Below are 113,706 nucleotides of genomic sequence, written 5' to 3'. Positions count from 1 at the left end.
CAAGATGAGCGCCACGGGCCACCGCCCGATCTGCCAGGACACCGGCATCGTCAACGTGTTCCTGAAGGTGGGCATGGACGTGCGCTGGGAAGGCTTTCCCGCCGGCCTGGGCCTGGAAGACGCCATCAACGAAGGCGTGCGCCGCGGCTACAACCACCCGGACAACACGCTGCGCGCCTCGGTGGTCGCCGACCCGCAGTTCGCCCGCAAGAACACCAAGGACAACACCCCCGCCGTCATCAGCGTGCAGATCGTGCCCGGCAGCGCGGTGGACGTGACCGTGGCCGCCAAGGGCGGCGGCAGCGAGAACAAGTCCAAGATGGTCATGATGAACCCCAGCGACAACCTGGTGGACTGGGTGCTCAAGACCGTGCCCACCATGGGCGCGGGCTGGTGCCCGCCCGGCATGCTGGGCATCGGCATCGGCGGCACGGCGGAAAAGGCCGTGCTGCTGGCCAAGGAAAGCCTGATGGAAGACCTGGACATGTACGCGCTGCAGGCCAAGGCCGCGCGCGGCGAGAAGCTGGACCAGGTGGAAGAGCTGCGCCTGGAGCTGTACGAGAAGGTCAACGCCTTAGGGATAGGCGCGCAGGGCCTGGGCGGCCTGGCGACCGTGCTGGACATCAAGATCAAGATGTACCCCACGCACGCCGCCAGCAAGCCCGTGGCCATGATCCCCAACTGCGCCGCCACGCGCCACGCGCATTTCGTGCTGGACGGCAGCGGCCCCGTGTACCTCGAAGCGCCCAGCCTCGACCTGTGGCCCAAGATCGACTGGGAGCCCGACTACAACAAGTCCAAGCGCGTCGACCTCAACACCCTCACCAAGGAAGAAGTCGCGAGCTGGAAGCCCGGCGACACCCTGCTCCTGAACGGCAAGATGCTCACCGGCCGCGACGCCGCGCACAAGCGCATCCAGGACATGCTGGCCAAGGGCGAGAAGCTGCCCGTGGACTTCACCAACCGCGTCATCTACTACGTGGGCCCCGTGGACCCCGTGGGCGACGAGGCCGTGGGCCCCGCCGGCCCCACCACCGCCACGCGCATGGACAAGTTCACCGACATGATGCTCGAGCAGACCGGCCTCATCGCCATGATCGGCAAGGCCGAGCGCGGCCCCGTGGCCATCGAGAGCATCAAGAACCACAAGAGCGCCTACCTCATGGCCGTGGGCGGCGCCGCCTACCTGGTCAGCAAGGCCATCAAGCAGGCGAAAGTGGTCGGCTTCGAGGACCTGGGCATGGAAGCCATCTACGAATTCGACGTGGTGGACATGCCCGTCACCGTGGCCGTTGACGCGGGCGGCACCAGCGCCCACATCACCGGCCCGGCGGAATGGAGCAAGCGCATCGCCAGCGGGGAGTTCAAGGGCATCGAGCTGGCGACGGCGTAAGCCCTCGCCGCCCCTGATGGAAAACCGCCTTCGGGCGGTTTTCTCTTTCATGGAGGGTGTTAATACGCAGATGACCAAAACCCTTAAAATTCATGGACTTACGTGATTTTTGGAGGTCGTAGAAAGAAAATTAGAGACGCTCTAGAACGGACAGCGCCGGTGCTAGCAGGGCTACCGAACCGCACGGCTAAGGCCCTGTGCCAAGAACGAGTCCAGCGGGGTAACCGGTAAAACTTGCTCAGGCGCAACAGGGGTGCGCCACATTGCTTCAGAGTCGAAGAAGTAAGCATCTTGGCGAACGGTTAGCGGGTACCCGCCGGAAATCCGCAAGGCCATCTACACCACCAAAACCATTGAGTCGGGGAACATGAGCCTGTACAAGCTGACGAAAAACCGGGGCTCGTTCCCCAGCGACGAAGCGCTGACCAAGCTGTTCCACCTGGGCCCTGCGCAACATCAGCCAGAAAGTGGGCCTTGCCCATCCGAGATTGGAAGACCGCGCTGACCCTATTTACCATTCGGTTCAAAGACCGCATCTCCGTCAACTGAGGTCCGACACGTTTACACAAAAATTGGGACACGCCCCGATACCTTCGTGAAGCAAGAGCTGCTGCTCAAAAATTAAGCAAAAAGGCCCTCAAGGAGCCTTTCGTGCGGGCGTTTGGTCATCTGCTTATTAACACCCTTCATGGAACTGCGGCGCCGGCGGTGGGCCTATATTCCATGCTCTTCGCACCACGAGAGGCTCAGGATGTCAGCAGGAGACTGGAAGGACTTGTACCAGGCCGCGGTAGATGGCGACCTCGCGCTCGTGCAGCACCACATCAGCGAAGGCGTCGACCCGAACTACCAGCATCCCGAGATTCTCCGCACCCCACTCGTTGCCAGCCTGGTCGAGGGCCATCTGGAAGTGGCGCGCTACCTGCTCGCCCACGGTGCGGATCCCAGCCTCGTGTCGGAGCTGGACAACCTCGCCCCCCTGCAGGCGGCCAGGCAGCATGGCCGCCATGAGTTCGTCGCGCTATTGCGCGGCCTTGGCGCGCAAGAGCGTCGCCAGCCATTCTGGTGGCGCTGGCTTCCCGTTTGACCTGACGGCAAGGCCACGGATTTTGATTTTTCACCCCAGCAAACCATGCCTTCTTCCCCCGCAACCCGGCCCGTTGGCGTTTTCGACAGCGGCGTCGGTGGCCTGAGCGTGCTGCAGGCCCTGCGCCACGAGCTGCCGCACGAGCATTTCGTCTACCTGGCCGACAGCGGTAACGCGCCCTACGGCGAGCGGGGTGATGCCTTCGTGCAGCGCCGCACGCTGGCGATTGCCGGTTTCCTGCACCGCCAGCACGGCATCAAGGCGCTGGTGGTGGCATGCAACACGGCGACGGCAGCGGCGGTGGAGCCGCTGCGCGCGGCCATGCCGCAGTTGCCCACCATCGGCGTGGAACCTGCCCTCAAGCCCGCCGCGCGCAGCAGCCAGACGCACCACGTGGGCGTGCTGGGCACGCGCGGCACCGTAACCAGCGCACGGTTCGAGCGGCTGCGGCGCGAACACGAGGAAGGCACGCGCTTTTCCGTGCAGGCCTGCGACGGGCTGGCCCATGCCATCGAGCAGAGCACCGAGGAGCCGCTGCCGGCCGTCGCCTCCACTACAAAAATAGGAGCGCTTTGCGCTCGCTACACGGGCGCCCTGGGCACTTTTGGCTTGAAAACGGGCGAGATCGACACGCTGGTGCTGGGCTGCACGCACTACGTGTTCGCCAAGGAGGCGCTGCGCGCGCTGGTGGGGCCGGACGTGCAGATCGTCGACACCGGAGCGGCCGTGGCGCGGCAGACGCGGCGCATCCTGGCGCAGGCGGGCGCACTGGCACCCGAAGCGGATGCGGGCGGCGCGCCCGCCGCGCCGGGCCGCGTGGCGCTCTATACCACCGGGCAGCTGGCCGCGCTGCAGGCGGCAGCGCAGCGCTGGCTGGGTTTGCCCGCGCAGTGCTGCGCGGCCCTGCCGCCCGGGGGCACACCCATATAACCTATCGTTATCAAGTTTGCCGGAGAATATGCATCCGACCTTTTCTCCGACCGAACAGCCAACGCCATGGGCATCAGCCAGTACATCAAGGAAATCGGCCGCGGCGCGCGCGGCGCCAAGGCGCTGGACCGCGCGCAGGCGGCGGACCTGTTCGGCCAGGTGCTCGACGGACGGGTGACGGACCTGGAGGTCGGCGCCTTCTGCGTGGCCATGCGCATCAAGGGCGAGACGCCTGACGAGATGTGCGGCTTCCTCGACGCGACCCACGCGCGCGTGGCCGCCGTGCCTGCAGGCCCCGCCGGCAGCCCGCCCCTGGTGGTGCTGCCCAGCTACAACGGGGCGCGCAAGCTGCCCGTGCTCACGCCGCTGCTGGCACTGCTGCTGGCGCGGGAGGGCCTGCCCGTGCTGTTGCACGGCATGCGCACCGAGGCGCGCCGCGTTCTGGCATCGGATGTGCTCGAAGCGCTGGGTACACCAGCGCTGGCAGCTCCCCAAACGATAGCACCCGGCACCGTGGCGCACCTGCGCACCGAAACGCTGCACCCCGGCCTGGCACGCCTGCTTTCGGTGCGCGAGGTGGTGGGCCTGCGCAACCCGGCCCACAGCGTGGTGAAGCTGCTGGCCCCATGCGCCAGCCCGGCGCTGGTGGTGACGAGCTACACGCACCCCGAGTATTTCGACCTGCTGTGCGCCACCTTCGCCGCCCGGGGCATGCACGCGCTGCTCTCGCGCGGGCTGGAGGGCGAGGCCGCGGCCGACCCGCGCCGCGCGCCGCGCTACGACGCATTCGTCCGCGGCGCGCACCAGGTGCTGGAGGAGCAGCGCCCCGGCACCGCCGACGAGGTGCCGGGCCTGCCCACGGACATCGGCGTGGACGCCACCGCCGCCTACACGCGCCGCGTGCTGGCAGGCGAGGCTCCCGTGCCGGAAGCCCTGCAGCGGCAGGTGGAACATATCTTGCGTTTGAGCCGTCAGATCACTGAGGAGCCCAATCCATGAGCCACCCTGCTGCCCCCCGCCACATTGGCACCTGCACCCTGGTCGGCGCCGGCCCGGGCGACCCTGAACTGCTCACCGTGAAGGCGGTCAAGGCCATCCAGGCCGCCACGGTGCTGCTGGTGGACGACCTGGTGAGCGACGCCATCGTGGCGCTGGCGCCTGCCACGGCGCGCGTGGTGCACGTGGGCAAGCGCGGCGGCTGCAAGAGCACGCCGCAGGCCTTCATCGAGAAGCTCATGGTCATGGCCGTACGCGAGGGCGAGCATGTGGTGCGCCTCAAGGGGGGCGATCCGTTCATCTTCGGGCGCGGCGGCGAGGAGGTGGAGCACCTGCGCGCGGCCGGCATCGAGGCGCGGGTGGTCAACGGCATCACCGCCGGCCTGGCGGGCATGACGCTGCTGGGTGCGCCGCTCACGCACCGTGCGCATGCCCAGGGCGTGGTGTTCGTCACCGGCCACCAGCAGCCCGGCGGCGGCGCCACCGACTGGCCCCTGCTGGCGGCCACGGCGCGCGATGCGCACCTCACCCTGGTGATCTACATGGGCATGTCCCACTGCGCGCACATCCAGCACGGCCTGCTGGCCTCCCTGCCCGCGCACACCCCGGCCGTGGTGATCCAGTACGTCAGCCTGCCCACGCAGCGCCACGCGCTGACCACGCTGGGCCAGCTCCACGCCACCGTGGAGCGCGAAGGCCTGGGCAGCCCGTCGGTGATCGTCGTAGGCGACGTAGTACGTGGCGTGGCGGCGCTGGAACAGGCCGATGCGCCGGCCCGCGCGGCCGGAGCCTGAGCCGCAGCCTCGCTTTTTCCCCATCCAGCACCTTCCCGCTTGCGGGGCATCAAGGAATGAACTAGAGTTCATCGCAGTGAACTTCTATTCATTCCTTCATGGCCTACCGTAGAACCGAGGGCGTCGAGGCCCGGCTGGCGGACAACCGCAACCGCATCCTGCACGCCGCGCGCACGCTCATCGGCGAGGGCGGCTGGCCCGAGGCGCAGGTGAGCCACGTGGCCGCCGCCGCGGGCGTGGCCACGGGCACCGTGTACCGCTACTTCCCTTCCAAGGCGCACCTGTGCGTGGAGGTGCTGTCCGCCGTGTCGCAGCGCGAGGTGGATGTGCTCGAAGCCATCGCCAGCGGCACCGAGCCGCCCGCGCAGCGCCTGCAATCGGCCGTCACCGCCTTCGTGGAGCGCGCCATGCGCCACCGGCGCCTGGCCTACGCGCTCATCGCCGAACCCTGCGAACCCGAGATCGACCAGGCCCGCCTTACCTACCGCCACGCCATCAGCGCGCAGATCGTGCGCATCGTGCGCGCGGGCCAGGAGACGGGCGACTTCCACCGCGCCGTGGACCCGGCCATCGCGGCCACGGTGGTCGTCGGCGGCTTCATGGAAGCGCTGATCGGCCCGCTGTCGCCGCTGAACGCCGACTTCGGTCCCGCGGGCCAGCAGGACGCCGCCGCCGTGCGCGGCCTGGCCGGCCAGATCGCCGCGCTGTGCTGCGCGGCCCTTCTTTACCACCCACCCGAGGAGACACACCCATGAACGCCCCCGCCACCGCCCAGCAGCTGCAACCCTCCGCCAGCCGCTACGCCACCCACGAGGTGCGCAACCAGGCCGCACCCGCCACTGGCTTCAACGCCTTCGACGGCGACGCCGTGCTCACCGCCGCCGTCGCGCGCCATGCGCCCTGGGCCGCCGAAGGCGCCTCCCGCCTGGGCCGGCTGGCGGGCGACGAAGGCGTGCAGGAACTGGCGCGCCTGGCCAACAAGCACACGCCCGAGCTGAAGACGCACGACCGCTACGGCAACCGTATCGACTGGGTGGACTTCCACCCCGCATGGCACACGCTGATGGGCCTGGCCTGGGAGCACGAGGTGCCTTCGCTCGCCTGGAACGCCACGGGCGCGCACCCGCACTTCGCGCGCGCCGTGCAGTCCTACCTGTGGAACCAGGTGGAGCACGGCGTGGGCTGCCCCACGGGCATGGCCTATGCCGCCCACGCCGGCTTCCAAGCCGAGCCGGCCCTGAAGATCTGGGCGGACAAGGTGCGCGGCACGCGCTACGAATTCAGCCGCGCCGAGGTGGCGCACAAGCCTTCGGTGGTGATCGGCTACGCCATGACCGAGAAGCAGGGCGGCTCCGACCTGCGCGAGACGCAGACCACCGCCACCTATTCGCACGCGGCCGACTACCACGGCGCGGTAGCGCACTGGTACGAGCTCACGGGCCACAAGTGGTTCTGCTCGGTGCCGCAGTCCGACGGCTTCTTCACCCTGGCCAAGGTGGCGGGCGGCGTGACCTGCTTCTTCCTGCCGCGCACGCTGCCCGACGGCAGCCACAACCGCTTCTTCATCCAGCGGCTCAAGGACAAGAGCGGCAACCGCTCCAACGCATCGAGCGAAGTGGAATACAGCGGAACGCTGGCCATCCGCGTGGGCGCCGAGGGCCAGGGCATCCGTGAGATCCTGTCGCACGCGCACCTCACGCGGCTGGACTTCGCCGTGGGCTCGGCAGGTCTGATGCGCCAGTCGCTCACGCTGGCGCTCAACCACTGCGCCACGCGCGCGGCCTTCGGCGGCGCGCTGGCCCACCAGCCCATGATGGCCAACGTGCTGGCCGACATGGCGGTGGAGGTGGAGGCCGCCACGCTGCTGGCGCTGCGCGTGGCCCGAGCCACCGACGGCATCGGCCGGGACGAGCGCGAAACCGCCTTCGCCCGCGTGGCCACGCCCGTGGCCAAGCTCTTCAACTGCTCGCGCGCGCCCGCCATCGCCTACGAGGCGCTGCAGTGCCACGGCGGCAACGGTTTCATCGAGGAGAACCCCATGGCCCGCGTGTACCGCGAGGCGCCGCTCAACAGCGTGTGGGAAGGCGCGGCCAACATGATGTGCATGGACGTGCGCCGCGCCCTGCGCAAGGACGCGCACTGCCTGGAGGCCCTGATGGCCGACGCGCGCGACGTGCGCGGCCAGCACGCGGGCTTCGACCGCTTCGCCGGCGAGGTCGCCACGCTCGTGCAGGCCATGGTGGACGACGAATACCTCGCCCGCCCCGCCAGCGAGGCCATCGCGCGCCTCGTCCAGGGCGCCGAACTGCTGCGCCACTCCACGCCCGAGGTGGTGGACGCCTTCATGCACACCCGCCTGGGCGGCAACGGCACCCACTGGGGCACGCTGCTGGGCACGCTGGGGCCTACCACCCGCGCCGCGCAGGCGCGCGCCATCGTGGACCGGGCGCAGGTGGTGCGCTGAGGAGCACAGGCGCTGGCGCACGGGTGCGCGACAATCGGCGGCTTTGCCCCGCCGCAACTTCTGCCCGTGTCCACTCCCTGCTTTGATGCCGTCATCGTCGGCGCCGGCGCCGCCGGCCTGTTCTGCGCCGCCCAGGCGGGCCAGCGCGGGCTGAAGGTGCTGCTGCTCGACCATGCAGAGAAGGTGGCCGAGAAGATCCGCATCTCCGGCGGCGGACGCTGCAACTTCACCAGCCGCGCGCTCGACCCACGCGCGCCGCAGCGCCACTTCGTGGGCAGCAACCCGCAGTTCTGCCGCTCGGCGCTGGCGCGCTACACGCCCGCCGCGTTCATCGCCCTGGTGCAGCGGCACGGCATCGCCTTCCACGAAAAGCACAAGGGCCAGCTGTTTTGCGACCGCTCCTCCGAGGACCTCATCGCCATGCTGCTCGCCGAATGCGCCGAGGGGCGCGTGGAGCGCTGGCAGCCCTGCGGCGTGAAAAACATAGCCTTTTCGGCCTCCAGCGCTTACCAGACAAGCGCAAGCAGCTATCAAATCGATACCGACCGGGGGCGGGTGGAGGCACGCAGCCTGGTCATCGCCACGGGCGGGCTGTCCATTCCCAAGATCGGCGCGACGGATTTCGGCTATCGGCTGGCCCAGCAGTTCGGCCTGCCGCTGTTGGAGAGGCGCCCGGGGCTGGTGCCGCTCACGTTCGACGGCGAGGCCTGGGCGCCCTATGCCCAGCTCGCGGGCCTGGCACTGCCGGTGGAAATCAGCACCGGCGCCAGGAAGGAGCGCATGGCCTTCCACGAAGACCTGCTGTTCACGCACCGCGGCCTGTCCGGCCCGGCCGTGCTGCAGATTTCCAGCTACTGGCAGCCGGGCACGCCCATCGCCATCGACCTCGCGCCCGGTGTTCAACTACCCGCCGCGCTGGCCCAGGCCAAGGCACGGTCGAAGAAGCGCATTGCCAACGAGCTCGCCACCCTCGTGCCCGGCCGCCTGGCCGATGCCTGGGCCGGCCAGAGTCCGGAATGGCAGCGCCCCATCAACGATGCTTCGGACAAGGCCCTCGCACGCCTGGCCGAGCGGCTGGCGCACTGGGAAATCACGCCGACGGGCACCGAGGGATACAAGAAGGCCGAGGTCACGCTGGGCGGCGTGGACACGCGTGCGCTCTCGCAGCAGACCATGGAATGCAAGGCCCAGCCGGGCCTGTATTTCATCGGCGAGGTGGTGGACGTGACGGGCTGGCTGGGCGGCTACAACTTCCAGTGGGCCTGGGCCAGCGCCCATGCCTGTGCACAGGCACTTCCGATGCAGGCCTGAATCCGCTCAGTTGACGCGTATCAAATAAAAAACGGGCCATTACGTCAGAAAGCGGACTTTTTGTTCAAGAATCGCCTATCCGCCATTAACGGTGTTTGACATTCCTTCAGCGAGATCCAATGCGCAGAAAAAAACTCCTGCCCCCGCTGGCCCTGGCCACCAGCCTGCTGGCCGCCAGCCTGCCTGCCTCGGCCTATGAAGTGCAGGCCGGCAAGATCCTCGACGGCGCGGGCCGCACCGTGCAGTTGCGCGGGGTGAACTGGTTCGGCTTCGGCACCGACATCAAGGTGGTGCACGGGCTGTGGACGCGCAACTGGAAGGACATGATCGACCAGATGCAGGGGCTGGGCTTCAATGCCGTGCGCCTGCCCTTCTGCCCCGCCACGCTGGACGGCGTCACCCCGGGCGGCATCGACTACTACCGCAACCCCGACCTGCGCGGCCTCAATTCCCTCGAACTGATGGACCGCGTGGTCGATGAGCTCAGCGGCCGGGGCATGTACGTGCTGCTGGACCACCACACGCCCGACTGCCAGAACATCAGCGAGCTCTGGTACACGCCCAACTACAGCGAGCAGGAGTGGATCAGCGACCTGGTCTTCGTGGCCCAGCGCTATGCCCAGGTGCCTGGCGTGATCGGCCTCGACATCAAGAACGAGCCCCACGGCGCCGCCACCTGGGGCGCTGGCAACCCCGCCACCGACTGGAACCGCGCGGCCGAGCGCGCGGCGGCTGCCGTGCTGCAGGCCGCGCCGCACTGGCTGATCGCGGTGGAAGGCATCGGCGCCAGCAACACCTGCTCCAGCCAGGGTGGCCATTTCTGGGGTGGCAACATCGAGCCGCTCGAATGCACGCCCCTGGACATTCCCGCCAACCGGCTGCTGCTGTCGCCGCACGTCTACGGCCCGGACGTCTACGAGCAGAGCTACTTCAACGCGCCCGGCTTCCCCGCCAACATGCCCGCCATCTGGGAACAGCAGTTCGGCCGCTTCGTGCAAAAGGGCTATACCCTGGCCTTGGGCGAATTCGGCGGCAAGTACGGACAGGGCCTGGCGCACGACGTAGCCTGGCAGGACGCGCTGGTGGACTACCTCATCGCCAAGGACATGCGCAACGGCTTCTACTGGTCGTGGAACCCCAACAGCGGCGACACCGGCGGCATCCTGCAGGACGACTGGCAGAGCGTGCGCAGCGACAAGGTGCGCTTGCTGCAGCGCCTGTGGGGCGATGGCACGGAGCCCACGAACCCACCGCCACCGCCACCGCCACCGCCACCGCCACCGCCACCGCCACCGGCCGCCAATTTTGCGGTCATGGCGACGATCTATACCGACTGGACCAGCGGCTACTGCCAGCGCGTGAACGTCGTCAACATGGGCGGAGCGCCGGGCGAATGGACGGTCACCACCCAGGTCAGCGGCACCATCAACAACCTGTGGAACGCGCAGTGGACGCAGCAGGGCAGCCAGCTCACGGCCTCCGGCCTGCACTGGAACAAGACCCTGGCACCCGGCGCGACGGCGGAATTCGGCTTTTGCGCTCAGCGCTGAAGCCGCCATCCCCTCATGCAAAGCAGCCCATGGCTGCTTTTTGCGGATTTTAAATATTCATTTAAAATGAATCTTAAGCCGCTGACACCCTTTTAGACAGGCTTCCCCATGACCCCATCCCCACTCGTTTCCGCTTCTTCCACAGCCCAGCCGGCCGTGGCGCTCCAGGGCTGGCCGCTGCTGCGCCTGGGCTTTCGGCCCTTCTACCTGGGCACGGCCCTGCTGGCTTGCCTCTCGGTGCCGCTGTGGATCGCCGTGTTCCTAGGCCACGTGTCATGGCAGTTCCCGGTGCCTGCGCTGCTGTGGCACGCGCACGAGATGCTGTTCGGCTTTGCCGCCGGCGTGGTGGTGGGGTTCCTGCTCACTGCCGTGAAGGCCTGGACGGGGCTCGAGACCGCACGCGGCCCGCTGCTGGGGGCGCTGGCCCTGCTCTGGCTCGCGGCGCGGCTGGCGGCGCTGGTCGCGCCCTATCCCGTCTACGCGGCGCTGGACATGGCGCTGCTGCCGGCCGCGGCGGCCGTGTTGCTGCGCGTGCTGCTCAAGGCCGGCAACAAGCGCAACATTCCCCTGGTCTCGCTGCTGCTGCTGATGGCGGCGGCCAACCTGGCGTTCCACCTGTCGGTGCTTGGCGCCATCGCCCTGCCCGCCATGACGGCCTTGTACGCGGAACTGGCGCTCATCCTCATGGTGGTGTGCGTCATCACCGGCCGGGTGGTGCCCATGTTCACGCGCAACGTGACGCCGGGCCTGGTCATCCATGTGTCGCGCCGCTTCGAGCTGTCGCTGCTGGCCTGCACGGCCCTGGCCCTGGCGCTGTGGGTGCTGTCCGCGCCGGCGCCCGTGGTGCTGGCAGCCAGCCTGGCCGCCGCCGTGCTGCACGCCGTGCGGCTGTGGAGCTGGCACCCGCTGGTCGCCCGCAAGCGCCCCATCCTGTGGATCCTGCATGCCTCCTATACGTGGCTGCCGGTGGGCTTCGCGCTGCTGGCGCTGGCCCAGCTGGGCTGGGTGCCGACGACCCTGGCGGTACATGCCTTTGCCGTGGGCGTGATCGGCGGCCTCATCATCGGCATGGTCACGCGCACGGCGCGCGGCCACACCGGGAGGCTGCTGCAGGCCTCGCGCGGCGAGGTGGCGGCCTACGCGCTGGTGATGGCTGCCGCCGTGCTGCGCGTGCTGGTGCCCGCCGTACAGCCGGCCTGGTATGCCTGGGCGCTGGAAGGCGCCGCCTGCCTGTGGGCTATCGCCTTCGCGATCTACCTGGCGATCTACACCCCCTGGCTGATGCGCACCCGCCTGGACGGCAAGGACGGCTGACGGCCTGCCCCTTCTCCCCCTTTTCCACTCCGCTTATTGAAAGGTTGAACCATGAGCCAAGCCGTTTCCGTGATCGACGTGCGCACCATCGTGCCCTTCGAGCGCCATGCGCTGATCTTCGGCCGCCTGGACGCGCTGGATGCCGGCCAGTCGCTGCAGATCGTCAACGACCACGACCCCGTGCCGCTGCACATGCAGCTCGAAGGCCGCGCCCCGGGCCAGTTCCAATGGACCTACCTGCAGTCCGGCCCGCAGCTGTGGCAGATCGAGATCACCAAGAAGGCCACCCAGGCCCAGGCCGAAGACTCCTGCTGCTCCGGCGGCGCCTGCTGCGGCTGATCCGCACTCAAGCGCCCGCCACAGCGCTCCAGCGCTCCATGCCGAGCCAGTCACGCAACGCCACGGCGCCCTGCGGCGTGACCTCCAGCGCGCGCGAGCCCGGCACGCGCCGCAGCCAGCCGCTGTCCAGGCAATGCACGCAGAGCATGGCCCCCAACCGCCCGGCCACGTGCGGGCGGCGCTCGCTCCAGTCCAGGCAGGGGCGGCACGGCGGACGCCGCGCGGGTCCGGCCTGCGGCACGGCCAGCCCCAGCGGCCGCAGCACAGCCGCTGCGCGCGCGGTAACACGGCCACCGGCCTCGTCGTCGAACGCGATCGCGCCCTCTTCCAGCAAGTGCGCGGCGATGGCTACGCCCAGACGCCCCGCGATGTGGTCGTAGCAGGTGCGCGCCCTGCGCAGTGCGGCGTCGCGCGGCCCCAAGGCCATGGGACGAGGCGCGTCCGCCTGCCGCACGGCCAACTGCATCAGCCCTTCGAGCAGGCGCGCCACCTCGGCCGAGGCCAGGCGGTGATAGCGGTGGCGTCCCTGCCGGTCCTGCACCAGCAGCCCCGCCTCCACCAGCAGGCCCAGGTGGCGGCTGGCCGTGGCGGCCGACACGCGCCCCGCCTCGGCCAGTTCGCGCGCTGTGAGCGCCCGCCCGTCCATCAGCGCGAGCAGCATGGCCGTGCGGGCGGGCTCGCCCACGAGGGCGGCAATGCGCGCGATCTGGTTGGTATTCATGCCGGCAGTGTGCCGGAAGGTGCATGGCCCGTGCTTCGTTTCAGAGCGAAGCATCGGTCCCCGGCTGCGGTGCACGATGGCGGCATTCGCCACCACCGGAGCCCCACCCCATGCCCCTCACCTGCTTCATCCGCTACGAGATCGCCCCATTCCAGCGCGAAGCCTTCCGCGCCTATGCCGAGGCCTGGGGCCGCATCATCCCGCGCTGCGGCGGCCACCTTGTCGGCTATTTCCTGCCCAGCGAAGGCACCAGCTACGAGGCCTGGGGCCTGATCGCCTTCGACAGCCTGGCCGCCTACGAGGCCTATCGCGCCCGCCTGCGCGCCGACCCGGAGGGCCGCGCCAACTTCGAGCGGGCGCAGCGGCAGCGCTTCATCCTGCGCGAGCAGCGCAGCTTCACCGAGGTGGTGGACGGCACCCTCGGCCGCCTCGCACAGCCATGATCGCCGTGATCTTCGAGGTGCAGCCCGCCGCCGGCCAGCGCCAGGCCTACCTGGACATCGCCGCCGGCCTGTACGGGCAACTGCAGGCCATGGACGGTTTTCTCTCCGTGGAGCGCTTCGAGAGCCTGTCCACGCCCGGACGGCTGCTGTCGCTTAGCTTCTGGCGCGACGAGGCGGCCGTTGCCCGCTGGCGCGCGCTGCCGCAGCACCGCGCGGCGCAGACGGCAGGACGCGCAGGCGTGTTCTCCCACTACCGGCTGCGCGTGGCCACCGTGCTGCGCGACTACGGGCTGAACGAGCGCACCGAGGCGCCCGCCGACTCGCGCGCCAGCCATGCGCACCCCGCATTGCCTCCCGACATGAACTCGCTATAATGTCGGGCTATGCTGGCAATGCCCCGTCGGCCGGATACTAGTTACAGACGGGGAAAACCGCCGCGCACGGCTTTCGGGCCCGATCTTCCCGGGAACCCTCTGCGGGCACATTTGGAAAACATTAGCTAATGACCACCATCCGTGTAAAAGAAAACGAACCCTTTGACGTGGCCCTGCGCCGCTTCAAGCGCACCATCGAGAAGCTGGGCCTGCTGACCGACCTGCGCGCCCGCGAGTTCTACGAGAAGCCCACCGCCGAGCGCAAGCGCAAGAAGGCTGCCGCCGTCAAGCGCCACTACAAGCGCGTGCGCAGCATGCAGCTGCCCAAGAAGCTGTACTGATCGCAGCCCGGCGTTTCGCTGACGCCCGCAAAACCCGCGCTAGGGACGCCGAGCGCGGGTTTTTTGTTTTTCATCCGAAGGAAGAAGCCATGAGCCTGAAGGACCAGATCACCGAAGACATGAAGACCGCCATGCGCGCCAAGGACAGCGAGCGCCTGGGCACCATCCGCCTGCTGCAGGCCGCGATGAAGCAAAAGGAAGTGGACGAGCGCATCACGCTCGACGACGCGACCGTCGTCGCCATCGTGGACAAGCTCATCAAGCAGCGCAAGGACAGCATCACCGCCTTCGAGGGCGCGGGCCGCCAGGATCTGGCCGACAAGGAAAAGGCCGAGATGGCCGTGCTGCAGGCCTACCTGCCCGAGCGCATGTCGGAGGGCGAAGTGGCCGCCGCCGTGAAGGCCATCGTGGCCGAAGTCGGGGCCGCGGGCCCCGGCGACATGGGCAAGGTGATGGGCGTGGTCAAGACCCGCCTGGCGGGCAAGGCCGACATGGGCCAGGTGTCCGCCGCCGTGAAGGCCGCGCTGGCGGGTTGATCAAGAGGTGGGCTCAGCCCACTCCCGCCCGAAGTATTCCTGCAGGAACTCCACGCACACGCGCACCTTGGCCGAGAGCTGCAGCCGCGTGGGGTAGACGGCCCACACGTTGGCCTCCTGCCGCCATTCGGGCAGCACCTGCACGAGACGCCCCGCGCGCAGGTGCACACCTACGTCCCACAGCGAGCGCAGGGCGATGCCGCGGCCATCCACGGCCCACTGCACCACCATCTCGCCGTTGTTGGCCGACAGAGGCCCTGTCACCTTCACCGCCTGTTCCTGCGCGCCTGCGCGCAGGCGCCAGACGCCGAACGGGTGGTCGCGCTCCTTGATCACCAGGCAATCGTGCGCCGGCAGTTCGGCCAGGGTGCGCGGCAGGCCCCGGCGCGCCAGGTAGGAGGGCGCGGCGCACAGCACGCGGTGGTTGTCGGCCAAGCGCCGCGCGATGAGGTGCGGCGCGATCTCGTCACCCACGCGCACGTCCAGGTCGAATCCTTCTCCAGCCACGTCCACCAATCGGTCGAACACATCCAGCCGCACCTGCAGGCCCGGGTGCTGTTCCACCAGGCGCGAGAGCGCTGGCGCCACCACGTTGCGTCCGAAGCCGAAGCTGCTGGACACGCGCAGCAGCCCGCGCGGCTCGCGGCGCGTGACGGCGACCTCCTGGAGTAGCTGGTCCATGTCATCCAGGATGCGCTGCGCCCAATGGAAAACACGCTCTCCTTCCTCTGTCACAGCCACGCGCCGCGTAGTGCGATGCAAGAGCTTCACGGCAAGTTCTTGCTCCAGCAGGCGTATGCGCTTGCTCACGTACGCAGGAGAAGCTCCCAACTCCTCTGCAGCTGCGGAAAAGCCAGCCTTACGCACGACGGTCGCAAAGACGCGCAGATCATCCGGGCCGGGGAAATTATTCACGATTTGGAAAATATACCAACACAGGAGCGACATTTTATTCATTATGTTTTTAATGAAAACTCCCACTTCGTCCTATCGACCAACCCTGCAAGATCAATCCGCGCACCAGGAGACAGAGGTCATGCCCGCCATCCATACTTCCACCACATCCCCCACCCGCCGGCTGCTGCTGGCTGCCTGCCTAGCTACCGGTGCAATGCCGTCCCTGCTGCACGCGCAGTCTTCAAGCGAAGTCGCCTATCCAAACCGGCCAATCAAGCTTCTCGTAGGCATTGGAGCGGGCAGCACTACCGACCAACTTGCACGCATCGCGGCACGCCACCTTGCGGAAGCTCTCGGCCAACCCGTGGTAGTAGACAACCGCCCGGGCGCAGGCGGCACGCTGGGCGCGGCTACCGTGGCCAGCGCACCAGCCGACGGCTATACGCTGCTGTTCACCAGTTCATCATTGCCCACCTTCGGCTATTTTTATGACCAGCTCAAGTTCAATCCAGTCAAAGATTTGGTCGGCGCGGGTGGCTTGGCACAGGGAGGCATGGCGTTGCTTACGCGGGCCAACGCGCCCTGGAAAAACCTTGGTGAGCTGGTTGCAGACAGCAAGAAGCGCGGCGCCCGCTCAATCACCTACGCCTCAGCGGGGATTGGCAGCATTGCCTACCTGTACTCCGAACTGCTGGCACAGACAGCGGGCATCGAACTGCTGCATGTGCCTTACAAGAGTTCCGCCGCTGCGCTGACCGATCTGCTAGCCGGGCAGGTGGACATCGTCTTCGATGGAGCCACTACCGCCAAGGCCCAGCTGGAAACAGGCCGGGTGCGCGCATTCGCCTACTCCACCACGGAGCGCAGTAGCTTTCTTAAAGATGTGCCGACAATGCAGGAAGCTGGCGTGAAAGGCTTCGCCCAGCGCACCTGGTTCGGCATCATGGTGCCGGCCAAGACTCCCGCCTCAGTCGTAGCGCGACTATCTGCAGCCACACTGACCGCAAACGACAGCCCTGACTACCGCAAGGAACTGTCCGCAGCCGCCCACGAGCCCATGAAGATGACGGCCGCGCAGTTCGAGCAGCTTGTGCAAGACGACTACCACCAGTGGGGAGCAGTCATCCCAAAGATCCCCAAGCAGGCAAACTGACAGCGTGAGCCGTTCGGCCTGCATCGACACCGGAACCAGCGACTCTGCCATATCCATGCACTCCCACCTACTGAACATCGGCCCACTCACGCTGCACAGCGGGCTGGCGCTGCCCGACGTGCATCTGGCTTACACCACTTATGGGCGCCTGGCCCCAGATGGCGGCAACGCCATCTTGGTCACTCACGGCTACACAGCCAGCCATGCCCTGCTCGCGCACGGTAGCGGTGTCGCCGAGGGTTCCTGGGCACCGTTGATCGGCCCCGGCCGACCGCTGGATTCCGAACGGTTCTTCATCGTCTGCCCCAACATGCTGGGATCCTGCTACGGTAGCACTGGCCCCGCGAGCATCAACCCGGCCACCGGACGTGCCTATGGGGCGCAGTTCCCGGACATCACCTTCGCTGACATCGTCGCATCTCAATACGCACTGCTACAGCGGTTGGGGGTGCGCCATCTGCGCGCGGTCGTGGGACCATCGATGGGGGGGTTTCAAGCACTGCAGTGGGCCGTAGACCATCCGCAGTTTGTCGATGTGGCGGCCGCTATCGTCTCGTCCACCCACCTGCCGCCGCACGACAGCATGCAGCTGTCAGCACTGCACACGCTCCTAGAGCACGACGCACATTGGAACCGGGGTGCCTATGCTCCCGGTGCACTGCACGAGACGCTGCGGCGCCTGCGCATTGATACCCTCATCACATACGGCATGCGTGAAGTCCTCGCGGCCCAAGGCCTTTCGGTCGAAGAAATAGGGGCAAGCATCGAGCGCATGGCAGTGGAGTGGTCGCGAAAGTTCGACCCATGTTCGCTCATTGTGCTGTTGCGCGCGGCACAGGCGTTCGACGTGCGGTCGCAACTGAGCACCATCGCCGCAGACACGCTCATTGCCGTGGCGCGCAGCGACGTCCTATTTCCGCCCGATGAGGCCGTCCGTGCCAGCCTTTCGGCAACGCGCGGCACAAGCCGTTATCTCATCATGGAAACCCCCATGGGACACTCATCGTCCGGTCCTGCGCACCAGCTCTGGAGCGATGAGTTCACTCGCATACTCGGATAAACCGCCACCACTGTTTTACTTTTGCTTTTCTTTTCCATCCTATTCAAGACACCTGTCATGGACACCTCAGAAAATAGCAGCACACTCCGCACCTACCGCATCGCTGTCTTGCCCGGCGACGGCATCGGCAAGGAAGTCATGCCCGAGGGCCTGCGCGCCGTGCAAGCCGCCGCCCAGCGTTTCGGCCTGACGCTCGACGTTCACCACTTCGAATGGGCGAGCTGCGACTACTACGCCCAGCACGGCCAGATGATGCCGGACGACTGGAAGGCACAGCTTTCGGGCATGGACGCCATCTTCTTCGGCGCCGTGGGCTGGCCCGCCACCGTGCCGGACCACGTGTCGCTCTGGGGCTCGCTGCTCAAGTTCCGCCGCGAGTTCGACCAATACATCAACCTGCGCCCCGTGCGCCTGTTCGAGGGCGTGCCCTGCCCGCTCGCGGGCCGCAAGCCCGGCGACATCGACTACTACGTCGTGCGCGAGAACACCGAGGGCGAATACACCTCGCTCGGCGGCATCATGTACGAGGGCACCGACCGCGAGATCGTGATCCAGGAATCGGTCTACTCGCGCAAGGGCGCCGAGCGCCTGCTGAAGTTCGCGTTCGACCTGGCCGCCAGCCGCCCGCGCAAGCACGTGACCTTGGCCACCAAGAGCAACGGCATCGCCATCAGCATGCCCTGGTGGGACCAGCGCGCCGAAGAAGTGGCCAAGGGCTACCCCGGCGTGGCGCTGGACAAGCAGCACATCGACATCCTCACCGCGCGCTTCGTGCTGCAGCCGGGCCGCTTCGACGTGGTGGCGGCCACCAATCTGTTCGGCGACATCCTCTCCGACCTGGGCCCCGCGACGACCGGCACCATCGGCCTGGCCCCCTCGGCCAACCTGAACCCCGAGCGCACCTTCCCCAGCCTGTTCGAGCCCGTGCACGGCTCGGCGCCCGACATCTACGGCAAGAACATCGCCAATCCCATCGCGATGATCTGGTCCGGCGCGCTGATGCTGGACTTCCTCACCCAGGGCCAGGGCGCCGGCCGCGCCGCGCACGACGCCATCGTGTCCGCCATCGAGGAAGCCATCAAGAACGGCCCGCGCACGCCCGACCTGGGCGGCACGGCCAGCACCACGCAGATGGGCGAGGCCATCGCCGCGCTCATCGCCAAGGGCTGAGCGCCCGGCGGGATTCACTCTGCTTTTATTTTGATAGCTGCTCGCGCTTTCTGTATAAGCGCTAGCGGCTATTTTTATATCGAACTCAGGGTTCGCGCGCGTCCGGTGCCAGAGGAGCGCCCTCGTCCTGCGACGCCCGGCCCGCGCCCAGCCCCAGGGCGCCACCAGCCGCCATGCCGGCACCGCCGCCCTGGCCGCCGCCACCGCCCCGGCCTCCCGCATTCGCGGCGCCGCCCCGCCCGCCCGCCGCCGGGCTGCGCACCGGGCCCTGCTTGGGGATGGGCAGGTCGGCCGGCACGGCCTCCAGCTCCAGCACCTCGCGGATGAAGTCGCGCAGCGAGACCACCAGCGCGGCCGTCTCTACCTGGCGCCCGGCCACCATGTCGTTGGCGGCCTGCACGGCCAGCCGCACCTGCTCGGCCGTACCCAGCAAGACCACGTCGGACAGCGCGGCCTCGACCGCGTCGCGGATGCGGCGCCGGCGTTCGGAGTTGCCTTCCTCCGGCGCAGCCTCGCCGGGCGCTCCGTCCGCCGCGGAGGCATGCGTGCGCAGATCGCGCAGGTGGCGGGGGTCCACGGCGAGGTTGCCGGTGAAGGAACCGCCCAGCGTCTTGTAGGCGGCGATCAGCGTTTTCAGCCGCTCGTTGATCTGGCGGTTCTGCCGCTCGCGGCGCTGCTGGATGCGCTGCATCACCAGCAGCCGGATGCCCACGGCCACCAGCGTGACGAGCACCAGCCCCAGCAGCGTGGACAGCATGCCCTGCCAGGAGCTGAAATCGATCAGGTTGCGCATGGTGGCGGAAAGCGTAGCAGAACGGGGAGGCTCACTCCCCCTGCGTCAGCAGTTGCGCCAGCCGCGCCTGGATCCACAGGGCCGTGTCGTCCAGCACCGCCCCCTGCAGGCTCAGCATGCGCACGGCCAGCGGAGGCAGGCGCAGGTCCTGGCAGTCCAGCGCCAGGATGCGCCGCTCGATGTCCGGGGTCTGGGCGATGTTGCGCGGCAGGATGCCCCAGCCCAGGCCGTCCGCCAGCATCTCGGCCAGCACGTAGAAGCCGTCCGTGCGCCAGACGCTGGGGCTAAGCACCAGTTCCTCCACGCCCTCGATGTGCATGAGCAACTGCCGATGGCCGGCCAGGTCCTCGCGCGTGGTGCGCGCACGGCCCGCCAGCGGGTGGTCGCGCGCCACGCACACCATCTGCGGCACGGAGGCCACGTAGCTCTGTGCGAAGCAGGCGTCGGCGGTGCCCCGGTCGAACTGTAAGGCCAGCTGCGCGCGCCGGGTCTGCACGTCGCGCGCGACCTCCGCCGCCGTGCCGCCCAACAGGGTCAGCTCCAGCGCGGGAAACCGCCCCGCCAGCTCCCGCAGCAGGCGGGCGACGGGCTGGTAGGGCAGCGCCTCGTCCACCGACATGCACAGCCTCGCGGCCTGTCCCGCCGCCAGGGCCTGGGCGCGCAGGTCCAGCGCCCGGGCCTGGTGGAGCAGGGAGCGCGCCTCCAGCAGCATCACCTCGCCCGCCGGGGTGAGGTGCACGGAGCGCCCCACGCGGTGGAACAGCGCCAGGCCCAGGTCCGCCTCCAGCAGGCCCACCGCCGTGCTCACCGCCGACTGTGCGCGGCCCAGCCGGCGGGCGGCCTGCGTCATCGATCCGCAGTCGGCCACGGCGACGAATTGGGTCAGGCGGTCCAGCGTCCACTCCATTCATCCATTTTATTGATTAGCCTGAACTTTTATCAATCTGAAAATAGATCAATCATCGGCCTGTCTACAACCCAAGAAACGCTCCATGCACACCCCCGCCGCCCCCTGCCACACCCCGTCTCCGGCCGCACCGGCCAGCCGGTGGCTGGTGCTGGGCATCGTGTCCGTCGCGCTGCTGCTCATCGTCATCGACATGACGGTGCTCTACACCGCCCTGCCGCGCCTCACGCACGACCTGGCCGCAGGCGCCTCGGCCAAGCTCTGGATCATCAACATCTACTCGCTCGTCGTCTCGGGGCTGCTGCTGGGCATGGGCACGCTGGGCGACCGACTGGGCCACAAGCGCCTGTTCATGGCAGGGCTGGCCGTGTTCGGCGCCGCGTCGCTGGGGGCGGCTTTCGCTCCGGCCACCGGTGTGCTGATCACGGCGCGCGCCCTGCTGGGTGTGGGCGCGGCGATGATGATGCCGGCCACGCTATCACTGATCCGCCTGAGCTTCCACGACGAGCGCGAGCGCGCGCTGGCCATCGGCATCTGGGCCTCGGTGGCCTCCGGCGGTGCGGCGTTCGGCCCCGTGGTGGGCGGCGTGCTGCTGGAGCATTTCTGGTGGGGGTCGGTGTTCCTGATCAACGTGCCCATCGTGCTCGTCGCCCTGCTGCTGGCCTGGCGCTGCATTCCCGCCAGCGCCGGCCATGGCGCACGGCCCTGGGACCTGGCCGGCTCGCTCCAGGTGATGGTGGGGCTGGTGGCCTGCACCTTCGCCGTGAAAGAACTGGGCAAGCCCTCGCCCGACTGGCCGCTGGCCGCGCTGGCCCTGGCGGCGGGCGCGATCTTCCTGTGGGTCTTCGTGCGCCGCCAGCGCCGCAGCGCCCATCCGCTGCTGGATCTGGAGCTGTTCAGGCACCGGGGCTTCCGCATGGCCGTGGTGTCGGCCCTCGTGGCCTCCGCCGCACTGCTGGGCATGGAGCTGGTATTCACCCAGCGCCTGCAGCTCGTGCTGGGCCGCAGCCCTTTGGCCGCCGGCTGGGCGATGCTGCCGCTGCCGCTGGCGACCTTCGTCGCCGGGCCGGTGGCGGGGCGGCTGCTGCCGCGCTGGGGCAGCGCTCGGCTGCTGGCTGTCGCCCTGCTGGCTTCGGGCCTGGGCATGGGCGGCTACCTGGCGCTGCACCAGGCCCCGGTCCTGTGGCAGGCGTCGAGCCTAGCGCTGCTGGGCGCGGGCGTGGGCGCCGCGATGACGGCGGCCTCGGCCACGCTGCTGACGAGTGCGCCACCCGACCGCGCGGGCATGGCCGCCTCGGTGGAAGAAGTGTCCTACGAGCTGGGCGGCGCGCTGGGCGTGACGGTGATGGGCAGCCTGCTCTCGGCCGTCTACACCCGCACGCTGGCGCTGCCCGATGCGGCACTACTGCCCATGCAGGTGCGCGACGGCCTGGACGAGGCCCTGCGCGCCGCCGAAAGCCTGCCGCCGCCCGCGGCGAACGCGCTCACACAGGCGGCCGGCGCGGCCTTCGACCAGGGCTTTGCCGCCGTGCTGCTGCTGGCCACCGGCCTGCTGCTCGCCACGGCGTGGGCCGTGTGGCGGCGCATGCGCTGAGCGCCCGGGGCCGCGATACCTTTGATAATGTCGCCCCTCTCTCCCCGGCAGCCCCTGTGCGCGCCCAGTGAAGGCCAGAATGACAGTGGACGAATCCAGCACCCTCCCCCCCTCCAGCCCCGCCCCCCGCCCGCCCAGGGGCCAGGCGGCGGCGCCCGCCGACTTCTCGCATCACACGCCGATGATGCAGCAATACCTGGCCCTCAAGGCCCAGCATCCCGACACGCTGCTGCTCTACCGCATGGGCGACTTCTACGAGCTGTTCTACGCCGATGCCGAGAAGGCCGCGCGCCTGCTGGACATCACCCTCACGCAGCGCGGCCAGTCGGGCGGGCAGCCGGTGGTGATGGCGGGCGTGCCCTTCCATGCGCTGGAGAACTACCTGGGCCGGCTCATCAAGATGGGCGAGTCGGTCGCCATCGCCGAGCAGGTGGGCGAGGTCGGCGCGGCCAAGGGGCCGGTGGAGCGCAAGGTGGTGCGCGTGGTCACGCCCGGCACGCTGACCGACAGCGAGCTGCTTTCGGACAAGAGCGAATCCATGCTGCTCGCCCTGCACCAGGGCGCGCGGGCGCGCTGCGGGCTGGCGTGGCTGTCCGTCACGCAGGGCGTGGTGCACCTGGCCGAGTGCGCGCACGACGAGGTGGGCGGCTGGTTGGCGCGTATCGCGCCCAGCGAGGTGCTCTACAGCGCGGGCGTCACCCAGCGCTTCGAGGAGCAGCTGACCGCGCTGCGCCAGGGCGGCCTGCTGGCCTGCCCCCTGAGCCTGCGGCCTGACTGGCAGTTCGACGGCGCCCTGGGCCAGCGCAAGCTGCTCGAACACCTGGGTGCGGCCAGCCTGCAGGCCTGGAACGCCGAAGGCCTGCAGCACGCGCACGCCGCCGCCGCCGCGCTGCTGCAGTACGCCGAGCACACGCAGGGCCGCGCCCTCACCCACCTGCACGGCGTGCGCGTGCAGCAGAGCAACGAGCTCATCCACCTGCCCGCGGCCACGCGGCGCAACCTGGAGCTGGTCAAGACCCTGCGCGGCGAGGACGCGCCCACGCTGTTTTCGCTGCTGGACACCTGCATGACCGGCATGGGCAGCCGCCTGCTCAAGACCTGGCTGCTGGAGCCCCGCCGCGACCGCACGGAAGCACGCCAGCGCCTGGCCGCCACCACGGCCCTGCGCGGCACGGCCAGCGGCCAGGGCCCCTGGCAGGTGCTGCGCGGCGAGCTGCGCGGCGTGAGCGACGTGGAGCGCATCACCGCCCGCATCGCCCTGCGCCAGGTGCGCCCGCGCGAGCTGGTGGCGCTGTGCCAGACGCTACGAAAAGCGGAGCTGCTCGCGCTTTCCACACAAGCGCCAGAGCCGTTTTTGGCCCAAATCTTCGGCGACCTGCAGCCGCCAGTCGACTGCGCGGCCCTGCTGCGCGCCGCGCTGCTGGAGGAGCCCGCCGCGCTGGTGCGCGACGGCGGCGTGATCGCCCCCGGCTTCGACGCCGAGCTGGACGAGCTGCGCGCCATCCAGACCAACTGCGACGACTTCCTGCTCGACCTGGAAACGCGCGAGAAGGCCCGCACCGGCATTCCCAACCTGCGCGTGCAGTTCAACAAAGTGCACGGCTTCTACATCGAGGTCACCAGCAGCCACGTGGACAAGGTGCCCCATGACTACCGCCGACGCCAGACGCTGAAGAACGCCGAGCGCTTCATCACGCCCGAGCTGAAAAGCTTCGAGGACAAGGCGCTGTCGGCGCAGGAGCGCGGTCTGGCACGCGAGAAGTGGCTCTACGAACAGATGCTGGACCAGCTCCAGCAGCACGTGCCGCAGCTCACGCGCGTGGCCCAGGCGCTGGCCACGCTGGACGTGCTGTGCACGCTGGCCGAGCGCTCGCTCACCCTCGACTGGTGCGCGCCGCAGTTCGTGGCCGAGCCGTGCATCGACATCGAGGCCGGCCGCCACCCGGTGGTCGAGGCGCGGCTGCAGGAGACGTCCAGCGGCGCCTTCATCCCCAACCACACGCGCCTGAACGCCAACACGCGCATGCAGATCATCACCGGCCCCAACATGGGCGGCAAGTCGACCTACATGCGGCAGGTGGCGCTGATCGTGCTGCTGGCCAGCATGGGCAGCCACGTGCCCGCCGCCGCATGCCGGCTGGGGCCCATCGACGCCATCCACACGCGCATCGGCGCGGCGGACGACCTGGCCAACGCGCAGTCCACCTTCATGCTGGAGATGACCGAGGCCGCGCAGATCCTGCACGGGGCCACGCCGCACAGCCTGGTGCTCATGGACGAGATCGGCCGCGGCACCAGCACCTTCGACGGCCTGGCCCTGGCCAGCGGCATCGCCACCCACCTGCACGACCGCACCAAGGCCTTCACGCTGTTCGCCACGCACTACTTCGAGCTGACGGAGCTGTCGGCGCGCCACCAGCATGCGGTGAACGTGCACGTGGGCGCGGCCGAGGCGGGCGCAGACATCGTCTTCCTGCACGAGATCCAGCCCGGTCCGGCCAGCCGCAGCTACGGCATCCAGGTGGCCAAGCTGGCGGGCGTGCCCGCCACCGTGCTGAACCATGCGCGCCACACGCTGGCCGCGCTGGAGGAGCGCGCGGGCGAGGACGACCTGCAGGTGGACCTGTTCGCGCCGCCGCCCACGCCCGAGATGCAGGCCGCCAGCCCCGTGGAAACCGCCCTGGCGCAGATCAACCCCGACCAGCTGTCCCCGCGCGAGGCGCTGGACGCGCTCTACCAGCTCAAGCGGCTGTCCCCGGGCTGAGCGCCCGCGGCGCGGGCCCGGTCAGCGGTGGAAGTCGATCTGGAAAGCGCCTTCCGCCACGAAGGTCACGTGGTGGGGCACCTGGGGCTCCACCACCAGCTGCTCCCCCGCATCCAGCAGGAGGGTGCGCGGCGGCTGGACATCGAGGGTGAACACCAGCGCGCCGCTGTGCACGCGCAGCAGCCCCCACGTGCCCGCCTTGATGGAGTGCGTGGCCTTGAACGCGGCCGGCAGGTTCGCCGGCGTGAAGACCGGCGAGCGCTTGTAGCTCGACAGCCCCGCGGGCATGTCGCGCAGCCAGGCGCTGGCGGGGTTGTGCTTCTGGTAGTTCTGCCACAGCGTGGAGGCCATGCGCCGGGCCATGGCGTCCACGGTGTCCTTGAGCGCGGGCACCTGCAGCTCGCCGGTGGTGCGGTGGAACAGCTCCAGCCAGCGCTCGAAATGTGCCCAGCCCAGGCCCGGCAGCCGGGCATGCTTGGGCATGGGGCTGCCGTCGAAGCCTTCCTTCTTCAGCACCAGCCACAGCCAGAAGTCCACGAGCGTTTCCAGGTGGGCGTCCCAGTCGTCGACGTGCGACTCGAAGAGCGGCGCCAGCAGCGGGTCCTGGCGCACACGGGCGTAGAAGGTGTGCACCAGGACCCGCAGATCGGCCTCGGTGACGGCGGCGGCGGAAGTGGCGGCAGAGGCTGTGGGTGAAGCGGTGGGTGAATGCATGGCGGCGGTCCTGTCCGCGCATTCTCAGCAGCCGCCGCGCGGCGGCCCAATGACAAAGGTCAAGCCGTTTCAGAACGCACGCACGGCGCCGTGCGTCAACTGCTGCAGGTAGCAGCGGTCGTTGATCGCCCACTCCCGCCCACGCCCGGCCACGTAGCCGCGCGCCTGCCAGTCGGACAGCAGCCGGTTCAGCGTCTCCGCGCGCACGCCCAGCCGCGAGGCCAGCTGGCGCTGGCTCAGCGGCAGCTGCAGGGTGCGGCCCTGCTGGTCGCTCAACCGCAGCAGGTAGAGCGCCAGCCGCTGCGGCGCGGAGCTGGCGGTGAGCCACTCCACCTCGTTGACGCGCTGGTAGACCGCCGCGCCCATCATGCGCAGCATGCGCAGCGCCAGGCCGGGGTGGCTCAGGCAGGCGGCGCTCAAGGGATCGCGCTCCAGGCGCAGGCACAGGGCCGTGTCCTGGCCGCGCGCGTTCATGGGATAGCGGCCGTGCTCCATGAACATGGCCGCGATGGCGACGAGGTGCCCCCGCCCGAAGACGCTGAACACGCGGTCCTCCCCGTCGATGCCGTGGCGCAGGACTTCGACTTGGCCCTGCACGACCCAGTAGTAGTGGCCCGCCGGATCGCCTTCCCGGAAGAGGTATTCGCCGCACCCGAACTCGCGCAAGACACACCCATCCGCCAGGCGGGCCAGGGCCTCGTCGGGCAGGTCGGCGAACAGGGGCACGGCGCGCAGCCCATGCATGGCCTGGTGTACAGGCTCCAGCGCGTTGACTTTTGTCATTGGGGTGTGCAAGGGGTTCATGCAACCATTAAATGATAACAATTCTCAAATGAATCGCATGAACCATTTCTCCGTCGCCACGGCCCGCTGGGTGTTCGCGGGCGCCGCCTCGCTGGCCTCCTGTGCGCTGGCGGCTCCTGCCCTCGGCACGCTGACGCTGGGGGGCCCGGGCGCCGTGGTGAGCTACCCGCTGATGCACATGGTGGAGACGCAGGCGCTGCGCGCCCATGCGCAGAACGTGGAATTCCGCGTGTGGGAAAGCCACGACCAGCTCAGCGCCCTGCTGGTGCAGAAGAAGCTGGACTTCAGCGCCGCGCCCACCACGCTGCCGGCCCTGCTGGCCAGCAAGGGGCAGAACACGCGCCTGCTCAGCGTGTCCGTCTGGGGGCTGGTGTGGCTGGTGAGCACCGACCCCAAGGTCCAGCGCTTCGCGGACCTGGGCGGCGAGGAACTGCTCTCGCCCTTCCAGCATGACCTGGGCGACGTGCTGATCGACACCCTGCTCACCGCGCAAGCGCAGGACGGCCAGCCCGCCGTGAAAGTGCGCCGCACCCGCACCGGCCAGGACGCGATCGCGCTCATGCTCTCCGGCCAGGGCAGGCACGTGGTGCTGGCCGAGCCCATGGCCTCCATGCTGCTGTGGCGCAACCAGCAGCAGAGAGCGCCCCGCCCCCTGCACCGCGTGCAGAGCCTGGAAGGCGTGTGGGCCACCCAGTTCCCCGCCCAGCCCAGCCTGCCCCAGGCCGGCCTGATGGCCAACGCCACCGTGGCCGACAACCGCGCGCTTTCCGAAGCCGTGGAGCAGGCCTATGCCGCCTCGGCCCGCTGGTGCAAGGCCCAGGCGCTGGAATGCGCCCGGATCGCCCACAAGTACCTGCCCCACATGCCCGTGCCCGTACTGCAGCAGGCCATCGAGGTCACGCGGCTGGAAAGCCGCCCGGCCACGGCCGTGCGTGCGCAGCTGCAGGCGCTCTACACACTGCTGCAGGCCAAGCACCCCAAGGCCATCGGCAACCGGCTGCCGGCCGACGGGTTCTACGGGCCATGATGCGCACGCCCACGCTGCGCACCTCCCGCGCCTGGGCGGCAGCGGGGCTCGCGGCCATCCTGCTCGCCTGGCACGTCACGGCCGGCTACCTGGGGCCGCTGCTCATGGCCACGCCCCAGGAGGCGGTGCTGGCCATCGGCCCCCTGGTCGAGAGCGGCCGCTTCTACCCCGCTGCGGCCACCAGCCTGGGCCGCGCCTTCGTCGGCATCGGCACCGGGTGCCTGTGCGGCTTCGTGCTGGGCCTGGCGGCTGCCGCCCACCCGCGCCTGCGCGGCGCGCTGGAGCCGCTGCGCTGGCTGCTCATGGCCATCCCGTCCGTGGTGGTCGTGCTGCTGGCCATGCTGTGGTTCGGGCTGGGCTCGTCCATGGTGGTTTTCCTCGCGGCGCTGATGACCGCGCCGGGGCTGTACGTGAACACGGTCAAGGGCATGCTGCAGGTGGACCGGCAGCTGCTGGAGATGACGCACGTCTACCGCTTCGGCTTGTGGCTGCGGCTGCGCCACCTCTACATCCCCGCGCTGACCGCACCGCTGAGCGCCGCGCTGCTGATCGCCGTGAACGGCGGCATCCGCCTGGTGGTCATGGCCGAGGTGCTGGGCGCCGACAGCGGCGTGGGCCACGCGCTGGCCAATGCGCGCGCCACGTTCGACAGCGCCGAGCTGTATGCCTGGGTGCTGCTGATCCTGGCCTTCGTCGGGGTGCTGGAGCTGGCGCTCATCCAGCCGCTGCAGCGCACGCTGGGCCGCTGGCAGGAGCTGCGCGATGCTTGAGCTGCACGGACTCGGCCTGCGCTTCGGCGCGCACCAGGTGCTCGAAGGCGTGGACCTGCGCGTGCGGGCGGGCGAGCGCATCGGCCTGCTGGGGCCCAGCGGCGCCGGCAAGAGCGCGCTGCTGCGCCTGGCCTGCGGCCTGCAAAAACCCTCCTGCGGCACGGTGCGCAACGGCTTTTCCCGCACCGTCCTGCTGTTCCAGGAGCCGCGCCTGCTGCCCTGGCGCACCGTGGGCGACAACCTCGCGCTGCCACTGCGGGCAGGTGGCATGGCGCCCGGCGCGGCCCATGCCCAGGCCCTGCAGTGGCTGGAGCGGGTGGAGCTTCCCGCACGCACCGCCCTGGCCTGGCCGCGCGAGCTGTCCGGCGGCATGGCGCAGCGCGCCGCGCTGGCCCGCGCGCTGGCCATGGAGCCCGACCTGCTGCTGCTGGACGAGCCCTTCAGCGCGCTGGACCCCGCGCTGCGCCGGCGCATGGCAGACCTGTGCGTGGCCGCCCTCGCGGAGAGCGGCGCGGCGCTGCTGTGCGTGAGCCACCACCCGCAGGAGCTCGCCTGCATGGTGCAGCGCTGCCTGGAAGTGCGCGGCGCCCGGCTGCGGCCCTGGAACGCCGGCGCATACCCTTTCCCCACGACCGCCCAGGAGCCCACTCCATGACCTACCCCGTCCTGCTGACGATCCACCTGTTCTGCGCCCTGTTCTTCATCGGCACCGTGTTCTTCGAGGTGCTGATGCTCGAAGGCATCCGCAAGCACCTGCCGCGCGAGGTGATGCGCTCCGTCGAGATCGCCATCGGCAGCCGCGCGCGCAAGATCATGCCCTGGGTCCTGCTGGCGCTGTTCAGTGCGGGCATCGGCATGGCCTGGATCCGCTACCTGCCCGTGCTGGCCTCACCGCTGTCCAGCCACCTGGGCGCCATGCTGTGGCTCAAGATCGCGCTGGCCACCAGCGTCTTCGGCCACTTCATCACCGCCATGACGCTGCGCCGGCGCGGCAAGCTGCACAGCCTCCATTTCAAGCGCATCCACCAGAGCGTCTTCGCCCACATGGTGGGCATCGTCCTGCTCGCCAAGTGGATGTTCTACGCCGGGTGACATCCCCTCCCCCTTTCCATCCTCCCTCCATCCTTCGCAGTGCACCGCCATGTCCGCAACCTTCATGAAACGCCCCCCCTGGCCCTCGCCATGCTGGCCCTTCCGTCCCTGGTCCTCGCGCAAGGAGCAGGCGCCGGGCCCACGCTGCCCCCCGTGGTGGTCAGCGGTGATACGGACAGCGCCACGCCGCTGCTGTCTCCCAGCGCCACCCGCCTGCGCCAGCAGCTGGAGCGCACGCCGGGTGGCGTCAACCTCGTCGCGCCACAGGAAAAAGTGCGCCTGAACACCCTGCAGGACGCGATCGGCGGCGAGCCCGGCATCGTGGTGCAGGAGTTCTTCGGCGGCCAGGACCAGCCGCGCCTGAACATCCGCGGCTCGGGCATCCAGAGCAATCCCGTGAACCGCGGCGTACTGCTGCTGCAGGACGGCCTGCCGCTCAACGAGGCGGACGGCTCCTTCGTCATCAGCACGCTGGAGCCGCGCAACAGCGCGCTGGTCTCCGTGCGGCGCGGCGCCAATGCCCAGAGCGCGGCCGCCAGCACGCTGGGCGGCGAGCTGGACTTCCAGTCCGTCGTGGGCGGCCAGGCCAACCACGTACGCCTGGACGCGGGCAGCTTCGGCCGCAAGGGCCTGACCGCCGGCATCGGCGGCCAGGGCGAATACTGGGACGGGCGCATCTTCGTCAGCCACGACGAGGCGGATGGCTACCGCCACCACTCGGCCTCCGAGCGCAGCAGCCTGCACGCCAACGCGGGCTGGCGCTCCTCCGGCATCGAGAACCGCACCTACCTGTCCTACACCGACCTGGGCTTCGACATCCCCAACGTCATTCCCAAGGCGCGCCTGCAGAGCGACCCGCGCAGCGTCCTGGGCGACTACAACACCCCGGTGGACCAGGCCAACAACATCTACCTGCGCGACCCCAACCGCCAGACCCGGCAGCTGCGCCTGGCCAACCGCACGGCCTGGGGCGGCGAGGCGCTCAGCCACACGGTGGGCGTCTACTGGCAAAGCATCGACGACACCTTCACCTCGCCCGCCATGTCCTCCCCCACGGACGGGCACACCACCGGCCTGCAGTGGACGACGCGCGGCCAGTCCGGCGCGCTGGCCTACCGCGCGGGCCTGGACTGGGCGCGCACGAGCATGCAGCGCGACATGCACCCCATCAACGCCGCGGGCCAGCGCCTGCCGGCGGTGGCGCGCTACGACCTGGGCGCGGAGAACCGCAGCGCCAACATCGCCCTGGCCTGGCGCCTGGCGCCGCGGCTCGAAGCGACCGGCGACCTGCGCTACGTCCAATCCATACGCGATGCGCGCGAACTGGGCTCGGGCAGGCAGCTCGACCAGCAGTGGAACGCCGCGCTGCCCAAGGTCGGCGTGCTCTGGCAGGCCAGCGATGCCACCCGCGCGTTCGCCAACCTGAGCCGCAGCAGCGAGGCGCCCACGTACTGGGAAATCCTCTCGGGCGCCACGATGAACCGCCTGGACCTGCAGCGCGCCTGGACCGCCGAGGTCGGCGCCCGCGGCAGCTACGGCACGGGCCGCGACGCAGGCGAATGGTCCGCCAGCGTCTACCGCAGCCACGTGCGCGACGAGCTGATGGAAGTGTTCTCGGACGACGGCACCACCTCGGGCACCTTCAACTACCGCGACCGCACTGTCCACCAGGGCGTGGAGCTGGGCGCCAAGGGGCAGGTCGGCTGGGGCGGCACCACCCTGCAATACCAGGCGGCCTACACGTTCAACGACTTCCGCTTCCGCGCAGGGGAGTACGCGGGCAACCGCATCGCGGGCATTCCCCGCCACCTGCTGCATGCGGAGCTGATGGTCCGCCAGGGCCCCTGGAGCATGGGCCCCACGCTGCGCTGGAAGCCCGGCAAGACCCCCACCAACCACGCCAACACCGCCGGCACGGAGCAAGACAGCTACGCCCTGCTCGGCCTGCGCGTGGCCTACCAGCCCGGCAGCCAGTGGCAGGCCTACGTGAGCGTGGACAACCTGACCGACCGCACCTACGCCAGCGCCTTCGTCATCCGCGGCACGGGCACGGCCGCCATGCCCACTTTCCTGTCGGGCAACGGGCGCAGCATCAGCGCCGGCCTGACGTACAGATTCTGAGCACTCCCCTGAGTCGCTTCGCGCCTTCCCCCAGCGCTCGCATTGCTGCGCAATGCGGGCAGGGGGACGCCACCAGCGCGGCGGGGCGGCGCGGCCGGCTCAGGCCCTTGCGCGGTGGCCCACGCCTGGCGTGGTGCCGACTTTATGCGTCGTGGGCGACGAGCAGCGCGATGAAACGCGTCAGCAGACACGGGCCATCGCGTCAGGCCGGCCCCCAAGGCCCCGCCAGGTTCTTGAGCAACGCGTTCACCGCCGCCAGCCGGCGGCTGCGCACATCGAGCAGGCTGCGCCGCGCGGCCAGCACCGTGGTCTGCGCGCTCAGCACGTTGAGGTAGGCCACCGTGCCGGCCTGGTACTGGTTGGTGGCCACGTCCAGCGCCTTCTGCGCAGCGGCCACGGCCTCCTGCTGCAACTGCTGTTCCCGGGCCAGGCTGGCGGCGGCCACGAGGTTGTCCTCCACCTCCTGCAGGGCCGCGAGCACCGTCTGGCGGTAGGTGGCCGCGGCCAGGTCCAGCGCGGCGCGTGCCGACTCCACGGCCGCGTCGCGCGCGCCGCCGTCGAACAGCGCCACGGCGAGCTGCGGGCCCAGCGACCAGAACAGGTGCGGCGCGCTCACCAGGTCCGACAGCGATGCGCCGCGGTAGCCCGCCGCCGCCGACAGCGTGAGCGCGGGGAAGTACGCCGCCCGCGCCACGCCCACCTGGGCATTGGCCGCCGCCGCCCTCCGCTCTGCCGCGGCGATGTCGGGGCGGCGCTCCAGCAGTTGCGAGGGCAGTTCGCCCGGCACCGCGGGCGGCGCGGGCAGCACGCCCGTGGGCGGCAGGTCGAAGGCGGCAGGCGGCAGGCCCAGCAGGGCGGCCAGCGCGTGCTCGAGCTGCGCGCGGCCGGCCTGCGATTCCAGCAGCTGCGCCTGCGTGCTTTTGTACTGCGCCTCGGCCTGCGCCACGTCGGCGGACGAGGCCACGCCCGCGCGGTAGCGGTTGCGCGTGACCTGCCAGCTCTGCGCGTAGGCGGCGAGCGTTTCCTGCAGCAGCTGCATCTGCGCCTCGGCTGCGCGCAGCGAGAAGTAGGCCTGCGCCACGCTGGCCTGCAGGGACAGGCGCGCGGTGGCCAGGTCGGCGGCGCTGGCCTGGACGCCTGCCTGGGCCGCATCCACCGCACCGGACAGGCGGCCCCACAGGTCCAGCTCCCAGCTGGCGTTCAGCCCCAGGCTGTAGCTGCTGGCCGTGGCGCCCGAGCGCGCGGAACTGTCGCCGCCGGTGCCGCTGCGCGCACGCTGGGCGCTGGCCGATGCGCCCAGCGTGGGCCACAGCCCGGCCTGGCTGCCGGCCACCGCCGCCTGGGCCGCGCGCAGCCGCGCCACGGCCTGCGCCAGGCTCGGGCTGCCCTGCGCGGCCAGGGCCTGCAGGCGGTCGAGCTCGGGGTCGCCATACACCGTCCACCACGCGGCGGGCACGGCAAGGGGCGCCATGCCGTCCGCATGCCGGGCAGGCTGCCACAGGCCCGCCTGCTGCGCCTGCGCGGCCTGCTTGAAATGCTCCGGCACGTCGATGCGCGGCGGCACGTAGGGCGCCTGCGCCGCGCAGCCCGCCAGCAGCAGGGCGCAGGCGGGCAGTGCGCGGAAAACGGGGGGCAAGTGCTTCATTTTCAATAGCTGGTTGCGCTTGATGGACGGGCGCTGGAGCCGTTTTTTACCTTGAACCAAACGCGCATGCGCTGGCGCAGCCGGTCGAGCACCACGTAGACCACTGGCGTGGTGTAGAGCGTGAGCACCTGGCTCATGAGCAGCCCGCCGACGATGGCGATGCCCAGCGGCTGGCGCAGCTCGGCCCCGTCGCCGCGCCCCAGCGCCAGCGGCAGCGCGCCGAAGATGGCGGCCAGCGTGGTCATGAGGATGGGCCGCAGCCGCAGGTGGCAGGCGCGGTAGATGGCCTGCGCGGGCGTGATGCGGCCGGTGCGCTGCCGCTCCAGCGCGAAGTCGATCATCATGATCGCGTTCTTCTTCACGATGCCGATGAGCAGGATCACGCCGATCAGCGCGATCAGCGAGAACTCGGTCTTGAACAGCATCAGCGCCAGCAGCGCACCCACGCCGGCCGAGGGCAGCGTGGAGAGAATGGTGAACGGGTGTACGAGGTTTTCGTAGAGCACTCCGAGCACGAGGTAGATGGTGACGATGGCCGCGAGGATGAGCAGCGGCTGCCCCGCCAGCGCCTGCTGGAACGCGCCCGCCGTGCCGCTGAAGGAGCCGCGCACCGACACGGGCACGCCCAGGCCCGCCACGGCGTCGCGGATCGCGTCGTTGGCCTGCGAGAGCGACACGCCCGGCGCGAGGCCGTAGCTGATGGTGCTGGCGGGCGTGCCGCGCTCGTGGTTCACGGACAGCGGCGTGTTGGTCTGCGTGATGCGCGCGAAGGCGGTGAGCGGCACCTGCGCGCCGTCCCGGTTCACGAAGAAGAAGCCGCGCAGCGTCTCGGGGCTCTGCAGGTAGCGCGGCGCGGCCTCCATCACCACGCGGTACTGGTTGAGCGGGTTGAAGATCACGCCCACCTGGCGCTGGCCGAAGGCGTCGTTCAGCGTGGCGTCGATCTGCGCCACCGTCAGGCCCAGGCGCGTGGCGGCGTCGCGGTCGATGACCAGCGTGGTCTGCAGGCCGTAGTCCTGCACGTCGCTGTTCACGTCTTCCAGCTCGGGCAGCGCGGAGAGCACCTGGCGGATGCGCGGCTCCCAGGTGCGCAGGTCGGCGATGTCGTCGGCCTGCAGCGTGTAGTCGTAGGAGCCGCTGCTCTGCCGCCCGCCGATGCGCACGTCGGACTGCGCCATCATGAACAGGCGCGCGCCCGGCTCGTCCTTGAGCTTGCCGCGCAGGCGGTTGATGACCTCGTCACTCGACGCCTTGCGCTCCGCCAATGGCTTGAGCGACATGAACATCATGGCCGAGTTGGGCCGCCCGCCGCCCGTGAAGCCGGTCACATATTCCACGGCCGGGTCTTCCTGCACGATGGCGAGGAAGCGCTTGAGCCGCTGCTCCATCGCCTGGTACGAGGTGGCCTGGTCGGCACGGATGAAGCCCATCACGCGGCCCGTGTCCTGCTCGGGCATGAAGCCCTTGTCGATGGTCACGTAGAGGTGCACGTTGAGCGCCACCACGCCCCCCAGAACGACGAGCAGCAGCGGCTGGTGGCGCAGGCTCCAGGCGAGGCTCCTGCGGTAGAGGCGCTGGCTGGCCCGGCCCAGCCGCGCGAACCATGCGCCCATGCGCGTTGCGCGCTGCGGCCCCGGGCGCAGCAGCGCCGCGCACATCATGGGCGTGGTGGTGAGCGAGACGACCATCGACACCAGGATGGCCGCCGACATGACCACCGCAAACTCGCGGAAGAACCGCCCCACGATGCCGCCCATGAACAGGATGGGCACGAACACGGCGATCAGCGACAGGCTCATGGAGACGACGGTGAAGCCGATCTCGCGCGCGCCGTCGATGGCGGCGCGCAGCGCGGTCTTGCCGCGCTCCATGTGGCGCATCACGTTCTCCAGCACCACGATGGCGTCGTCCACCACGAAGCCCGTGGCGACGGTGAGCGCCATGAGCGAGAGGTTGTCCAGCGTGTAGCCCGCGAGGTACATCACCCCGAACGTGCCCGCCAGCGAAGCGGGCACGGCCACGGCCGGGATCAGCGTGGCGCGGCCGTTGCGCAGGAACAGGAACACCACCAGGATCACCAGCGCCACGGCGATCACCAGCGAATGCTCCACCTCCTCCACCGAGGCGCGCAGCGTGGGCGTGCGGTCGGAGACGACGGTGATGTCGATGGCCTCGGGGATCGAGGCCTTCAATTGCGGCAGCAGCGCGCGCACGCGCTCCACCGCCTCGATGATGTTGGCGCCCGGCTGCTTCTGGATCTGCAGCAGGATCGCGGGCCTGCCGTTGGAGACGCCGTAGTTGCGTACATCCTGCACGGAATCGGTCACCTCGGCCACGTCGGCCAGGCGCACCGCGTTGCCGTTGCGCCAGGTGAGCACCAGCGGCGCGTAGTCCGCCGCCGTGCGCGCCTGGTCGTTGGCCGCCACCTGCCAGTAGTGGTCTTCGCGCTCCACCGCGCCCAGCGGGCGGTTGGCGTTGGTGCTGGAGATGGCCGAGCGCACCTGCTCCAGCGAGATCCCGTTGGCCGCGAGCCGCACCGGGTCGAGCGACACCCGCACCGCGGGCAGCGCGCCGCCGCTGACCGAGGCCTGCCCCACCCCCTCGATCTGCGAGAGCTTCTGCGCGAGCACGGTGGAGGCCGCGTCGTACATCTGCCCGCGCGTGAGGCTGTCCGACGTGAGCGCCAGGATCATGATGGGCGCGTCCGCCGGGTTGATCTTGCGGTACGTGGGGTTGCTGGGCATGCCTGTGGGCAGCAGCGTGCGCGCCGCGTTGATGGCGGCCTGCACGTCGCGCGCGGCGCTGTCCACGTCGCGCGAGAGGTCGAACTGCAGGGTGATGCGGGTGCTGCCGAGGCTGGAGCTGGAGGTGATCTCGGTGACGCCCGCGATGGCGCCCAGGGACCGCTCCAGCGGGGTGGCCACGGTGGCGGCCATGGTGTCGGGACTGGCGCCGGGGAGGCTGGCGGAGACGGAGATGGTGGGAATGTCGACCTGGGGGAGTGGGGCGACGGGCAGCAGGAAGTACGACACGGCGCCGGCCAGGGCCAGGCCGATGGTCAGGAGCATCGTGGCGATGGGCCGGTGGATGAAGGGCGTGGAGAGGCTCACGGCTCGCCCTCGCTTCCGGTGCTATCAAAAAGCATAGCTGCTCGCGCTTGGCACATGGGCGTTTCAGCCATTTTTGGCCTCCGCCCCACGCACCCGCTGCGCCCACCCCTCGAACGTCAGGTAGATCACCGGCGTGGTGAACAGCGTGAGCAACTGGCTCAGCAGCAGACCGCCCACCAGCGTCACGCCCAGCGGATGCCGCAACTCGCTGCCCACGCCCGATCCCAGCATCAGCGGCAGCGCCCCCAGCAGCGCCGCCAGCGTGGTCATCAGGATGGGCCGAAAGCGCAGCAGGCAGGCCTGGAAGATGGCCTCGCGCGCCGGCAGGCCCTGGTCGCGCTGCGCCTCCAGCGCGAAGTCGATCATCATGATCGCGTTCTTCTTGACGATGCCGATCAGCAGCACGATGCCGATGACGGCGATGATGTCCAGCTCCAGCCCTGCCGCCAGCAGCGCCAGCAGCGCCCCCACCGCCGCCGAGGGCAGCGTGGACAGGATGGTGACCGGGTGGATCGTGCTCTCGTAGAGCACGCCGAGCACGATGTACATCGTGACCACGGCCGCCAAAACGAGCAGCAGCGTGTTCGACAAAGACGCCTGGAACGCCAGCGCCGCACCCTGGAACTCCGTGTCCACGGACAGCGGCAGCTCGCCCGCCACGCGCATGTCCCGCATCACGCCCTGCACGGCGGCCACCGCATCGCCCAGCGCCACGCCGGGCGCGGTGTTGAATGACACGGTGGCCGCGGGCAGCTGCCCCACGTGGTTCACAGCCAGGGCCATGCTGCGCTCGCTCACCGTGGCGATGGACGACAGCGGCACCGGCGGGCCGCTGCTGCTGGCCACGTGGATGGACTGCAGCGCCTGCGGCCCGAGCTTGAACTGGGGCGCCACCTCCAGCACCACGCGGTACTGGTTGGACTGCGTGAAGATGGTGGAGATGAGGCGCTGGCCGAAGGCGTTGTAGAGCGCCGTGTCCACCGCCGCCACGGTCACGCCCAGGCGGCTGGCCTGGGCGCGGTCGATCTGCACGTAGGCCTGGCGGCCCAGCGTCTGCTGGTCGCTGGCGACCTGGAGCAGCTCTGGCAGGCGCTGCATGCGCTCCACCAGGGCGGCGGTGCTGCGTCCCAGCTGCTCCATGTCGGGCGAGGACAGCAGCAGCTGGTACTGCGTGCGCGCCACGCGGTCCTCGATGGTCAGGTCCTGCACGGGCTGGACGTAGAGGCGGATGCCGGGCACGTCGTGCGTGCTCCGCTCCAGCCGGTGCAGCACCACAGAGGCGCTGTCGCGCTGGGCGTGGGGCTTCAGGTCGATGAGCAGGCGGCCGGTGTTGAGCGTGGTGTTGGTGCCGTCCACGCCGATGAAGGACGAGAGGCTCTGCACCGCCGGGTCCTGCAGCAAACGCTCGGCCAGGGCCTGCTGGCGTTCGGCCATGGCGGCGAAGGAGATGGACTGGTCGGCCTCCGTCGTGGCCTGCAGCGTGCCCGTGTCCTGCGTCGGAAAGAAGCCCTTGGGCACGGCGAAGTACAGCAGCGCGGTGATGGCCAGCGTGGCGAGAAACACGATCCACGTGAGCGGGCGATGGTCGAGCACCCAGCCGAGCACGCGCCCGTAGCGCTCGATGGTGCGGTCGAAGAAGCGGCCCGTAGCGTAGTAGAGGCGCCCGTGGCTCTCCTCGGGCGTGTGCTTGAGCAGCCGCGCGCACAGCATGGGCGTGAGCGTGAGCGAGACCACGGCCGAGATGAGGATGGCCACCGCCATGGTGATGGCGAACTCGTGGAACAGCCGGCCCACCACGTCGCCCATGAACAGGAGCGGGATCAGCACCGCGATCAGCGAGATGGTGAGCGAGATGATGGTGAAGCCGATCTGCTTGGCGCCCTTGAGCGCGGCCTGCAGCGGCGGCTCGCCCTGCTCCACGTAGCGGGCGATGTTCTCGATCATCACGATGGCGTCGTCCACCACGAAGCCGGTGGAGATGGTGAGCGCCATCAGCGTGAGGTTGTTGATCGAGAAGCCGGCGAGGTACATCACGCCGAAGGTGCCCACGAGCGAGAGCGGCACGGCGACGCTCGGGATCAGCGTGGCCGTGCTGCTGCGCAGGAAGACGAAGATCACCGCCACCACCAGGACGATGGCCAGCATCAGCTCCGCCTGCATGTCGTGCACCGACGCGCGGATGGTCACCGTGCGGTCGGTGAGCACCTGCACGTCGAGCGAGGCGGGCAACGTTTCCTTGAGCTGCGGCAGCAGGGCCTGGATGCGGTCCACCGTGTCGATCACGTTGGCGCCGGGCTGGCGCTTGATGTTGAGGATCACGCCCGCGCGCACGCCGCTGTCCGGCGTGCCGGCCCAGGCGGCCAGGCGGGTGTTCTCGGCGTCGTCCACGGTGTCGGCCACGTCGGACAGGCGCACGGGGCTGCCGTTCCGGAACGCGATGATGAGGCTGCGGTATTCCTGCGCGGACTGGAGCTGGTCGTTGGCGTCGATGGTCGATGCGCGCTCGGGGCCGTCGAAGCCGCCCTTGGCGGCCTTCACGTTGGCCGCCGCGATCGCGCTGCGCACGTCCTCCAGCGTCATCCCCAGCCCCGCCAGCGCCGTGGGGTTGGCCTGGATGCGCACCGCCGGCCGCCGCCCGCCGGCGATGGCCACGAGGCCCACGCCCTTGACCTGCGAGAGCTTGGGCGCCAGGCGGTTCTCCACCAGGTCGTTCACGCGGATCACCGGCAGCGAGGGCGAGCTGATGGCCAGCGTGAGCACGGGCGCGTCCGCCGGGTTGACCTTGCTGTAGAGCGGCGGCATGGGCAGGTCGCCGGGCAGCAGGGAGGTGGCGGCGTTGATGGCGGCCTGCACCTGCTGCTCAGCCACGTCCATGGACATGTCGAGCGCGAAGCGCAGCGTGACCACCGATGCGCCGCCCGAACTGGTGGACGACATCTGCGCCAGCCCCGGCATCTGGCCGAACTGGCGCTCCAGCGGCGCGGTGACGTTGGAGGTCATCACGTCGGGGCTGGCGCCCGGATAGAGCGTGGTGACCTGGATGGTGGGGTAGTCCACCTCGGGCAGCGCAGAGATCGGCAGCAGCCGGTAGGCCAGCACGCCCGCGATGAGCACGGCCACCATCAGCAGCGTGGTGGCGATCGGCCGCAGGATGAAGAGGCGCGACAGGTTCATGGCGCCGCCGGTTCAGCGCGTGGCGGATGCGGGCGCCGAAGCCGGGGCAGCGGGCGCGCCGCCGCCCTGCCCCGCGCGCTCGGCCCGCAGCTTCTCGAGGTAGGCGCGCCGCTCCTCGGGCGCCATCGTCGCGAGCTTGGCGCGCACCTCGGGCGGCAGGTTGCGCGCGCCGCGCGGCCGGCCGGCCGCATCGCTCACGGCCTGGTCCACCTTCTGCACCTTGTCGGCGGCGATCACCGTGACCTTCGCGCCCTCGCGCAGGCGGTCGATCCCGTCGGTGACCACCTGGTCGCCGGGCTGCAGCTCGCCGCGCACGCTCACGCGGTCGCCGTCCGCCACGCCCACGGCCAGGCGCCGCTGGGTCACGGTGCCGTCGCCCTGCACCAGGTACACGTAGTTGTTCTGCACGGCGGCGCCGGGCACGGTGAGGGCCTGCTCCAGCAGGTCGAGTTGCAGCCGAACGTTGACGAACTGGTTGGGGAACAGGCGCCCCTCGGCGTTGTCGAACGCGGCCTTGGCCTTCACGGTGCCGGTGGTGGCGTCGATGGCGTTGTCCAGCGCGTTCAGGCGGCCTTGGGCCAGCAGGTTCTTCTGCTCGCGGTCCCACAGCTCCACGGGCAGCGCGCGGCCCCCGGCCAGGCGGCGGGCGATGGCGTCCACGTGCGCCTCGGGCAGGGAGAACACCGCATCGATGGGCTTGATCTGGGTGATGGTGACGATGCCGTTCGCGTCCGACGGGTTCACCACGTTGCCCAGGTCGGCCTGGCGCAAGCCCAGCCGCCCGGAGATGGGCGCGGTGATGCGCGTGTAGCCCAGCTGCAGCTGCGCCATGTCCACCTGCGCCTGGTCGGCCGCCACCGTGCCCTGGTACTGGCGCACCAGCGCGGCCTGCGTGTCCACCTGCTGGCTGGCGATGGAGTCCTGCGCCTTCAGCGCCTCGTAGCGCTGCAGGTCGAGCTGGGCGTTGCGCAGTAGCGCCTGGTCGCGCTGCAAGGTGCCCTGGGCCTGGCTCAGCGTGGCCTGGTAGCTGCGCGGGTCGATCTGCGCCAGCAGCTGGCCGGCGCGCACCTCGTCGCCCTCCTTGAAATGGAGCTTCTGCAGCTCACCCGCCACCTTGGCCCGCACCACGGCGGTGGCGCGGGCGTTCAGGGTGCCGATGGCGTTGACCAGCACGCGCATGTCGCGCCGGTCCACCACGCCCACCGACACGGGCTGCGCCTGCGGCCCCGCCATCGTGCCCATGCGCGGGCCGCCGGGGCCGCGCGCCACGGCGGGCTCGCCGCCGCCCTGGCGCTGCGTCCACCACCAGGCGCCTCCCGCCACGGCCAGGGCCACCAGGACGGCGGCCACGGCGGGCCTGCGGTGTGAAAGAGGTCTGCGCGGCATGGAGGGTTCGTCTCTGGCGTTGGGGCCAATGGATCATAGCGAGCGGCAATCGACGGACGGCCTTGACATAAGTGAAGCGCAGGTAAAGCCCTACACTTGCGCGTTTTCGTCTTTCAGCCCCACCCATGACGTACTGCGTCGCCATCAAGCTCAACGCCGGACTGGTCTTCCTCTCCGACTCCCGCACCAACGCCGGCCTGGACCAGATCAGCTCCTTCCGCAAGATGATGGTCTACGAGAAGGCGGGCGACCGCTTCATGGTGCTGCTGTCGGCGGGCAACCTGAGCATCTCGCAGTCGGTGCGCGAGATCCTGCAGGTGCAGCAGCTCCACGACGCGGGCGACGGCAAGGGCGACGCGCCGCTGACCATCTGGAGCGCCACCAGCATGTTCGACGTGGCCCGCCTGGCCGGCGCCGCCGTGCGCCGCGTGTACGAGCGCGACGGCGCGGCGCTGCAGCGCGCGGGCGTGGATTTCAACGTCTCGCTGCTGCTGGGCGGCCAGATCAAGGGCGAGGGCATGCGCCTGTTCCAGGTCTACTCGGCCGGCAACTTCATCGAATCCACGGCCGAGACGCCCTACTTCCAGGTGGGCGAGTCCAAGTACGGCAAGCCCGTGCTGGACCGCGTGCTCACCCCCGACACGCCGCTGAACGAAGCCGCCAAGTGCGCGCTGGTGTCGATGGACAGCACGCTCAAGTCCAACCTGTCCGTGGGCCTGCCGCTGGACCTGGTGGTGTACGAGGAAGGGCGCCTGGCGACCGACCGCATCGTCTGCATCGACGAGAACAACCCCTACTTCCGCATGCTGCACAGCCGCTGGGGCGAGAAGCTGCGCCAGGTCTTCGACAGCATCGAGGACCCGGCCTGGAACGGCGGCACCACCGACGTGCCGATCCGCGTGGAGCCCGCGCGCAGCCGGCCACTCAAGAAAATCACCAACCCGCGCGACAAGCTCATCTGAAGGGGCCCGCGCCATGGCCGCCATCGTCTTCTCCCACGCCAACAGCTTTCCGGCGAGCACCTACCGCGTGCTGTTCAAGCACCTGCGCGAGCGGGGCTTCGAGGTCAGCGCCGTGGAGCGCTACGGGCACGACGAGAAGTACCCCGTCACCAACAACTGGCCGCACCTGGTGCAGCACCTGGCGGATTTCGCCGCGCGCGAACAGCAGCGCACCGGGCGGCAGGCCTTCCTGGTCGGCCATTCGCTCGGCGGCTTCCTCAGCGTGATGGCCGCAGCGCGCCACCCGGAGCTGGCGCGCGGCGTGGTGCTGATCGACTCGCCCCTCATCGGCGGCTGGCGCGCCAGCGCTTTAGGCGTGGCCAAGCAGACGCAGGTGGTCGGCTCCGTGTCGCCAGGCCGCGTGAGCCGCGCACGGCGCAACACCTGGGACAGCACGCAGGAGGCGCTGGAGCACTTCCGCCGCAAGAAAGCCTTCGCGCGCTGGGACCCGCGCGTGCTGCACGACTACGTGACCCACGGCCTTCGCGACCACGAGGGCAAGCGCGTGCTGGCCTTCGACCGCGCAGTGGAAACGCAGATCTACAACACCCTGCCGCACAACCTCGCCGCCCTGCTGCGCGCGCACCCGCTGCGCTGCCCGGCCGCCTTCATCGGCGGGCGCGATTCGGTGGAGATGCGCCAGGTGGGCATGGCCATGACGCAGCGCATCACCCAGGGGCGCGTGATGATGCTCGACGGCAGCCACCTCTTTCCCATGGAGCAGCCGCTGGCGACGGCCGCGGCCATCGAAGCCACGCTGCTGAACCTTCAGTCGCTGGAGCGAAAGACCTGAAGCCTTTTCGGCCCCCAGCGCTTATCCAGAAAGCGCCAGAAGCTCACTTTTCGGTAGCAATCAGAATCCGCGCATCTCGCCCCATTCCTCGAAGGGGGCGCGGCCCGCACGCAGGGCGTTGATGGGCGCGGCCGTGTCCTCGTAGCCCAGCGCCACGCCGAAGGCCACGCGGTAGGGCGCGGGCAGCCGCAGCGCCTCGCGCAGCGTGCCCTCGTAGCGGCGCCAGAAGCCCTGCGGGCAGGTGGCCAGGCCGTGCTCCACGGCCAGCAGCATCAGCGACTGCAGGTAGATGCCCAGATCGGCCCACTGCGGCAGGCCCATGCGCTCGTCCGCGCAGACGAACACGCCCACGGGCGCGCCGAAGAACTCGGCGTTCTTCGCCAGCTGGCGCAGGCGCGCGGCCTTGTCCTCGCGCGGGATGCCCAGGGTGCGGTACAGGTCCTCGCCATTGGCGAATCGCCGCGTGCGGTAGGGCTCCCACAGGTCGGGCGGGTAGGAGACGTTGTTCGCCCCGTCTTCAGGCACGGCGGCGGCCACCGCATCCAGCACGGCGCGCAGCGGCTCGCCCGTGAGCGCCACCACGCGCCAGGGCTGCAGGTTGCCGCCCGAGGCAGCCTGGGCCGCCTCCCGCAGCAGGGTCTGCACGAGCGGCGCGGGAGGCGCATCGGGCAGGAAGGCGCGCACGGAGCGGCGCTGGCGCAAGGCGTCTGAAACGTTCATGGGGGGCTTACTTTCCAATGATGTCGTTGAGCTTGTCGGCCTCGAAGCGTTCTTTCGTCGCCGCGTCGCATGGCACGCAGTCGGCGGCTTTCTGGACCGCAGAGAGCTTCTCGATGGCCTGCCACAGCAGCGCGATCTGGTGCTCTTGCGTGGCGGCGGTGCCGATCAGGCCGCGCATGGCCTGGGTGACGGGGTCGTCCTGCTGCTGCTGTTCCACGCCGTAGGCGCTGAACCGGGCGGATTCGGTCACGTCGGCGCTCTGCCCTTCCTTCGACGGGATGATGCGCGCCGGGATGCCCACGGCCGTGGCGCCCGCGGGCACGGGCTTGATGACCACGGCGTTGCTGCCGATCTTCGCGCCGTCGCCCACCTCGAAGCCGCCCAGCACCTTGGCGCCGGCGCTCACCACCACATCCTTGCCCAGCGTGGGGTGGCGCTTGGTGCCCTTGTAGAGCGAGGTGCCGCCCAGCGTCACGCCCTGGTAGATGGTGCAGCCGTCGCCGATCTCGGCCGTCTCGCCCACCACCACGCCCATGGCGTGGTCGAAGAACACGCGCTCGCCGATCTTCGCGCCGGGGTGGATCTCGATGCCCGTGAACCAGCGCGCGAAGTGCGAGATGAAGCGCCCCAGCCACTTGAAGCCGTGCGTCCAGCACCAGTGCGCCGGCCGGTGCAGCCAGATCGCGTGCAGGCCCGGATAACAGGTGACCACCTCCCACGTGCTGCGCGCGGCAGGGTCGCGGTCGAGGATGCACTGGATGTCGGAACGCAGGCGGGCAAGCATCGGGTGGTTATTCGTATAGAGGGGCGCCAGTCTATCGTTTGGGGCTTGCGGCCTGCGTCATGGCTTTTGCGACACCGCGCAGGATGTGGATTTCCTCCTGGGTCGGTTGCGCGCGGTTGAAAAGTTGGTTCAAGCGCGGCATGAGCTTCTTGGGCGCGGCGGGGTCGAGAAAGCCGATGTCCGTCAGCGCCTGCTCCCAGTGCGCGAGCATGCCTGCCACCTGCGCGGCGTCGGCGCGCTCGCCCTGCGGCGCGGAATCCGGCGCGGGAAAGCCGCCCAGCGCCTGGCGCCACTCGTACGCGATGACCTGGATGGCCGCGCCCAGGTTGAGCGAGCCGAAGCGCGGATTCGTGGGAATGGAGAGCGCCACGTTACAGCGGTACACGTCTTCGTTGGCCATGCCGAAGCGCTCGGAGCCGAACAGGAAGGCCACGCCGGTTTCCTGAGCCGAATCGGCCTCCAGCGCTTTTCCATCAAGCGCGGGCAGCTCTTTTTTCCGTAGCATCTCGAAATGCTGGCGCGGCGTGCGCGTGGGCGGGCCGAAGTCGCGCGGCGTCATCGCGGTGGCGCACAGATGGCTCATGCCATCGAGGGCCTCGTCCAGCGTTTCGACGATGCGCGCGTTCTCCAGCACGTCCAGCGCGCCGCTCGCGCGCTGGATGGTTTCCTCCTTGCGCAGCACGTTGGGCCAGCGCGGCGCGACCAGCACGAGGTCGTCGAAGCCCATGGTCTTCATGGCGCGCGCGGCGGCGCCCACGTTGCCGGCATGGCTGGTGTGGATCAGGATGAAGCGGGTTTTCATGGCGGGCGGCGCGAAGCGGGCGAATCCGCGATTGTCGCCGCAGGGTGGCGGACTTCTCGTGTAGCATTCGCCCCCCATTTTTCCGCCGCCATGCCCCAGATCTCCGTCCACCACCTGCGCAAGACCTACCGCATCCACGAGCGCGATCCCGGCGTGCTCGGCGCGCTGCGGGCGCTGGTGCGGCCGCGCTACCGCACGGTCGATGCGCTGGCCGGCGTGTCGTTCGAGCTGCAGCGCGGCGAGCTGCTGGGCTTCATCGGCCCGAACGGCGCGGGCAAATCGACCACCATCAAGATCCTCGCGGGCATCCTGCGGCCTGACGGCGGCCGCGTGGAGATCGACGGGCGCGACCCGTTCGCCGACCGCCAGCAGCACGTGGCGCGCATCGGCGTGGTGTTCGGCCAGCGCACGCAGCTCTGGTGGGACCTACCGGTGGGCGACGGTTTCGCGCTGCTGCGCGACATCTACCGCGTCGACCCCGCGCGCTTCGCCCGCACGCGGGACGAATTGGTGACGCTGCTGCACCTGGAGCGCCTGCTCGACCAGCCGGTGCGCCAGCTCTCGCTGGGCCAGCGCATGCGCGCCGAGATTGCGGCGGCGCTGCTGCACGAACCCGACATCCTGTTCCTCGACGAGCCGACCATCGGCCTGGACGCCCCCTCCAAGCTCGCGGTGCGCGACTTCGTCCTCCGCGCCAACCGCGAGCGCGGCACCACGGTGCTGCTGACCACGCACGACATGCACGACGTCGAGGCGCTGGCCGAGCGCGTGATCGTGATCGGCCACGGCCGGGTGCTGGCCGACTGCGCGGTCGAGGCGCTGCGGGCGCAGGTCGTGGCCGCGCGCCGGCTTCATGATGGCCTGCCCGAAGATGCGGAGGACGAGGGCATGACCATCGAGGCCGTCATCGCGCGTTTCTACGCGATGCACAACGCCTCGGAAGCCTGATCCGCCATGACGCCGCAGGAACTGCTACGCCCGTACCGCGCCGCCTTCGCGTCGCGCTTTCTGCAGATGCTGCAGTACCGCACGGCGGCGTATGCGGGCTTCGCCACGCAGTGCTGGTGGGGCGGCATCAAGGTGATGGTGCTGGCCGCGTTCTACGCCGGCGCGGCGGCGGCGGACGCGCCGATGTCGCTCGCCCAGGCCATCACCTACACCTGGCTCGCGCAGGGCCTGCTGGCGCTGCTGCCGTGGACCGGCGACCCCGAGGTGGCGCAGGCCGTGCGCACCGGATCGGTAGCGTACGACCGGCTGCGGCCGGTGGATGCCTATGCGCTGTGGTTCGTGCGCTCGGCCGGCTGGATCGCGGCGCGCGTGCTGCCACGCGTGGCGCTGATGGCGGCCTTCGCGGGGCTGGCGCTGCCGCTCATGGGGCTGCACGACTGGGCCTGGCAGCCGCCGGCTGGCATGGCGGCGGCCCTGGGCTTCGCCGCATCGGCGCTGCTCGCGCTGCTGCTGTCGGCGTCGCTGGTGATGCTGCTCAACATCGCGGCGGCGGCCGCGCTCAACGAGCGGGGCATCAACGCGCTGGCGGTGCCCGCCGTCATCGTGCTCTCGGGCAACCTGCTGCCGCTGGCGCTGCTGCCCGACGCCTGGCAGACGGCGCTGCTGCTGCAGCCGCTGGCGGGCGTGATGGACATTCCGGCGCGCATCTATTTCGGGCAGCTCGCCGGCGCGCAGGCGCTGGCGGGGCTCGGGCTGCAATGCGGGTGGACCGTGCTGCTGGTGGCGCTCGGGCGGGCGGCCATGCGGCGCACCCTGCGCCGGCTCGAGGTGCAGGGCGGATGAGCTCGCTCGCCCTCTTCGCCCGCCTCGCCATGGCCTCGCTCGGCGGCCAGGCGCGCTACCCGGCCTCGGCGCTGATGCTCACGCTGGGCCAGTTCCTCGCCACGGGCATCGAGGTGGTGGCGGTCTGGGCGCTGTTCCAGCGCTTCGGCGACGTGCAGGGCTGGCGCATCGGCGAGGTGGCGCTGTTCTATGGGCTCGTCAACTGCATGTTCGCCATCGCCGACGCCCTGGGACGCGGCTTCGACGTGCTGGGCACGGAGTTCCTGCGCACCGGCGCGTTCGACCGGCTGCTGCTGCGCCCGCGCCCCCTGGCGCTGCAGCTGATGGGGCACGACGTGCGCATCAGCCGCCTCGGGCGCCTGGCGCAGGGGCTGATGGTGGTGGCCTTCGCCACGGTGCAGGCGGGCATCGCGTGGACGCCGGCCTCGATCGCCCTGGCGCTGTTCGCGCTCGCGGGCGGCGTGGCCTTGTTCCTGGGCATCCTGGTGCTGCAGGGCACGCTGTCGTTCTGGACCGTGGAGAGCCTGGAGGTCGCCAACGTGCTGACCTACGGCGGCGTGGAGGCCGCGCAGTACCCGCTGGCCCTGTATGCGCGCTGGTTCCGGCACCTGCTGACCTTCGCGGTGCCGCTGGCCTGCGTCGCCTACTACCCGGTGCTGGCGATCCTGGGCCGGGCCGATCCGCTGGGGGCGCCCGCGTGGGTGGGCTGGGCATCGCCGCTGGCGGGCTTCGCCTTCCTCGGGGCAGCCTTTGGCGCGTGGCGCCTCGGGGTGCTCCATTACGCCTCGACCGGCAGCTGACGCAGCACGGAAATACCGTCCGAGGCTAAAATGCCGCCTTTGCGCGCCCGCATCGCCGGGCAGCCCTCCCCCGCTCCTTCCTCACAATTTATGTCGTCCAATCTGCACCCCATGCTCAACGTGGCCATCAAGGCCGCACGCGCCGCCGGCGCCATCATCAACCGCGCGGCCCTCGACGTGGAGGCGGTGCGCATCTCGCAAAAGCAGATCAACGACTTCGTGACCGAAGTGGACCACGCGAGCGAGCAGGCCATCATCGAGACACTGCTCACCGCCTACCCCGGCCACGGCATCCTGGCCGAGGAATCGGGTTCCGAGCGCGGCGCCAGGCATTCCGACTACGTCTGGATCATCGACCCGCTGGACGGCACGACCAACTTCATCCACGGCTTTCCCGTCTACTGCGTGAGCATCGCGCTGGCCGTCAAGGGCAAGGTGGAGCACGCCGTGGTCTACGACCCCACGCGCAACGACCTGTTCACCGCCACGCGCGGGCGCGGCGCCTTCCTCAACGAGCGGCGCATCCGCGTGTCCAAGCGCACGCGCCTGGGCGAGTGCCTGGTCTCCACGGGCTTCCCGTTCCGCCCGGGCGACAACTTCAAGCAGTACATGGCGATGATGGGCGACGTGATGCAGCGCACCGCCGGCCTGCGCCGCCCCGGCGCCGCGGCGCTGGACCTGGCCTATGTGGCCGCGGGCTTCACGGACGGCTTCTTCGAGACGGGCCTGTCGATCTGGGACGTGGCCGCGGGCGGCCTGCTGGTGACCGAGGCCGGCGGCCTGGTGGGCAACTTCACGGGCGAGGCCGACTACCTGGAGCAGCGCGAGTGCCTGGCCGGCTCGCCGCGCATCTACGGGCAGCTCGTGGGCCTGCTGGGCAAGTACAGCAAGTTCGCCAGCGCGGGCGACAAGGCGGCCGTGCGCCAGGCCACCGAGGAAGGCGATGCACCGCCCGAGGCGCCTGCGAACGACGCTGGCGCGGCGGACGGCGACGGCGGCGAATAAGCTCCATTGCTACTGCATTGATAGCTGCCAGCGCTTTCCCAGCAAGCGCTGGAGGCACTTTTCACTTAAAACTTCAGTCAGGATCCGGATAGCGCTGGGCGATGGCGCGGAGGTCCTCCGCCAGTTCGACGAAGGCGTCCACCATGTCCGGGTCGAAGTGCGTGGCGCGCCCCTTGACGATGGTGGCGCAGGCCTGCTCGTGCGAGAACGCGGGCTTGTACACGCGCTTGCTGATGAGCGCGTCGTACACGTCGGCCACGGCCATGAGGCGGGCCGACACGGGGATGTCGTCGCCCCGCAGGCCCTCCGGATAGCCCGAGCCGTCCCACTTCTCCTGGTGGCTGTAGGCGATCTCCTTGGACACGCTGAGAAAGGCCACGCGCATGCCCAGGCGCCGCTCGGCGTCCTCGATGGCCCTGCGGCCGAGCGTGGTGTGGGTCTTCATGACCTCGAACTCGTCCACCGTGAGCTTGCCGGGCTTGAGCAGGATGCTGTCGGGAATGCCGATCTTGCCGATGTCGTGCAGCGGCGCGGACTTGTAGAGCAGCTCGATCATGCGGTCGTTCAGCACGGCCTCGAAGCGCGGGTGGTGGCGCAGCCGCTCGGCCAGCGTGCGCACGTAGAGCTGCGTGCGGCGGATGTGGTTGCCCGTCTCGTTGTCACGCGTCTCGGCGAGCGAGGTCATGGCCATGATGGTCACGTCCTGGATGGCCTGCACCTCCAGCGTGCGCAGCGCCACCTCGCGCTCCAGGTAGACGCTCTTGTCGCGCAGGAAGTCGGCCGTGGCCTTGAGCGCCAGGTGCGTGGCCACGCGCGCGAGCAGGATAGGCGGGCTGATGGGCTTGGTGATGTAGTCCACCGCGCCCAGGGCCAGGCCCTCGCGCTCGTCGTCGGTGTCCGAGCGCGCGGTGAGGAAGATCACCGGGATGTGGCGCGTGCCCTCCTGCGCCTTGATCTGGCGGCAGACCTCGTAGCCGTCGATGTCCGGCATCATGATGTCCAGCAGCACCAGGTCGGGCGGCGCGTCGGAGCGCACGATGCGCAGCGCCTTCTCGCCGCCGTTGGCCACCTTCACGCGGTAGTGGCCCTGCAGCAGGCTGGCCATGAGCGTGAGGTTGTCGGGCGTGTCGTCCACCACGAGCACGGTGGCGATCGGCTTCTCGACGAGGCGGGCCGCGGGGTCGTTCAGCAGGGGCTGGTGGTCCATGGGGGGTGTCCTCAGGAAGTCTCGGGCGCTGGCGACGCCGTGGCGGTGTCAAGCAATTCCAGGGCCTGTTCAAACGCGAAGCTGCGCACGCTGCGGTGCAGCGCCTCGAAATGCGTGCCGAGCAGGTGCGTGAACGCCTCCTCGTGCTGGCGCAGGTAGTCCACGGCGGCCGGGTCGTCGGCAAGCAGCAGGCCGCGCAGGCCGCGCACCACGGCGGGGCTTGCCCGCGCGGGGCCTTCGGCGCCGGGCCGCTGCGCGGCGCCCCGCGCCCAGGACTCCAACGCCTGCAGCAGCGGGGCGAGTGTGCCGGCCAGCGCCTGCTGCAGGGCCGCCGCGTCCGCCCGCTCGCGCAGGGCCTGCTCCAGCGCCTGGGCCTGCTGCGACAGCGCCTGTGCCCCGATGTTGGCCGCCACCGAGCGCAGCGTGTGCGCCGTGCGTTCGGCCAGCGTCCAGTCGCCCGCGGCCCGGGCCTGCGCCAGCGTCTGCACGGTGGTGCGCTGCCCGTCCACGAAGCGCCGCAGCATGTCGGCATAGAGCGTGCGCCGGCCCAGCGCGCGCTGCAGGCCCAGCGCGGTGTCCAGCCCGGGCACGCCGTGGGGCGGCTCCGGCCCTTCCTCGTCCGCTGCCGGGGCGGGCGCCTGCGCCTGCGCCGCGCGCTGCGGTACCCAGCGCAGCAGGGTGGCCCAGAGCACTGCAGGGTCGATGGGCTTGGCCACGTGGTCGTTCATGCCCGCGTCGAAGCAGCGCTGGCGGTCGGCCTCCATGGCGTGCGCGGTCATGGCGATGATGGGCAGGCGCGCGTGGCGCGGGTCGGCGCGCATCAGGCGCGTGGTGGTCTCGCCGTCCATCAGCGGCATCTGCATGTCCATGAGCACGGCGTCGTAGCTGGCGCGTGCAGCCAGTTCCAGGGCTTCCTGGCCGTTGGGCGCCACGTCCACGCGCACGCCGGCCTCGCGCAGCAGCTCCATGGCGACGAGCTGGTTGAGTTCGTTGTCCTCCACCAGCAGCACGTAGGCGCCGCACAGCCCGGGCGGCGGCTCGGGCGGCTGCAGCCCTTCCTGCGCGCTGCGCGGGCTGGGCCGCCAGCCGTGCGCCGAAGGCTGCATCAGCGTGTCGTGGAGCACGGAGGCGCTCACCGGCTTGATGAGCACGACCTCTATGCCTTCGCTGCGCGCCGCGTGCATGACCTCCTCGCGGCCATAGGCGGTCACCATCAGCATCTGCGGCACGTGCGGCAGGCCCAGGCCGCGGATGCGGCGCGCCAGCTCGATACCGTCCATGCCCGGCATCTGCCAGTCCACCAGCAGCAGGCCGTAGGGCCGCTGCGCCTGCGCCGCCGCGCTCAGGGCCTGCAGCGCCTCTTCTCCGCCGTGGGACTGCGCGGCCTCCAGGCCCATGGCCTGCAGCATGTCCACCAGCACCTGGGCGGCGGTGAGGTTGTCGTCCACCACCAGAACGCGCCGCTCGCGCAGCCCGGCCAAGGGCAAGGAGCGCACGCCTGTCTCGCCGCGCAGCAGCGGCACGATGGCCCAGAACGCCGAGCCGCGCCCCCATTCGCTGCGCACGCCCACCTCGCCGCCCATGAGTTCGGCCAGCCGCTTGCAGATGGCCAGGCCCAGCCCTGTGCCGCCGTAGCGCCGCGTGGTGGAGCTGTCGGCCTGCTGGAAGCTCTGGAAGAGCCGCTGCATCTGGTCGCCGGTCATGCCGATGCCGGTGTCGCGCACTTCGAAGCGCAGCAGTACGCGTGCGCCCTCGTCCTGCTCCAGGCGCACCAGGATGTGGATCTCGCCGCGCTCGGTGAACTTGACCGCGTTGTTGGCGAAGTTGATGAGGATCTGCCCCAGCCGCAGCGCATCGCCCACGAGCAGGGGCGGCACGTCGGGCGCCACGTCCAGCACCAGCTCCAGCCCCTTGGCCCCGGCCTTGAAAGCGACGACGTCGGCCACGCCCTCGAGCATGCGGTCGAGCGTGAAGGGGCGCAGGTCGAGCGCGAGCTTGCCGGCCTCGATCTTGGAGAAGTCCAGGATGTCGTTGATCACGCCCAGCAGGTGCTGGCCCGCCTGCTGGATGCGCACCACGTAGCCGCTCTGGCGCTCGTCCAGCCCCGATTTGAGCGCCAGGTGCGACATGCCGATGATGGCGTTGAGCGGCGTGCGGATCTCGTGGCTCATGTTGGCCAGGAACTCACTCTTGGCGCGGCTGGCGGCATCGGCCTCCTCCTTGGCCTCGCGCAGCGCCTGCTGGGCACGCTTGCTCTCGGTGATGTCGATGAACGCGCCGATGAGCCCGCCGGGCGTGCCGTCGGGCCGGCGGAAGCCGCGCAGCCAGTGGGCCGTGTCGTGCAGCTCGCCGTCGCGCAGCAGGCGCTGCATCTCCTTGTGCACGGTGACGCCGTCGCGGATCACGCTCGCGTCCTCGGCGCTCTGGGCCTGGCGCAGCGCCAGGGGCACGTCGTCCAGGTCGAGCACGGTCTTGCCGATGAGCTGGTCGCGGCTGTGCGCGGCCGTCTCCTCGAACGCGCGGTTGAAGCCCAGGTAGCGGCCTTCCGCGTCCTTGTAGAACACGGGCACGGGCACGGTGTCGAGCAGCGCCTGCTGGAACGTGAGCTGCTCGGCCACGCGCTCCTCCAGGAGCTTCTGTTCGTGGATGTCCACGTTCACGCCGATCACGCGCGTGACGCGGCCCTGCGCGTCGCGCAGCAGGCGCGCCGAGCACAGCATCCAGCGCGCCTCGCCGTCCGGGCGCACGATGCGCCAGGAGTCCTGGAAGCGCTCGCGCTGCAGGTCGGCCACGGCGGCGTCCAGCGCGAGCTGCACGCGCGCGCGGTCGTCCGGGTGCAGCACGCCCATCCACGAGTGGCGGCTGTAGCCGAGCCGCCGGCCCGCCGCGCGCTCGGGCATGCCGTGCATGCGCGTGAGGTGCGGGGACCACACCACGCGCTGCGCGGCCAGGTCCACGTCGAACACGCCGACGTTGCCCGCCTCCTGGGCCAGCTCCAGGCGCTCGTTGGCCTCGCGCATCGCGGCCTCGGCGCGCTGCGCCTCGGTCACGTCCTCGATCACCCACAGCGACGCCTTCTGGTGCCCTTCGATCCGCAGGCCGCGCCCCGACATGCGCGCCATGAAGGTCGTGCCGTCCTGGCGGCACAGCGTGGCCTGCAGGCGCACCGAGCCGCATGCCGCGAGCGTGGGCGCGTAGTTCGCCAGGAACTCGGCGTAGCCCGCATCGCCGCCGAACAGCACGCGCACGTGCGCGCCCTCCAGCGCATCGCCCGTATCGCCCATGAGCTCGGAGAACGCGCGGTTGAACTGCCGGAAATGCCCATCGCAGGCCAGCATGATGGGCGGCGCGTTGTCGAAGATCGCGCGCTGCTGCTCCAGCAGCTCGCTCAGCCGGCGCTCGCGGCGCTCCAGCTCCTGCGCGGCATGGATGCGCTCGCTCACGTCCTCCTGCAGCCCGACGATGGCGATGCGCCGCCCCTGCTTGTCGAACACCGGCGAGAGCGTGACCTCGTCGTGGAACAGCGTGCCGTCACGGCGCCGGTTCACGAAGCGGCCGCGCCAGGGGCGCCCGGCCATGAGCTGGCACCACATCTCGCGGTAGGTCTCGGCCGGCGTCTGGCCGCTGGCGATCACCGAGGGCTTCTGGCCGACCACCTCGTGCAGCGCGTAGCCCGTGGTGCGCTCGTACTGGGGGTTGACCCAGGCAATGCGGCCCTGCGCGTCGGTGATGACCACGGCCGAGGGGCTGTTCTCCAGCGCCGCCCCGAGCACGGCGAAGCGCTGCTGCGCCTGCGCCATGCGCCGGCGGTTGCGCACCAGGTCCAGCCCCATCGCGCCGACCAGCGCCAGCACCAGGAACGCGCCGGCGCCCGCTTGCATGCGCAGCGCCAGCGGCATGAGGCCGCTCAGGTCCTCCAGCATCACCAGCTCCCACAGCCCGGCGGGGTCCTGCCAGTCGAAACTGCGGCGGTCCACGGCGTAGCGCACGTTGTCGACCACGGCCTCGCGCGCATCGGTGCGGAACGGCAGCGCGGACGCCCTGCCGTTGTCGAACTGCCGGCCGAACTGGCCCATCGCGCGCACGGTGTCGATGCGCTCCTGCGTGAGCGGCGGCACCAGGGTGAAGAGCCACTCCGGCCGCGAGGACGAGAACACCACCCCCTGCGGAGAGACCAGTAGCACCGGCCGCTCCACGCGCTGCAGCAGCTCCTCGACGCGTCCGAACGCCACCTTGATCATCACCACGCCGACGATGGCGGTGGCCAGCGAATTGCCGGCATACAGGGGCGCCGCGTAGTACAGCCCCCGCTCGTGCGAATTGATGCCCTGCGCCGGGTACACCGCCACGCTGCCCTGCATGGAGCGCTGGAAGATGGGCGAGCCGCCGATTTTCGTGCCCGTGGAACTGGGGCCCACCGTCTCGTGCGCCACGATCGTGCCCTCGCGGTTGAGCACGTACACGCCGCTCACCAGGAAACGCCCGCGTATCACGCCCAGGTGCGCCAGCACCTGCGGCGCATCGCGCGGCAGCGTGCCCTGCGCGACGGCCTTGAGCGTGGGCTCGCTCAGTCCCAGCAGGGTGACCGCGCCCAGCAGCGGCCCGTTGGTGCTTTCGGCCACGAGCGCGTCGGCCGTGCGCTGCAGCAGCAAGGCGCTTTCGTGCTCGCGCTGCGCGGCGCGCGAGAGCCCCAGGGCCTCCACCGCCAGCCAGGCCCCCAGGGCCGCCACGGCCAGCACCAGCAGCGCGCCCGGCAGCCAGCGCGCGCGGCCTTCGCGCAGCGTGTCCTCCAGGGCGCCCGGCCCTTCGGCGCGCTGCTCAGCCATGGGCCGTGCTCCGGCAAAGGGGCTGCAGCGTAGCGGTCATGCGCGTCAAAGGAAATCTCCCATGGCCATTGCCGCCTCGCAGCGGCGATAGCGCAGTATGTCAAAACGTAACCATTCTTGTCTTTTTTCGTGTCGTCCGCCAGCAGGGCAACCCCGCTGCGCATACGGGACGAAGTCCGACACGGCCGAGTTCGGTTTGCGCCTAAGGTCCTCGCAGCCCCCGGAAGGAGACGACCATGCCGCGCAGCCCCCGCCACGCACGCCTTGCCACCACCCTTGCCGCCGGCCTGTCGGCACTGCTGCTCGCGGCCTGCTCCAGCCCGCAGCGCCTGGACTACCGCGTGCCCGACCAGCCGGAGGGCGCATCGGGCTACAGCGAGAAGCCCGGCTGGGCCAGCGAGCGCTTCGCCGTGGCTGCAGCCAACCCGCTGGCCACCGATGCGGGCTACCAGGTGCTGCGCGCCGGCGGCTCGGCACTGGATGCAGCCATCGCCGTGCAGATGGTGCTGGCGCTGGCGGAGCCGCAGTCCAGCGGCATCGGCGGAGGCGCCTTCCTGCTGCACGCGGCGGGCCCCAAGGTACAAGCCTACGATGGGCGCGAGACCGCTCCCGCTGCCGCCACGGAACGCCTCTTCCTCGACACCGCGGGCCAGCCTATGCCGTTCCGCGACGCGGTGGTGGGCGGCCGCGCCGTGGGCGTGCCCGGTGCCGTGCGCATGCTGGAGCAGGCGCACAAGGCGCATGGCAAGCTGGCCTGGGCCACGCTGTTCGAGCCGGCCATCCATCTGGCTGAACACGGCTTCAAGGTCAGCGCCCGGCTGCATGCGCTGCTGTCCAACGAAAAGCACCTGGCCGGCGACCCGGCGGCGCGCGCCTATTTCTACGACGCCGCGGGTGCGCCCTGGCCCGTGGGCCACACGCTGAAGAACCCCGAACTGGCCGGCGTGCTGCGCGCCATCGCGCGCAACGGCTCCAAGGCCCTGCTGGAGGGCGACGTGGCACAGGCCATCGTAGACAAGGTGAGCGCCCACCCCACCAACCCGGGGGTGCTCTCGCTGGACGACCTGGCGCGCTACCAGCCGCGCCAGCGCGAGGCGCTGTGCACGGACTACCAGATCGGCGCGCAGGGCCTGCGCCTGTGCGGCTTCCCGCCGCCCGGCTCGGGGGCGATCGCCATCGCGCAGATCCTCGGCATCCTGCGCAACACCGATGCCACAGCCATGGCGCTGCAGGACGGCCCGCAGGGGCCCGAGGACCCGCTGGGCCCGCTGCCCACGGCCGACTGGCTGTACCTCTACGGCGAGGCCTCGCGCCTGGCCTTCGCCGACCGCGCGCAGTATGTGGCCGACCCCGACTTCGTCGGCCCCCCCGGCGGCAGTTGGATGAGCCTGCTGGAGCCGGCCTACCTGGCCGAGCGCGCCAAGCTCATCGGTCCCCGGGGCATGCCCGCGGCCCAGCCAGGTACGCCCGGCGGCGCGCGCACCGCCTATGCGCCCATGCCGCAGCAGCCGGAGTACGGCACCAGCCACATCAGCGTGGTGGACGGGCGGGGCAACGCGGTGGCGATGACCACCACCATCGAGGACCAGTTCGGCGCGCGCCAGATGGTCAAGGGCTTCCTGCTGAACAACCAGCTCACCGATTTCAGCTTCGCGCCGCGCGACGCCAGCGGCCGCCCCATCGCCAACCGCGTGGAGCCCGGCAAGCGGCCGCGCTCTTCGATGTCGCCCACGCTGGTGTTCGACAAGGCCACGGGCCAGCTGCTCATGAGCGGCGGCAGCCCGGGCGGGGCGCTCATCATCCACTACACGGCCAAGACGCTGTACGGCGTCTTCCACTGGGGACTGACACCACAGCAGGCGATCAACCTGCCCAACTTCGGCACCGTGGGCGGCCCCACGCTGCTGGAGGACAAGCGCTTCACCTCCACCACCATCGAGAGCCTGCGTGCGCGCGGCACCGGGGTGCGCGAGATGGAGATGCCCAGCGGCCTGCAGGCCATCACGCGTGCCGACGTGCACGGCAAGCCCATGTGGCTGGGCGGCGCGGACCCCCGCCGCGAAGGCGTGGTGATGGGCGACTGATGCTCCTGAAAAAAGAGCTGCTGGCGCTTGATGGACAAGCGCCGGCAGCCTTTTCGATGCCTACTTGTAGAGCAGCTCGGGCAGCCACATGCCGATGCCGGGCCACAGGTAGAGCAGCACGATGGCCAGGATCTGGATTCCCATGAAGGGGATCATCCCCAGGAAGATCTGGTTCAGCGTGACGTGCGGCGGCGCCACGCCCTTCAGGTAGAAGGCCGACATGGCCACCGGCGGCGACAGGAAGGCCGTCTGCAGGTTCAGCGCCACCAGCAGGCCGAAGAACAGCGGGTCCACCCCGAAGTGGTTGAGCAACGGGATGAAGATGGGCATGAAGATCACGATGATCTCCGTCCACTCCAGCGGCCAGCCCAGCAGGAAGATCACCACCTGCGACAGCACCATGAACTCCACCTTGGTCAGGTTCATGGACAGCACCCACTTCTCGATCAGCTCCTGCCCGCCCAGCAGCGCGAACGCGGCCGAGAAGATGGCCGAGCCCACGAACAGCCAGCACACCATGGCCGAGGTCTTGGCCGTGAGGTAGACCGATTCGCTGACCACGTTGAAGGTCAGCCGCTTGTAGGCGGCCGCGAGCATGAAGCCGCCGAAGGCGCCCATGGCCGCCGCCTCGGTGGGCGTGGCCAGGCCGAAGACGATGGAGCCCAGCACCGCCAGGATCAGCACCAGCAGCGGGAAGAACGAGCCCAGCAGCATCTTGAAGATTTCCAGCCGCGCGAAGCTCAGGAACAGGTAGAAGCCCGCCGTCGCCGTGCCCAGCAGCGCGAAGCCTATCCACCACCACGTGGGCGCGGGCTGCGTCGTGGCGGCCGGTGCGGCGCCGGAGGGCTGCGCGTCCGCCGCTGCGGGCAGTGGCGCCACCGCGCCTGCGGGCTCGGTGCCGGGCGGCTCGGCCAGGGCGGCTTCCGCGCCGGGGGGCTCCTGCAGGCCGCCCAGCTCCTGCAGCGGCGGTTCTTCCAGGCCGCCGCCCTCCGAGGGCGGTTCCTGCAGGCCCGTGCCGGACGAGGACGAGCCGCCGTCGGAGAAGCCGATGGGCTGGATATCGTAGTGCTCCTCGGGCGGCACCGTGGTCACGGCGTTCCAGGTGCTGGTGGCCAGCAGCACGAACAGCAGCCCCGGCAGCACCACGAGGACGAGCTGGCGCAGCACGTAGGCGAGGGGCACGCTGGCGTTGCGCTTGCCCTTGAGCGCGTCGAGCAGGCGCCAGGGCGCGTACTGCCCACCCTGGGCCGGCAGCGCGAGCGTCTGCGGCGGCAGGGCCACCTGGCGCTCGGCCATCGACAGCGGCGGCGCCCAGGCCGGCTTGAGCTTGGCCATGAGGATCACGTAGCCGAAGTACAGCCCCGCCAGCATCAGGCCGGGGAAGAAGGCGCCCGCATAGAGCTGCACCACCGACACGCCCGCCGTGGCGCCGTAGAGGATCAGCAGCACCGAGGGCGGCAGCAGGATGCCCAGGCAGCCGCCGGCGGTGATGGCGCCCGCCGCCATGGGCGTGCTGTAGCCCGCGCGCAGCATGGCCGGCAGGGCCAGCAGCCCCATGAGCGTGACCACCGCGCCCACGATGCCGGTGGCCGTGGCGAAGATGGTGCAGGTGGCCAGCGTGGCCACCGCCAGCGAGCCGGGGATGCGCGCCATCGCCAGGTGCATGCTCTTGAAGAGCTTCTCGATGAGGTTGGCGCGCTCCACGAGGTAGCCCATGAAGACGAAGAGCGGAATGGCGATGAGCACGTCGTTGGCCATGCTCTTGTAGGCCGCCTGCACCATCAGGTCGAGCGTGCGCGTGGTGTCCCGGTCGTAGGCCAGCCACGTGAAGATCATGCCCATGCCCATCAGCGTGAACGCCGTGGGAAAGCCCAGCATGATGGCCACCACCACGAGCGACAGCATCAGCAGGCCGAGGTGGCCGTGCGTGATGGTGTCCACCGAGAGCAGCAGCCAGATCACGCTGGCCACGACCATCGCCATGATGGAAAAGCCGAACCACAGTTCCTTGCGCATCTTCATGGCTTGGCACCTCCCGCACCGTGCGCCACGGGAACCTGCAGGTCGCTGTCCGTCACGTGCACCATCTCCTTGAGTTTCTCGACGTCCACCTCTTCCACGTCATCGGCACGCCGGGGCCATTTGCCCTGGCGCAGGCAGATCACGCAGCGCGCGATCTCGGCCAGCCCCTGCAGCAGCAGCGTGGCGCCGGCCGCGGGGATCACGAACTTGAAGGGGTACAGGGGTATCGGCGTGGCCGAGAAGGTCTGCTCGCGGATGGCGAGCGACTCGTTCGCATAGGTCCAGCCGGCCCAGGTCATCGCCAGCACACCCGGCAGGAAGAAGACGATGTAGAGCGCCAGGTCCAGCCCGGCCTGCACGCGCGGGCTGAAGAAGCCGTAGAGCACGTCGCCGCGCACATGGCCGTTCTTGGACAGCGTGTAGGCGCCGGCCATCATGAACATGGTGCCGTAGAGCATGATCTGCGCGTCCAGCACCCAGGCATGGGGGTTGTTCAGCGCATAGCGGGAGAAGACCTCCCAGCAGATCAAGGCCGTCAGGACGACAGCGGCCCAGGCGGCGGTCTTTCCAATGAAGGTCGACACGGCGTCGACTCCAAGCAGCAGCTTTTGCATGGCAATGGACTAGGGGGGCCCGAAGGGGTGGGAAGAAACAGCGGGAGCCCGGCCCCCGCCTTGCGGCGCATGCGAAAGAGGGCCTCTCGCAAGGCCCTCTTCCGGGGATGGCTCCTTAGCCGCGCTTTTGCGCGAAGTAGTGGTTCCAGGCCATCTTGAAGTCGATGTCGGTGTCGTTCTTCCAGCGTCCGCTGCGCTGGGCGAACGCGCGCATCGAGTCCATCACCTTCTTGAACATCGGGTTCTCGCCGGCCTTCTTGGTGGTCACCTTGTCCCAGGCCGCGAGCTGCGCGCGCAGGATGGCGTCGGGCGTCTTGTAGAACTTCACGCCCTGCTTGGACTGCATCTCGGCGTAGTCCGTGGCGTAGCGGTCGGCGGCCTTCCAGCTCATGTCGGCGCTGGCCGCCTGCGTGGCGTAGTCGATGATGGACTTGAGCTCGGCCGGCAGCGCGTCGTACTTGGTCTTGTTGAACAGCACCTCGAACTGCTCGCTGGACTGGTGGAAGCTCTGCAGCATGCAGTTCTTGGCCACGTCGGGGAAGCCCAGCACGCGGTCGCTGGAGGCGTTGTTGAATTCGGCCGCATCCAGCAGGCCGCGGTCCAGCGCGGGCACGATCTCGCCGCCGGGCAGCGGGTTCACGGCCAGGCCCATCTCGGTGAACACGTCCACCGCCAGGCCCACGGTGCGGAACTTCAGGCCCTTCAGGTCCTCGACCTTGGCCACCGGCTTCTTGAACCAGCCCAGCGGCTGCGTGGGCATGGGGCCGTAGAGCTTGGAGACCACGTCCAGGTTCAGGCTCTTGTAGATCTCTTCCAGCAGCTCCTTGCCGCCGCCGTAGTTGTGCCAGGCCAGCACCATGTTGGCGTCCATGCCGAAGGCCGGGCCCGAGCCCCACAGCGCCACCGCCTGGTTCTTGCCGTACCAGTAGGCCACCACGCCGTGGCCGCCGTCCAGCGTGCCCTTGGCCACCGCGTCGAGCAGCTGGAAGGCGGGCACCACGGCGCCTGCGGGCAGCACTTCGACCTTCAGGCGGTTGCCCGCCATATCGTTGATCTTCTTGGCGAGATCCTGCGCGAATTCGTGGAAGATGTCCTTGGCCGGCCAGGTGCTCTGGAAGCGGAACACCGTGGTCTGGGCCGTGCTGATCATCGGCACGGACATCGCACCGGCGGCAACCGCTGCTCCCTTGAGTAGGTTACGGCGGCCTGTCGTCTGGGTCTGCTCTGTCATCTACTTCTCTCCTTGGTTGGGATGCCTGGACAATCCAGGCGTGCATCATTGGCGCGTAACAAATGCATGCAAAAGAGGGTTTACGCGAGGCCTTTGCCTTCGAGGGCCGCTGCGCTTCAAGCCAAAATGGCCTGCAGCGCTTGCATCACCTACGCAAGCAGCTATTCATTCAATAGCACACCAGAACTGCCATGACCCCATGCCACGCAGGCGAAGCCGCGCCTCCCGCACCCCCTGCGCATGCGACTGCGGACACGGGCTCCACCCGCCTGGGGCGCGCGCTGGCGCCCGGCGCGGCGGCCCACCCGGGGCGCAGCGGCATCCACCCGCTGGACCATCCGCACGACGCCTTCGCCGCCCGCGCGCTGCTGGCGCGCGCGGCCGAGCGCACGCTGGACGTGCAGTACTACATCTGGCGCGGCGACACCACCGGCACGCTGCTGCTGGGCGAATTGCTGGCCGCCGCCGGGCGCGGCGTGCGCGTGCGCCTGCTGCTGGACGACGTGGGCACCGCGGGCCTGGACGCCACGCTGGCCGCGCTGGACAGCCACCCGCGCATCGAGGTGCGCCTGTTCAACCCCTTCGCGCTGCGCCGGCCCAAGCCCCTGGGCTACCTGGCGAACCCCCTGCGCGCCAACCGGCGCATGCACAACAAGTCGTTCACGGCCGACGGGCAGGCCGCCATCGTGGGCGGGCGCAACGTGGGCGACGAGTATTTCGGCGCCACGGCCGGCGTGCTGTTCACCGATCTGGACGTGCTGGCCGTCGGGCCCGTGGTGCAGGACCTGTCCGCCGACTTCGAGCGCTACTGGGCCAGCGCCTGCGTGCGCCCGGCGCGCGGCATCCTGGCGCCGGTGGAGCCCGCCGCCATGGCGGCGCTGGCGCAGCGCGCGCAGGCGCTGATGGCTTCGGACGGCGCGTGCGGCTACGCCCAGGCCATCGCGCGCAGCGACTTCGTGCAGCGCCTGCTGCAAGGCAGCCTGCCGCTGGAATGGGCCCCGGTGCGCATGTTCAGCGACGACCCCGCAAAGGGCCTGGGCACCGCGCCGCGCGAGCGGCTGCTGCTGCCGCAGCTCGAAGCGGCGCTGGGCGCGCCGCAGCGCAGCGTGGACCTGGTGTCGCCCTACTTCGTGCCCACGGCGGGCGGTGCTGCCGCCTTCGCCACCCTGCAGGAAAGCGGCGTGCGCGTGCGCGTGCTCACCAATGCCTTCGAGGCCACCGACGTGCCCGCCGTGCATGCAGGCTACGCCAGGTACCGCAGGGCCCTGCTGGCCAGCGGCGTCACGCTCTACGAGATGCGCCGCCTGGTGCCGGGGCACACAGGCCGCGCGGGCCGGCTGGGCCGGCGCCTGGGCAGCTCGGGCTCCAGCCTGCACGCCAAGACCTTCGCGGTGGACGGCACGCGCGTGTTCGTCGGCTCGTTCAACTTCGACCCGCGCTCGGCCCACCTCAACACCGAGCTGGGCTTTCTCATCGACAGCCCGGTGCTCGCGCAGCAGGTGGCCCAGGCCTTCGACACCGAGGTGCCGCAGCAGTCCTACCGCGTGGCGCTGCAGGACGGCGCGCTGCGCTGGCACTGCGGCCTGGGCGAGCCGCCGCCGGTATATGCCGCCGAGCCCCACACCACCTGGTGGAGCCGGGCCTTCGTGCGGCTGCTGATGTGGCTGCCCATCGAATGGTTGCTGTAAGCAAAAATAGGCTCTAGCGCCCGCCCATCAAGCGCTGGCAGCTATTAAAAAGATACCGCTAGCGCCCTGCCGCCGCCACGCGGCGCGCGCGGCGTTCATGCCGCACGCCGAACCGCAGGCAGCACTGGGCCGCCAGCGCCGCGCCGAACAGCACGCAGGCCGCCGACACGGCCGGGTTGGAGCCCCAGCCCACCAGCATGGTGAACAGCGCGCCCAGCGCCATCTGCGTGAAGCCATACAGCCCGGCGGCCGCGCCCACGTGGTGCGCGTCCACCATGAGCACCTTGGACATCGCGGCCGGGCTGGCGAGGCCCGCGCCCAGCACGAACACCACCATCAGCCCCACGGTGGCCTCCAGCGTGAGGTGGCCCGCCAGTTCCAGCGCCAGGAAGGCGAGCGCGCTGGCCAGGCTCAGCGCATTGCCGCCCAGCAGCAGCCGTTCCAGCCGCACCCTCGGCGCCAGCCAGCGGGTGAGCACGTTGCCCATGGCCAGGCCGACCATCACCACGCCCAGCGCGATGCCCACGGTGTGCACCGACGCGTGCAGCTGCTCGATGATGATGAACGGCGCGGCGGAGATGAACGCGTACACCGCCGTGGTGGCGCAGCCGCCGCCCACGGCGAAGGCCATGAAGGCGGGCGAGCGCAGCAGCGCCGCGTAGTCCCGCGCCAGGCCGCGCGCGCTCACGCGGCCGGTGGGCGTGCCGGTCTCGGGCACCCTGCGCCAGGTGAGCAGCAGCGTGGCCACGCCCAGCAGGGCCAGCGCCGCGAACACCGCGCGCCAGCCTCCCAGCGCCACCAGGCCCGAGCCGATCAGCGGCGCCATGCCGGGGCCCACCATCATCATCATGTTGAGCAGCGCCAGCGCGCGCACCGCGTCGCCGGGCTCCGTGGTGTCGCGCACCATGGCCCGCCCCAGCGCCAGGCCGGCGCAGCCGCCCAGCGCCTGCACCGCCCGCGCGGCCACCAGCGTGTGCACGGTGGGCGCCAGCATGGCCGCCACGCCGCCGAGCGCATACAGGCTGAGGCCCGCCAGCAGCAGCGGGCGGCGCCCCAGCGCATCCGACAGCGGGCCATAGACGAGCTGGCCCACCGCCAGCCCCAGGATGTAGACGCCGATGGTCGCCTGCACCGCCGCGCTGCCCACGCCGAGCGAGCGCGCCGCATCCGGCAGCGCGGGGACGAACATGTGCATGGCCAGCGTGCCGCTCAGGGTGATCAGCGCCAGCAGCCACAGCGGGGTGCTGCGCCGGGGCAATGGAGCGGGGCTCATGCGCCGTCCTCCGCATCGAGCACGGCCAGCCGCTGCGCCAGCCGCTCCAGCACCGAGAAGGCGGCATCCAGCTCGGCCTGCGGCACGCTGTCGAACAGCGCCGCGCGGCTGTCGTGCAGCAAGTCGTGCAGCTCCTGCACGACGGCATGCCCCTGGGGCGTGAGTTCGATGGCCTTGGCACGCCGGTCGGCATGCCCGGCGCGCGTGATGAGGCCGCCGGCCTCCAGGCCGTCGAGCAGGCGTACGACGGAGGAGCCATCCAGCCCCAGGGCGGCCGCCAGGTCTTTCTGGCGCATGGGCTCGGCCACGCGCGCCAGGCGCATCAGGGGCAGCCAGGTGGCTTCGGTCAAGCCGTGCGGGCGCAGGCGGCGGTCGACCAGCTTGCGCCATTGGCGGTTGAGCTGGCCCAGGGTGAACATGAAGTCGTGCCGCACCTGGGCGGCACGCGGAGCGGTGGAAGAAGGCACGAAGAATGTATTTGCAATGCAATAAATGACATGTCAATTATATGCAATGCAGCAAAATCCCATTGCCCCCTTCCCGGGCAGGTCACACGTTGATCGCCGCCGCCGAGCCGGCCTGCTTGCGCAGCTCGAACTTCTGGATCTTGCCGGTGCTGGTCTTGGGCAGCTCGCCGAACACCACGGCGCGCGGCACCTTGAAGCCGGCCAGGTGCTGCTTGCAGTGGGCGACGATGTCCTCGGGCGTCGCGCTGGCGCCGGCCTTGAGCTCCACGAAGGCGCAGGGCGTCTCGCCCCACTTGGGGTCGGGCTTGGCGACCACGGCGGCGGCCAGCACGTCGGGGTGGCGGTAGAGTACGTCCTCCACCTCGATGGACGAGATGTTCTCGCCGCCCGAGATGATGATGTCCTTGCTGCGGTCCTTGATCTTGATGTAGCCGTCCGGGTACTGCACCGCGAGGTCGCCGCTGTGGAACCAGCCGCCCGCGAAGGCTTCCTGCGTCGCCTTGGGGTTCTTGAGGTAGCCCTTCATGGCGATGTTGCCCTTGAACATGATCTCGCCCATGGTCTCGCCGTCGTTCGGCACGGGCTGCATGGTCTCGGGGTCGAGCACGGCGGCGGCGCGCTGCAGGTGGTAGCGCACGCCCTGACGGGCGTTGAGGCGGGCACGCTCGCCGATGTCCAGGCCGTCCCAGTCCCCGTGCTTGGCGCACACGGTGGCGGGGCCGTAGACCTCGGTGAGGCCGTAGACGTGCGTGAGATCGAACCCCATCTTCTCCATGCCCTCGATCATGGATGCGGGCGGCGCGGCGCCGGCCACCATGGCCTTCACGCCGGCGGGGATGCCGGCCTTCATCGCCTCGGGCGCGTTCACCAGCAGGCCCTGCACGATGGGCGCGCCGCAGTAGTGCGTCACGCCGTGGTCGCGGATGGCGTCGAAGATGGCTTGCGCCTCCACGCGGCGCAGGCACACGTTGACGCCCGCGCGCGCAGCCACCGTCCAGGGGAAGCACCAGCCGTTGCAGTGGAACATGGGCAGCGTCCACAGGTAGACGGCATGCTTGGGCATGTCCCACTCCAGCACGTTGCTGATGGCATTGATGGCCGCGCCCCGGTGGTGGTAGACCACGCCCTTGGGGTTGCCGGTGGTGCCGGAGGTGTAGTTGAGCGCGATGGCGTCCCACTCGTCCGCCGGCAGCTCCCAGGCGAACTGCGCGTCGCCCGCGGCCAGGAATTCCTCGTAGGTCTGCGTGCCGATGCGCTGCTCGGCGGCGCCGTAGACCGCGTCCTCCACGTCGATGACCAGCAGCGGCTGCGTGGACTGGCGCAGCGCCAGCGCCTTGGCCATCGCGGGGGCGAATTCGGGATCGACGATCACCGCCCGCGCCTCGCCGTGGTCGAGCATGAAGGCGATGGTCTCCGGATCCAGCCGCGTGTTGAGCGTGTTGAGCACCGCGCCCGCCATGGGCACGCCGAAGTGCGCCTCCACCATGGGCGGGGTGTTGGGCAGCATCACCACCACCGTGTCGTTCTTGCCGATGCCCGCGGCGCGCAGGCTGCTGGCCAGGCGCCGGCAGCGCGCGTAGGTCTGGCCCCAGGTCTGGCGCAGCGCGCCGTGCACGATGGCCAGGCGGTCGGGGTAGACCTCGGCCGTGCGCTCGATGAAGGACAGCGGCGACAGCGGGGCATGGTTGGCGGGCGTCTGGGGCAGGTTCTGGTCGTACTTGCTGGTCATGGTGATCTCCTTCCATCTATTACACCAAGCCCGCCTGACGCCAGGCTGAGCATCGGAGAAAATCATGGGGTGTCTATTCCCCAGTCGTTCATCCAGGAGCTGCTCGCGCGTGCCGATGTGGTCGATATCGTGGGCCGCTACGTGCAGCTCAAGAAGAGCGGCGCCAACTATATGGGGCTGTGCCCCTTCCACGGGGAGAAGTCGCCCTCGTTCAGCGTCAGCCCGTCCAAGCAGTTCTTCCACTGCTTCGGCTGCGGCAAGAACGGCAACGCCATCGGCTTTCTGATGGACCACGCGGGCATGGGCTTTCGCGAGGCGGTGCAGGACCTGGCCCAGCACGTGGGCATGCAGGTGCCCGAGGACGAGAACACCTCGCCCCAGGACCGCGAGCGCGCCGCCGCCCAGCGCCAGAAGCAGGCCACGCTGACCGACGTGCTGGAAAAGGCGGGCGAATCCTGGCGCCGCCACCTGCGTGAGTCGCCGCGCGCCATCCAGTACTTCAAGGGCCGGGGCGTGTCGGGCCAGATCGCCAAGCGCTATGGCCTGGGCTACGCGCCCGAGGGATGGCGCGGCCTGGCCAGCGTGTTCCCCGAGTACGACAGCCCGCTGCTGGAAGAAAGCGGCCTGGTGATCGTGGGCGAGGACGACGGCAAGCGCTACGACCGCTTCCGCGACCGGGTGATGTTCCCGATCCGCAACGTCAAGGGCGAGTGCATCGGCTTCGGCGGGCGGGTGCTGGGCGACGACAAGCCCAAGTACCTCAACTCGCCCGAGACGCCCGTATTCCACAAGGGGCGCGAGCTCTACGGCCTCTACGAGGCGCGCACCGCCATCCGCGAGCACGGCTACGCCCTGGTCACCGAGGGCTACATGGACGTGGTGGCCCTGGCCCAGCTCGGCTTTCCCAACGCCGTGGCCACGCTGGGCACGGCCTGCACGGCCGACCACGTGCACAAGCTGTTCCGCTTCACCGACACCGTGGTGTTCAGCTTCGACGGCGACGCGGCCGGCCGGCGCGCGGCGCGCAAGGCGCTCGACGGCGCCCTGCCCTACGCCAGCGACACGCGCAGCGTGAAATTCCTTTTCCTCCCCGCCGAGCACGACCCCGACAGCTTCATCCGCGCCCACGGCGCCGACGCCTTCGCGCGCCACGTGGGCGACGCGCTGCCGCTGTCGCGCTTCCTGCTCGACACCGCGCGCGAAGGCTGTGATCTGGGCACCGCCGAGGGCCGCGCCCACATGCTGGCCAACGCCCGCCCGCTCTGGAGCCTGATGCCCGACGGCGCCCTCAAGCGCCAGCTGCTCGCCGAACTGGGCGAACTGGGGCAGCTGCCGCCCAAGGAGCTGGCCGAGCTGTGGACGCAGGAACCCGCCCGCCCCGGCACGGCCGCGGGCGCACCGGCCCACGCGGACGAGCCGCCCTGGGGCCACGAGCCCCCGCCGCCGCAGGACTGGCCCGGCGAGAGCCCCCCGGGCCAGCGGCCCTGGCGCAAGGGCGGCGACGGCAAGGGCCGCTGGCGCCGCGACGAGCGGCCCGCCCAGCCGCCGCTGCCGCGCACCCCGGCCGCCAGCCGCGACGACCACGCGGCACGGCTGCTGCTGTCGCACATGGCGTTCATCGAGCACCTGACGCACGAGGACCACGCCGTGCTCTGCGAGCTGCCCGAGCCCCATGGCCCGCTGTTCGCCTGGCTGGAGGGCCAGTTCCACGACCACGGCGCCCTGGCCTGGGCCGTGCTGCGCGAATCCCTGCGCGGGCACCCGTGCGAGCCGCTGGCCGAGCGCGTCATGACCGGCTCGCACGCCCAGACCGAGGGCGACGAGGCCGAGCTGCGCGCCGAGCTGCGCGGCCTGCTCGACCGCATGCTCATCGACGCCATCAAGCGCCAGCAAAGCGCGCTGATCACCGCCGCCTCCCAGGACCCGGCCGCCCTGGAGCGCTACCGCGCGCTGCAGGTGCGCCGCCGCGCGCTGGAGGAAAACGGGCGCCAGGCCTCTTGACTTTTCCTGGATCGGTATAATTTAAGGTTTGTCGGCAAGAGCGACAGCAGCACCTCCGGCCCCGGGCAACCGTGACAAACGCGCACCACCGCCCTCCTCCCCGCAAGGACTGCACACCAAATGTTCGCCCAGACATCTTGCCCCTGAGGGTTACCCCTCGACCGTGCAGGCCCGCCCGCCTGCGCCGTGCCTGCCCGCGCCGGGAACCGTGGCGCTTGTGTTTTCTTTGTGTGTCCGTTTTTGACCCTGAGGTTGTCCATGCCCGCTCAAAAGTCCGCGAAGTCGCCCAAGTCCGCCTCTGGCTCCACCGCGAAGGCTGCCCCCAAAGCCGCATCCACCGTGAAGAAACCCGCCGCCAAGGCCAGCGCGACAGCCTCCTCCGCGAAGACTGCTGCCGCGCCGGCCAAGGCCGTGACGAAAGCCAAGACCGTGCCCTCCACGAAAAGTACCGCCGAGCTGAAGAAAGCCGCTGACGAATTGCTGAAGAAGAAGCCCGCGCGCGCCGCCAAGGCCGCCGATGCGGAAACGGACGCCGAAGAGCCCAAGAAGAAGCCCGGCCGCCCCGCCAAGGCCGCCGCCGCGCCGAAGGCAGCCGCTGCCGCCAAGACCCCGGCCAAGCGCGGCCGCAAGCCCAAGGCCAAGGAAGAAGGCGCCGAGGACGACGCCGACCTGTCCGACATCGAATCCGAACTGGAAGGCGAGCCCGAAGTCGCCGAGGTCGTCCCCACGGCCGAGAAGGTCAAGCCCCTGCGCATGAAGATCAGCAAGGCGAAGGAGCGCGCCTTGATGAAGGAATTCGGCCTGGACGAGACCGTCCTGTCCGAAGAGGACATGGCCAAGCGCCGCTCGCAGCTCAAGAAGCTCATCACCTTGGGCAAGACGCGCGGCTACCTCACGCAGGTCGAGATCTCCGACCACCTGCCCGACAAGCTGGTCGACAACGAGACCATGGAAGTCGTGGTCGCCATGCTGGGCGACATGGGCGTGGCCGTCTACGAGCAGACGCCCGACGCCGAGACCTTGTTCCAGAACAACGTGACGCCCACGGCCACCACCGTGGAAGAGGCCGAGGAAGAGGCCGAGGCGGCCCTGTCCACCGTGGACAGCGAATTCGGCCGCACCACTGACCCCGTGCGCATGTACATGCGCGAGATGGGCACGGTGGAGCTGCTCACGCGCGAGGGCGAGATCGAGATCGCCAAGCGCATCGAAGGCGGCCTGATGGACATGATGGAGGCGATCAGCGCCTCTCCCGCCACCATTGCCGAGATCCTGGCGATGGGCGAGGAAATCCGCGAGGGCAAGGTGGTGATCTCCACCGTGGTCGACGGCTTCTCCAACCCCAACGAGGCCGACGACTACGTGGCCGAGGAAGACTTCGACGAGTTCGACGAGGAAGACGACGACGACGGCAAGGGCGGCTCCAAGGCCCTGACCAAGAAGCTCGAGGAACTCAAGAACGAGGCCCTGCGCCGCTTCGACACGCTGCGCGGGCTGTTCGAGAAGATGCACAAGATCTACGACAAGGACGGCTACGGCGGCCCTGCGTACATGAAGGTGCAGCACGAGATCTCGGCCGAGCTGATGACCATCCGCTTCACCGCCAAGACCATCGAGAAGCTGTGCGACATGGTGCGCGCCCAGGTGGACGACGTGCGCAAGAAGGAGCGCGAGCTGCGCCGCATCATCGTGGACAAGTGCGGCATGCCGCAGGAAATGTTCATCAAGGACTTCCCGCCCAACCTGCTGAACCTGCAGTGGGTGGAAAAGCAGGCCGCCGCGGGCAAGCCGTGGAGCACCGTGATGCAGCGCAACGTGCCGCCCATCCAGGAACTGCAGCAAAAGCTCATGGACCTGCAGGCGCGCGTGGTGGTGCCGCTCACCGAGCTCAAGGAAATCAACAAGCGCATGAACCAGGGCGAAGCCAACTCGCGCGACGCCAAGAAGGAGATGATCGAGGCCAACCTGCGCCTGGTGATCTCGATTGCCAAGAAATACACCAACCGCGGCCTGCAGTTCCTCGACCTGATCCAGGAAGGCAACATCGGCCTGATGAAGGCGGTGGACAAGTTCGAATACCGCCGCGGCTACAAGTTCTCGACCTACGCCACGTGGTGGATCCGCCAGGCGATCACACGATCCATCGCGGATCAAGCACGAACCATCCGCATCCCGGTGCACATGATCGAGACCATCAACAAGATGAACCGCATCAGCCGCCAGCACCTGCAGGAGTTCGGCTTCGAGCCCGATGCGTCCATCCTGGCCGCGAAGATGGAGATCCCCGAGGACAAGATTCGCAAGATCATGAAGATCGCCAAGGAGCCGATCTCGATGGAAACGCCCATCGGGGACGACGACGACAGCCACCTGGGCGACTTCATCGAGGACCAGAACAACACCGCCCCGGTCGACGCCGCCATGCAGGCCGGCCTGCGCGACGTGGTCAAGGACATCCTCGACGGCCTCACCCCGCGCGAAGCCAAGGTGCTTCGCATGCGCTTCGGCATCGAGATGTCCACCGACCACACGCTGGAGGAAGTGGGCAAGCAGTTCGACGTGACGCGCGAGCGCATCCGCCAGATCGAGGCCAAGGCGCTGCGCAAGCTCAAGCACCCGAGCCGCTCGGACAAGCTGCGCAGCTTCATCGATTCGCTGTAAATCCGGCAGCCGCCAGAAAAAAGCCCCGGCTTCATGGCCGGGGCTTTTTTTATTTCAAGCCAAAACAGGCTCTAGCGCTTTCTGGACAAGCGCAAGCAGCTATCTATTCAATAGCGCAAGTGCTGGAGCGGATCACGGCAGCCTGCTCGGCCCCGGCGAAGGGGCGGGCGGTGAGCAGCGGCAGGCAGGCCGCCAGCGGAGCCAGGGTGCGCAGGGCGAGGGGTTTGCTCATTTCCTCATAGCTGCTTGCGCTTATTGGAAAAGCGCTGGAGAGCAAAAACACCCAAGACCAGCAAGGCCAGCGCCCAGGGCGACAAGGTGGGCACGGCCGCGGGCTGGGCGGGGCCGCTAGCCGAAGCGCTGGTGCCGCTCACGGCGACCGGGGCCGAGGCGCCGTGCTCGTTGAACACCCGCACTTCCAGGTGGCGGGTCTCGCCCGCGCCCAGGCCGGGCAGCACGCATTCGCGGCCAGCCGTGCGGCACACGGGCACGGGGGCGCCGCCGGTCACGTCCACCACTTCGTAGTCCACCGCGCCGGGCGGTGCGTCCCAGCCCACGGTGATCTGCCCCACCTCGTTGCCGGTGGTGCTGACGCGCGGGGGCACGGCGGGCGCGGCGTCCATCGTCTGCACGGCGCCGGTGTCGCAGGCGTCGCCGCCCGTGGGGCGCGCAGCGCCGCGCTGGTCGGTCAGGCCGGGGCCGCAGGTGAACTTGCGCAGGGCGCTGGCGCCCGTGGGCACGCGCGTCCAGGTGGGGCCGCGGTTGTCCTGCAGGGGGCCGGGCTGCGGGTCGGCGGTTTCGATGGTGGCGGCATCGCAAGCCCCCGAAACCATCGTGCAGCCGCCCTGCACCACGTTGCCTGCCAGCGGGCCAAGGGGGCCGCCCCCGGCCCAGATCAGCCGGTCGGTGACGCCATCGCCCCACAGGATGGAGTGGCTGAACGTGGCCGTCACAGTGCCGTGGAAGATGCTGCCGAAGGCTGGGTTCGAGGTGTTGCCCACCAGCGTGCTGTAGGCCACCTCGACCGAGCCGTTCGCCTGGCTCGGGATCGCCTCGGCGAACACGGCTCCGCCCCCCGGGGCCGTGTTGCCGTCGAAGGTGCTGTGGGCGATGCGCGGGTGGAACTGGCCGCTGACGCCCATGTCCTGGTCGGCCCTGAACGCAAGGGCGCTGCCAGCACCGCCCGTCTGGTTGGCGGTGAACAGGCTGTGCGTGATCTCGGGACTGCCGATGCCGCCGCCATTGGCCGCCACCGCCAGCGCGCCGCCCCGGCTGCCCGCGTAGTTGCCGATGAAGCTCACGTTGGCGATGCGCGGGCTTCACTCCGTTCCCGCGCCGACGGCGTTGCACAGCAGGCCGCCGCCCTCGCGCTCGAAGCCCGAGCTGAAGTTGGCGTAGCCGGCGGTGATGGTCAGCCCGTCGATCACGGTATCGGCCGGGGTGTAGACGCCGTTGCCAGGCCAGCCCGTGCCGCCGATGGCGACGACGTGGGCGGCGTTCTTGAGCAGGGGGTCGTTCACGATGTCCGCCACGCTGCGCACGATGCCGTGGGCGTCGGCGGCGTCGTCGCCTGCCACGTCGCCCGAGAGCACGGTCGACTGGCTGTCCACCCCGCGCTGGGTGCGCAGCGTTTCGTGGCCGCGAAAGCCGCCGTACAGATGCAGCGGGCGGTTGATGGCGAAGCCGTCGTAGTCGGGCGCGCGGTACAGGCCCTGTTGCAGCCAGATTTCGGTGCAGGCGGGGTTGGCCAACGCGGCGGTCAGCGTGGTGGCGCGGCTCCAGTCGCTGCCGTTGGCGGCGGCATCGCCCGCGGGCGCGGCGCGGCAGATGGCGGACTGGGCGCTGGCGGCGCCTGCGGCCAGCAGCAGGCCGATCAGGAAACGGGTATGGTGCATTCGTGGTTTTGGTTAAAAACAGCCTGTAGCGCTTGCCAGAAAAGCGCGAGCAGCTATCGAATCAGGAGTCATGGCGGGCGCTGCGCAAGGGTGCCGCGCGCACCGGTCGATTCTTTCCAGCGCCCCTCGCGCGGTCTATCGGCTTTGCGCCGCGCGCTATCGGAAAAGCGCCGCCGCACGCGAAAAAGCGCGCCCTAGAATGGCCGGTCCATGATCGCCGCCCCGTTCGCCAGCGTCCCGTTCGCGCAGCACCCCCTCGTGCACACCGCCGACCTCGACGAGGCGCGCCACCGCATCGGCCAGGCGCTCAACCCCTACCGCCTGCAGGTGCTGCGCGGGCGCATCGCCCACTGCCGGCTGGAGCTGCTGCCCTGCGGTCCCCTGTCGCTGCTGCGGCTGCGGCACGGCTACGGCGCGGACGTGGCCGTGGACCCCACCTGCGGCACGCTGGACGGCTACTACCTGCTGGTGCTGCCCACCTTGGGGCACGCGGTGTTCCAGTTCGGCGGGCGCGGCATCGACGTCTCGCCGCAAGGCGCCGTCATCGTCAGCCCCGGGCGGCGCTTCCACTTCACGGCCAGCCGCGACTACGAGCAGGTCCTGCTGCGCCTGGAGCGGCGCGCCATCGACGACGCCTGTCGCCGCCTGACGGCCGAGGACGAGGCGCCCGCGCTCTGCTTCGAGCCGGTGATCGCCCCGCACACGCCCGGCTGGCAGGCGCTGGCGCCCCTGCTGCAATGGGTGGCGCGCTGCGCGGGGCTGGGCCGAGGACGGAGCGCCGCCCAGGCCGCCCTGCTCGCCCAGACCGAGGTGCTGCTGGCCACCACCTTGCTGCTGCACCAGCCGCACGAGCAGGCCGCGCGCCTGTGGCCCGCGCCGCTGCCGGGCCACGCCAGGGCGCCTCAGGCCATCCGGCGCGCGCAGGCGTACATGCTGGAGCACCTGGGAGACGCCGTGCCGGTGGCCATGGTGGCCAGCCACTGCGGCCTGTCGGTGCGGCGGCTGCAGGCGCTGTTCCAGGACGAGTGCGGGCAGTCGCCCCTGCAGTGGCTGCGCATGCAGCGCCTGCAGGCCGTGCGCCAGGCCCTGTCGCAGCCCGGCGCTGGTGCGCCGGTGGGCGAGACGGCCCTGCGCTTCGGCTTCACCCACCTGGGGGAATTCTCGCGCGCCTACCGCCAGGCGTTCGGCGAAACGCCGCAGCAGACGCGCGGCGGCACGTATAACAAGCTTTGCAACCTGTCCATACCGCCATGACTTCGCACACCACCTCCCCTTCCCCTCCCCTGCGCATCGCCGTCATGGGCGCCGGCGCCGTGGGCTGCTACTTCGGCGCGCTGCTGGCGCGCGCCGGGCACGCCGTCACGCTCATCGGCCGGCCCGCGCACGTGCAGGCCATCCAGGCCCGCGGCCTGCGGCTGCAGACCGCTACCGAAGACGTGCACGTGCCCCTGGCCGCCAGCACCGAAGCCAGCGCCGTGGCCGGTGCGGACGTGGTGCTGCTGTGCGTGAAGTCCACCGACACGGAAGGCGCCGCGCGCCAGATCCTGCCGCACCTCGCTCCCGGCGCGCTGGCGCTCACACTACAGAACGGCGTGGACAACGACGAGCGCGCCCGCGCCGTGCTCGGCCCCGCCCACCCGGTGGCGGCGGCCGTGGTCTACGTAGCCACGGCCATGGAAGGGCCGGGCCACGTGCGCCACCACGGGCGCGGCGAACTGGTGATCGCCCCGGCCCCGGCCCCGGGCAGCGAGCGCGTGGCCCAGGCCTTCGGCGCGGCGGGCATCCCCACGCAGATCTCCGACAACGTGCGCGGCGCGCTCTGGGCCAAGCTGGTCATCAACTGCGCCTACAACGCGCTCTCGGCCCTCACCCAGCAGCCCTACGGCTGGCTGGCCGCGCAGGACGGGGCCGACGCCGTGATCGGCGACCTGGTGGCCGAGTGCCTGGCCGTGGCGCGGGCCGACGGGGTGCAGATCCCCGGCGACATCCACGCCGCCGTGCGCGGCATCGTGGCCACCATGCCAGGCCAGCGCTCGTCCACCGCGCAGGACCTGGCGCGCGGCCGGCCCACGGAGATCGAGCACCTCAACGGCTACGTGGCCCGGCGCGGCGCCGCACTGGGCGTGCCCACGCCGGTCAACCGCGCGATGCGGGTACTGGTGCGCATGGCCGAGGCTGCCGCCTCGGCCAAAGCGTGAGGTCCAATCGGCCTCCAGCGCTTACCAGCCAAGCGCTGGAAGCTCCTATAAGCAGAGCAATCAGAACTCGTAGTTGGCCGAGATCCACAAGCGCCGGCCGTCCTGCGGGTTGCGGTAGCGGTTGCCGTAGGTGACGGTGTTGCCGCTCTGGTAGTAGGGCACGTAGTCCACGAAGTCCTTGTTGAACAGGTTGTAGACGGCGGCGCTGATGGTGAACCGGGGCGTGACGCGGTAGCTGCCGCCCACGTGGAACTGGGTGTAGGCCTTGTAGTCGCCCAGGATCTGCGCGGCGGCAATCGAGGTGGCCGCGGTGCCGGGGTCGCGCCAGCGCTCGCTGCGGTATTCGGCGCGCAGCCAGGTGTTCCACTGGGCCGAGGGGGTCCAGTCGATGCGGGCGTTGAGCGCGTGCTTGGGCGTGTCGGTCAGCGGCTTGCCGGCGTTGGGGCCGCTCTTTTGCTCGCTCTTGGTGTAGGTGTAGTTGCCGCTGGTGGCCCACTGCTTGTTGATGGCGTAGCGCGCGCCCAGCTCCAGGCCGCGGGTGACGGCCTCGTCCACGTTGATGCTCTGGCCGAACATGTCCACCCTGGGCCAGTTGCCGAAGTCCACGCAGCCGGGGCGATTGGGCGCGCCGGGCCAGCCGCAGTTGGGCAGGCCGGGGCCGCTGGTGATCTTGTCCTTGAACTGGTTGTTGAACAGCATCGCGCTGGCGGAGAACCCCCGGGCATCGTCGAAGTACACGCCCAGCTCGGTGCTGCGGCTGGTCTCGGGCTTGAGGGTGGGCGTGCCGATGAGCGGGATGGTGCCCTGCCCGCCGAAGCCGTTGATGCCGGGCGCGAGCTGCTCGACGCGCGGGGTCTTGTAGCCGTTGCTCACGCCGCCCTTCACCGTCCACTGCGGTGCGGCGTTCCACACGCCGTAGATGCGCGGGCTGGTCTTGCCGCCGAAGATGCTGTGGCGGTCGTAGCGCGCGCCCAGGGTGAGCTTGAAGGTATCCACCAGGCTCCACTCGTCCTCGACGAACAGGGCCTTCTGCGTGAACTCGAACTTGCCGGGCGCCACGCCGTCTTCCATCTCGGCCTCCCACCACTGGCCGCCCAGGGTGGTGAGGTGGTTGCTCCAGGGAGTGACCAGCTTGGTGTCGAACACCTTGCTCTTGACCTCCAGCGTGCGCGGGCCGCCGGCCACGGCGCCCGGCGTGCCGGGGGGAATGGTGCGGCCGATGGTCTCGGTGCTGTTGACCATGTAGCTCGTGTCCCAGGTGCCGAAGCCGTAGCGGCCGGTGTGGGCGATGCTCCACTGGTCGCGGTTGTACTTCTGCTCGGGCGCGTAGCCGCCGGTGCCCAGCGTGCCCATCTGGCCGCGCGAGTTGTCGTAGGTCTGGCGGCCGGTGTCCACGTCGAGCACGATGTCGTGGTAGCGGTTAGGCGTGATGGACAGGCGCGCGCCGAGGGTGTCCACGTCGGACTTGACGGGATTGGCGCCCATCGAGGGGATGACCAGCTGGCCGTTGGCGCCGACGTAGGTCACGTCGGCCGCGTTGCGGCGGAAGGCGCTGCCGCGCAGGGCCAGGCCCACGAGGTCTTCCTTGATGGGGCCGCTCAGGTAGAAGCGGGCCGAGCGGGTATCGCCGAAGGCCGATTCCTCCTGCAGCGTGTAGTCGGCGCCGACCGAGCCGGCCCAGGTCTTGCCCACCTTGCGCGTGATGATGTTGATCACGCCGCCCATGGCGTCGGAGCCGTACAGCGTGGACATGGGGCCGCGGATGACCTCGATGCGCTCGATGGCCGACAGCGGCGGCAGGAAGCTCGTCTGCGTGCCGCCGAAGTCGTTGGGCGTAACATTGCCGGCCGAGTTCTGGCGGCGCCCGTCGATGAGCACCAGCGTGTAGTCGCTGGGCATGCCGCGGATGCCGATGTTCAGCCCGCCGGTCTTGTCCGTGGCGGCACCGATGTCCACGCCCTCCACGTCCTCCAGCGCCTGCGCCAGGCTGCTGAAGCGCTTTTGCTCCAGCTCCTTGCGCGTGATGACGGTGATGGAGGCCGGCGCCTCCTTGATGTCCTGTTCGAAGCCCGAGGCGGAGACCACCACCTCGCGCAGCTCGGCCACCGGCTCAGCGGCGCTTTGCGCGGATGCCGCACCCATGGCGCACAGGGCGGAAACGGCGACGGACAAGGGAAGGAGGCGCTGCGGACAGACGCCGCGCGGTGTGCGAGCTGGCATGGAAAACACTCCAGGAACAAAGAAACGGGGATCCCGTGCAATGCGCGCTGAAATGTTTTGTTATGCGAGACGGAAGATGCAGGGCAAAATTGTATAGATAACAAGAATTGTTTCTATTATCAATTTCAACAAATGCACACAAAGTGTGGCTGCCAGCCCACACCCAGGCCGTGCATTAGGGCGTGTCATCCATCAAATCCCCCACGCGAGGGGCATGCGGGCGGTGCAGTGCTATGGCAGCGGCGAGTGCCCTGTAGCTCTGCTACACAAGCGAGCCGCAACGAAGCAATGCGCCGCCCGCATGCCCCTCCCTGCGGGCTGGCCCCGCAATGGGGCGTCTGCTTTGTCGCACGGCTTGCCAATAGCTGCGGCTATTGGCCGCGCCGCGCTTCGCGTATCCATCCCCATTGCGGCGCCAGCGCGTGGGGGATTTGATGGATGGCACGCCCTAGTACACGTCGCGCCGGTAGCGCCCGCTGCGCACGAGCTGCTCCATTTGTTCGGCCCCCAGCACCGCGCGCAGGGTGTCGTCCACGCCTTGCGCCATGCCCTGCAGGCTGCCGCAGACGTAGATAGCCGCCCCGCCCTGCACCCACTCGCGCAGCGTGTCCGCGGCCTGCGCCAGGCGGTCCTGCACGTACACGCACACGGCCTGGTCGCGCGAGAACGCAAGGTCCAGCCGCTGCAGCACGCCGCTGGTCAGCCAGGCCTGCAGTTCGTCGCCGTACAGCGTGTCGTGCGCCGCGTTGCGCTCGCCGAACAGCAGCCAGTTGGGCCCCGCGCCCGCGGCGGCGCGTGCGCGCAGGTGGCCGCGCAGGCCGGCGAGGCCCGTGCCGTTGCCGATCAGCACCAGCGGCCGCGCGGCGTTGTCCTCCAGCCGGAAGTTGCGGTGCGCGCGCAGCCGCACCTCCACCGCGCCGCCCAGCGGCGCCTCCTGCGTGAGCCAGCCGGAGGCCACGCCCGGCGTGCCGTCCTCGCGCAGCGCCTGGCGCACCAGCAGGTGCACACGGCCGTCGGCGGCGATGGAGGCGATGGAGTACTCGCGCGGGTGTTCGGGTGCCGCCGGCACGCGCACCTGCGCCAGGTCGCCGGATTCCCACGCCGCATCGCCGCGCGGCGGCTGCAGCGCGAGGTGGAACACCGGCGCGCCCGCGCTGCCAGGGTTCAGGTGCCGGCGCTCGGCCAGCGTCCACGGCTCGAAGGCGCCGGCCTGCCAGGCATCCAGCGCGGGCACCTCGCTCAGGCTGGAGACCTGCGCTAGGTGGTGCTGCCATGCGGCCAGAGCGGCGGGCGCGGCGTTGTCCATGTCGATGCGCTCGAACCACGGCACGGCGCCGCGCGCCTGGAGCCAGGCATCGAGCGCGCGCCCGAAGCCGCAGAACTGCGCGTACTGCCGGTCGCCCAAGGCCAGCAGGCCGAAATGCAGGTGATCCAATGCGCCCACGGCGCCCTCGCCCATGCAGCGCGACTGGAACAGCGCGGCGTTGTCGGGCGCGTCGCCTTCGCCGTAGGTGCTGGCGACGAACAGCGCACGCTGCGTGCGGGCCAGCAAGGCAGCGTCCACCGCATTGAGCGCGCACAGGTGCACGGGCTCGCCCGCGGTGTGCAGCAGCCGCGCCGTTTCGCGCGCCAGCTCCTCGGCCTGGCCCGTCTGGCTGGCGAAGGCGATCAACAGCGGCTGCACCCCGTCGCGCGCGGAAGCGAGCACGGCGGCCTCCTGCCGCGCACGGGCCTGCTGGCGGCGCTGGCGCAGCCAGATGCCCCCGCACAGCGCCGCATACAGCACGATGAGGAGGACCGCCGCAGCCATGCGCAGCGCGGATTCGGAGAAGGCCATGGTCAGGAAGTCAGTGTCTCGAAGGCCGGCGTCATCGCCATCGACAGGCCCTGCGCCGTGCGCTCGCACAGCAGGGCCGCCACGCCGCGCGACACGGCGAACGCCAAGCCCTCGCGCGGCCCCAGCACGGTGAGCACGGTGGCCAGCGCGTCGGCCTGCATGCACTCGGCGTGCAGCACGGTGACGCTGGCCAGCGCATGGGCCACGGGCGCGCCGGTGCGGGGATCGAGGGTGTGCGAGTAGCGGCGCCCGCCCTGGTCGAAGGCATGCCAGTGGTCGCCGGAGGTGGCGATGGCCATGTCCTGCAAGACCAGCGTACGCGGCGGGGCGCCCTCTCGCGCGGTGCCCGCCACGGCCACGCGCCACGGCTGCCCGTCGGGCCGCCGGCCGCGCGCGCGCAGCTCGCCACCCACTTCCACCAGGAAGTCGGCCAGGCCCAGCGCCTGCAGCGCATCGGCCACCAGGTCCACGGAATAGCCCTTGGCGATGCCGCACAGGTCCACCTGCGCGCCACCGGGCTGCAGGGCCAGCCGCTCGGCGGGCCGCAGCGCGATGCGCGCGTGGCCCACGCGGGCCTGCGCCCGCGCCATTGCGCCGGCATCGGGCATCTGAGCGGAATGGCCGGCCGGGCCGAAGCCCCACAGGTCGACCAGCGGGCCCACGGTGGGGTCCCACGCACCGCCGCTCTCACGGGCCCAGCCGAGCGCGCAGGACAGCACGGCGAAGCATTCGGACGGCAGGGCCTGCCAGGTGCCAGGCTCTGCGCGGTTGAAACGGGAGATGTCGGAGTCCTGCTCCCAGTTGCTCATCTGCCGCACGACCAGAGCCAGCGCCTGCTCGATGGCCGAACGCACCTGCTCCAGGGGCAGGAAGCGCGGATTGGCCAACCGCACCGACCACGTGGTGCCCATGGCCTCGCCACGCAGCGTGTGCAGCGTGGCCGGGTCGGCCGCGCGCAGCGTGGGCGCGGCGCCGTAGCCCTGGGCCAGGAAGGACACGCCGCCGCCCATCGGGGCGGCCGCGCGCGCACCCGGGCCCCTGCGCAGCAGCGCGGGGCCGTAGTGCACGCGCACGGGCTGGGTCAGGGCAGCACCTCGACCGTGCCCACGTAGGACAGGCGCCGCTCCTTGGCCTGCGGCAGCGTGGTCTTGCCGTCGTTGGCGTCCGCGTCCACCCAGTACATGCCGGCGGCGGGCCAAGTCACGCTGAATTCGCCCTTGGCATCGGTCGTGGCCTTGATTTCGTTCAGCGCATCGCGGTAGCGCGAGCCACCGGCCACCAGCACCACTTCGAGGCCGGCGGCGGGCTTGCCGTCCACGTGGAAGGCGAACGTGGCCTTCTCGCCCTTCACGAGGTCGTTGGGGTGGGTCACGGGCACCAGCTCCAGGCCCTTGCCCGTGGGCTTGACGGCGCTGGGCTTGCCCACGGTGACGAAGGTCTCGATGCGGCCGGCGGACTGCGTGACCTTCAGGTCCTTCGCATCGGCGGGCACCTCGGCGGCGAACTTCTCGGGCGTGCCGCGCCAGCGCTTGGGCTGGCCACCCGCGTCCTTGTAGCTGGCGTTCAGCCCGCTGCTGACCACCGCCAGGCGGTAGGTGCCGCTTTGCGTGAGGTTCAGGTCGAACACGCTGCGCAGCTTGCCGCGGTGCATGTTCTCGGGCTTGGCCTCGCTGCCGTCGGGGGCGGTGACGACCAGGTTGTCCAGCGCCAGCGGGAAGTGGTTGAAGAAGAACAGGTCGTTGGAGACGGCGGCGTCCACCGTGATCCATTCGGCCTTGGACAGCACCGTGCTCGACGGCAGCAGCCATACGTTGTGGGCCTGTGCGGTGCCGATGGCGCCGCACAGGGCGATGAGGCTGGCGGCGATGCGGGTCTTGATTTGCATGGAAAAAGCTCCTTGTGAAAATGAAAAATCAGCTATCCATTGCGCTAGGCGCCATGCGCGGCCTTTGCAACTGGCGCAACCCATGCGCGGGCCGCCGCGCAAGGGCCGCCCCGCCGCGCTGGCGGCGTCCCCCTTCCCGGCGAAGCCGAGAGCAGGGGGAAGGCGCGAAGCGCCTCAGGGGGTTGTTCCTGATTCAAGGCTTGAGGTCGAGGGTCACCTGGCCCAGCTCGGTGCTGCCCTTGGCGCTCAGTTGCGCGGCCTTCGGGGCAGGCCAGGTGAACGGGATGGTGACCAGCTCGCGGCCGCCCACCTCGCGCGCGGCTTCCACCACGAGCTTGTATTCGCCGGCCGGCAGCTTGGCGAGCGGGTTCGTGCCCTCGGTGAACTGCATCTGGTGCTTGCCCACGGGGCGCGTGGGGCCGGTCACGCCGTCGATGGGCAGCTCCAGCTCGCGGCCCGTGCGGCGCCACCACTGGCGCATGTCCTTGAGCCACTTGGCGCCCTCGGCGTTCTTCATCTTCACGTCGTACCAGACGGCCAGCGTGGTGGCCACGGTGGCGTCGGGGCGCTCGATCCAGGCGGCCACGTAGGGGCGGTGGTATTCGGCGACGTCCAGGCGCGGGATCTCGACCCCCACGCCCAGCCCCGCCGCGAAGGCCGGCGCGCCCAGGCAGGCGCCCAGCGCCACCGTGTAGCGCAACTGCAAATGCTTCGTCATAGGCATTCTTTCGATTCAGTGGATAAACAGGAGCGCCAGCAGCGCGGGCAGCACCAGCCCCAGGCCCACCATAGGCCAGGTGAAGGGGCGGTTGCCCGCATGCATCTTGAGGATGAACAGCCCGGTGATGCAGAACACCAGGCAGGCGGCGGCGAAGATGTCGATGAACCAGCTCCAGGCCGTGCCGGTGTTGCGGCCCTTGTGCAGGTCGTTGAGGTAGGAGATCCAGCCGCGGTCGGTGCGCTCGTACTCGGCCTCGCCATCGGGCAGGCTCACGCGCATCCAGGCATCGCCGCCAGGGCGCGGCAGCGAGACGTAGATCTCGTCCGGCGACCACTCGGCCTCGCGCCCGTCGGTGTCGATGTCCCACTGCGCACGCGCCCAGTCCCGCAGCGCGGCGGGCAGCGGCACGCGGTCCTTGCCATCCGGCGCCTTCAGGCCCACCAGCACGTCGGCAGGCACGGTCGCCTGCAGGCTGGTGACGCGGGGCTTGGCTTCGATCTGCCCCGCATGGTTGAGCGTGATGCCCGTCACCGCGAACAGCAGCATGCCCACGAGGCAGATGGCGGAGCTGACCCAGTGCCATTCGTGCAGGGTCTTGAGCCAGTAGGCGCGGCGGGGGGATGCGGGAGAACGGTGCGTCATGTGAACCAGGTGCGCCCCCGCAACGCGCCATGCGCCCGGGAGCCGCGCTATTCTAGTGACGCCAAACAATAATGAATTGCATTTACGCGATCTTTACCCGGGATTGACCGCTCGGCGGGCACCGTGCATAGCTATCGGAAAAGGAGCTGCCGGCGCTTTCTGGACAAGCGCTGGGGGCCAAAAACACCTCAAACCTTTACGCGCCATCAGGCCACGGCCGCCGCCGTGCGCAGCGCCTGCGCCTGCGCGGGGGAATAGCCCAGGCCCGCGAGCAGCTCCGCCGTGTGCTCGCCCAGTCGCGGCGGGCTGCTGCGCACCGGCAGTCGCTCGCCGTCCATGCGCAGCGGCAGCAGCGTGACGCGCGCGGTAGCGCCTGCGCGCTCGCCGTCGGGCAAAGCCACCTCGGCCAGGCTGCCGGTGGCCTGCAGGTGCGGGTCGTCGAACAGCTCCTCGGGCCGCCGGATGGGCGCGAACGGCAGGCCGTGGCGCTCGAAGATGGCGGCCAGTGCATCGGCCGTGTGCGCGGCCAGCCGCTCGCGCAGCACGGGCATCAGCGTGGGCCGGGCGCGCACACGGTCGTTGTTGGTGGCCAGCAGCGGGTCGGCTTTCAGGTCGGCGAAACCCAGCGCGTCGCAGAACGCCTGCCACTGCGCGTCGCTCACCGCGGCCAGGAAGATCTGGCCGCCGTCCTTCACGCTGAACACGTCGTACACCGCCCAGGACGAGATGCGCTCGGGCATGGGCGCGGCGGGCTGGCCCGTGACGGCGTACTGCATCATGTGCTGGCCCACCAGGAACACGTTGTTCTCGAACAGGGCCGAATCCACCTCCTGCCCCCGGCCCGTCTGCGCGCGCTGCATCAGCGCGGCCATCGCGCCGATGGCGCCGAACATGCCGCCCATGATGTCGTTCACGCTGCTTCCCGCGCGCAGCGGGTCGCCCGGGCGGCCGGTCATGTAGGCCAGGCCGCCCATCATCTGCACCACCTCGTCGAGCGCCGTGCGGTGCTCGTAGGGCCCGGGCAGGAAGCCCGTGTGGTTCACATAGACCAGGCGCCCGTTCAGCCGCGAGAGCGCGGCGTAGTCCAGGCCGTACTTGGCCATCACGCCCGGCTTGAAGTTCTGCGCCACCACGTCGGCCGAACTGGCGAGGCGAATCGCCACCTCCAGCCCCCGGGGGCTGCGCAGGTCGATGCCGATGCTCTTCTTGTTGCGGTTGAACATGGGGAAGAAGCCCGCCCCCGCGCCCAGCAGGTGGCGCGTGCGGTCGCCGTCGATGGGCTCGACCTTGATGACTTCGGCCCCCAGGTCGGCCAGCACCATGCCGCAGGTGGGGCCCATGACCATGTGGGTGAACTCGACCACGCGGATGCCGGCGAGCGGCAAGGTGGCGGGGGTGGATGCGTTGGGTTCCATGGGTGCGAGGGTACGGCAAGCCAGCCAGGCCGCCCGCGGCTGGTTTCCATCGGTAACACCGGCCGATATAGTGGCTGCCTCCCCCTCACCGCCCAAGGACCCACGCATGAATCGCCCGCCTGTCCGATACGCCTGCGCTGCCGCGCTGCTCGCCACGGCCTGCGCGCCGGCGGCGGCGCAGACCATCACCACCACGGGCATCGCCGGCGTGCCTGTGGGCGGGGCGTTCGTGCTCGGCGCACTGGCCCTGCTGCTGGCCGCCCTGGCCGCACGCGCCCTGCCGCGCGGCGCGCGCATGGCGCTGCTGCTGGCGGCCGTGGCGCTGGCGGGCGCCCAATGGGGCGGCCAGCCGCTGCTCGCGCAGGTGCTGGCGCGGTTCACGCAGCCGGGCGGCGAGACGCTGCTCATCCCCGTCACGCCCGTCGCCAACGGCTTCGAGCCCGCCTACTTCGAGAACGCCAGCGGGCGCGGCCTGCACATCGCCGCCATCGCCCCGCCCGGCTTCACCGCCTGCTTCCCCGGCGGCGTGGCGCCCGTGCTGCCGCCCCCCGCCAGCGGCGGGCCGGCCGACTGCGCGGCCGGGCAGCCCCTGGCGGCGGGCGCCACCTGCCAGGTCAACGTCGATGCCATCTGCAAGGCGCTGGCCGCGCAAGCGGTGGCCAGCATCAGCGTGGCGCCCGCCACCTTGAACTTCACCGCCGGCGGCAGCGCCAGCGTCACCGTGGCCAACGCGGTCTCGTCACCCGTGGCCGCGCAGAACGTGGCGGCACACATTCCTGGCGGCAGCGCCATCACGGTGCAGGGCACCACCTGCGGCGGGATGTTGGCGATAGGCGCGTCATGCACCTTCACCCTCACCGCCATGGCACCCGAAGGCCCCACGGTGGTGGCGTTCAGCGGGGACAACTCGAACACCGTCACCGCGAGCCTCACGGTGGTGCCCTTACCCGCCATCGCCATCACCGGGCCGGTGCAGCAAGACCGCGTCATCGCCGTGGGCGGCGCATCGCTGGCGCTGGCGGTTACCAACAACGGCACGGCCACAGCCACCGACATTACCGTGGTGAACAAGGCCGCCGCGCCGGACGTGGCGGTGAACGACAGCAACTGCACCAGCGTGGCGCCGGGCGCGAGCTGCACGCTGCTGCTGACCTCCAGCACGCCCTACGCGCCCGCCACCCTCACCATCGGCGGCAGCAACACGGCGAACAGCCCGAGCACGCTGGTGGCGTTCTCGCACCTGGGCGGGCTGGTTTTCGAGGCCGGCGGCGGTGTGGGCAAGGTGGTCAGCACCACGGATCCGTCGCCGGGCTCCTGGATCGGCTCGCTCGCCGACATCCCCGACGCGGCTGACGTCCGCGACGGTGTGGCCAATACCGATGTCATCGTGGCCGATGCGGCGTGCACCGGGAATACCGCCAGGTGCGCCGCCCAGCAATGCCGGAACATCAGCCCCGACTGGTACCTGCCGGCCCCCAACGAACTGGTGGCGGCCCTGGGCGCGCTGTGCTCCAACAGCGACACGCCTTGCGATTTTGGCAATTTCCAGAACTCGCACTACTGGACTTCGCAGCAGCTCGGTATCGTTGAAGCTAGGGCAATCCAGGCCCCCTCAGCGGGGCTGGGAGATGCCGCGAAAATCGAGTCTCGCCCATACCGCTGCGTCAGGGCTTTTACGAACTGATCCGCTGCCACCCTGCGGGACGTAGGGGCAGCTCACCCCAGCTCAAACGTGCCGATGCCAAAGGTACGCCGCATATCGGGCAGCAGGGGCGCACCCTTGTACATGCGCGCGGTCTCGAACATGGGCGCCATGCCGCAGCCCTCGGCCAGCGCCACGGCGGCGGCGTTGGGCTGGGGCACGTCCAGGAAGACGGCGCCGCCCTCGGGCGCGCGCGCCATCAGCGCGCCCAGCAGCGCCTGCGCCTGCGCGGCGCTACCCGCGATCAGCGGGCCGATCTTGTGGCCTTGCAGGCAGGGTCGCATCACCCCGTAGGCCGCCAGCCGCCCCTGGTGCAGCAGGCCCAGCACGTGGTGGCCCGGCTGGTGCACCCAGGCGCGCAGGAAATCCGCGCGCCCGCTGGGAAAGCAGGGCCGGTCGCAGTCCAGCAGTTGCTGCAGCGGCACGCCGCGCAGGTCCAGCCCGCCGCAGCGGTAGTTGTCCTGCTGCGCCACAACGCCGTCGAGCCCCACGGCGAGCGCGCCCAGGCGCGCCATGCCTGCCTGCCACAAAGCGCGCTGCACGTGCTGCACATCCTGCAGGAAGTGCTGACCAACATCGCCCGCCATAGCCGCGCACGCCCGATCACGGTGGACACGGGCGTGGCAGACGGCAGCGTCGCGTGCTAGGCGCTGGGCGCGCGCTGCGCCTGGGCGCCCGAGGGCGGCGGCACGGCGTTCACGCTGTGGCTGCCGCTGCGGCGCGCGGCCGGGTAGCTCTTGTTTTCATAGCTGCTTGCGCTTTCTGGGCAAGCGCTGGAGTGGTTTTTGGCTTGCAATCCACCGCCTGCGGCAGGATCTGGCGCATGACGAACGGATCGATCACCATGCCGCCGCGCAGCACGTTGTGGATGGCCAGCATCAGCTCCACGTCGTCGCGCTCGCGCAGCATGTAGCCCGTCGCGCCCGCCTGCAGCGCGCCCGCCGCTTCGGCACGCGCCTGCCCCGCCGACACCACGAGGATGCCCGCCTGCCCGTGCGCCGCGCGGATCTCGCGCACCAGATCGAGCCCGCTGCCGTCCGGCAGGCCCGGGTCCACCAGCGCCAGGCCCGGGCACAGCCCCGCCAGGCAGGCGCGCGCCTGCGCGAGCGAGCCCGCGAACACCAGCCGGTCCACGCATCCCATCTGCGCCAGCAGCGCCTTGAACCGGCGCTGCAGCGCGGGCCCGTCCAGCGCGGCCAGCACCGGTACGGGATGGGCAGCGGCCAGCGGGCGGGTGAGCATCATTTTTGATAGCTGCTTGCGCTTGCCAGATCAGGGCTGGAGGCCAAAACCTTTCAAACCCTCCCCGCCCTGCGCCGCAGCGCCAGCAGGCCCAGCAGCGCGGAGAGCAGCGCCACGCCCCATTCGCCCAGCGTGGGAATGGGCTGCGCTCCGCCAGGGCCGCCCGCCAGCGCCGTGGGGCCGGAGGGGTCGGCGATGGTGCCGTTGGGCGTCCAGTCGTCGTCGCCTTGCTGCCCATCGGTGAGGGTGAAGCGGGCCGTGCGGCCGCTGATGGTCAGGCCCGCGGGCGCGAAGTAGCTGGGCTGCGTGTCGGTGCTGGCGGCCAGGCCGTGCTTGGTGTAGCCCGCCACGGGTTCGGGCCAGGTGACTTCCATGGCGACGGCGGCGGTGCAGCCCACGAGCTTCACGCGCAGCACCCCCTGGGGCAGCGTTCGGCCTGGCGGCAGCGTGGCGGGCGCGGCCTCGAAGCCGGTGGCGCCCAAATCGAACCGGCAGGCGGGGCCGCCCCCGGTGAAGGTGGCGCTGCCGGTGCCGCCCGCGCCGCTGGCGGGCACGGTGGTGCCCTCGAAGTACGGCGCGCAGGCCACCTGCACGTCGGTCACGCTGGCGGTGACATTGCTGCCGCTGGCGTTGCCGACGGTGCAGCGCTGGCCCGTGGGCTGGGCCTGCACGGTGACGGCGTAGCCGCCGCCGTGGGTCACGGCCGTGGGGAAGGTGAACGGGCCGTTGGCCGCCACGGGCAGGCCGTCGCTACCGTTGCGCAGCACCAGGCCGGTGCCGGTGAGGCCGTTCACCGTGCCGCCGATGGTGTAGGCGGGCAGCGGCGCGAAGGTGGCGGTGATGGTGCAGGCGCCGGTGACGGGCCCGGCGGTGTAGGTGTTGACACCCGGGCCCGTGGGAGTGCCGTAGCAGCCGCTGATGCTCTGGGTGGCTTGGCCCGCGGGCGGCGTGACGTTGCACGTCGCCGTGCCGCCGTGGGTGACGGAGGTGGACGTGCAGGTGAAGTAGCCCACGGGCAGGGTGGTGATGGCGTAGGCGTTGTCCGTGCAGTTCACCAGCACGTTCGTCACGTTGGCGCTGGCGGTGCCGCTGCCGTTGGCGACGGTGCAGGTCTGGCCCACGGGCTGCGCGTGCACGGTGACGGCGTAGGCGCCGCCCTGCGCGACGGGCGCGGCGAAGGTGAAGGGACCCGCGCTGGTGACGCCTCGGTCGCCGCCGCCATTGTTGCGCAGCACCAGCCCGGTGCCGGTGAGGCCCGCCACGGTGCCGCCGATGGTGTAGGTGGTGGGCGGGGGCACGTCCAGGGGCGCCACGGTGGCGGTGATGGCGCCGCCGCCGCCCGCCGCGCTGGTGAACTGGTAGCGCAGCGTGTCGCCGCCGATGCTGCCTTGCTGCTGCCAGCCGGGGCCGTTCTGCACCCAGGCTTGCTTGCCGGCCAGCGTGCCTGCGGGGTAGGTGATGTCGAGCTGCACCGTCTGCCCTTCGCAGCCGCTGAGGTTCAGTTGCAGCGCGCCGAGCGGCGCGGTGCTGCCCGCAGGGGCGCCCGCGCCGGCCAGCGCGGCGGTGCCGGGCGTTTGCACGGCGGGCAGGCCGCCGACGGTGCAACCCGCGGGCAGGCCGCTGCCGCTGGAGAAGGCGGGCATGGGCGAGGCGGAGCTGAGCAGCGTGGCCTGGCCGCTGCCCGGAAGGTTGACGGTGGAGAGCTGCACCAGGGCGTGCCGGCCCAGATCCACGGCGTGGCCGGCGAAGCCCCATTGATGTTCGTCGGCCACGCGCAGGTTCAGCACATAGGCGGTGCCGGTCTGGTAGCCGGCCACGGTGCAGCTGGTGATGTCGTTGGTGCCGGGGGTGGGGTTGAGGCAGGTGGCACCCAGTGCGCCCATGGGATCCATGGGCAAGGGAACCAGGCTGATGTCGTATTGCCCGATGGGCAGCAGGGTGTCGGGCGGCGTCCAGCCGATGGTGACGTTGCCCGCGCCGTCGGGCGTGGCGGTGATGTCGGTGGGCGGCGGCATGTAAGGCACGAAGGTGGCCGTCAGCGTGCGCGGGCCTTGCACGTTGCCCATGGTGCAGTGGTCGTTGTTGGGGCCGAGTGTGTCGCCGGGCTGGTTGCAGCCGCCAATGCCTTGCCCGTGGTGGAAGGTGTAGCCGGGGTTGGCGAATGTGGTGCAGGTGGCCGAACTGCCGGGCACGGCGCCGCTGGGGCAGCTCAGCACGCCGCCCGAGCCGTCGGCCGGGGTGACGTTGGCGGTGATCGGGTATTCGTTGGCGGCGGGCACGCCCACCCAGACCTTCTGAACGGACAGCCAGAAGCCGTCGGTGTCGATGTTGCGAAAGGCGATGTGGCCGGTTTTGCCGGCCAGCGCGGCCAGGTCGATCTCGCGCGTGGCCAGCCGCTCGCCGCGCTCGTCGGTGGGCACGGCGAGCAGCACGGCGGCGTCGGCATCGGCCAGCATGGCGGCGGGGCTGGTGGCCACGCTGCTCCAGCGCACCTCGTAGCGGTCCACGCCCTTGGTGACGAAGCGCAGCTTCGCGCCTGCGGGCACGGTGATGGCGGGCGTGGCGAGCCAGCGGTCGGCGGCCTGCCCGGGGGTGCTCAGCCACGCGCTGGACATCGGCGCGCAGCTCTCGGCGTGTACGGGCCAGGTGGGCGACTGCTGATAGCCCATGGGCCAGTTGACCCAGCCGGGGTTGCCTGCTGGCCAGGGCCAGGCGGGGATGCCGATGACGGGTTCCGTGGCGTTGCCATCGGCGTTGAACTGCGCCCAGCCGGCGGGCAGCGGCGGACAGGGCTGGGCGCTGGCGGTGTCCGGGATGCCGAACGATTCGTCGAGCACCACGGTCTGCGCCTGGGCGGCGGCCAGGGGCAAGGCCAGGATGGCGGCCAGGATGGCGAGGCGGTTGATTTGCTTCATATTCGATAGCTGCTTGCGCTTGATGGATAAGGACTGGAGGCCAAAAAACCTTCAAACCTTCCAAGCCCTGCGCCGCAGCGCCAGCAGGCCCAGCAGCGCGGAGAGCAGCGCCACACCCCACTCGCCCAGCGTGGGAATGGGCTGCGCCCCGCCGGGGCCGCCCGCCAGCGCCGTGGGGCCGGAGGGGTCGGCGATTTCGCCGTTGGGCGTCCAGTCGTCGTCGCCTTGCTGGCCATCGGTGAGGGTGAAGCGGGCCGTGCGGCCGCTGATGGCAAGGCCCGCGGGCGCGAAGTAGCTGGGCTGCGTGTCGCCGCTGGCGGCCAGGCCGTGCTTGGTGTAGCCCGCCACGGGTTCGGGCCAGGTGACTTCCATGGCGACAGCGGCGCTGCAGCCCACGAGCTTCACGCGCAGCACGCCCTGGGGCAGCGTTCGGCCTGGCGGCAGCGTGGCGGGCGCGGCCTCGAAGCCGGTGGCGCCCAAATCGAACCGGCAGGCGGGGCCGCCGCCGGTGAAGGTGGCGTTGCCGGTGCCGCCCGTGCCGCTGGCGGGCACGGTGGTGCCCTCAAAGTACGGCGCACACGCCACCTGCACGTTGTTCACGCTGGCGGTGACATTGCTGCCGCTGGCGTTGGCGACGGTGCAGCGCTGGCCGCTGGGCTGGGTGGCCACGGTGACGTCGTAGCTGCCGCCATCGGCGACGGTCTGAGTAAAGGTGAAGGCGCCGTTGGCGGCCACGGGCAGGCTTTCGCCGCCGTTGCGCAGCACCAGGCCCGTGCTGGTCAGACCCGTGACGTTGCCGCCCAGGGTGTGGGTGGGCAGCGGCGCGAAGGTGGCGGTGACGGTGCAGGCGCCGGTGACGGGCCCGGTGGTGTAGGTGTTGACACCCGCGCCCGTGGCCGAGCCGTAGCAGCCGCTGATGCTCTGGGTGGCTTGGCCTGCGGGCGGCGTAGCGTTGCAAGTCGCCGTACCCCCGTGGGTGACGACGGCGGGCGTGCAGGTGAGGTGGACAGGGGGCATGGCGCTGACGGCGTAGGTGTTGGCCGCGCAGCTCACCAGCACGCCAGTCACGTTGGCGCTGGCGATGCCACTACCGTTGGCGACGGTGCAGGTCTGGCCCACGGGCTGCGCATGCACGGTGACGGCGTAGGCGCCGCCCTGCGCGACGGGCGCGGCGAAGGTGAAGGGGCCCGCGCTGGTGACGCTCAGGTCGCCGCCGCCGTTGTTGCGCAGCACCAGTCCGATGCTGGTGAGGCCGTTCACCGTGCCGCCGATGGTGTAGGTGACGGGACTGGCAAACCCCGCGCCCACGCTGCGCGCCTGGTCCATGGTGACGGTGCAGGCGCCGGTGCCGCTGCAGGCACCGTTCCAGCCGGTGAAGGTGTGGCCGGGGCTGGGCGTGGCGGCGAGGGTGACGCGCAGCGGGTCCACCTCGCCCCGGTAGGTGTAGTTGCAGGGGCTGGCGACGCAGGCTGTTGGAGCGCCGCTCACCGTGCCCGTGCCGCTGCCGGAGAGGGTGACGGTCAGGTCGTGGTCGCCCCGCCGCTCCAGCGCGCCGAAGTCACAGCCCGCCCCCTGCGGGCGGCCCACGCCGCGCTGGTCGAGGGTGCCGGGCGCGCAGGACATGGCATCGATCACCGGGCTGCCGACGGCGGGCAGGTAGCCCGGCAGCTCGGGGAAGCCGCTCACGTTGACGGCGGGCGTGCCGGGCAGCAGCGGGTCGGAGTCCAGCACGCCGGTGCAGGTGGCGGTGCCGCCGTAGGGGGCCTGGTTGCCACCCGCGCAGCCGCCCTGGAGCAGGCTGTCGGTGATGGTGGTGGAGCCGCTGCCAATCGTCACTGCCTGGATGTTCTGGGCCAGGCCCCCGTCGTCCCACAGCACCGAGCGGCTCACCTGCACGGTGGCGCCCCCGCTGAAGAGCGCGTTGGCACCTTCGGCGGGTGCGGTGCCAGTCCGGTTGTTCATGAAGGTGGCGTGGGTCACGTCCAGGCTGGCGGAGCTGGGCGGGGTGTTGCCTATGGTGCCGATCGCGCCGCCGCCGCTGCCTCCGGTGGAGTTGCCGCCGAAGGTGGCGTTGCGCACCACTACGTGGCTGGTGCCGCCGCTCAGGGCCATGCTGGTCATGGCGCCGCCGCCGCTGTTGCCGTGGTTGCCGGAGAAGCTGACCCGCTCCAGCACCGGGCTGCTGACGCCGCCGCTGCCGCTGCCTTCGTTGTACAGGGCGCCGCCCTGGGCCGTGGCGGTGTTGCTCTCGAAAGAGACGGCGGTGAACGTCGGGCTGCTGATGCCGCCAGCGCCATGGTTGTAGACGCCGCCGCCACTGCCGCCGGCCTGGTTGTTGCGGAACAGGGCATTCGTCAGCACCGGGCTGGCGTTGCCGCCCTGGCTGCCGTCGTTGTACATGGCGGCGCCGTGGCCATTGGTCTTATTGCCATAGAAGATGACCTGGTTCAGCCGGGGGCTGCACTGGCTGGCCGCGCCGTTGCAGTACAGCGCACCGCCGCCCTCGGCGCCCGCGGAGCCCTCCTTCAGGGTCAGGCCATCGATCAGGGTGTCGCTGGTGATGGAAGAGAAGCCCGTGCCGTCGAGGTACAGCAGGCGCTTGCTGCCGCCGCCGTCGAGCACGGTGGTGTCGGGCTGGACGGGCGCAGGGCGGTCGGCCAGCGCGTTTTCGGTGCCCAGGAAGCCGCCGTAGATCCTGACGTTGCGCTCGATGAAAAAGCCGCGCGCATCAATGGGCTCGTAGAACGGGCCGGTGGCCTGCTGCAGCCAGAGCTCCTCGCAGCCGAAGTCGGCCAGCGCGCCAGCCAGGCTGGCGGCCTGCGCCCAGGTGGTGCCGTCGCCGCTGCCGTTGGGCGTGACGCGGCAGGCGCGCGGCGCGGTGGACGCGCTGGCGGTGAGAGTGAAGGTGGTGCTGGTCTCACTCACCACCGTGTCTTCGGCGCCGCCGTTGGTGGCGTTGGCCGCCGTGCCGGTGGTCTGGCCGCTGCGCAGCGTGAGCGTGGCCGCCGCCTGCTGGCCTGCGGTGGCCGGGGCCAGCAGGCGCACGCTGATCTGGTCGCCGCTCTTGACGATGGCCTCGCGCACCCAGTTGCCCGTGCCGTTGACGCGGATGCGCCCGTTGCCGCCGATGCGCGCGCCGCCCCAGGCCGCGCCGGTGCCCGACTGGCTGGCCAGCGGCGCGGGCAGCGTGAACTCCCACGGCGTGCCGGCCGGCCGCGTGTCCGCGAAGGGGCCGGCGGGCAGGCTGGCGAACGGCTGGCCCCCGCGCACCACGCGCGCTTCCGTGGCGTAGTTGTTGGAAAGCCAACTGCCGCCGGTGGACAGGTCGAAATACGTGACCCAGGCGCTGTTCACTTGGCCGGGCCTGGGCGAGGCCGACCAGTGCCAGCCATGGATGCCGCCTTGGCCATGGATGGTGGGCAGCACCTCCTGGTTGACGGGCTGGTCAGACCCATCGTCGGGGCAGCCTTCCATCACCGCCCGGTATTCCAGCCGGTAGGGCAGGCGCCAAGTGCCGGTGTGCAGGCGGTTTTCCGTCAGGCTGGCGCTGATGCCCCAGTTGGCCTGCTGGTCGAAGGGCAGCAGCAGCAGCCCCTGGGTGCTGATCCAGTCCAGCCATTCCTTCTGGATGTCGGCCAGCGCGCCGCCCGAGCACTGGCTGCCGCTGAAGGTCATGCCCTCGATGCAGCGCGACCACACCAGCCCGCTGTGCCAGTGCATGGCGCTGGGGCGGCCCTCGGCCTCGCCCACGATGTAGTCGCTGGTGGCGTTGGGGCTGGTGCAGGTCTGGGCCAGCGCGGCGGCGGGCAGCGCCAGGCTGGCGGCGAGAAGGGGGGCGAGGATGGAGTGCTTCATGTTTGATAGCTGCTTGCGCTTTCCCACCAAGCGCTGGAGGCCTAAAACACCTTGAAACGAACCGCAAGGTCTTGATGCACAGCAAGGCTACGCAGCACGCCGCCGCCCGTCTGTCCCCCTTTCGGGCGACATGGCACGCGGCGGGGGCTGTGGCAGCATCGGGCGCATGACCCCAGAAACCATCCGCGTGGCCGTGGTCGAGGACGACGGCGCCTGCCGCACGGCGCTGGCGCATGCGCTGCAGGCCGCGCCCGACATGCGCGTGCAGTGGCTGGCCGCCAGCCGCGCCGAGGCGCTGGAGCGGCTGGACGAGGATCTGCCGCTGGACGTGCTGCTGCTCGACCTGGGCCTGCCCGACGGCAGCGGGCTCGACGTGCTGGCCGCGCTGCGCCGGCGCTGGCCCCAGGCGGCGGCAATGGTCAGCACCATCTTCGGCGACGAGGCGCACGTGCTGGGCGCCATCGAGGCCGGGGCCATGGGCTATCTGCTCAAGGACCTGCCGCCCCAGGCCGTGCTGCAGGAGGTGCGCGGCCTGCACGCAGGCGGCAGCCCCATCAACCCGCTGGTGGCGCGCAAGCTGCTGGTGCGGCGCCAGTGGAAGGACGCGATGCCACCCGCACAGCCGCCCACCCCGGCGCTAGCGGAGGCCGCCCCGTCCGCGCGCGAGGCCGAGCTGCTGCGCCTGGTGGCGCGCGGCCACACGCTCGACGAGGTGGCGCAGGCCATGGGCGTGACACGCCACACGGTGCGCACCTTCGTGCGGCGGGTGTATGCCAAGCTGCAGGTCACGACGCGGGCCGAGGCCGTCTCCGCCGCCTTGCGCCAGGGCTGGCTGGAATGAAGCCGAATCGGCCTCTAGCGCTTATCCACAAAGCGCTGGCAGCTCTCATTTTGATAGTTTTCGTACCCCTGCTCCGGGCTGAGACCGCGCACCTGGCGCAAGCGCAGCTCTGGCGCTCGCCCAGCACCGCCTGGGTGCCGCCACCGTCACTGGCGGCGGCGGATGACGCGGTGCTGGCCGCCGCCACCCCCTGGCAGCCGGTGGCGCTGCCGTATGCGCGCGAGCGCCGCACCCCGTCGGCCACGCCGGGCGACGGCACGCCGCCGCAGGTCTGGTGGCTGCGCATGCAGGTGCCCGCCGACGCGCTGGCGCCCACGCCGCAGGGGCCGCGCCTCTATATCCCGCGCTGGCACACGCTGGGCAACGCGGCGGTTTACGTCGACGGGCGGCTGGCCTGGCAGTCGCGCGGCAGCCAGGTGCTGGTCAGCTTCAACCAGCCCGTGTGGCTGGACCTGGGCGGTGACGTGCGCCCCGGCCAGCCGCTCACCGTGCACGTGCGCATGGCCGGCGCCCAGGACGCGGGCGGCGCGCTCTCGTCCCTGTGGGCCGGGCCGGCCGAGTCGCTGCGCGCCAGCTGGCGCCTGCGCAGCCTGCTGCAGACCGACCTGCTGGCCTACGTGCGCGGCGCCAACCTGGTGCTGGGCGTGCTGGCGCTGGCCGTGTGGCTGGCGCGCCGCCGCCAGGGGGAGACGGGCTATCTGCTGTTCTTCCTGATGTCGCTCTCGCACGTGTTCGCCACCAGCTTCTTCCTGGTCGATGCCGAGGGCTTCGGCCTGGATGACGGCTGGTTCGCCTGGCTGACGCTGGCGGGCTCGCTGGGCGCGTCGGCCTGCGCCTTCCTACTGCTGTGCCGCATCCAGCGCCAGCGTTATCCCCGAGTGGCGCGCGCACTGCTGCTCTACATCACCATCGCCGCGCTGGCCCTGCTGCCTGTATGGAGCCCGCCGCACGGCGCCATGCTGCCGCTGCTGCGGCTGGTGCAGATACCCGCAGCGCTGCCGCTGCTGGGCGCGGCCGTGGTCGGCGCATGGCGCCTGCGCACCTGGCCGCAGGTGCTGCTGGCGGCCATGATGCTGCTGCTGTTCCCGCTGTGGCTGCACGACCTGGCGATGCAGAGCTTCCGGCTGAGCGTGGAGCACATCTACGCCACGCCGTACCTGTACGTGGGCGTGATCGCCATGTTCCTGGTCTCCGCCTTCCTGCGCTACCAGGAGGCCGCGCACGAGGCCGCGCAGGCCCACGCCGTGCTGGCCCAGCGCCTGGCCGCGCAGGAGCGCGAGCTGGGCCTGGCCCACGAACGCCTGCGCGCCGCCGAGCGCGAGCAGACGCTCATGCACGAGCGCCAGCGACTCATGCGCGAGATGCACGACGGCGTGGGCTCGTCGCTCATGAGCGCGCTGCGCCTGGTGCAGCATGGCCAGGCACCTGTGGACGTGGCGCAGGTGCTCAAGGAGTGCATCGACGACCTGAAGATCTCCATCGACTCGCTCGAACCCGTGGACGCCGACCTGCTGGCCCTGCTGGCGGGCCTGCGCTTTCGCCTGGAGCAGCGCCTGGGCGAGGCCGGCATCGCCCTGCACTGGCGCACCAGCGACGTCCCGCTCCTGCCCTGGCTGGACGCGCAAAGCGCGCTGCACGTGCTGCGCATCCTGCAGGAAGTGCTGACCAACATCATCAAGCACAGCGGCGCCACCGCCATCACCGTGGGGACCGGAGTGCAGGACAGCGGCGTGTGCGTGCGCGTGCACGACAACGGCCGCCCCTTCGCGCCGCCCGACGCCCCGCCCCCCGGCCGCCGGGGCCTGGGCAACGTGCGCGCCCGCGCCCAGGCGCTGGGCGGGCGCTGCGCCTGGGAGCCCGGCGCGCACGGCACGGCGTTCGTCCTCTGGCTGCCGCAGCACGCTCCGGGCCGTGGCACGCCGGCAACAGGCTGACGCAATTTGTGTCCTTTTTGCACCTGGACGCATGCGCCCCGGCGTTCCTGAGCTATTAAACTTGTAGCAAAAGAGTTTCCCGGCTATAGTCCGGTGCATCCCTGGGCCGGCCCCCTCGCCTGCCCGCTCTACAACAGCGAAAGGAGAAGCGTTCATGAGCTCCAAGGAAAACGCCGCCGTCAACCAGCTCTTCGAAAAACTCGAATGCCGCTATGCGCTGCGCGTGCTGTGGGCCCTGCGCGACGGCCACCCGCAAACCTTCCGCCTGCTGCAGGACAGCGTGGGCGGCATCACGCCCAACACGCTGAACACCCGCATCAAGGAGCTGCGCGAATGCGGCCTGCTCGACCATGGCAGCGACGGCTACACCGTCACGCCCGTGGGGCAGGACCTGCTCAAGCGCCTGTCCGACGTGCAGGCCTTCGCCACCCGCTGGTCGGCGGCGCGCGCCAAGAAATAAACCGGCTCCGCACGGATTCCCCGCCAACGGCCCGCCTGAGCGCGGGTTTTGGTCTTTTTGGGCTCCAGCGCTTGATGGACAAGCGCAAGCAGCTCTCTTCTTCATAGCATTTCAGGAAACCGCCATGGCACTGACCACCACCCCCTCCGGCCTGCAGTACGAAGACACCGTCACCGGCGAAGGCGCGCAAGCCGCCGCCGGCCAGTCGGTGCGCGTGCACTACACGGGCTGGCTGTACAACGACGGCCAGCAGGGCGCCAAGTTCGACTCCAGCCGCGACCGCAACGACCCCTTCGAGTTCCCCCTGGGCGCGGGCATGGTCATCAAGGGCTGGGACGAGGGCGTGCAGGGCATGAAGATCGGCGGCCAGCGCACGCTCATCATCCCCGCATCCCTGGGCTACGGCGCACGCGGCGCGGGCGGCGTGATCCCGCCGAACGCCACGCTCAAGTTCGACGTGGAGCTGCTGGCGGTGGGCTGATCCCCTTCCCGCCCCAATGACGAAGCGGCCCGGGGGCCGCTTTTTTCGTTGGGGTGCCGTCAGGCGAACAGCGCTTGCTCCAGCCGCGCGTACTTGGCGTCGCCCACCGCATCGCGGATCTTGGGCGCCAGCGCGGCCAGCTCATCGTAGCCCGTCGTGCCCTCCACCGCCAGGTTCAGCCGGAAGCCGCGCAGGCCCATGCCGGCGGTGAGTTCTGTGGCGACGGGGTAGGCGTCCTGGTAGCGCTCCTTGGGAGAACGCCCGCTGCCCTCCCCCGCCGCGGCGGCCGCGGCCGGCGGCGCTATCTCGGCAGCGGCCGCGCCGCCAGAGGCCGAGGCCAGCAGGCCCTGGTCGATCATGGCCTGCACGTCCTCGCGCGTGATGCCCATGGCCGCCGTGGCGGACAGCACGTCATCGGTGCTGCGCTTGCCGTCGAACAGGATGAAGGCCGAGCGCTGGCGCGGGGTGAGGCTGCCGTGCCGGTCCTTGAGGGCCTGCTGGCCGGCGGAGGTCTTGACCAGTGTCATGGCTTTCCGTGGGCGTTGCGTTGGGCTGGGAGCATGGCACGCACGAGCGCTCACCGGTATCGGGGTTTGTCCATAAGAGCGTGTTCAAGGCCTTTGCGTGGTGCCCGTTGCCCCGCAATGGCAGTGGCTGCTAGGCGCAAACCGCAGCCGGGCTGGTAGCCCGGCGAGGATTTGCAACGCCGCAGCCGCTGCCATTGCGGGGCAACCCTTCGGGCAAGGCAGCAAACCGCCGCACTCGTCGTTGCCCGCCTTGTCCAGGCCACCAGCATGGCCTGCGGCGGACGCCTAGATTGCGGCGGTTTGCTGCCTTGCGGGCACCACGCAAAGGCCTTGAACACGCTCTAGGTTACAGCTCGGAGCGCACGCGGGGTTGCACCGGCGCAGGGCGCGTGTACCAGCTCACGAGCCAGGCCGTGGCGAAGCCTGCCGGCACGCCGAACACCCCTGCGGAGATGGGCTGGATGCCGAACCACAGCCCGTCCGCCCAGAGCCACGCAGGCAGCAGGGTCCGCAGCGCGTCCACGTGCGAGAGCATGTAGTACACGGTGACCGACAGCCCCGTGAGCATGCCCGCCACCGCGCCCTGGCGGGTGGTGCCACGCCAGAAGATGCCCAGCACCATGGCCGGCACGAAGGCCGAGGCGGCGATGGAGAACGAGGCCGACACCATGGGCAGGATCTCCGACGGCTTGAGCGCGGCGACGAACGCGGCCGACAGCGCCACGGTGAGCAGCGTGAACTTGGTGAGGATCACGCGCTGCTCGGGCGAGGCCTTGCGGCGCGTTTCCTGGAAGTACAGGTCGCGCACCAGCGCATTGCTGATGGTGAGCAGCAGGCCGTCGGCCGTGGACAGCGCCGCCGCCAGCCCGCCCGCGGCCACGAGGCCGGAGATCACGTAGGGCAGCCCGCCGATCTCGGGCGTGGCGAGCATGATGAGGTCGGAGCCGAAGTGGATCTCGCCGAACTGCACGATGCCGTCGCCGTTCACGTCCTCGACGGACAGCAGCGAGGCATCCACGCGCGACCACTGGGCCATCCAGTTGGGCAGCTCGCCGAAGCTGCTGCCCACGAGGTTGTTCATGACCTCGAACTTCACCAGCACGGCCAGCGCCGGCGCGCTCAGGTACAGGAGCGCGATGAAGAACAGCGACCATGCCACCGAGGTGCGCGCGCCCGCCACCGTGGGCACGGTGTAGTAGCGCGTGAGCAGGTGCGGCAGGCCGGCGGTGCCGACCATGAGGCAGAACATCAGCGCCAGGAAGTTGCGCCGCGCGTCGTCGAACGTGCGCTGCTCCTCGGGCGTGCCCTGCGGGTCGCCGGCGAAGGCCTGGCTGTGGCGCGGCAGGCCGCCCAGGGCGCGGGCGCGCTCCAGGTTCTCGCGCATCTCGCGCGTCCAGCGCTCGCGCGCGGCCGCCTCGTCGCGCGGCATGGAAACCAGCTCGCGGCTGGCGGCGACGATCAGGCCCACGTCGGCGTTCTGCGCGCGCAGCCGCTGGATACGCTCGCGCGCGGCATCGCGCTCGCGCGCCAGCGCGGCAGGCACGTCGTTGAGCCGCGCCTCGTATTCGCTGGCGCGCCGCAGGTAGGCGGCGACGACCTGGTGCTCGGCCGGCGCATCGTACAGCGTGTCCTCCAGCTCGGCGATCTTGCCCAGCTGCGCACCGAACACCACCGGCGCGAGCGGGTTGCCCAGCTGCTTGTAGGCCAGCCAGGACACGGGGATCAGAAACGCCAGCAGGATCACGATGTACTGCGCCACCTGCGTCCAGGTGATGGCGCGCATGCCGCCCAGGAACGAGCACAGCAGCACCCCGCCCAGGCCGAGCATGATGCCGATCTCGAACTGCACGCCCGTGAGGCGCGAGGCGATGAGCCCCACGCCGTAGATCTGCGCCACCACGTAGGTGAAGGAGCACAGCACGGCCGCCAGCGCGGCGATGATGCGCGGCCCGCGACCGCCGAAGCGCACCTGGAAGAAGTCGGGAATGGTGTAGAGGTTCATCGCCCGCAGGTGCGGCGCGATCAGCACGGCCACGAGCACGAAGCCCCCCGTCCAGCCGAGCAGGTAGGCCAGGCCGCCCGGCTGCCCGCTGGTGCCCGAGAAGCCCTGCAGGTAGAGCGCGCCCGACAGGCTGATGAAGGATGCGGCGCTCATCCAGTCCGCCGCGGCGGCCATGCCGTTGTAGAGCGGCGGGATGCGCCGGCCGGCGACGTAGTACTCGTCGGGGTCGGTGGTGCGGCCATACACGCCGATGCCGGCATAGGCCATCACGGTGAGAAACAGGAAGATGGGCCCGATCCAGTGGCGCGACAGGCCGCGCTGCTCGGCCCAGGCCATCAGCGCCAGAAAGCCCAGCAGGCCGGCGACGTACAGCGCCAGGATGCGGTTCAGGCGCCCGACGTAGGAGCGGCCCGCGCCAGGGCCGGTCCCGCCGCGCTCAGGCATGGGGAGGGGCGTCGGCGGCGTCCTCGGCCGCCCGGTCCTGCCGTTCGAAGTAGCTCATCGCCGCACAGTAAACGCAGACGATGGCGATGAACATCAGGACTGCCCCCTGGGAGGCGATCCAGTAGCTCAGCGGCCACTGTCCCACGGGAAACTGCAGGTCGCGCGCGAAGTAGCACGCGACGAAGGACACGAGCACCCACACGAGCAGCAGCCCCGCCTTGAGCCACAGGTGGCGCGCGTCGTGCAGGTCGGGGGCGAAAGGCGCCCCGCCTTGCTCGTCGTGCGCGCCCTCGTGCGGCATGGGGTCAGCCTGCCAGCTGCTGCCAGGTGGCGATCACGCTGTCGGGGTTGAGCGAGATCGACGAGATGCCCTCGTCCGCCAGCCACTGCGCGAAGTCCGGGTGGTCGCTGGGGCCCTGGCCGCAGATGCCCACGTACTTGCCCTGGGCGCGGCAGGCCTGGATGGCGCGCTTGAGCAGCGCCTGCACGGCCGGGTCGCGCTCGTCGAAGTCGGCGGCGAGCAGCTCCAGGCCGGAGTCGCGGTCCAGGCCCAGCGTGAGCTGGGTCAGGTCGTTGGAGCCGACCGAGAAGCCGTCGAAATACTGCAAGAACTCGTCGGCCAGCACCGCGTTGCTCGGCACCTCGCACATCATGATGACCTTCAGGTCGTTCTCGCCGCGCTTGAGGCCGTGCTCTGCCAGCAGTTGGGTCACGCGGTCGGCCTGGCCGAGCGTGCGCACGAAGGGCACCATGACCTGCACGTTGGTCAGGCCCATCTCGCCGCGCACGCGGCGCAGCGCCTCGCACTCCATGGCGAAGGCCTCGCCGAAGTCCGCGCTGATGTAGCGCGCCGCGCCGCGGAAGCCCAGCATGGGGTTCTCTTCCTCGGGCTCGTAGCGGCTGCCGCCGATGAGCTTGCGGTATTCGTTGGACTTGAAGTCCGACAGGCGCACGATGACCGGCTTGGGCCAGAACGCGGCGGCGATGGTGGCCACGCCCTCGGCCACCTTGTCCACGTAGAACGCGCGGGGGCTGGCGTGGCCGCGCGCCACGCTCTCCACGGCCTTCTTCAGGTCGGCATCGACGGCGGGGTAGTCCAGGATGGCCTTGGGGTGCACGCCGATGTTGTTGTTGATGATGAACTCCAGGCGCGCCAGGCCGACACCCTCGTTGGGCAGCTGCGCGAAATCGAAGGCGAGCTGCGGGTTGCCCACGTTCATCATGATCTTGGTCTTGATGGGCGGCATCTCGCCGCGCTGCACCTCGGTCACCTCGGTTTCCAGCAGGCCGTCATAGATGCGGCCGGTATCGCCCTCGGCGCAGCTCACGGTGACCAGTGTGCCGTCCTTGAGCGCCTCAGTAGCGTGGCCGCAGCCCACCACGGCAGGGATGCCCAGCTCGCGCGCGATGATGGCCGCGTGGCAAGTGCGCCCGCCGCGGTTGGTGACGATGGCGCTGGCGCGCTTCATCACCGGCTCCCAGTTGGGGTCGGTCATGTCGGTGACCAGCACGTCGCCGGGCTGCACCTTGTCCATCTCGCTGATGCTGTGCACCAGGCGCACGGGGCCGGTGCCGATCTTCTGGCCGATGGCGCGGCCCTCGGCCAGCACGGTGCCGGTGCCCTTGAGCTTGAAGCGCTGCTCGGCCTGGCCCTTGGACTGGCTCTTCACCGTCTCGGGGCGCGCCTGCAGGATATAGAGCTGGCCGTCGGTGCCGTCCTTGCCCCACTCGATGTCCATGGGGCGGCCGTAGTGCTGCTCGATCACCAGCGCGTAGTGGGCGAGCTGCTCCACCTCGGCGTCGGTCAGCGAATAGCGGTTGCGCAGCTCGGTGGCCACGTCGGTGGTCTTGACGAGGCGGCCAGCGGCGGCCTTTTCCTCGGCCGTGGCGAAGACCATCTGGATCAGCTTGCTGCCGAGGTTGCGGCGGATCACGGCCTTGTTGCCCGCCTGGAGCATGGGCTTGTGCACGTAGAACTCGTCGGGGTTCACGGCGCCCTGCACCACCGTCTCGCCCAGGCCGTAGCTGCTGGTGATGAAGACCACGTCCTCGAAGCCGGACTCGGTGTCGATGGTGAACATCACGCCGGCCGCGCCCAGGTCGGAGCGCACCATGCGCTGCACGCCCGCCGACAGGGCCACCACGTCGTGCGCGAAGCCCTTGTGCACGCGGTAGGAGATGGCGCGGTCGTTGTAGAGCGACGCGAACACCTCCTTCATCTGGTGCAGCACGTCCTCGATGCCGACCACGTTCAGGAAGGTTTCCTGCTGTCCCGCGAAGGAGGCGTCCGGCAGGTCCTCGGCCGTGGCGGAGGAGCGCACGGCGAAGCTGGCCTTGTCGTTGCCCGCGCACAGCGTGGCGAAGGCGCCGCGCACGGCCTGTTCCAGGTCGGCCGGGAAGGGCTGGCTTTCCACCCAGCCGCGGATCTCGGCGCCGGCCTCGGCCAGCGCGCGCACATCGTCGGTGTCCAGCGCCGCCAGGCGCTGGCTGATGCGCTCGGCCAGGCCTTCGTGCTTGAGGAATTCGCGGAACGCGTGCGCGGTGGTGGCGAAGCCCGTGGGCACGCGCACGCCCTGCGGCAGCTGGGAGATCATCTCGCCGAGGCTGGCGTTCTTGCCGCCGACGACCTCGACGTCGCTCATTCTCAGGTTCTCAAACGGTACGACCAGGGCGGTCGCCTCGAAGCGTGCAGACATGGGAAAGCTCCAGAAGTTGAAAACCGGTCTGCGCCCAGGCGGGGCGGGCAGTCGCCCATGCAGCGGCCACGGCTTTGCTGTTCTGGTTGTGGGCCGGCGCGGTGCATGGGGGGAAATTGGGAATAATGGGCGCCATTGTAGGCGCGCCCAGGCGGGCCGTCCCGGCCCCCATTTCCTGCTGGTTTCCTACCGGTTTCTCCCTCCGCACAGCCCTTCCTCCCATGCTTCCCACGCACACGCGCACCGTGTTCTACATCTCCGACGGCACGGGCATCACGGCCGAGACCTTCGGCAACGCCATCCTGGCGCAGTTCGACATGAAGCCGCGCCACGTGCGCCTGCCCTTCATCGACACCGAGGACAAGGCGCACCAGGTCGTGCGCCAGATCAACCACACGGCCGAGCTGGAGGGCAAGAAGCCCATCGTCTTCACCACGCTGGTGAACATGAGCGTGCTGCGCATCATCGAGGAAGGCTGCCGGGGCATGCTGCTGGACATGTTCGGCACCTTCATCCGCCCGCTGGAGGCCGAGCTGGGCGTGAAGTCGCTGCACCGCGTGGGGCGCTTCTCGGACGTGAGCGTGTCCAAGGAATACAGCGACCGCATCGAGGCCATCAACTTCAGCCTGGACCACGACGACGGCCAGAGCCACCGCGACCTGAGCGGCGCGGACGTGATCCTGATCGGCGTCTCGCGCAGCGGCAAGACGCCCACCAGCCTCTACCTGGCCATGCAGTGCGGCCTGAAGGTAGCCAACTACCCGCTGATCCCCGAGGACTTCGACCGCCGCCAGCTCCCGCCGGCGTTGGTGCCGCACCGCAAGAAGATCTTCGGGCTGACCATCGACCCGCAGCGGCTCTCGCAGATCCGCAACGAGCGCCGGCCCGGCTCGCGCTACGCCGACCTGGCGAACTGCCGCAACGAGGTGTCGGAGGCCGAGGCCATGATGCGCCGCTCGGGCATCCGCTGGCTCTCCACGACGACCAAGAGCATCGAGGAAATCGCCACCACCATCCTGCAGGAAGTGCGGCCCGAACGCCTGCAGTACTGAGCGCGCCTGGGCGCTGGAATTTGAACGAAATTCGCCTCCAGCGCTTATACAGCAAGCGCGAGCAGCTATAAATAGCAGAGCGTCACCATGACGGCCGCACCTGCCGCGGCGTCACGCCGAAGCGGCGGCGGAAGGCGGTGGCGAAGTTGGCCGGGCTGCGGTAGCCCGCCAGCAGCGCGGCGGCGGCCACGTCGGCCTCGCCGCGCTCCAGCGCGGCGTGCGCGGCCTGCAGGCGGCGCCCGCGCAGGTAGTCGATCACCGTGGTGCCCGCCACCCTGGGGAAATGCCGTTGCAGGTGCGCCGCGCTCATGCCCGCGTGGCGCGCGATCTCGGCCAGCCCCATACCGTCGGCCGCGCCGCTGTCGAGGAAGTCGCGCAGCGCGCGCAGGCGGCGCAGGCCGCGCGTATCCAGCCCCGGCGCGGGTGCGGGCGGCGCCGCGCGGGAGACCGCACCCAGCGCTTCGCCCGCGAGGTCGAGACAGCGGCTCTCCAGCCACAGCCGCTGCAGCCCGGCCGTCAGCGGCGGCGGGCTGGCGAGCTGCCCGGCCAGCGCCAGCGCGCGCGGCGAGGGCCGCCAGGGCGCGACGGCCAGGTGCTCGCGCCGGAAAGCGTCGATGCCCGCGTCCTCCAGCCCCGCGTCGCCGAACCACTCGGGCCGCAGCGTGAGCGTGACCTTGTGCTCGCTGCGCCCGCGCCGCCACTGGCGCACGAAGCGGTCGGGCTCGGCTAGGTTCACCAGCACGGCCGCGCCGTGCTCCGCCTGCGGGCCGAGCGCGAAGCGGCGCGAGCCATACCCCAGCTCGCTGCTGCCCTGCAGCAGCATGCACAGCTTGAGACCCGGGTGCAGCAGGTTGGAGGTGCGCAGCGAATGCAGGTCGCGCACCGCCGTGCGGTAGAGCACGAGGCCGGGACGCAGCTCCTCGGTGTGCACGCTGCCCTGCAGCAACGCGCCGGGCGGCTGCGCCCCCGCGGCGATGCGCCAGCCGCCGCCCAGCAAATGCAGGTCGCGCGTGAGCGCGCCGGCGTCCAGCGGCGCGGCGGAGCCGGACGCAAAGGTATCTGGTGAATTGGCAAACATGGCGCGGCGCAGGGCGTGCGAGACTCGCCCGCTCAAACAAGATTAATTCTCAATTACAACATTTTCGCAGAGAGAGAACCCATGCGCACCACTGCCCTGCCCTCCGTTTCCCGGCCGCACGCCCTATGCGCAGCGCTCGCGCTCGCCTTCGGCGCGGCCCATGTGCATGCCCAGGATGGCGCCGCCACGCTGTCCGCCGTGGTGGTCACCGCCTCGGGCGGCGAGCAGGAGCTGCGCGACGCGCCCGCGAGCGTATCGGTCATCACGCGCGAAGACCTGGAAAAGCGCCCCGTGCAGGAGCTGGCCGAGTTGCTGGGCACGGTGGAGGGCGTGACGCTCTCCCGCAGCGGCAACCTGGTGCCCGGCGTGCAGTTGCGCGGCCTGGGTTCGGCCTACACGCTGATGCTGATCGACGGCAAGCGCGTGAACGCCACCAGCGCCATGTTCCGCGGCAACGACTACGACACGGGCTGGGTGCCGGCTGACGAGATCGAGCGCATCGAGATCGTGCGCGGCCCCATGTCCTCGCTCTACGGCTCGGACGCCATCGGCGGCGTGGTCAACATCATCACGCGGCCCGTGGGCAAGCAGTGGCGCGGATCGGCGCGCTTGGAGGGCGTGGTGCAGGAAAACCGCGAGGCGGGCGACAGCCGGCTGGCCGGCTTCTCGCTCGCGGGCCCCATCGCGGCGGACACGCTGGGCCTCAAGCTCACCGGCGCCTACGACCAGCGCGACGCCGACGGCGCCATCAACTCGCCCGCCGCCAACGGCACGCGCCAGACGGGCCTGCAGCACATCCGCAACCGGCTCTTCGGCGCGCAGCTCTCGTTCACGCCCGACGCGCGCCAGAGCCTCGTGGCCGACGTGGACACGAGCCGCCGCGACCACACGGGCTTCCTCATGGAGCGCGACGCCTTCTCGCTGCGCCACAAGGGCCGCTGGGACTTCGGCAACACCGAGCTGACCTTCGCCACCGACGAGATTCGCAACCTCACCGGCATGGTCAGCGGCCAGGTCAACCCGAACAAGGCCAGCACCGCCAGCCTCTCCGGCAAGGCCATCGTCCCCATCGCCTGGGGCAACCAGCTCGTCACGGCCGGTTTCGAGACGCGCAAGGAAAAGCTGCGCGACCCCGCCAATCTGAGCGGCCAGCCCGGCACGCCGGGCGCGAGCGGCACGCCCGAGACCTCCATCCAGCAATGGGCGCTGTTCGCCGAGGACGAGATCCGCATCACCGACCGGCTCGCCATCACGCTGGGCAACCGCTTCGACCACCACGAGAACTTCGGCGGCCACAACAGCCCGCGCGCCTATGCGGTCTACCACCTGAGCGATGCCCTCACCCTTAAAGGCGGCGTGGCACGGGCCTTCCGCGCGCCCACGCTGCTGCAGGGCAGCCCCAACTGGGGATCGGTCTCGTGCGGCAGCGCCACCGTGGGCTGCTACATCGTGGGCAGCCGCGAGCTCAAGCCCGAGACCGGCACCAGCCAGGAGCTGGGCCTGCAGTTCGCGCACGGCATCCACTCGGGCGGGCTGATGTTCTTCAACACCGAGCTGAAGAACATGATCGACATCACCAACCGCACGGCCGACCGGGCGCTGGCGCCCAGCTACGACAACTTCGTGGGCTTCCTGCCCGACGGGCGGCCCATCTTCCGCTACCAGAACATCGCGCGCGTGCGCTCGCGCGGGCTGGAGGCGAGTTGGCGCGCCGATCCCACGGCGGCCTTAAGCCTGCGCGCAAACTACACCTTCACCGACGCCAAGAACACCAGCGGCGCCGTGGCCGTGCCGCTGACCTACCGACCGCGCCACGTCGTCAACCTGGGCGCCGACTGGCGCACCACGCCGCAGCTCACCGTGAGCGGCAACGTGCGCTACCACAGCGCGCAGTACATCAGCGTGCCCTCGAACGGCCAGAACAAGGTGGAGAAGGCCGGCTACGCGATCGCCGACCTCACCCTGGGCTGGCGCATGACGGATGCGCTCGCGCTGCGCGCCGGCATCCTCAACCTCACGGACAAGGCCTTCGACCGCACCACCTCGGCCGACTTCAACGAGGACGGCCGCCGCTACTACCTCGCCCTGCATGCCGCCTTCTGACCCGCGCCGCCGCGCCTTGCTGCTGGCCCTGGCCGCCGCCTGGCCCGGCGCCCTCCTCGCCCAACCCGCCCCCGAGAGCCCGCGCCTGGAGCGCCTGCGCCAGTCCATCGCGGCGGGCGAAGGCAGCGACGCCTTCTGGCGCGCGGTGCGGGCCGCGGGAACGCCGCTGGTCGAGCCCGGCGCAGACGGCAAGGAAGCGCTGGTCACCTTCCTCTGGCGCGGCACGCCGCAGACGCGCAGCGTCAAGCTCGCGTGGGCCATGCGCTCGGAGGGCGGCTTCCCGCTGGAGCGGATGAGCGGCAGCGACGTGTGGCACCTCACCCTGCGCCTGCCGCGCGGCATGCGCGCGTCTTACCAGATCGTGGTCGACCCCGAGGTACCACCCGGTGCCGACCGCACCGCCCGCGCCCGGGCCGAGGACGCCGCGGCCCGGCCCGATCCGCTCAACCCGCTGCCGCACTGGCCGCCCGCGCCCACGCGCGGCCCCGTCTCGGCCGAGCCCACGGCGCCGCGCTCGGTGCTGCGCCTGCCCGGCGCACTCGAAGAACCCTGGGCCGATGCGGGCGATGCACCGCGCGGCACGCTCACGCACCACCGCATCGCCAGCCAAGTGCTGGACAACGAACGCGACGTGAGCGTCTACCTGCCGCCCGGCGCCGTGCAAACGGCCTTGCCATTGCTGGTGCTGTTCGACCGCGAGCCCTACCTGGACCGCGTGGACGTGCCCGCGCTGCTCGACGCGCTCATCGCCCAGCGCCGCATCCCGCCCATGGCGGCGGTGTTCGTGGGCCACCCCGCGCCCGCGCTGCGCGGCAAGGAGCTGCCCGCCCACGAGGGCTTCGCCGACTTCATGGCCCGCGAGCTGATGCCCTGGCTGCGCGCGCGCTGGCCCGCCGTCTCCACCGCGCCGCGCGACGTGGTCGCGGCCGGGTCGAGCTACGGCGGCCTGGCCGCCGCATGGCTGGCCTACCGGCATCCGCAGGTGTTCGGCAGCGTGCTCGCGCTCTCGGGCTCGTTCTGGTGGGGGCCGGACAACGTGCCGCGCCAGCCCGGCTTCGACCGCTGGGGCGAAGGCGAGTGGCTCACGCGCCGGTTCGCCGCCAGCGAGCGCCTGCCGCTGCGCTTTTTCATCACGGCAGGGCTGATGGAAATCACCCTCACCGGCGACGGCGGCGGCATCCTCGACACCAGCCGCCACCTGCGCACCGTGCTGCAGGCCAAGGGCTACCCGGTGCACTACCGCGAGTTCCCCGGCGGGCACGACTACTACGCCTGGCGCGGCGAGCTGGCGCAAGGGCTGGTGGCGCTGCTGGGCACGCCCTGACGCAAAAAAAAGCGGAAGGGTGCCATGGCCCTTCCGCTTCCTTATTGATAGCTGCCAGCGCTTGCCGCACAAGCGCTGGCGCCTTATTTTCCTTGAAGAATCACGCCGGCGCCGTGGTGCGGATCATGTGGTCGAACGCGCTCAGCGCAGCAGTGGCACCCGCGCCGGCGGCGATCACGATCTGCTTGTACGGCACCGTGGTGCAGTCGCCCGCGGCGAACACGCCCGGCACGTTGGTGTGGCCGCGGGCGTCGATCTCGATCTCGCCGAACCGCGACAGGTTCACCGTGCCCTTGAGCCAGTCGGTGTTGGGCAGCAGGCCGATCTGCACGAAGATACCTTCGAGCAGCAGCTGGCGCACTTCGCCGGTCTCGCGGTCCTTGTAGGTGATGCCGTTGACCTTGTGGCCATCGCCGTTCACCTCGGTGGTCTGCGCGTTGACGATGATGTCCACGTTCGGCAGGCTGCGCAGCTTGCGCTGCAGCACCGCGTCGGCCTTCAGCTCGGGTGCGAATTCGAGCAGCGTGACGTGCTTGACCACGCCCGCGAGGTCGATGGCCGCCTCCACGCCCGAATTGCCACCGCCGATCACGGCCACCGGCTTGCCCTTGAAGAGCGGGCCATCGCAGTGGGGGCAGTAGGTGACGCCCTTGGTGCGGTACTGCTCCTCGCCGGGCACGTTCATGTTGCGCCAGCGCGCGCCGGTCGAGAGGATCACGGTGCGGCTCTTGAGCACGGCGCCGTTGTCCAGCTCCACCTCGACCAGGCCGCCCTCGACGGCAGCGGGGCGCAGAGCCTTGGCGCGCTGCAGGTTCATGATGTCCACCTCGTAGTCGCGCACGTGGCGCTCCAGCGCGGCGGCGAACTGCGGGCCTTCGGTCTTGCTGATGGAGATGTAGTTCTCGATGTCCAACGTGTCCAGCACCTGGCCGCCGAAGCGCTCGGCCGCCACGCCGGTGCGGATGCCCTTGCGCGCCGCATAGACGGCCGCCGCAGCGCCGGCCGGGCCGCCGCCGACGATGAGCACGTCGAACGCCTCCTTGGCATTCAGCTTGGCGGCATCGCGCCTGGCGGCGCCGCTGTCGATCTTGCCGACGATCTCGGCCAGCTCCATGCGGCCCTGGCCGAAATGCTGGCCGTTGAGGTAGACGGTGGGCACGCCCATGATCTCGCGCGCCTCGATCTCCTTCTGGAACACGCCGCCGTCGATGGCCGTGTGCGTGATGCGCGGGTTGAGCACGCTCATGAGGTTGAGCGCCTGCACCACGTCCGGGCAGTTGTGGCAGGAGAGCGAGTAGTAGGTCTCGAAGTGGAAGTCGCCTTCCAGGTTCTTCACCTGCTCCAGCAGGTCGGCCGCTTCCTTGGAGGGGTGGCCGCCAACCTGCAGCAGCGCCAGCACCAGCGAGGTGAATTCATGGCCCAGCGGCACGCCAGCGAAGCGCACGCCCGTGTCCACGCCGGGATTGGTGATCAGGAAGGACGGCTTGCGCACATCGGCATCGTTCTTCTCGACCACGGTGATCTTGTCGGATTGCGCGCGAATGTCTTCCAGCAGCTCGCGCAGCTCCTGCGACGCGGCCCCGTCGTCCAGCGTGGCCACCAGCTCCACCGGCTTCTGCAGGCGTTCCAGATAGGCTTTGAGTTGGGCTTTGAGGGTGTCGTCGAGCATGGCGCGAATCCTTGTTGTGAGAATGTTCGGGGAAAAAAAAACCCGGGCGCCAGGCACCCGGGCGTCTTCAACAGGTCAACTGAAGCAGTGGCTTAGATCTTGCCGACCAGGTCCAGCGAAGGCGTCAGCGTCTTGGCGCCTTCCTTCCACTTGGCGGGGCACACCTGGCCGGGGTGGGAGGCGGTGTACTGGGCAGCCTTGAGCTTGCGCAGGGTTTCGGACACGTCGCGGGCGATTTCGTTGGAGTGGATTTCCTGGGTCTTGATCACGCCATCGGGGTTGATCACGAACGTGCCGCGCAGCGCCAGGCCTTCTTCGGGGATGTGCACGCCGAAGGCGTTGGTCAGCTGGTGCGTGGGGTCGCCCACCAGCGGGAACTTGGCCTTGCCCACGGCGTCGGAGGTCTCGTGCCACACCTTGTGCGAGAAGTGCGTGTCGGTGGTGACGATGTACACCTCGGCGCCGGCCTTCTGGAACTCGGCGTAGTTGTCAGCGGCATCCTCGATCTCGGTCGGGCAGTTGAAGGTGAAGGCAGCCGGCATGAAGATCAGCACGGACCACTTGCCCTTCAGGTCGGCTTCGGTGAGGTCGATGAACTCACCCTTGCCATTGCGGTTCACGAAGGCGGTGGTCTTGAAGGGTTGCACTTGCGTATTGATCAGGGACATTGCTGTTTCCTTGGTTGGTTGGCTGAACACAGGACTGAAGTCTAGACGCTTACACACCATCAATCCAATTAATTAACATGATTGAATTGATTGTCTTTGTCTATATAGAGGCCGCCGCCCACCCGCTCGAATACGAACACGTCTCAGCATGAAACCCAGCCAATGCGCGCGCACGGGGGCTTCGCGGGGCGCGCTTGTCAGCACGGGGGCTGGCGCCCACAATCGGCGCCCATCATCACTACAACGAGGAGTCTCCCCATGAAAGGCGACGCACAAGTCATCGCGCACCTGCAGGCGCAGCTGAAGAACGAACTCACGGCCATCAACCAGTATTTCCTGCATTACCGCATGCTCAAGCACTGGGGCTTCGACAAGCTGGCCAAGAAGGAGTACGACGAGTCCATCGGCGAGATGAAGCACGCCGACAAGCTCATGGACCGCATCTTCATGCTGGACGGCCTGCCCAACCTGCAGGACCTGGCCAAGCTGCAGGTGGGCGAGGACGTGCCCGAGATCCTGGAATGCGACCTGCGCGCGGAGCGCGGCGCGCAGGCCACGATCAAGGAAGGCATCGCCCACTGCGAGGCGGTGCGCGACTACGTCTCGCGCGACCTGCTGGAAGACATCCTGGAAGACACGGAGGAGCACATCGATTTCCTGGAAACCCAGATCGAGCTGCTCGCCAAGGTGGGCCTGCAGAACTACCTGCAGTCGCAGATGGCCGACGCCGACTGAAGCGCGGGCCCCTACACCGCTTTGCAACGGGCTTCGGCCCGTTTTTTGTGGCCGGTACGGCGGCAGCAGCCGACATGCTTGTCAGGCAAATTCCTACACGGCAGGCGAGGCGACCAGACGCCACGCACCGCCGAACCCCGACTTAATTTCCGATTGGGCCAGTTTCACAATCCATTTCAACGGATCACGCAATACATGCAACGGCATGCAACGCGGATCCGGGACAGGAAAGGACCGACCCATGACCTCCGAACAACTGCTCGCCGAAATCCGCGAAGCCAACCTCACCTACCTGATGCTGGCGCAGACCCTGATCCGCCAGGACAAGGCCGAAGCCGTGTTCCGCCTGGGGCTCAACGAAGAAGCTGCCGATATTCTGGCATCGCTGTCCGCCGCGCAAGTGCTCAAACTGGCCTCCCGCAACACGCTACTTTGCAGCTTCCGCGTGGACGACGAACTGGTCTGGGGCCTGCTGACCAACCACCACACGCCAAGGAAGGCCGCCAGCGAGGCCACCAACGCGCTGCACGCCAACATCCTGATGGCCAGCCGCGTGTCGGAAGTGCTCTGACTCCCTCCCCCTCCTCCACGGAAAGACTGCCATGCCCGCACCCGTCAAGAGCGTCCTCAACGAATCCAAGCAGATCGAACGCGCCGCCATGCTGATTCAGATGGGCGCACGCATGCAGGTCCTGGAGTCGGAAACCACGCTGTCGTACGAGCGCCTGATCCGCCTGTACAAGGAAATCGCGGGCAAGTCGCCGTCCAAGGGACAGCTGCCGTTCTCCACCGACTGGTTCCTCACGTGGCAGGAGAACATCCACAGCTCGCTGTTCCTGAACATCTACGAATACCTCTCCAAGGGCGTGAGCCTGGACAGCGTGGAGCTGCTGACCAAGGCCTACCGCCTCTACAACGAGCAGGTGCAGGCCGCAGAGATCGAGCCGCTGCTGTCGTTCACGCGCGCCTGGCGCCTGGTGAAGTTCGTGGATGCCGGCATGCTCACGCGCACCAAGTGCGCGCAGTGCGGCGGCCAGTTCGTCACCGAGCTGTACGAGAACCGCCACTACACCTGCGGCCTGTGCAACCCGCCGGCGCGCGCAGGCAAGAGCAAGAGCGCCGGCGCGCTGACGCTGCACTGATAGCCAAATCAGCCTTCAGCGCTTGACTGGCAAGCGCTGGAAGCTATCGTTTCAGTAGCTCTCCACGAGCAGGCCGCGCACGTTGCCGTCCATGGGCAGCGCATAGTCGTGCGCCGCCAGCACCGCATTGCCCTGCGGGCCTACCAGCCTGAGACTCACGTACACCGCCTGCGGCGCGACCGCGTAGGTGCCCACCAGCACCGCCTGCGCGGCCTGGGCCTGGGCCACTTGGTGTGCCTCGCGCGACAGCAGCAGCTCGCCTTGCAGGGGCCGCAGCGCCAGCGTCTCGCGCAGGCGCAGCTCGGTCACACGCAGGCCGCGCTGGGCCAGGCGGCCGGCCACATGCTCGGACACCAGACGGCCCAGGCGCGAGGACGCATCCAGCCGGTCGAGCTGCACCACGGTCGCCACGAGCACGGGTTGCGCCGGGTCGAGTGCCACCTGCTGCAGCAGCGCATCGGCCGCGCCGTGGTGGAGCGCCACCAGGTCGACGGGATCGCGCACGGCATGCTCGCCGTAGTAGTAGCGCGCGCAACCGCCGAGCGCGCCGCACGCCAGCAGCGCGGCCATCATCGTGCGCCGGTTCACGGCGTCACCCTCCAGGTCTTGAGGGGCGCCGTCGCGGGCGCGGGACGGGGCGGCAGGTAGAGCGGCGCGTCGTCCTGCGCGATGGTGTACATGTCGGAGGTGCGCACCAGGATGCGCCCCTCGCTTTCCAGCGACGTGACCACGAGCACTTCGGAGCGCAGCGGCCCGTCGCCGTAGTGCGCCTCGCCCGCGCCGCGGTGCACGCGCACGCCGTCGGCCAGCCATTCGCCGTGCGACACCAGCGGGGCATCGGCATGGTGCTGCACGAGCCGCGTGGCGACGTGCAGGCGCACGTCCGAGGGCGCGGCAGCCACGGCCACGCCGCGTTCCACGAGCTGCGTCACCAGCAGCTCCCGCAAGCCCTGGTCGAACCCCGACGCCTGTGGCGCCACTTCCACGTGCAGCGGGTGCCTGTCCGGCGGCCAGTCGCGCAGCCGGCCGGCCACGTGCGCGGCCACGTCGGCGGCCAGCACGTTCCAGTGGTGCAGCGCGCGCGAGGTCTTCTGCGCCGAGGGCGCGTGCAGCGCATCCCGCGGCACGTCCGCCGGCACGCTGGCACAGCCCGCGGCCAGCAGCGCGAGCGCCGCCGCGGCCGCAATCCGGTTCTTCGAGGTCATGCGCGCATGCTAGCGGCGGCGCGCGGCGGCCATCGGCCGAACAACCGGGGCTTTGTCAGCCTGTATTGCGCAATCCCGCCGCAATGCCGTTGATCGAGATGTGGATGCCAGTCTGCACCCGCTCGTCGCCCTGGCCCGCGCGCCAGCGGCGCACCAGCTCCACCTGCAGGTGGTGCAGCGGGTCGATGTAGGGGAAGCGGTGGCGGATGGAGCGCGCCAGCGCCGTGTTGCCCGCCAGGCGCTGGCGCTCGCCCGTGATGCGCGCGAGCGCGTCGGCCGTGCGCTGCCACTCGGTCTCGATGGCGCCGAAGACCTTCTTGCGCAGGCGCGCGTCGGCCACCAGCTCGCTGTAGCGCGAGGCCAGGGCCAGGTCGCTCTTGGCCAGCACCATGTCCATGTTGGACAGCAGCGTGCGGAAGAACGGCCACTGGCGGTACATCTTCTGCAGCAGCGCCAGCTGCGCCTTGGGGTCCTGGCCCGGCGCCTTCAGGAACGACTCCACCGCCGCGCCGAAGCCGAACCAGCCCGGCAGCGTGAGCCGGCAC

Annotated in this window: 93 protein-coding genes and 1 pseudogene (1 of these 94 running past the window's edge); 49 read left to right on the top strand and 45 right to left on the bottom strand. The window is 70.1% G+C overall.

Going from position 1 to position 113,706, the window contains the following annotated elements; all coding sequences use genetic code 11:
• From AVS7_RS04115 to AVS7_RS04065, 12 genes and pseudogenes are all read left to right on the top strand, one after another.
• Window positions 1–1,393, top strand: the 3' portion of a protein-coding gene (locus AVS7_RS04115; RefSeq protein WP_020230447.1) for a fumarate hydratase. The gene continues 167 nt to the left of window position 1, outside the view; the window shows 1,393 of its 1,560 coding nt (coding positions 168–1,560); the start codon falls outside the window, past its left edge; its stop codon occupies window positions 1,391–1,393.
• 310 nt (window positions 1,394–1,703) lie between these two features.
• Window positions 1,704–1,942 (top strand): annotated as a pseudogene (locus AVS7_RS25050) (transposase); the annotation flags it as partial.
• Between the two features lie 226 nt (window positions 1,943–2,168).
• Complete coding sequence (locus tag AVS7_RS23475) at window positions 2,169–2,480, top strand: ankyrin repeat domain-containing protein (protein WP_024000919.1); 312 nt, start codon at window positions 2,169–2,171, stop codon at window positions 2,478–2,480.
• Window positions 2,481–2,525: 45 nt separating this feature from the next.
• On the top strand, window positions 2,526–3,410 hold the full coding sequence (murI, locus tag AVS7_RS04105) for a glutamate racemase (RefSeq protein WP_020230445.1): 885 nt from the start codon (window positions 2,526–2,528) through the stop codon (window positions 3,408–3,410).
• Between the two features lie 66 nt (window positions 3,411–3,476).
• Window positions 3,477–4,409 carry a DNA-binding protein YbiB gene (gene ybiB / locus AVS7_RS04100; RefSeq protein WP_020230444.1) on the top strand — a complete coding sequence of 311 codons (933 nt, stop codon included), beginning with the start codon at window positions 3,477–3,479 and terminating at the stop codon, window positions 4,407–4,409.
• Complete coding sequence (cobA, locus tag AVS7_RS04095; protein WP_020230443.1) at window positions 4,406–5,200, top strand: uroporphyrinogen-III C-methyltransferase; 795 nt, start codon at window positions 4,406–4,408, stop codon at window positions 5,198–5,200. The genes ybiB and cobA overlap by 4 nt, the downstream gene beginning before the upstream one ends.
• Before the next feature lie 98 nt (window positions 5,201–5,298).
• Complete coding sequence (locus AVS7_RS04090; RefSeq protein ID WP_020230442.1) at window positions 5,299–5,955, top strand: TetR/AcrR family transcriptional regulator; 657 nt, start codon at window positions 5,299–5,301, stop codon at window positions 5,953–5,955.
• Window positions 5,952–7,664, top strand: a complete 1,713-nt coding sequence (locus AVS7_RS04085) for an acyl-CoA dehydrogenase family protein (RefSeq protein WP_020230441.1) — start codon at window positions 5,952–5,954, stop codon at window positions 7,662–7,664. Before AVS7_RS04090 ends, AVS7_RS04085 begins: the two co-directional genes overlap by 4 nt.
• Window positions 7,665–7,730: 66 nt before the next feature.
• Entirely contained in the window at window positions 7,731–8,975 is a 1,245-nt protein-coding gene (locus AVS7_RS04080) for an NAD(P)/FAD-dependent oxidoreductase (RefSeq protein ID WP_020230440.1), read from the top strand.
• A gap of 119 nt (window positions 8,976–9,094) precedes the next feature.
• Window positions 9,095–10,525: a glycoside hydrolase family 5 protein gene (locus AVS7_RS04075; RefSeq protein WP_020230439.1), complete on the top strand. Its 1,431-nt coding sequence runs from the start codon at window positions 9,095–9,097 to the stop codon at window positions 10,523–10,525.
• Window positions 10,526–10,633: 108 nt separating this feature from the next.
• Window positions 10,634–11,839 (top strand): NnrS family protein, encoded by a 1,206-nt coding sequence (locus AVS7_RS04070; protein WP_024000918.1) that lies wholly within the window; start codon window positions 10,634–10,636, stop codon window positions 11,837–11,839.
• Between the two features lie 51 nt (window positions 11,840–11,890).
• Complete coding sequence (locus AVS7_RS04065; RefSeq protein WP_020230437.1) at window positions 11,891–12,178, top strand: DUF2249 domain-containing protein; 288 nt, start codon at window positions 11,891–11,893, stop codon at window positions 12,176–12,178.
• A 7-nt stretch (window positions 12,179–12,185) separates the two neighbouring features.
• Here AVS7_RS04065 and AVS7_RS04060 read toward each other — a convergent pair whose 3' ends face one another.
• Window positions 12,186–12,899: a helix-turn-helix transcriptional regulator gene (locus AVS7_RS04060; protein WP_020230436.1), complete on the bottom strand. Its 714-nt coding sequence runs from the start codon at window positions 12,897–12,899 to the stop codon at window positions 12,186–12,188.
• 110 nt (window positions 12,900–13,009) lie between these two features.
• Here AVS7_RS04060 and AVS7_RS04055 point away from each other — a divergent pair, with 110 nt between their 5' ends.
• The 4 genes from AVS7_RS04055 (at window position 13,010) to AVS7_RS04040 (ending at window position 14,593) form a co-directional block, all read left to right on the top strand.
• Window positions 13,010–13,342, top strand: a complete 333-nt coding sequence (locus AVS7_RS04055; RefSeq protein WP_020230435.1) for an NIPSNAP family protein — start codon at window positions 13,010–13,012, stop codon at window positions 13,340–13,342.
• Complete coding sequence (locus tag AVS7_RS04050) at window positions 13,339–13,716, top strand: antibiotic biosynthesis monooxygenase (protein WP_020230434.1); 378 nt, start codon at window positions 13,339–13,341, stop codon at window positions 13,714–13,716. The genes AVS7_RS04055 and AVS7_RS04050 overlap by 4 nt, the downstream gene beginning before the upstream one ends.
• Window positions 13,717–13,844: 128 nt before the next feature.
• On the top strand, window positions 13,845–14,057 hold the full coding sequence (gene rpsU, locus AVS7_RS04045; protein ID WP_007833691.1) for a 30S ribosomal protein S21: 213 nt from the start codon (window positions 13,845–13,847) through the stop codon (window positions 14,055–14,057).
• A gap of 89 nt (window positions 14,058–14,146) precedes the next feature.
• Window positions 14,147–14,593: a GatB/YqeY domain-containing protein gene (locus AVS7_RS04040; RefSeq protein WP_020230432.1), complete on the top strand. Its 447-nt coding sequence runs from the start codon at window positions 14,147–14,149 to the stop codon at window positions 14,591–14,593.
• Here AVS7_RS04040 and AVS7_RS04035 read toward each other — a convergent pair whose 3' ends face one another.
• The gene (locus AVS7_RS04035; RefSeq protein WP_049696837.1) at window positions 14,594–15,541 is read right to left on the bottom strand and encodes a LysR substrate-binding domain-containing protein; all 948 of its coding nucleotides are present in this window, start codon (window positions 15,539–15,541) and stop codon (window positions 14,594–14,596) included.
• Between the two features lie 88 nt (window positions 15,542–15,629).
• Here AVS7_RS04035 and AVS7_RS23470 point away from each other — a divergent pair, with 88 nt between their 5' ends.
• From AVS7_RS23470 to AVS7_RS04020, 3 genes are read left to right on the top strand one after another with little or no spacing between them, the layout of a single operon-like run.
• The gene (locus AVS7_RS23470; protein ID WP_024000915.1) at window positions 15,630–16,643 is read left to right on the top strand and encodes a tripartite tricarboxylate transporter substrate binding protein; all 1,014 of its coding nucleotides are present in this window, start codon (window positions 15,630–15,632) and stop codon (window positions 16,641–16,643) included.
• 4 nt (window positions 16,644–16,647) lie between these two features.
• Window positions 16,648–17,703, top strand: coding sequence for an alpha/beta fold hydrolase (locus AVS7_RS23305; protein WP_024000914.1), 1,056 nt, complete (start codon window positions 16,648–16,650; stop codon window positions 17,701–17,703).
• 57 nt (window positions 17,704–17,760) lie between these two features.
• A complete protein-coding gene (locus tag AVS7_RS04020) occupies window positions 17,761–18,873 on the top strand; it encodes a tartrate dehydrogenase (RefSeq protein WP_020230428.1) in 1,113 nt (370 codons plus the stop codon).
• 85 nt (window positions 18,874–18,958) lie between these two features.
• Here AVS7_RS04020 and AVS7_RS04015 read toward each other — a convergent pair whose 3' ends face one another.
• Together AVS7_RS04015 and AVS7_RS04010 are read right to left on the bottom strand one after the other, a co-directional pair.
• Entirely contained in the window at window positions 18,959–19,666 is a 708-nt protein-coding gene (locus tag AVS7_RS04015) for a hypothetical protein (protein WP_020230427.1), read from the bottom strand.
• 31 nt (window positions 19,667–19,697) lie between these two features.
• A complete protein-coding gene (locus AVS7_RS04010; protein ID WP_020230426.1) occupies window positions 19,698–20,573 on the bottom strand; it encodes a LysR family transcriptional regulator in 876 nt (291 codons plus the stop codon).
• Window positions 20,574–20,658: 85 nt separating this feature from the next.
• Between AVS7_RS04010 and AVS7_RS04005 the strand changes: the two genes are divergently transcribed.
• A complete protein-coding gene (locus AVS7_RS04005) occupies window positions 20,659–22,167 on the top strand; it encodes an MFS transporter (protein ID WP_020230425.1) in 1,509 nt (502 codons plus the stop codon).
• Window positions 22,168–22,348: 181 nt separating this feature from the next.
• Entirely contained in the window at window positions 22,349–24,931 is a 2,583-nt protein-coding gene (mutS, locus tag AVS7_RS04000; protein ID WP_020230424.1) for a DNA mismatch repair protein MutS, read from the top strand.
• Between the two features lie 21 nt (window positions 24,932–24,952).
• Here the strand turns inward: mutS and AVS7_RS03995 are convergent, their stop codons facing one another.
• Together AVS7_RS03995 and AVS7_RS03990 are read right to left on the bottom strand one after the other, a co-directional pair.
• Window positions 24,953–25,645: a DUF1971 domain-containing protein gene (locus AVS7_RS03995; RefSeq protein WP_020230423.1), complete on the bottom strand. Its 693-nt coding sequence runs from the start codon at window positions 25,643–25,645 to the stop codon at window positions 24,953–24,955.
• Window positions 25,646–25,714: 69 nt separating this feature from the next.
• Window positions 25,715–26,428 (bottom strand): Crp/Fnr family transcriptional regulator, encoded by a 714-nt coding sequence (locus AVS7_RS03990; protein ID WP_020230422.1) that lies wholly within the window; start codon window positions 26,426–26,428, stop codon window positions 25,715–25,717.
• Between the two features lie 58 nt (window positions 26,429–26,486).
• Here AVS7_RS03990 and AVS7_RS03985 point away from each other — a divergent pair, with 58 nt between their 5' ends.
• The 5 genes from AVS7_RS03985 to AVS7_RS03965 all read left to right on the top strand — a co-directional run bounded on the left by AVS7_RS03985 (window position 26,487) and on the right by AVS7_RS03965 (window position 31,459).
• Window positions 26,487–27,476, top strand: a complete 990-nt coding sequence (locus AVS7_RS03985) for an ABC transporter substrate-binding protein (RefSeq protein ID WP_020230421.1) — start codon at window positions 26,487–26,489, stop codon at window positions 27,474–27,476.
• Window positions 27,476–28,246: an ABC transporter permease gene (locus tag AVS7_RS03980; protein WP_024000911.1), complete on the top strand. Its 771-nt coding sequence runs from the start codon at window positions 27,476–27,478 to the stop codon at window positions 28,244–28,246. Before AVS7_RS03985 ends, AVS7_RS03980 begins: the two co-directional genes overlap by 1 nt.
• Window positions 28,239–28,901 carry an ATP-binding cassette domain-containing protein gene (locus AVS7_RS03975; protein ID WP_020230419.1) on the top strand — a complete coding sequence of 221 codons (663 nt, stop codon included), beginning with the start codon at window positions 28,239–28,241 and terminating at the stop codon, window positions 28,899–28,901. The genes AVS7_RS03980 and AVS7_RS03975 overlap by 8 nt, the downstream gene beginning before the upstream one ends.
• Entirely contained in the window at window positions 28,898–29,338 is a 441-nt protein-coding gene (locus AVS7_RS03970) for a CopD family copper resistance protein (protein WP_020230418.1), read from the top strand. The genes AVS7_RS03975 and AVS7_RS03970 overlap by 4 nt, the downstream gene beginning before the upstream one ends.
• Before the next feature lie 90 nt (window positions 29,339–29,428).
• Entirely contained in the window at window positions 29,429–31,459 is a 2,031-nt protein-coding gene (locus tag AVS7_RS03965) for a TonB-dependent receptor domain-containing protein (protein WP_020230417.1), read from the top strand.
• Between the two features lie 202 nt (window positions 31,460–31,661).
• Here AVS7_RS03965 and AVS7_RS03960 read toward each other — a convergent pair whose 3' ends face one another.
• From AVS7_RS03960 to AVS7_RS03945, 4 genes are all read right to left on the bottom strand, one after another.
• Window positions 31,662–33,104 carry an efflux transporter outer membrane subunit gene (locus AVS7_RS03960; RefSeq protein ID WP_020230416.1) on the bottom strand — a complete coding sequence of 481 codons (1,443 nt, stop codon included), beginning with the start codon at window positions 33,102–33,104 and terminating at the stop codon, window positions 31,662–31,664.
• 2 nt (window positions 33,105–33,106) lie between these two features.
• On the bottom strand, window positions 33,107–36,214 hold the full coding sequence (locus AVS7_RS03955; protein WP_020230415.1) for a multidrug efflux RND transporter permease subunit: 3,108 nt from the start codon (window positions 36,212–36,214) through the stop codon (window positions 33,107–33,109).
• A gap of 63 nt (window positions 36,215–36,277) precedes the next feature.
• Window positions 36,278–39,388, bottom strand: a complete 3,111-nt coding sequence (locus AVS7_RS03950) for an MdtB/MuxB family multidrug efflux RND transporter permease subunit (protein ID WP_020230414.1) — start codon at window positions 39,386–39,388, stop codon at window positions 36,278–36,280.
• A gap of 12 nt (window positions 39,389–39,400) precedes the next feature.
• Window positions 39,401–40,774: an MdtA/MuxA family multidrug efflux RND transporter periplasmic adaptor subunit gene (locus AVS7_RS03945; protein WP_049696835.1), complete on the bottom strand. Its 1,374-nt coding sequence runs from the start codon at window positions 40,772–40,774 to the stop codon at window positions 39,401–39,403.
• Between the two features lie 125 nt (window positions 40,775–40,899).
• Between AVS7_RS03945 and AVS7_RS03940 the strand changes: the two genes are divergently transcribed.
• Together AVS7_RS03940 and AVS7_RS03935 are read left to right on the top strand one after the other, a co-directional pair.
• Window positions 40,900–41,736 (top strand): proteasome-type protease, encoded by an 837-nt coding sequence (locus AVS7_RS03940; RefSeq protein ID WP_020230412.1) that lies wholly within the window; start codon window positions 40,900–40,902, stop codon window positions 41,734–41,736.
• 13 nt (window positions 41,737–41,749) lie between these two features.
• Window positions 41,750–42,568 carry an alpha/beta fold hydrolase gene (locus tag AVS7_RS03935; RefSeq protein ID WP_020230411.1) on the top strand — a complete coding sequence of 273 codons (819 nt, stop codon included), beginning with the start codon at window positions 41,750–41,752 and terminating at the stop codon, window positions 42,566–42,568.
• 60 nt (window positions 42,569–42,628) lie between these two features.
• On the opposite strand, the gene AVS7_RS03930 is transcribed toward AVS7_RS03935, so the two are convergent.
• From AVS7_RS03930 to AVS7_RS03920, 3 genes are read right to left on the bottom strand one after another with little or no spacing between them, the layout of a single operon-like run.
• Window positions 42,629–43,288, bottom strand: coding sequence for a nitroreductase (locus tag AVS7_RS03930; RefSeq protein WP_024000908.1), 660 nt, complete (start codon window positions 43,286–43,288; stop codon window positions 42,629–42,631).
• A 7-nt stretch (window positions 43,289–43,295) separates the two neighbouring features.
• Window positions 43,296–44,072, bottom strand: coding sequence for a serine O-acetyltransferase (cysE, locus tag AVS7_RS03925; RefSeq protein WP_020230409.1), 777 nt, complete (start codon window positions 44,070–44,072; stop codon window positions 43,296–43,298).
• A 31-nt stretch (window positions 44,073–44,103) separates the two neighbouring features.
• Window positions 44,104–44,874 (bottom strand): RNA methyltransferase, encoded by a 771-nt coding sequence (locus AVS7_RS03920; RefSeq protein WP_020230408.1) that lies wholly within the window; start codon window positions 44,872–44,874, stop codon window positions 44,104–44,106.
• A gap of 90 nt (window positions 44,875–44,964) precedes the next feature.
• Here AVS7_RS03920 and AVS7_RS03915 point away from each other — a divergent pair, with 90 nt between their 5' ends.
• From AVS7_RS03915 to AVS7_RS03900, 4 genes are all read left to right on the top strand, one after another.
• Window positions 44,965–45,822 (top strand): ATP-binding cassette domain-containing protein, encoded by an 858-nt coding sequence (locus AVS7_RS03915; protein ID WP_020230407.1) that lies wholly within the window; start codon window positions 44,965–44,967, stop codon window positions 45,820–45,822.
• 6 nt (window positions 45,823–45,828) lie between these two features.
• Window positions 45,829–46,665: an ABC-2 family transporter protein gene (locus AVS7_RS03910; RefSeq protein WP_020230406.1), complete on the top strand. Its 837-nt coding sequence runs from the start codon at window positions 45,829–45,831 to the stop codon at window positions 46,663–46,665.
• Window positions 46,662–47,465 (top strand): ABC transporter permease, encoded by an 804-nt coding sequence (locus tag AVS7_RS03905; protein ID WP_020230405.1) that lies wholly within the window; start codon window positions 46,662–46,664, stop codon window positions 47,463–47,465. Before AVS7_RS03910 ends, AVS7_RS03905 begins: the two co-directional genes overlap by 4 nt.
• A 90-nt stretch (window positions 47,466–47,555) precedes the next feature.
• Window positions 47,556–48,470 carry an inositol monophosphatase family protein gene (locus tag AVS7_RS03900; protein ID WP_020230404.1) on the top strand — a complete coding sequence of 305 codons (915 nt, stop codon included), beginning with the start codon at window positions 47,556–47,558 and terminating at the stop codon, window positions 48,468–48,470.
• 73 nt (window positions 48,471–48,543) lie between these two features.
• On the opposite strand, the gene AVS7_RS03895 is transcribed toward AVS7_RS03900, so the two are convergent.
• Together AVS7_RS03895 and AVS7_RS03890 are read right to left on the bottom strand one after the other, a co-directional pair.
• The gene (locus AVS7_RS03895) at window positions 48,544–49,677 is read right to left on the bottom strand and encodes a two-component system response regulator (protein ID WP_020230403.1); all 1,134 of its coding nucleotides are present in this window, start codon (window positions 49,675–49,677) and stop codon (window positions 48,544–48,546) included.
• An 11-nt stretch (window positions 49,678–49,688) separates the two neighbouring features.
• Entirely contained in the window at window positions 49,689–54,503 is a 4,815-nt protein-coding gene (locus AVS7_RS03890; RefSeq protein WP_020230402.1) for a PAS domain S-box protein, read from the bottom strand.
• 236 nt (window positions 54,504–54,739) lie between these two features.
• Here AVS7_RS03890 and AVS7_RS03885 point away from each other — a divergent pair, with 236 nt between their 5' ends.
• On the top strand, window positions 54,740–56,587 hold the full coding sequence (locus AVS7_RS03885; RefSeq protein ID WP_020230401.1) for a gamma-glutamyltransferase family protein: 1,848 nt from the start codon (window positions 54,740–54,742) through the stop codon (window positions 56,585–56,587).
• A gap of 60 nt (window positions 56,588–56,647) precedes the next feature.
• Here AVS7_RS03885 and AVS7_RS03880 read toward each other — a convergent pair whose 3' ends face one another.
• The 3 genes from AVS7_RS03880 to AVS7_RS03870 form a co-directional block, all read right to left on the bottom strand.
• Window positions 56,648–58,609 (bottom strand): TRAP transporter large permease subunit, encoded by a 1,962-nt coding sequence (locus AVS7_RS03880; protein ID WP_024000906.1) that lies wholly within the window; start codon window positions 58,607–58,609, stop codon window positions 56,648–56,650.
• Entirely contained in the window at window positions 58,606–59,223 is a 618-nt protein-coding gene (locus AVS7_RS03875) for a TRAP transporter small permease subunit (RefSeq protein ID WP_020230399.1), read from the bottom strand. The genes AVS7_RS03880 and AVS7_RS03875 overlap by 4 nt, the downstream gene beginning before the upstream one ends.
• 115 nt (window positions 59,224–59,338) lie before the next feature.
• Window positions 59,339–60,454 carry a TRAP transporter substrate-binding protein gene (locus AVS7_RS03870; protein WP_024000905.1) on the bottom strand — a complete coding sequence of 372 codons (1,116 nt, stop codon included), beginning with the start codon at window positions 60,452–60,454 and terminating at the stop codon, window positions 59,339–59,341.
• 191 nt (window positions 60,455–60,645) lie between these two features.
• Here AVS7_RS03870 and AVS7_RS03865 point away from each other — a divergent pair, with 191 nt between their 5' ends.
• Window positions 60,646–62,142, top strand: coding sequence for a phospholipase D family protein (locus AVS7_RS03865; protein WP_020230397.1), 1,497 nt, complete (start codon window positions 60,646–60,648; stop codon window positions 62,140–62,142).
• Window positions 62,143–62,200: 58 nt separating this feature from the next.
• On the opposite strand, the gene AVS7_RS03860 is transcribed toward AVS7_RS03865, so the two are convergent.
• From AVS7_RS03860 to AVS7_RS03850, 3 genes are all read right to left on the bottom strand, one after another.
• Window positions 62,201–63,415, bottom strand: coding sequence for a multidrug effflux MFS transporter (locus AVS7_RS03860; RefSeq protein ID WP_024000904.1), 1,215 nt, complete (start codon window positions 63,413–63,415; stop codon window positions 62,201–62,203).
• Window positions 63,412–63,882 carry a MarR family winged helix-turn-helix transcriptional regulator gene (locus tag AVS7_RS03855; RefSeq protein WP_020230395.1) on the bottom strand — a complete coding sequence of 157 codons (471 nt, stop codon included), beginning with the start codon at window positions 63,880–63,882 and terminating at the stop codon, window positions 63,412–63,414. The genes AVS7_RS03860 and AVS7_RS03855 overlap by 4 nt, the downstream gene beginning before the upstream one ends.
• An 82-nt stretch (window positions 63,883–63,964) precedes the next feature.
• The gene (locus tag AVS7_RS03850; protein ID WP_020230394.1) at window positions 63,965–65,611 is read right to left on the bottom strand and encodes an acyl-CoA synthetase; all 1,647 of its coding nucleotides are present in this window, start codon (window positions 65,609–65,611) and stop codon (window positions 63,965–63,967) included.
• A gap of 69 nt (window positions 65,612–65,680) precedes the next feature.
• Between AVS7_RS03850 and dnaG the strand changes: the two genes are divergently transcribed.
• Window positions 65,681–67,612: a DNA primase gene (dnaG, locus tag AVS7_RS03845; RefSeq protein ID WP_020230393.1), complete on the top strand. Its 1,932-nt coding sequence runs from the start codon at window positions 65,681–65,683 to the stop codon at window positions 67,610–67,612.
• Between the two features lie 258 nt (window positions 67,613–67,870).
• Window positions 67,871–70,273 (top strand): RNA polymerase sigma factor RpoD, encoded by a 2,403-nt coding sequence (gene rpoD / locus AVS7_RS03840; RefSeq protein WP_024000903.1) that lies wholly within the window; start codon window positions 67,871–67,873, stop codon window positions 70,271–70,273.
• A gap of 103 nt (window positions 70,274–70,376) precedes the next feature.
• On the opposite strand, the gene AVS7_RS25335 is transcribed toward rpoD, so the two are convergent.
• The 3 genes from AVS7_RS25335 to AVS7_RS03830 are packed head-to-tail and all read right to left on the bottom strand — an operon-like array spanning window position 70,377 to window position 72,168.
• A complete protein-coding gene (locus tag AVS7_RS25335; protein ID WP_020230390.1) occupies window positions 70,377–70,505 on the bottom strand; it encodes a hypothetical protein in 129 nt (42 codons plus the stop codon).
• A gap of 4 nt (window positions 70,506–70,509) precedes the next feature.
• Window positions 70,510–71,574, bottom strand: coding sequence for a fibronectin type III domain-containing protein (locus tag AVS7_RS03835; RefSeq protein ID WP_020230389.1), 1,065 nt, complete (start codon window positions 71,572–71,574; stop codon window positions 70,510–70,512).
• An 18-nt stretch (window positions 71,575–71,592) separates the two neighbouring features.
• Window positions 71,593–72,168, bottom strand: a complete 576-nt coding sequence (locus AVS7_RS03830) for a hypothetical protein (RefSeq protein WP_020230388.1) — start codon at window positions 72,166–72,168, stop codon at window positions 71,593–71,595.
• Between the two features lie 210 nt (window positions 72,169–72,378).
• Between AVS7_RS03830 and AVS7_RS03825 the strand changes: the two genes are divergently transcribed.
• A complete protein-coding gene (locus tag AVS7_RS03825) occupies window positions 72,379–73,422 on the top strand; it encodes an AraC family transcriptional regulator (protein ID WP_020230387.1) in 1,044 nt (347 codons plus the stop codon).
• The gene (locus AVS7_RS03820; protein WP_020230386.1) at window positions 73,419–74,366 is read left to right on the top strand and encodes a ketopantoate reductase family protein; all 948 of its coding nucleotides are present in this window, start codon (window positions 73,419–73,421) and stop codon (window positions 74,364–74,366) included. Before AVS7_RS03825 ends, AVS7_RS03820 begins: the two co-directional genes overlap by 4 nt.
• Before the next feature lie 60 nt (window positions 74,367–74,426).
• Here AVS7_RS03820 and AVS7_RS03815 read toward each other — a convergent pair whose 3' ends face one another.
• From AVS7_RS03815 to AVS7_RS03785, 7 genes are all read right to left on the bottom strand, one after another.
• Entirely contained in the window at window positions 74,427–76,586 is a 2,160-nt protein-coding gene (locus tag AVS7_RS03815) for a TonB-dependent receptor domain-containing protein (RefSeq protein WP_034691534.1), read from the bottom strand.
• Window positions 76,587–77,034: 448 nt separating this feature from the next.
• Window positions 77,035–78,423: a sulfite reductase subunit alpha gene (locus AVS7_RS03810; protein WP_020230384.1), complete on the bottom strand. Its 1,389-nt coding sequence runs from the start codon at window positions 78,421–78,423 to the stop codon at window positions 77,035–77,037.
• Window positions 78,424–78,425: 2 nt separating this feature from the next.
• A complete protein-coding gene (locus tag AVS7_RS03805; RefSeq protein ID WP_020230383.1) occupies window positions 78,426–79,496 on the bottom strand; it encodes an FAD:protein FMN transferase in 1,071 nt (356 codons plus the stop codon).
• An 8-nt stretch (window positions 79,497–79,504) separates the two neighbouring features.
• Window positions 79,505–80,308 (bottom strand): DUF4198 domain-containing protein, encoded by an 804-nt coding sequence (locus AVS7_RS03800; protein ID WP_020230382.1) that lies wholly within the window; start codon window positions 80,306–80,308, stop codon window positions 79,505–79,507.
• 193 nt (window positions 80,309–80,501) lie between these two features.
• A complete protein-coding gene (locus tag AVS7_RS03795) occupies window positions 80,502–81,026 on the bottom strand; it encodes a DUF2271 domain-containing protein (RefSeq protein WP_020230381.1) in 525 nt (174 codons plus the stop codon).
• Window positions 81,027–81,041: 15 nt separating this feature from the next.
• Window positions 81,042–81,671: a PepSY-associated TM helix domain-containing protein gene (locus AVS7_RS03790; protein WP_020230380.1), complete on the bottom strand. Its 630-nt coding sequence runs from the start codon at window positions 81,669–81,671 to the stop codon at window positions 81,042–81,044.
• 206 nt (window positions 81,672–81,877) lie between these two features.
• The gene (locus tag AVS7_RS03785) at window positions 81,878–83,086 is read right to left on the bottom strand and encodes a CaiB/BaiF CoA-transferase family protein (RefSeq protein ID WP_020230379.1); all 1,209 of its coding nucleotides are present in this window, start codon (window positions 83,084–83,086) and stop codon (window positions 81,878–81,880) included.
• 106 nt (window positions 83,087–83,192) lie between these two features.
• Between AVS7_RS03785 and AVS7_RS23300 the strand changes: the two genes are divergently transcribed.
• Window positions 83,193–84,770, top strand: a complete 1,578-nt coding sequence (locus tag AVS7_RS23300) for a midcut-by-XrtH protein (RefSeq protein ID WP_020230378.1) — start codon at window positions 83,193–83,195, stop codon at window positions 84,768–84,770.
• A 32-nt stretch (window positions 84,771–84,802) separates the two neighbouring features.
• Here the strand turns inward: AVS7_RS23300 and AVS7_RS03775 are convergent, their stop codons facing one another.
• From AVS7_RS03775 to AVS7_RS25370, 4 genes are all read right to left on the bottom strand, one after another.
• Complete coding sequence (locus tag AVS7_RS03775; protein WP_144425045.1) at window positions 84,803–85,330, bottom strand: hypothetical protein; 528 nt, start codon at window positions 85,328–85,330, stop codon at window positions 84,803–84,805.
• A gap of 154 nt (window positions 85,331–85,484) precedes the next feature.
• Complete coding sequence (locus AVS7_RS03770) at window positions 85,485–86,033, bottom strand: response regulator (protein ID WP_020230375.1); 549 nt, start codon at window positions 86,031–86,033, stop codon at window positions 85,485–85,487.
• A gap of 50 nt (window positions 86,034–86,083) precedes the next feature.
• A complete protein-coding gene (locus AVS7_RS03765) occupies window positions 86,084–88,945 on the bottom strand; it encodes an IPTL-CTERM sorting domain-containing protein (protein WP_020230374.1) in 2,862 nt (953 codons plus the stop codon).
• A 51-nt stretch (window positions 88,946–88,996) separates the two neighbouring features.
• Entirely contained in the window at window positions 88,997–92,800 is a 3,804-nt protein-coding gene (locus AVS7_RS25370) for an IPTL-CTERM sorting domain-containing protein (RefSeq protein ID WP_020230373.1), read from the bottom strand.
• A 166-nt stretch (window positions 92,801–92,966) separates the two neighbouring features.
• On the opposite strand from AVS7_RS25370, the gene AVS7_RS03755 reads away from it, so the two are divergent.
• The 4 genes from AVS7_RS03755 to AVS7_RS03740 all read left to right on the top strand — a co-directional run bounded on the left by AVS7_RS03755 (window position 92,967) and on the right by AVS7_RS03740 (window position 96,516).
• Window positions 92,967–93,641, top strand: coding sequence for a response regulator (locus tag AVS7_RS03755; protein WP_020230372.1), 675 nt, complete (start codon window positions 92,967–92,969; stop codon window positions 93,639–93,641).
• Window positions 93,642–93,775: 134 nt separating this feature from the next.
• On the top strand, window positions 93,776–95,575 hold the full coding sequence (locus AVS7_RS03750) for an ATP-binding protein (protein WP_144425044.1): 1,800 nt from the start codon (window positions 93,776–93,778) through the stop codon (window positions 95,573–95,575).
• A gap of 154 nt (window positions 95,576–95,729) precedes the next feature.
• Window positions 95,730–96,035 (top strand): helix-turn-helix domain-containing protein, encoded by a 306-nt coding sequence (locus tag AVS7_RS03745; RefSeq protein ID WP_020230370.1) that lies wholly within the window; start codon window positions 95,730–95,732, stop codon window positions 96,033–96,035.
• A 124-nt stretch (window positions 96,036–96,159) separates the two neighbouring features.
• Window positions 96,160–96,516, top strand: a complete 357-nt coding sequence (locus AVS7_RS03740) for an FKBP-type peptidyl-prolyl cis-trans isomerase (protein ID WP_020230369.1) — start codon at window positions 96,160–96,162, stop codon at window positions 96,514–96,516.
• A 59-nt stretch (window positions 96,517–96,575) separates the two neighbouring features.
• Here the strand turns inward: AVS7_RS03740 and AVS7_RS03735 are convergent, their stop codons facing one another.
• The 4 genes from AVS7_RS03735 to ppsA all read right to left on the bottom strand — a co-directional run bounded on the left by AVS7_RS03735 (window position 96,576) and on the right by ppsA (window position 102,185).
• Window positions 96,576–97,043: a hypothetical protein gene (locus tag AVS7_RS03735; protein WP_020230368.1), complete on the bottom strand. Its 468-nt coding sequence runs from the start codon at window positions 97,041–97,043 to the stop codon at window positions 96,576–96,578.
• A gap of 346 nt (window positions 97,044–97,389) precedes the next feature.
• Window positions 97,390–99,489, bottom strand: a complete 2,100-nt coding sequence (locus tag AVS7_RS03730) for a VC_2705 family sodium/solute symporter (RefSeq protein WP_020230367.1) — start codon at window positions 99,487–99,489, stop codon at window positions 97,390–97,392.
• Window positions 99,482–99,790: a DUF4212 domain-containing protein gene (locus tag AVS7_RS03725; protein ID WP_020230366.1), complete on the bottom strand. Its 309-nt coding sequence runs from the start codon at window positions 99,788–99,790 to the stop codon at window positions 99,482–99,484. Before AVS7_RS03725 ends, AVS7_RS03730 begins: the two co-directional genes overlap by 8 nt.
• 4 nt (window positions 99,791–99,794) lie before the next feature.
• Window positions 99,795–102,185 (bottom strand): phosphoenolpyruvate synthase, encoded by a 2,391-nt coding sequence (gene ppsA / locus AVS7_RS03720; RefSeq protein WP_020230365.1) that lies wholly within the window; start codon window positions 102,183–102,185, stop codon window positions 99,795–99,797.
• A gap of 221 nt (window positions 102,186–102,406) precedes the next feature.
• On the opposite strand from ppsA, the gene AVS7_RS03715 reads away from it, so the two are divergent.
• Complete coding sequence (locus AVS7_RS03715; RefSeq protein ID WP_020230364.1) at window positions 102,407–103,237, top strand: pyruvate, water dikinase regulatory protein; 831 nt, start codon at window positions 102,407–102,409, stop codon at window positions 103,235–103,237.
• Window positions 103,238–103,319: 82 nt separating this feature from the next.
• On the opposite strand, the gene AVS7_RS03710 is transcribed toward AVS7_RS03715, so the two are convergent.
• The gene (locus AVS7_RS03710) at window positions 103,320–104,315 is read right to left on the bottom strand and encodes a helix-turn-helix transcriptional regulator (RefSeq protein WP_020230363.1); all 996 of its coding nucleotides are present in this window, start codon (window positions 104,313–104,315) and stop codon (window positions 103,320–103,322) included.
• Between the two features lie 81 nt (window positions 104,316–104,396).
• On the opposite strand from AVS7_RS03710, the gene AVS7_RS03705 reads away from it, so the two are divergent.
• Both AVS7_RS03705 and AVS7_RS03700 read left to right on the top strand, forming a co-directional pair.
• On the top strand, window positions 104,397–106,418 hold the full coding sequence (locus tag AVS7_RS03705; protein ID WP_020230362.1) for a TonB-dependent receptor domain-containing protein: 2,022 nt from the start codon (window positions 104,397–104,399) through the stop codon (window positions 106,416–106,418).
• Window positions 106,405–107,742: an alpha/beta hydrolase-fold protein gene (locus AVS7_RS03700; protein WP_020230361.1), complete on the top strand. Its 1,338-nt coding sequence runs from the start codon at window positions 106,405–106,407 to the stop codon at window positions 107,740–107,742. Before AVS7_RS03705 ends, AVS7_RS03700 begins: the two co-directional genes overlap by 14 nt.
• Before the next feature lie 100 nt (window positions 107,743–107,842).
• On the opposite strand, the gene ahpF is transcribed toward AVS7_RS03700, so the two are convergent.
• Together ahpF and ahpC are read right to left on the bottom strand one after the other, a co-directional pair.
• Window positions 107,843–109,411 (bottom strand): alkyl hydroperoxide reductase subunit F, encoded by a 1,569-nt coding sequence (ahpF, locus tag AVS7_RS03695; RefSeq protein ID WP_020230360.1) that lies wholly within the window; start codon window positions 109,409–109,411, stop codon window positions 107,843–107,845.
• A gap of 92 nt (window positions 109,412–109,503) precedes the next feature.
• The gene (gene ahpC, locus AVS7_RS03690) at window positions 109,504–110,079 is read right to left on the bottom strand and encodes an alkyl hydroperoxide reductase subunit C (protein WP_020230359.1); all 576 of its coding nucleotides are present in this window, start codon (window positions 110,077–110,079) and stop codon (window positions 109,504–109,506) included.
• A 258-nt stretch (window positions 110,080–110,337) separates the two neighbouring features.
• Here ahpC and bfr point away from each other — a divergent pair, with 258 nt between their 5' ends.
• The 3 genes from bfr (at window position 110,338) to flhC (ending at window position 111,956) form a co-directional block, all read left to right on the top strand.
• On the top strand, window positions 110,338–110,814 hold the full coding sequence (gene bfr, locus AVS7_RS03685) for a bacterioferritin (protein ID WP_020230358.1): 477 nt from the start codon (window positions 110,338–110,340) through the stop codon (window positions 110,812–110,814).
• A 241-nt stretch (window positions 110,815–111,055) separates the two neighbouring features.
• The gene (gene flhD / locus AVS7_RS03680; protein WP_020230357.1) at window positions 111,056–111,385 is read left to right on the top strand and encodes a flagellar transcriptional regulator FlhD; all 330 of its coding nucleotides are present in this window, start codon (window positions 111,056–111,058) and stop codon (window positions 111,383–111,385) included.
• Window positions 111,386–111,416: 31 nt separating this feature from the next.
• Window positions 111,417–111,956 carry a flagellar transcriptional regulator FlhC gene (gene flhC / locus AVS7_RS03675; RefSeq protein ID WP_020230356.1) on the top strand — a complete coding sequence of 180 codons (540 nt, stop codon included), beginning with the start codon at window positions 111,417–111,419 and terminating at the stop codon, window positions 111,954–111,956.
• Between the two features lie 51 nt (window positions 111,957–112,007).
• On the opposite strand, the gene AVS7_RS03670 is transcribed toward flhC, so the two are convergent.
• The 3 genes from AVS7_RS03670 to AVS7_RS03660 all read right to left on the bottom strand — a co-directional run.
• Window positions 112,008–112,544, bottom strand: coding sequence for a FlgO family outer membrane protein (locus AVS7_RS03670; protein ID WP_024000892.1), 537 nt, complete (start codon window positions 112,542–112,544; stop codon window positions 112,008–112,010).
• A complete protein-coding gene (locus AVS7_RS03665; RefSeq protein WP_020230354.1) occupies window positions 112,541–113,161 on the bottom strand; it encodes a hypothetical protein in 621 nt (206 codons plus the stop codon). The genes AVS7_RS03670 and AVS7_RS03665 overlap by 4 nt, the downstream gene beginning before the upstream one ends.
• A gap of 55 nt (window positions 113,162–113,216) precedes the next feature.
• On the bottom strand, window positions 113,217–113,706 hold a 490-nt coding region (locus AVS7_RS03660; protein ID WP_034691527.1), incomplete at its 5' end, for a phosphoenolpyruvate carboxylase.

It is taken from the genome of Acidovorax sp. MR-S7, assembly GCF_000400995.2.
In the GTDB taxonomy this organism is placed as follows: domain Bacteria; phylum Pseudomonadota; class Gammaproteobacteria; order Burkholderiales; family Burkholderiaceae_C; genus MR-S7.
Note: the sequence above shows the minus strand (reverse complement) of the source record. Positions and strands in the feature narration are given on the sequence as shown.

What these genes read in the sequence shown, in the direction of transcription:
- AVS7_RS03735 (WP_020230368.1), bottom strand. Translation starts at nt 97,043, where the DNA reads ATGACACTGGTCAAGACCTCCGCCGGCCAGCAGGCCCTCAAGGACCGG.
- AVS7_RS03825 (WP_020230387.1), top strand. Translation starts at nt 72,379, where the DNA reads ATGATCGCCGCCCCGTTCGCCAGCGTCCCGTTCGCGCAGCACCCCCTC.
- rpoD (WP_024000903.1), top strand. Translation starts at nt 67,871, where the DNA reads ATGCCCGCTCAAAAGTCCGCGAAGTCGCCCAAGTCCGCCTCTGGCTCC.
- AVS7_RS03990 (WP_020230422.1), bottom strand. Translation starts at nt 26,428, where the DNA reads ATGACAAAAGTCAACGCGCTGGAGCCTGTACACCAGGCCATGCATGGG.
- AVS7_RS04070 (WP_024000918.1), top strand. Translation starts at nt 10,634, where the DNA reads ATGACCCCATCCCCACTCGTTTCCGCTTCTTCCACAGCCCAGCCGGCC.
- AVS7_RS03945 (WP_049696835.1), bottom strand. Translation starts at nt 40,774, where the DNA reads ATGCCGCGCAGACCTCTTTCACACCGCAGGCCCGCCGTGGCCGCCGTC.
- AVS7_RS03765 (WP_020230374.1), bottom strand. Translation starts at nt 88,945, where the DNA reads ATGAAGCAAATCAACCGCCTCGCCATCCTGGCCGCCATCCTGGCCTTG.
- AVS7_RS03995 (WP_020230423.1), bottom strand. Translation starts at nt 25,645, where the DNA reads ATGCATTCACCCACCGCTTCACCCACAGCCTCTGCCGCCACTTCCGCC.
- AVS7_RS03725 (WP_020230366.1), bottom strand. Translation starts at nt 99,790, where the DNA reads ATGCCGCACGAGGGCGCGCACGACGAGCAAGGCGGGGCGCCTTTCGCC.
- AVS7_RS23300 (WP_020230378.1), top strand. Translation starts at nt 83,193, where the DNA reads ATGAATCGCCCGCCTGTCCGATACGCCTGCGCTGCCGCGCTGCTCGCC.
- AVS7_RS03785 (WP_020230379.1), bottom strand. Translation starts at nt 83,086, where the DNA reads ATGGAACCCAACGCATCCACCCCCGCCACCTTGCCGCTCGCCGGCATC.
- AVS7_RS04015 (WP_020230427.1), bottom strand. Translation starts at nt 19,666, where the DNA reads ATGCGCAACCTGATCGATTTCAGCTCCTGGCAGGGCATGCTGTCCACG.
- AVS7_RS03865 (WP_020230397.1), top strand. Translation starts at nt 60,646, where the DNA reads ATGACCCCATGCCACGCAGGCGAAGCCGCGCCTCCCGCACCCCCTGCG.
- AVS7_RS03960 (WP_020230416.1), bottom strand. Translation starts at nt 33,104, where the DNA reads ATGAAGCACTTGCCCCCCGTTTTCCGCGCACTGCCCGCCTGCGCCCTG.
- mutS (WP_020230424.1), top strand. Translation starts at nt 22,349, where the DNA reads ATGATGCAGCAATACCTGGCCCTCAAGGCCCAGCATCCCGACACGCTG.
- AVS7_RS03965 (WP_020230417.1), top strand. Translation starts at nt 29,429, where the DNA reads ATGCTGGCCCTTCCGTCCCTGGTCCTCGCGCAAGGAGCAGGCGCCGGG.
- AVS7_RS03880 (WP_024000906.1), bottom strand. Translation starts at nt 58,609, where the DNA reads ATGAAGATGCGCAAGGAACTGTGGTTCGGCTTTTCCATCATGGCGATG.
- flhC (WP_020230356.1), top strand. Translation starts at nt 111,417, where the DNA reads ATGCCCGCACCCGTCAAGAGCGTCCTCAACGAATCCAAGCAGATCGAA.
- AVS7_RS03895 (WP_020230403.1), bottom strand. Translation starts at nt 49,677, where the DNA reads ATGGACCACCAGCCCCTGCTGAACGACCCCGCGGCCCGCCTCGTCGAG.
- murI (WP_020230445.1), top strand. Translation starts at nt 2,526, where the DNA reads ATGCCTTCTTCCCCCGCAACCCGGCCCGTTGGCGTTTTCGACAGCGGC.
- AVS7_RS03810 (WP_020230384.1), bottom strand. Translation starts at nt 78,423, where the DNA reads ATGGCCTTCTCCGAATCCGCGCTGCGCATGGCTGCGGCGGTCCTCCTC.
- AVS7_RS03935 (WP_020230411.1), top strand. Translation starts at nt 41,750, where the DNA reads ATGGCCGCCATCGTCTTCTCCCACGCCAACAGCTTTCCGGCGAGCACC.
- ppsA (WP_020230365.1), bottom strand. Translation starts at nt 102,185, where the DNA reads ATGTCTGCACGCTTCGAGGCGACCGCCCTGGTCGTACCGTTTGAGAAC.
- AVS7_RS04060 (WP_020230436.1), bottom strand. Translation starts at nt 12,899, where the DNA reads ATGAATACCAACCAGATCGCGCGCATTGCCGCCCTCGTGGGCGAGCCC.
- ahpC (WP_020230359.1), bottom strand. Translation starts at nt 110,079, where the DNA reads ATGTCCCTGATCAATACGCAAGTGCAACCCTTCAAGACCACCGCCTTC.
- AVS7_RS03905 (WP_020230405.1), top strand. Translation starts at nt 46,662, where the DNA reads ATGAGCTCGCTCGCCCTCTTCGCCCGCCTCGCCATGGCCTCGCTCGGC.
- AVS7_RS03745 (WP_020230370.1), top strand. Translation starts at nt 95,730, where the DNA reads ATGAGCTCCAAGGAAAACGCCGCCGTCAACCAGCTCTTCGAAAAACTC.
- AVS7_RS03975 (WP_020230419.1), top strand. Translation starts at nt 28,239, where the DNA reads ATGCTTGAGCTGCACGGACTCGGCCTGCGCTTCGGCGCGCACCAGGTG.
- AVS7_RS03985 (WP_020230421.1), top strand. Translation starts at nt 26,487, where the DNA reads ATGAACCATTTCTCCGTCGCCACGGCCCGCTGGGTGTTCGCGGGCGCC.
- cysE (WP_020230409.1), bottom strand. Translation starts at nt 44,072, where the DNA reads ATGCTTGCCCGCCTGCGTTCCGACATCCAGTGCATCCTCGACCGCGAC.
- AVS7_RS03705 (WP_020230362.1), top strand. Translation starts at nt 104,397, where the DNA reads ATGCGCACCACTGCCCTGCCCTCCGTTTCCCGGCCGCACGCCCTATGC.
- AVS7_RS03715 (WP_020230364.1), top strand. Translation starts at nt 102,407, where the DNA reads ATGCTTCCCACGCACACGCGCACCGTGTTCTACATCTCCGACGGCACG.
- AVS7_RS04085 (WP_020230441.1), top strand. Translation starts at nt 5,952, where the DNA reads ATGAACGCCCCCGCCACCGCCCAGCAGCTGCAACCCTCCGCCAGCCGC.
- AVS7_RS03940 (WP_020230412.1), top strand. Translation starts at nt 40,900, where the DNA reads ATGACGTACTGCGTCGCCATCAAGCTCAACGCCGGACTGGTCTTCCTC.
- AVS7_RS04075 (WP_020230439.1), top strand. Translation starts at nt 9,095, where the DNA reads ATGCGCAGAAAAAAACTCCTGCCCCCGCTGGCCCTGGCCACCAGCCTG.
- AVS7_RS03815 (WP_034691534.1), bottom strand. Translation starts at nt 76,586, where the DNA reads ATGCCAGCTCGCACACCGCGCGGCGTCTGTCCGCAGCGCCTCCTTCCC.
- AVS7_RS03755 (WP_020230372.1), top strand. Translation starts at nt 92,967, where the DNA reads ATGACCCCAGAAACCATCCGCGTGGCCGTGGTCGAGGACGACGGCGCC.
- AVS7_RS04010 (WP_020230426.1), bottom strand. Translation starts at nt 20,573, where the DNA reads ATGGAGTGGACGCTGGACCGCCTGACCCAATTCGTCGCCGTGGCCGAC.
- flhD (WP_020230357.1), top strand. Translation starts at nt 111,056, where the DNA reads ATGACCTCCGAACAACTGCTCGCCGAAATCCGCGAAGCCAACCTCACC.
- AVS7_RS03665 (WP_020230354.1), bottom strand. Translation starts at nt 113,161, where the DNA reads ATGACCTCGAAGAACCGGATTGCGGCCGCGGCGGCGCTCGCGCTGCTG.
- AVS7_RS03710 (WP_020230363.1), bottom strand. Translation starts at nt 104,315, where the DNA reads ATGTTTGCCAATTCACCAGATACCTTTGCGTCCGGCTCCGCCGCGCCG.
- AVS7_RS03915 (WP_020230407.1), top strand. Translation starts at nt 44,965, where the DNA reads ATGCCCCAGATCTCCGTCCACCACCTGCGCAAGACCTACCGCATCCAC.
- AVS7_RS04055 (WP_020230435.1), top strand. Translation starts at nt 13,010, where the DNA reads ATGCCCCTCACCTGCTTCATCCGCTACGAGATCGCCCCATTCCAGCGC.
- AVS7_RS03930 (WP_024000908.1), bottom strand. Translation starts at nt 43,288, where the DNA reads ATGAACGTTTCAGACGCCTTGCGCCAGCGCCGCTCCGTGCGCGCCTTC.
- AVS7_RS03920 (WP_020230408.1), bottom strand. Translation starts at nt 44,874, where the DNA reads ATGAAAACCCGCTTCATCCTGATCCACACCAGCCATGCCGGCAACGTG.
- AVS7_RS03730 (WP_020230367.1), bottom strand. Translation starts at nt 99,489, where the DNA reads ATGCCTGAGCGCGGCGGGACCGGCCCTGGCGCGGGCCGCTCCTACGTC.
- AVS7_RS03860 (WP_024000904.1), bottom strand. Translation starts at nt 63,415, where the DNA reads ATGAGCCCCGCTCCATTGCCCCGGCGCAGCACCCCGCTGTGGCTGCTG.
- cobA (WP_020230443.1), top strand. Translation starts at nt 4,406, where the DNA reads ATGAGCCACCCTGCTGCCCCCCGCCACATTGGCACCTGCACCCTGGTC.
- ybiB (WP_020230444.1), top strand. Translation starts at nt 3,477, where the DNA reads ATGGGCATCAGCCAGTACATCAAGGAAATCGGCCGCGGCGCGCGCGGC.
- AVS7_RS23470 (WP_024000915.1), top strand. Translation starts at nt 15,630, where the DNA reads ATGCCCGCCATCCATACTTCCACCACATCCCCCACCCGCCGGCTGCTG.
- AVS7_RS03950 (WP_020230414.1), bottom strand. Translation starts at nt 39,388, where the DNA reads ATGAACCTGTCGCGCCTCTTCATCCTGCGGCCGATCGCCACCACGCTG.
- AVS7_RS03910 (WP_020230406.1), top strand. Translation starts at nt 45,829, where the DNA reads ATGACGCCGCAGGAACTGCTACGCCCGTACCGCGCCGCCTTCGCGTCG.
- AVS7_RS03820 (WP_020230386.1), top strand. Translation starts at nt 73,419, where the DNA reads ATGACTTCGCACACCACCTCCCCTTCCCCTCCCCTGCGCATCGCCGTC.
- AVS7_RS04050 (WP_020230434.1), top strand. Translation starts at nt 13,339, where the DNA reads ATGATCGCCGTGATCTTCGAGGTGCAGCCCGCCGCCGGCCAGCGCCAG.
- AVS7_RS03740 (WP_020230369.1), top strand. Translation starts at nt 96,160, where the DNA reads ATGGCACTGACCACCACCCCCTCCGGCCTGCAGTACGAAGACACCGTC.
- AVS7_RS03870 (WP_024000905.1), bottom strand. Translation starts at nt 60,454, where the DNA reads ATGACAGAGCAGACCCAGACGACAGGCCGCCGTAACCTACTCAAGGGA.
- AVS7_RS03770 (WP_020230375.1), bottom strand. Translation starts at nt 86,033, where the DNA reads ATGATGCTCACCCGCCCGCTGGCCGCTGCCCATCCCGTACCGGTGCTG.
- AVS7_RS04090 (WP_020230442.1), top strand. Translation starts at nt 5,299, where the DNA reads ATGGCCTACCGTAGAACCGAGGGCGTCGAGGCCCGGCTGGCGGACAAC.
- bfr (WP_020230358.1), top strand. Translation starts at nt 110,338, where the DNA reads ATGAAAGGCGACGCACAAGTCATCGCGCACCTGCAGGCGCAGCTGAAG.
- AVS7_RS03830 (WP_020230388.1), bottom strand. Translation starts at nt 72,168, where the DNA reads ATGCACCATACCCGTTTCCTGATCGGCCTGCTGCTGGCCGCAGGCGCC.
- AVS7_RS03700 (WP_020230361.1), top strand. Translation starts at nt 106,405, where the DNA reads ATGCCGCCTTCTGACCCGCGCCGCCGCGCCTTGCTGCTGGCCCTGGCC.
- AVS7_RS03970 (WP_020230418.1), top strand. Translation starts at nt 28,898, where the DNA reads ATGACCTACCCCGTCCTGCTGACGATCCACCTGTTCTGCGCCCTGTTC.
- AVS7_RS03890 (WP_020230402.1), bottom strand. Translation starts at nt 54,503, where the DNA reads ATGGCTGAGCAGCGCGCCGAAGGGCCGGGCGCCCTGGAGGACACGCTG.
- AVS7_RS03790 (WP_020230380.1), bottom strand. Translation starts at nt 81,671, where the DNA reads ATGACGCACCGTTCTCCCGCATCCCCCCGCCGCGCCTACTGGCTCAAG.
- AVS7_RS25335 (WP_020230390.1), bottom strand. Translation starts at nt 70,505, where the DNA reads ATGAGCAAACCCCTCGCCCTGCGCACCCTGGCTCCGCTGGCGGCCTGC.
- AVS7_RS03800 (WP_020230382.1), bottom strand. Translation starts at nt 80,308, where the DNA reads ATGCAAATCAAGACCCGCATCGCCGCCAGCCTCATCGCCCTGTGCGGC.
- AVS7_RS03980 (WP_024000911.1), top strand. Translation starts at nt 27,476, where the DNA reads ATGCGCACGCCCACGCTGCGCACCTCCCGCGCCTGGGCGGCAGCGGGG.
- AVS7_RS04040 (WP_020230432.1), top strand. Translation starts at nt 14,147, where the DNA reads ATGAGCCTGAAGGACCAGATCACCGAAGACATGAAGACCGCCATGCGC.
- ahpF (WP_020230360.1), bottom strand. Translation starts at nt 109,411, where the DNA reads ATGCTCGACGACACCCTCAAAGCCCAACTCAAAGCCTATCTGGAACGC.
- AVS7_RS03795 (WP_020230381.1), bottom strand. Translation starts at nt 81,026, where the DNA reads ATGACGAAGCATTTGCAGTTGCGCTACACGGTGGCGCTGGGCGCCTGC.
- AVS7_RS04005 (WP_020230425.1), top strand. Translation starts at nt 20,659, where the DNA reads ATGCACACCCCCGCCGCCCCCTGCCACACCCCGTCTCCGGCCGCACCG.
- AVS7_RS04035 (WP_049696837.1), bottom strand. Translation starts at nt 15,541, where the DNA reads ATGTCGCTCCTGTGTTGGTATATTTTCCAAATCGTGAATAATTTCCCC.
- rpsU (WP_007833691.1), top strand. Translation starts at nt 13,845, where the DNA reads ATGACCACCATCCGTGTAAAAGAAAACGAACCCTTTGACGTGGCCCTG.
- AVS7_RS03875 (WP_020230399.1), bottom strand. Translation starts at nt 59,223, where the DNA reads ATGCAAAAGCTGCTGCTTGGAGTCGACGCCGTGTCGACCTTCATTGGA.
- AVS7_RS25370 (WP_020230373.1), bottom strand. Translation starts at nt 92,800, where the DNA reads ATGAAGCACTCCATCCTCGCCCCCCTTCTCGCCGCCAGCCTGGCGCTG.
- AVS7_RS04020 (WP_020230428.1), top strand. Translation starts at nt 17,761, where the DNA reads ATGGACACCTCAGAAAATAGCAGCACACTCCGCACCTACCGCATCGCT.
- AVS7_RS03885 (WP_020230401.1), top strand. Translation starts at nt 54,740, where the DNA reads ATGCCGCGCAGCCCCCGCCACGCACGCCTTGCCACCACCCTTGCCGCC.
- AVS7_RS03900 (WP_020230404.1), top strand. Translation starts at nt 47,556, where the DNA reads ATGTCGTCCAATCTGCACCCCATGCTCAACGTGGCCATCAAGGCCGCA.
- AVS7_RS04065 (WP_020230437.1), top strand. Translation starts at nt 11,891, where the DNA reads ATGAGCCAAGCCGTTTCCGTGATCGACGTGCGCACCATCGTGCCCTTC.
- AVS7_RS03850 (WP_020230394.1), bottom strand. Translation starts at nt 65,611, where the DNA reads ATGACCAGCAAGTACGACCAGAACCTGCCCCAGACGCCCGCCAACCAT.